Here is a 112,840-nt window from a genome sequence, read left to right as displayed (position 1 = left end):
CGCTCCGGCGCCGCGACCGCCCTGCTCGTCGACCGGGCCGGCATCGTGACCCGGGTGCTGCCCGAACTGGGCACCAGCGACTCCTACCGGAGCGACCTGAGCGCCCTAGCCGCCTGAGCCGACCGCGCCTACTCGGGCAGCACGACGAGTTGCGCCTGGATGTCGATGGGCCGGTCGCCGGCCGACAGCGACAACCGGAACGGCCCGCCAAAGGGCAGCACCTCGGCGTTGGCGATCGTGCCGTCGCAGTCGATCCGTAGCTGACCGTTGATCTTGGCCTCGTCGCTCGTGAGCGCCAGCGTGCCGGGACGGGTGCACCGGTACTGGAGCAGGTAGCGGGCCCCACTGTCGTTGGCCTGCCGGGTCACTTCCTGGCCGGCAGCGATCTCCCGCTGCTCCCGCCAGACGGTCTCGTTGAACGGAGGCAGGTCACCCGAGGGGAAGAGCAACGCGGGATCGCCCTCGATGTCGACGATCGAGCCCGTCGCCGGGTCGATCACCGCGTGCGGACTGCTCTCCACCCGGATGACCGCGCCGGTGTCCGGGTCCATCCGAGCCGTGATCCGCTCTTCGGGCTCCTCAGCCGCGATGAGACGTTCCAGTGGGGTGCTGACGCTCCGCTCGGCGCTCGGCGCCGCGGTCGGAGGAACAGCCGCAGCGGGCGTCGACGAGGGCGCGGCCGAGTGCCACCACCAGCCGCCCACGGCCAGGGCGGCCGCCGCGGCACCGAACAGCACCACCGAGCGCAGCCGGTCGTCCGCCGTCACATCCACCTCCCGAGCGTACCGGCCGGCCCGACGAGGTTCAGCCCTGTCGATCGAGCAGGGCGGCGTACAGGGTGAGGCCGGGGCCGAAGGCCAACATGACGACGCGCCGGGCCGCCGGTGTCGCCCGACCCAACCGGTCCAGGATCAACAGGACGGTCGGCGACGAACAGTTGCCGTGCTCGTCGAGCGTCGCACGGGACGCCGCCAACCCCTGCGGTGGCAGCGCCAACTCCCGTTCCACAACGTTGAGGATCCTCGGCCCGCCCGGGTGCACGGCCCAACCGTCCACCTCGGAGCTGGTGAGGCCGTGCCGGGCCAGCAGATCGTCGACCAGCCCCCGGACGTGCCTCGACAGCACCTGCGGCACCTTCGGCGACAACCCCATCCGGAAGCCGGCGTCGGTGACGTCCCAGGTCATGTGGTCAGCCGTCGAGGTGTCGGTGACGGCGGTGACCTCGCGCAACGCGTACCCCGGGCCGCCCGGCACGACCACCGCGGCGACCGCGGCGTCCGAGAACAGCGCGTGGGAGACGATCTGCTGGGTGTCCACCCGGGCGCTGGACGGCTGGATGTGCAGGCTCGTCAGCTCCGCGCAGAGCAACAGCGCCGGACGCCCCCGGGCGGTGACGAAGTCACTCGCCGCGCCCAGCCCCGGCAACGCCGCGTAACAGCCCATGTGGCCGATGACCATCCGCTGGGTTTCCGCGGCCATTCCCAGGTCCCGGGCGAGCAGGATGTCCAGCCCGGGGGTGGCATAGCCCGTGCAGGAGCAGACGATGAACAGCCCGATGTCGCCGGCGCTCAGCCCGGCAGCGGTCAACGCCCGACCCACCGCCTCCTTGCCCAACGGCAGCGCCTCCACCTGGTAGCGGCGCATCCGGCGCTCGGTCGGCCAGTCCGACACGTCCTCCAACAGCGGGTTGACCGCGGCCTGACGCCGGGTCACCCCCGAGTTGGCGAAAATCCGCTGGGCCAACGACCTGGTGGTGCCGGTGAAGTGCCGGGAGAAGAAGCCCTCCCACAACTCGTCCTGCGAAGCGGACGGCGGCTGCGCTGTCCCGAGCCCCGCGATCACTGGTACGGACACGATCCCCACCTCTCGTCAGATGCTGTCCTCCCCCTGGCCGTCCCACCAGCCACGTCGGCTGGTCGTTCCTTCGTGCGAGCCCGGTGGCGCGGGCTCACCAACGTGGTGCCGATCCGTCACGATCCGGGTCGCCGCCCAGCGCGGCGATGCCGAGCCAGTCGGCGCAGACATCAGACGTGGCCGGGTGCAGCGAACCGCAACGGGCGTCGCGGTAGAGCCGCTCCAGCGGATGACCACGGCGGGTGGCCGAGGTGCCCGCCGCCTCCAGCACCGACGCCGCCACCTCGGCGGCCGTGGTGCCGGCGAGCAGCTTCGCCCGCCACACCCAACGGTTGGTCTCCTCGTCACCGGGCGCCTCGTCCACCCGGCGGGCCGCCTCGGCAACCACCAGTTGCGCGGCGGCCGTCGCCGCGTCCGCCCGACCCAGCCTGGCCCGCACCGCCGGCAGACCGGCCAGGTTGCGGGCGTTCAGGTGCTCGGCCGCCGCGTCGATCGCCGCACGGGCGACCCCCACGTAGACGGCCGCGTAGCTGGCCACCAACCAGTGCGGCATCAGCTGCGCGACCACCAGCGCAAGCCCCTCCACCCCGCCGAGCAGCCGGTCGGCGGGCACCGTGACGTCCAGGTGCAGGTCGTGGGAGGAGGTGGCGCGCATGCCGAGTGAATCCCAGGTCGGCTCCACGGTCAGCCCGTCGCCGGCCGGCACCAGGAACTGCGACACCACCGACTGGTCGGCCGCACTGCGCGCCGCCACCAGGTAGCCGTCCGCGTGCCCGGCCCCGGAGCAGAAGGTCTTGCTGCCCTTGAGGTGCCAGCCCCCGTCGGTCGGCTCGTACGCGGTGGTGAGCTGGGACAGCCGGGCACCCGCGCCCCGCTCGCTCATCGCGACCGCGTACCAGGAGCCCTGCGCCGCCGCGCTGAGCAGCCGGTCGCGGGCGGCCAGCGCCTCGTCGGGTACGCCCAACGCCTCGGCCAACTCCTCGGTGACAGCGCCCAGCGCGCCGGTCACCGAAGCGTGCATGTTGAACACCAGGGCGGTCGCACCGTTGCCCCGGGCAAGCTCAGTGGCCACCGCTGCGTACTCGGCGAAGGTGGCACCCAGACCGCCGAGCGCCCGGGGCACCATCAGCCCGAAAAGGCCGGCCTCGCGCAGGTCGGCGAAGTCGTCCACGGGGAAGGAACCGTCCCGGTCGTGCTCGGCCGCCCGCGCGGCGAACCGCGGCGCCAACCGGCGTGCTGCCTCAAGCGCGTGCACCGTCATCTCGTTCCTCCTCGGCGTTCCATACCCCGCCACGGCCTGACTATCCTTTGCGGACCCCCCGGCCCTGGTAGAGCACGGCGGTGGAGCGGGTCGGCACGATGCGCGGCGCGCGGCCGACGGGCACGGCACCGGCCGTTCGGCTCGCGCGAGCGCGGCGCAGCAGCCAGGCGAGCATGCCGCCGACCTGCGGACGGATGCCCCGCAGACTCAGGTCGACACCGTGTCGGGCGCACTCGGCCACAAGCGCCCGCGCGTCCACGAACAACTGTGGATCGTGGATGCCACGGGGCACCGTCGGCAGGCGCTCGGCGATCCGGACCGCGACGAGCCGGGCCAGCGCCGTGTCGTTGAGGGTGTCCAGCACCAGCACGCCGCCAGGGCGCAGCAGCCGACAGGCCTCGGCCACCGCGCGCGGCCAGGCCGGCACGTGCTCCAGCAACTCACCGGCCGAGACCACGTCGGCGCAGCCGTCAGGCAGCGGCACCGCCGTGGCGTCACCCTGGACCACCCGCACCCCGTGCTCGGCCGCCTGGACGAGTGCCGAGCGGGTCAGATCCACCCCGACGTGGCGGTAGCCCTTGCCCGCCAGGTGCGGCGCGAGCAGGCCGGCGCCGCAACCCAGGTCGACGAGCAACGCGTCCGGACGGGTGGCCGGAGGCACCAGCGCGGCACGGGCCTCAGCCAGCCAGTGCAACATCGCGAACGCACCGTCCGGCCGCCACCACTCACCGGCCAGATCGTCGTACTGACGCGGATCGTTTCGCGGCAGCACCCTCGGACCGGTGGACGCCCCGGCCGCAGCCACGTCTCGCATGGAACCGAGCGTGGCACGACTGCTCGGTAACGACCAGACTTCCCTTATGTCGTCGAGGGTGTTAGGGCTGGTCAGAGCGAGCCATCCGGAACCGGCCGCAGCGGTGACCACGGTGGCCGGTCTGCTGGCCTGGGGAGTGGGCCACCGGCCGACCGGAATCGTCTCGGTGGTGCTCGCCGTGCTGGCCAGCCAGCTCGCCGTCGGCTGGACCAACGACGCGCTGGACGCCGAGCGGGACGCCACTGTGGGGCGTACCGACAAACCGGTCGCCAGTGGCGCGGTCGGTCGGCGCGTCACGGCCTGGGCCGCCGCGGTGGCCGCGGTGGCCTGCCCGTTGCTGGCGCTGACCACGAACCCGGTGGCGGCCTTCTGGCTGACGCTCGCCCTGGTCTCCGCCCTGCTCTACGACTGGCCGCTCAAGGCGACCGCGTTCTCGGTGCTGCCCTACGCCGTGTCGTTCGGCGCGCTGCCCGCCTTCGTGGTGCTGGCGCTGCCCGGCCAGCCGTCCCCGCCGGTCTGGCTGGTGACGGCGGCGGCCTGCCTGGGCGCCGGCGCCCACTTCGCCAACGTGCTGCCCGACCTCGCCGACGACGCCCTCACCGGCGTGCGCGGCCTGCCCCACCGGCTCGGTGCCGCCGGCAGTCGGGTGGCCGCGGCGGGTCTCCTCCTCGCGGCGACCGCGACACTGGTCCTCGGGCCACCCGGGCCGCCGTCGGCGATCGGCTGGGCGGCGGTCGGCACGGCCGCCGTGGTGCCGCCACTGAGCTGGTACGCCGGGCGCTCGGCGATCCGGGCCGGCCGGCGGCCGGTGGCGGCCTTCCGGGCGGTGATGCTGGTGGCCCTCATCGACGTGGTTCTGCTGGTGGCGAGCGGTCGGGTGGTGTGAACGGCACCCGGGCAGGTGGCATTGCCGGGTCCGCGTGCGGGCCTCGATCAGTCCCAACTACCCTGGAGCGCGGTCTGCGCGGGTATGGCCACCGTGCCCGGCGTACGGCCCGGGTGGGGATTGTGACGAGGAGGACCGACGTGACGCGCTCGATCAGGGGATCCCGGCGGGCGGCCCTGTTGCTGTCCGGGATTGCGGCGGCCAGCCTGCTGGCTTCGGGATGCGGCACCGGTCAGATCGCCGAGACCGCGTTGAAGGAGCCGTCGGTCCAGGGCGTCAACCTCACGACCAACAACGGCTCCTTCTCCGTGCGTGGCCTGCTCGTGGACTACCCGGGCACCGAGGGTTACAAGGCCGGGCAGGACGCGGGGCTCGGCGCCGTGATCTACAACGACTCCAAGGAAACCGTGACGGTCACCGTCACCACGGAGAGCGCCCGCGAGGTGGTGATCAGCGGCGGCTCGGCGAGCCCGTCGCCGTCCGCCTCGGAGTCCGCCTCCATGAGCCCGTCGCCGTCCGGTTCGGCCAGCCCGTCGAACTCGACGTCCGGTTCGCCGAGCCCGTCGGCGACGCCCTCCGAGACCGGATCGTCCTCGGCCACCCCGTCCGCCCCGGAGTCGGCGCGGGCGTCCGGTTCGGCCAGCCCCGCCGCCCCGGGTCAGCCGGCCCGGATCGAGCTGGCGCCGTTGAGCTACATCCAGTTCAACTCCGAGGCCACCACGCAGCTCCGGCTGATCGGCCTGACCGAGGCGCTGCGCTCCGGCCAGAACGTCGTCGTGACCTTCGACTTCGGCAACGGCAACACGGTCACCGGGCAGGCGCCGGTCGCGGTGCCGCTCACCCCGGCAGCCCCTCCGTCGCCGATCATCGAGCGCGAGGGTGGCTACGAGGGCAACGAGGGCGGCACGACCCACGAGTGACCGACCCGCACATCGACGAACGCCCCGGCGTGGTGACCACCACGCCGGGGTGTTTTCGTCGTACGCGAGGGCTAGCGTCCTGATGTGACCACCTCCCGATCGACAGCTCCGCGTGGCGGCACGGCCGGTGCCCCCCGTGGTCGGTCCGCCGCCCGCGAGCCGCGCCCGGCCTACCAGTGCGACGCCTGCGGGCACCAGCCACCCAAGTGGGTGGGGCGCTGCCCGGAGTGCGGCGAGTGGGGGGCGGTCGTCGAGCACACCGTGACCGGCCCGACGGTCTCCGGTCGGGTGGTCAGCTCCCGGATGCCGTCCGAGCCGGCCCGACCGATCGCCACCATCAGCGCCGCTCCGGCCCGCGCGGTGCCCACCGGGGTGAGCGAGCTCGACCGGGTGCTCGGCGGCGGCCTGGTCCCGGGTGCCGTGGTGCTGCTCGCCGGCGAGCCCGGCGTGGGCAAGTCGACCCTCCTTCTCGATGTGGCACAGCAGTGGGCGGTCGGCGCCGGCAGCCCCTCGCTGGTGGTCAGCGGCGAAGAGTCGGTCAGTCAGGTGCGCCTGCGCGCCGAGCGGATGGGCACCCTGCACGAGCGGCTCTACCTCGCCGCGGAGAGCGACCTCGGCTCGGTGCTCGGTCACCTCGACGCGGTCAAGCCGGGCCTGTTGGTGCTCGACTCGGTGCAGACCATCTCGACCACCGGCACCGAGGGTGTGCCCGGTGGGGTCACCCAGGTCCGCGCGGTCACCGCCGCGCTGGTCTCGGTCGCCAAGGAGCGGGGCATCGCCACAGTGCTGGTCGGGCACGTCACCAAGGACGGCCAGGTGGCCGGGCCTCGGGTGCTGGAGCACCTGGTCGATGTGGTGCTGCACTTCGAGGGCGACAAGCACTCGTCGCTGCGCCTGGTGCGCGGCGTGAAGAACAGGTTCGGCGCGGCCGACGAGGTCGGCTGCTTCGAGATGCACGAGGGCGGCATCAGCAGCCTGGCCGACCCGTCCGGGCTGTTCCTGACCCGCTACGCGGAACCGGTCCCGGGCACCTGCGTGACGGTGGCCATGGAGGGGCGGCGGGCCCTCGTCACCGAGGTGCAGGCGTTGATCGGCGCGACAGTGGCGGGCTCTCCCCGGCGCACCGTCTCCGGTCTCGACTCCGCGCGACTGGCGATGGTGCTCGCGGTGCTGCAACGGCGCACCGAGCGGCTGACCCTGCACGACCGGGAGGTCTTCGCCGCCACTGTGGGCGGGATCCGGGTGGTGGAGCCGGCCGCCGACCTGGCGGTGGCTCTGGCGGTCGCCTCCGGCGGGCTCAACCTGGCGATCGCGCCGCACCTGGTGGCGATCGGTGAGGTGGGGCTGACCGGCGAGGTGCGCCGGGTCGGGGCGGTGCCACGCCGGCTGGCCGAGGCCGCCCGGCTGGGGTTCAAGGTGGCCCTGGTGCCGCCCGGCTGCGGCCCGACCAGCACCGGCGCCGGCCCCGAGCAGATGCGGGTGACCGAGGTCACCGACGTCCGTTCGGCGCTGCACCATGCGGCTCGCGCGTCCGCCGAGTGACCCACCGTGCCGACGAGGGCGGCGAAACCGGACAGCACGTCGCAAGCGGGAAACGTTGGAAAGGGCGGCATCGTGACACATCACAGTAACCACGACAGCACCCACCGCACGGCAGTCCGTAGACTGTGCCCGTGCCGATCGACCGCGATACCACCAAGCCAGCCGGCGCGCCGCCCCAGGCCCGCACCGGCGCCGTGGGCTCGCCCGCCCGCCCGATCAGCGTGAGCGTGACTGCGGGGGCCGCCGGGAGCGCCGGAGATCCGCTACGGGCCAATCTCGCCCTGATGGCACCGGGCACTGCGCTGCGCGACGGTCTGGAGCGCATCCTGCGAGGTCGCACGGGCGCGCTCATCGTGCTGGGCTACGACAAGGTGGTCGAGGGCCTCTGCACCGGTGGCTTCCCGCTGGACGTGGAGTTCTCCGCGACCCGCGTGCGCGAGCTGTGCAAGATGGACGGCGCTGTCGTGCTCTCCAGCGACGGCACGAGGATCGTCCGGGCAGCGGTGCACCTGATGCCCGACCCGTCCATCCCGACCGAAGAGTCCGGCACCCGGCACCGCACCGCCGAGCGGGTGGCCCGCCAGACCGGCTACCCGGTCATCTCGGTCAGCCAGTCCATGCGGATCATCAGCCTCTACGTCAACGGCCAACGGCACGTGCTCGACGACTCGGCGGCCATCCTCTCCCGCGCCAACCAGGCGCTCGCCACCCTGGAGCGCTACAAGCTCCGGCTGGACGAGGTCTCCGGCACGCTCTCCGCCCTGGAGATCGAGGATCTGGTCACCGTGCGGGACGCGGTGGCAGTGGTGCAACGGCTGGAGATGGTTCGCCGGATCGCCGACGAGATCGCCGGCTACGTGGTGGAGCTGGGCACCGACGGCCGCCTGCTCGCCCTGCAACTCGACGAGCTGATGGCCGGCGTTGACGCCGACCGGACGCTGGTCATCCGGGACTACCTCCCCGTCGGCCGCAAGTCGCGCACCCTGGACGAGGCTCTCGTCGAGCTGGACCTGCTCGGTGCCACCGAGCTGATCGACCTGGTGTCGGTGGCCAAGGCCATCGGCTACCCGGCCGCGTCCGACGCGCTCGACGCCGCGGTCAGCCCGCGCGGCTTCCGACTGCTGGCCAAGGTGCCCCGGCTGCCGGTGGCAGTGGTCGATCGCCTGGTGCTGCACTTCGGCAGCCTTCAGCGTCTGCTCGGCGCGACAGTGGAAGACCTGCAAGCCGTCGAGGGGGTCGGCGACGCCCGGGCCCGCGGCGTCCGTGAGGGGCTGTCCCGGCTCGCCGAGGCATCCATCCTGGAACGTTACGTCTGACCCGGCTCAGCCGGTGACGGTGAGCTTCACCGGGTCGCTGAGCTTCGTGCCGACCCGGGCCAACACCTGGTACGACCCGACCGGCGCGAACGGTCCTCCGGCCAGCGCGCCGTCACAACGGCTGGTGTCCCGCCCGTTCCAGGGCACCTGGTAGGAGCGCTCGAAATTCGGCGTGAAGGACTGCACGTCCGAGCCCTCGACCTTGCCGCAGGTGTCCGACGACCAGACCTTCTCGGCCCCGGACTTGATGAAGATCTCCTGGAGGTCGGCGCCGACGTTGCGACTGCACGTCCGGTCCGACGTGTTCTTGATCCTCAGTTGCAGCTCGACCACCGCGCCCCGCTGCACCGAGGTCGGGCTCGCCGACGAGACCACGCTGATCTCGCCGTCGGTGCAGGTGCCGTCGTCCTCCGAACCGGCCGCCGCGCCCAGCGGCGGTGTGTTGCTGGTGATCCCCGGGCTCGGACTCGTCGCACCCGAATCAGCGGACGCGGACGACGCCGGAGCGCCGGTCTGCGGTGTCAGCACCGGCCCTGCGGGGCCTGACGTCGCGGCGGACGTCGCCGACGGCGACCCTCCCGCCTTCGGATCCTTGTCGCCGGAACGACCCGAACCGGTACAGGAGTAGAGCAGGACAATCAGGAACAGGAACCCCGCTCCGAGTACGACGGCGCGACGCCGCCAGTACACGGCGGGTGCCAGGGGGCCGACCGTCAGACGCATGATGCCCTCCACCGTAGCCGCGCCGTACCCGGCAGTGCGGCGCGACGCGCCGGAGCCACTCCGAGACGCCCGCGCAGCCCTCCACTGAGGACGGTCCGCCACCCGGTCACAGGTAGACCTTGCGCTGATAGACCGCGTGCGCACCGGCCACCCGGTCCAGGAAGAGCAGCCCCGCACAGTGGTCGATCTCGTGCTGCAACGCCCGAGCCTCGAAGCCGTCGGTCACCAGCCGGACCGGCTCGCCGCTGCCCGGCAGATCACCCTCCACCACCAGCCGGCTGGCCCGCTTCACGTCGCCGGTCAGGTCCGGCACCGACATGCAGCCCTCCCGGCCCGGCTTCCACCGCGTCGCCTCGACCACGCGCGCGTTGCACAACACGAAGGTGCCGTGCACCGTCACCGCCTTGGGGTGCCCGGTCACGTCGACGGCGAAGACCCGAGCGCCCACCCCGACCTGCGGCGCGGCCAACCCCACGCAGCCCGGCGAGACCTTCATCGTGGCGATCAGGTCGGCCGCGAGTTGGACCGTCTCCTTTGCCGTGGGGTCGACCTCGTCCGCGGCCCGACTCAGCACCGGATGCGGGGCGGACACCACCGCCCGCACCTCGCCCGGCACGTCCAGTGACTCCGGAGTCCAGTCCCCCAGGCCGACCTCCGGCCCGCGCTCCTCGCCGGTCACAACAGGTCCGGGTCCGCCGGGCGGAGGGTGACCTCCACGCCCAGCTCGGCAGCCGTCCGGTGCAGCCGGTCGAGCAGAGTCTCCGCCACACCGGCCGGCAACTCGACCTCCGCCAGGACCACGTAGAGCGCACCGGTCAACCGGGTACTCAGGTCGGTGACATTCCCCCCGGCGTCCACCAGCACCCTCGTCATCGCCGCCACGATCCCCATCCGGTCCGAACCGTGCACCGCCATCACGTACGGCTCACCCACCGGAGGAACATCGCCGTCCGGGGTGACCGCGCGTACCGTCGCCAGCAGCTGGCCCTCGGCGGCCAGCGACGCCAGTGCGGCCTCGACCTCGGCGGCGGCCGGGCCGGTGCAGATGAGGGTCATCGCGAAATGCCCCCGCAGCCGCGTCATCGTGCTGTCGGTGAGGTTCGCGCCCAGTCGGGCCAGCACCTCCGCGACGTCGGCCACGATGCCCGGCCGGTCCCGACCGATGACGGTGATCGCGAGCTCGTTCATCCGCGCATTCTCCCCCGCCCGCCGAACGAGGACGTGGCACCCCGCCCGAGCCGCCCAACCAACGGGAACGCCGGGCGTGACATCATCGACGACGCCATGACTCAACCCGACTTCGCCACCCTGGTCAGCCGGTGGTTCCAGCAGCACGCCCGTGACCTGCCGTGGCGCGAGCCCGGCGTCACCCCGTGGGCCATCCTGGTCAGCGAGGTCATGCTCCAGCAGACACCGGTGGTCCGGGTGGTGCCGGCCTGGCTGGCCTGGCTGGCCCGCTGGCCCGACCCGGCCGCGTTGGCGGCGGACACCCCGGCCGAGGCGATCCGGATGTGGGGACGCCTCGGCTACCCCCGCCGGGCGGTCCGGCTCCGCGAATGCGCGGTCGCGATCGTCGACCGGCACGGCGGCCAGGTGCCGGACCGGCTGGAGCAACTACTCGCTCTGCCCGGCGTCGGCACGTACACCGCGCGGGCGGTGGCCGCCTTCGCGTACGGGCAGCGGCACCCGGTCGTCGACACCAACGTACGCCGGGTGGTGTGCCGGGCGGTGGCCGGCGAACCGGACGCCGGGCCCGTCACCCGGCCAGCGGACCTGGTCGCCACCGAAGAGCTGCTTCCGACCGAACCGGCCGCAGCGGCACTGGCCAGCGCCGCGTTCATGGAACTGGGCGCGGTGATCTGCACGGCCCGGTCACCGCGCTGCACAGCCTGCCCCGTCGAGTCGGTCTGCGCCTGGCGAGCGTCCGGCCAGGAGGCGCCGGCCGGGCCGACCCGTCGACCCCAGCGGTACGCGGGCACCGACCGACAGGTCCGCGGTCTGTTGCTCGGAGTGCTCCGGGACAGCACCGGACCGGTCCCACACCAGCGGTTGGACCAGGTCTGGACCGACGACGTGCAACGCGCCCGCGCCCTCGCCGGGCTGGTGCAGGACGGGCTGGTCGAACCCGTTGGCAGCGACTCCTTCCGCCTGGCCGGTGACGGCCCGTCCCTGCCAACAGCGGACCTGACCACCTGACCTTCCACGGGCGCATCCTGCGCGCCAACTGAGGGGCTGCGCGGCCGTCCGCCCGCCCGCTCGGCCCGCCCGCCTGCTCGGCCCGCACGCCCGCACGCCAGCTCGGCCCGCACGCCCGCACGCCAGCTCGGCCCGCACGCCAGCTCGGCCTACGCGGCACGCAAAGGCCGCGATCCGCGCCTTTCACCTCAAGATCGTGCTCGATCCTGGATGTAGTGGTGTCGGGCAAGCCGGATGCCACTACATCCAGGTAGCTGCGCGATCTTGGGAGCCGAGCCCTTCACGGGGAGCGGGGACAGCGGCGAGGCGGTGTGCGGGGCACGAAAAGGCGGGGCCCCGGTGGCTTGCGCCACCGGGGCCCCGCCCCTTGCTGGTTGTGTTACTCGTCCACGCCCGCGGCGGCGGCGGTGCCAGCGGCAGTGCCACCGAGGTCGGCCGGGACGGCGTCCGGAACTTCGATCGGCTTTTCCGAGCCCCGGAAAACGAGCTTGGACTTGTCGATGTCGTCCGGGTCGCCCTCGCAGTCCACCACGATGATCTGACCCGGGATCAGCTCGTTGAACAGGATCCGCTCGGAGAGGTTGTCCTCGATGTCGCGCTGGATCGTGCGACGAAGCGGACGGGCACCGAGCACCGGGTCGAAGCCCTTCGCGGCCAGGTACTTCTTGGCGTTGTCGGTCAGCTCCAGACCCATGTCCTTGTTCCGCAGTTGGCCCTCGATCCGCTGGATCATGATGTCCACGATCGAGAGGATCTCGCTCTGGCGCAGCTGGTGGAAGACGATGGTGTCGTCGATCCGGTTGAGGAACTCAGGCCGGAAGTGCTGCTTGAGCTCGTCGTTGACCTTCTGCTTCATCCGGTCGTAGGTGGACTCGGAGTCCTCCGACTGCTGGAAGCCCAGCGACACCGCCTTGGCGACGTCACGGGTGCCCAGGTTGGTGGTCAGGATGATGACCGTGTTCTTGAAGTCCACGATCCGACCCTGACCGTCGGTGAGCCGACCGTCTTCGAGGATCTGCAGGAGCGTGTTGAACACGTCCGGGTGGGCCTTCTCGATCTCGTCGAAGAGGACCACCGAGAACGGCCGACGCCGCACCTTCTCGGTCAGCTGCCCGCCCTCGTCGTAGCCGACGTAGCCGGGAGGGGCACCCACGAGCCGGGAGACCGTGTAACGGTCGTGGAACTCGGACATGTCCAGCTGGATGAGGGCGTCCTCGCTGCCGAAGAGGAACTCGGCGAGCGCCTTGGACAGCTCGGTCTTACCGACACCGGACGGGCCGGCGAAGATGAACGAGCCCGACGGGCGCTTCGGGTCCTTCAGGCCGGCCCGGGTACGCCGGATCGCCTTCGAGACCGCCTTGACCGCGTCCTCCTGGCCGATGACGCGCTTGTGCAGCTCGTCCTCCATGCGCAGCAGGCGCGAGGTCTCCTCCTCGGTCAGCTTGTAGACCGGGATGCCGGTCCAGTTGCCGAGAACCTCGGCGATCTGCTCGTCGTCGACCTCGCTGACGACGTCCAGGTCACCGGCCTTCCACTCCTTCTCCCGCTGAGCCTTCTGGCCGAGGAGCTGCTTCTCCTTGTCGCGCAGCTGGGCGGCGCGCTCGAAGTCCTGCGCGTCGATCGCGGACTCCTTGTCGCGACGCACCTGGGCGATGCGCTCGTCGAAGTCACGCAGGTCTGGCGGCGCGGTCATCCGACGGATCCGCATCCGGGCACCGGCCTCGTCGATCAGGTCGATCGCCTTGTCCGGGAGGAAGCGGTCGGAGATGTACCGGTCAGCCAGAGTCGCGGCAGCCACGAGGGCGGCGTCCGTGATCGAGACGCGGTGGTGAGCCTCGTAGCGGTCCCGCAGGCCCTTGAGGATCTCGATGGTGTGGGCCAGCGACGGCTCACCCACCTGGATCGGCTGGAAGCGGCGCTCGAGAGCGGCGTCCTTCTCCAGGTGCTTGCGGTACTCGTCGAGCGTGGTGGCACCGATGGTCTGCAGCTCACCGCGGGCCAGCATCGGCTTGAGGATGCTCGCGGCGTCGATCGCGCCCTCGGCGGCACCCGCACCCACCAGGGTGTGGATCTCGTCGATGAACAGGATGATGTCGCCGCGGGTGCGGATCTCCTTGAGCACCTTCTTGAGGCGCTCCTCGAAGTCACCGCGGTAGCGGGAACCGGCGACGAGCGCGCCCAGGTCGAGCGTGTAGAGCTGCTTGTCCTTGAGGGTCTCGGGCACCTCGCCCTTGATGATCTTCTGGGACAGGCCCTCCACCACGGCGGTCTTACCGACGCCGGGCTCACCGATCAGGACCGGGTTGTTCTTGGTACGGCGGGAGAGCACCTGCATGACCCGCTCGATTTCCTTCTCGCGCCCGATGACCGGGTCGAGCTTGCCCTCGCGGGCGGCCTGGGTCAGGTTGCGGCCGAACTGGTCCAGCACCAGGCTGGTCGACGGCGCGGCCTCACCCGGCGCGGCGCCCGCCGCGGCAGGCTCCTTGCCCTGGTAGCCGGAGAGCAGCTGGATCACCTGCTGGCGGACCCGGTTGAGGTCGGCGCCGAGCTTGACCAGCACCTGGGCGGCGACGCCCTCGCCCTCACGGATCAGCCCGAGCAGGATGTGCTCGGTGCCGATGTAGTTGTGGCCGAGCTGCAGCGCCTCGCGCAGCGACAGCTCCAGCACCTTCTTGGCCCGCGGCGTGAACGGGATGTGCCCGCTCGGCGCCTGCTGGCCCTGGCCGATGATCTCCTCGACCTGCTGGCGGACGCCCTCCAGGGAGATGCCGAGGCTCTCCAGGGCCTTTGCCGCGACGCCTTCACCTTCGTGGATCAGGCCCAGCAGGATGTGTTCCGTACCGATGTAGTTGTGGTTGAGCATCCGGGCCTCTTCTTGGGCCAGGACGACAACCCGTCGCGCTCGGTCGGTGAACCGCTCGAACATGCCCTCGTGCTCCTCACGTGCCGTGCGCCTTGATGGTCAAGATCTTGGCGGGGCCGGTGCACGAACGTCCAGGACGGGCGTCCGTGCCTCCTTACTCTATCGTCGCTGACCGACTCCGCTGAGGTCGTGTGTCTCTGCTCTGGGTCGGTTCCACGTCGTTTTGAACAACCGTCCGCGCTCAGGAGGTGTTCCGGTAGCCCTGTCGCTACGCGCAGAGCGAAATCCGACTGACTCGACGGAAGCCCCATCCGGGGTCCCGAAGCGCTCCGGGAGGCCCCGGAGGGCGGACCGGCGGTCGCGACGAGCGCCGCGCCGGCCCTTGGGGAAGGTTATCCACAGGCTGTGGACAGCTGTTCCACTGGTTGTGGACAACGCCGGTGGGCCCGGAATGCTTCCCGGCCCCGAACGGGCACGACGACGCCGGCCGGATACGGCGACGCCGGCCCGGAGGACTCCTCCGGCCCGGCGTCGGTGTCGCCTGCGGTGACGGCTCGCCACCAAGCTGCTGACGGATCAGCGCTTCGCGTGGAACTCGTCCACGATCTCCTGCGGGATACGACCCCGGTCCGAGATGTCCTTGCCGGCCTTCTTGGCCCACTCCCGGATCGCCTTGTTCTGTTCCCGATCGGCGGTCGCGCCACCCCGACCGCGGGCAGCCCGCCCACCGATCACGACACCGCCGCGGCCGACCTTGGTGCCGGCACCCACGTACGACGCAAATGCATCGCGCAATTTCGCGGCGTTGGCGCTCGACAGGTCGATCTCGTACTGAACGCCGTCGAGGGCGAACTTGACGGTCTCGTCCGCGTCCCCGCCGTCCAGGTCATCGACCAGCTTGTGAATGATCTGCTTGGCCACGTCCCACATTCCTTTCGAGCAGGGTGCTCCTGCTAACGAGAGCACAATAACCCCCGCGCTGCTCGTCGCGTCAATAGGCTCCGGTTACGGCTCGGCGTACGAGCGGACGGGACTACTCCGGGCGGACCAACGGGAAGAGGATCGTTTCCCGAATTCCGAGGCCGGTCAGGGCCATCAAGAGGCGGTCGATTCCCATTCCCATACCGCCGGCCGGCGGCATTCCATACTCCATCGCCCGAAGAAAGTCCTCGTCGAGACGCATCGCCTCGTCGTCGCCGCGAGCCGCGAGCTGCGCCTGGGCCACCAGCCGCTCCCGCTGCACGATCGGGTCGACCAGCTCGGAGTACCCGGTGCCCAGCTCGAAACCGAGCACGTAGAGGTCCCACTTCTCGGCCAGACCCGGCTCGCTGCGGTGGCCTCGGGTGAGCGGGCTGGTCTCCTCCGGGTAGTCCCGCACGAAGGTGGGTGCCTCAAGGCTGGGAACGACCAGCTCCTCGAACAGTTCCTCGGCCAGCTTGCCCGGCCCCCACTTCGGGTCGACCGCCAATCCCACCTTGTCCGCGTACTCCACCAGACGGGTCCGGTCGGTGCGGACCGTGACCTCCTCGCCGAGCGCTTCGGAAAGCACGCCGAAGAGTGTCACCGACCGCCACTCACCACCCAGGTCGAACTCCCGCCCGTCGGCGTGGGTCACCACCGTCGAACCGCTCACCGCGATCGCCGCCTGTTGCACGAGATTACGGGTCAGCTCGCCGATCGTGTTGTAGTCCCCGTACGCCTGGTACGTCTCCAGCATCGCGAACTCCGGCGAGTGCGAAGAGTCGACACCCTCATTACGGAAGTTGCGGTTGATCTCGAAGACGCGGTCGACGCCGCCGACCACAGCGCGCTTGAGAAACAGTTCGGGAGCGATTCGCAGATACAGATCGGTGTTCAACGCATTGCTGTGGGTCACGAACGGTCGGGCCGTCGCACCGCCATGCAGCAGTTGCAACATCGGCGTTTCCACCTCGATGAAGCCCTGTCCGTGCAGTGAATCGCGCAGACTGCGCACCGCGGCTGCCCGGGTACGCACCATCTCCCGAGCCTGCGGCCGGACAATCAGGTCGACATAACGCTGCCGGACGCGTGCCTCCTCGGAGAGGGGCTTGTGGGCAACCGGCAACGGTCGCAACGCCTTGGCGGTCATTTCCCATTGCTGGGCCAACACCGACAGCTCACCCCGACGGCTGGTGATCACCTCGCCGGTGACGCCGACGTGGTCGCCGAGGTCGACGAGGCGCTTCCACGCCTCCAGCCGCTCCGGCCCGACCCGGTCCAGTGAGAGCATCGCCTGCAACTCGGTGCCGTCGCCGTCCCGGAGGGTGGCGAAGCAGAGCTTGCCCGTGTTGCGTACGAAGATCACCCGGCCGGTGACAGCGACCTGGTCGCCGGTCGCGGTGTCGGTGGGCAGGTCGGCGTAGGCCGCCCGGACCTGCGCCAGGGTCGTCGTGCGGGGGAAGCCGACCGGGTAGGGCTCGACGCCCTCGGCGAGCATCCGGTCCCGCTTCTCCCGGCGGACCTTCATCTGCTCGGGAAGGTCGTCGGCGGGGTCCACTGGCACGGGGTTCTGCTCGGTCACGGCACGCTTCCTCGTCACGGAGATACAGGGGGTCAGGGCCGAGCGTACTCAAGCGCGCCTGAGGCCGTTACGGGATAACCTGCCCGTCATGGTCGATCACACTCACGCCCTGTCGTTCGGTGTCGCTGCGAGTGATTACGACCGGTTTCGGCCACGCTATCCCGAGGCTGCGGTCAGCTGGGCACTCGACGGGCTGAGCGAAGCCCGGGTGGTCGATCTCGCGGCGGGCACCGGCATCCTGACCCGCGCTGTGCTGGCACTGGGTCACGAGGTCGTGCCGGTCGAGCCCGATCCGGGGATGCGGGCGCAGCTCGCCGCCAGCACCCCGGGCACGACGGCGCTGGCGGGCAGCGCCGAGGCCATGCCGCTGCCCGACGCGACGGTGGACGCGGTGCTGGTGGGGACGGCGTACCACTGGTTCGACCGGGGGCCCGCGCACGCCGAGATCGCCCGGGTGCTCCGCACCGGAGGCACCTTCGCCCCCATCTGGAACATCCGGGACGGCAGCGTCGACTGGGTGGCCGAGCTGGGTCGTATCGCCCACTTCGGAGACAAGTCGACCAGTCAGGTCTTCGGAGAGGGCGCCGACTTCGGCCCCGCGTTCGACGCCGTCGAGAAGCGCGAGTTCACGCACCGCACCACGCTCACGCCGGACGAACTGTTCGGCATGGTCCGCACCCGCTCGTACTGGCTCACCGCCTCCACCGACGATCAGCGGCGGGTCGAGCGGGAGCTGACCGACCTCCTGAACACGCATCCCGCCCTGGCTGGCCGGGACACCATCGAACTGCCGTACCGGACGCTGGTGCTGCGCGCCCGGCGGCGCTGACGCCCGCACGGAGGCCGGCCCGACGGCGGCCGGGGTCAGGTGTTGCGGTCGTAGACCATCCGCAGACCGATCAGGGTGATCATCGGCTCGTGGTGGGTGATGCTGCGACACTCGTTGATCACCAGAGAGGCGAGGCCGCCGGTGGCGATCACCGCCCGCACCTCGCCCAACTCCTCGGTCATCCGCTCGACGATCCGGTCCACCTGCCCGGCGAAGCCGAAGTACAGGCCGGCCTGGAGGCACTCCACGGTGTTCTTGCCGATCACCGAGCGGGGCTTGGTGGCCTCGACCTTGCGCAGTTGCGCGGCCCGGGCGGCCAGCGCGTCGAAGGATATCTCGATGCCCGGGGCGAACGCGCCGCCGAGGAACTCGCCGCGCTCGCTGATCACGTCGAAGTTGGTGGTGGTGCCGAAGTCCACAACGATCGACGGACCGCCGTAGAGGGTGTACGCCGCCAGGGTGTTCACCACCCGGTCGGAGCCCACCTCCTTGGGGTTGTCGATCGCCAACTGCACGCCGGTCCGCACGCCCGGCTCGACGACGACGCTCGGCACCTCCGCGTAGTAACGGCTGAGCATGGTGCGCAGCGACCGCAGCGCGGCCGGCACCGTGGAGCAGGCGGCCACACCGGTGATCTCGACGTTGTCCCCGGCGAGCAGACCCCGGAACATCAGGCCCAGCTCGTCCGCCGTCGAGCGGGCATCGGTCTTGATCCGCCAGGAGTGCACCAGCTTGTCGCCGTCGAAGGTCGCCAGCACGGTGTTGGTGTTTCCGATGTCGATGCAGAGCAGCACGCACGCAGCCTAGACAACTACTCGCTGCGCAGGTCCAGCGCGATGTCCAGGATCGGCGACGAGTGCGTCAGCGCGCCCACCGAGAGGAAGTCCACGCCGGTGGCCGCGTACCGGCCGGCCACCTCCAGGGTCAGCCCGCCGGTCGCCTCCAACTCGGCCCGGTCACCCACCGCGGCCACCGCCCCGGCCAGCACCTCCGGCGTCATGTTGTCGCAGAGCAGGAAGTCCGCGCCGGCCTCCACCGCCTCCACCGCCTCGTCGACTGTCGTCACCTCCACCTGCACCGGCACCTCCGGGAAAGCCTCCCGGACCCGCCGGAAGGCGGCGGTGATGCCCCCGGCCGCCAGCTTGTGGTTGTCCTTGATCATGGCCACGTCGTAGAGGCCCATCCGTTTGTTGGTGCCGCCGCCGGCCCGCACCGCGTACTTCTCCAGCGCCCGCAGGCCCGGCGTCGTCTTGCGGGTGTCCAGCACCATCGCCTTCGAGCCGGCCAGCGCGTCCGCCCAGGCGCGGGTGTGGGTGGCCACCCCGGACATCCGGCAGAGCAGGTTGAGCGCCGTCCGCTCGGCCGTCAGCAGCAGCCGGGTCGGGCCGGTCACCGTCGCCAGCACGTCGCCGCGGGCCACCCGCTCGCCGTCGCGGGCCAAAACCGACACCTCGACGGTACGACCGAAGCCAGTCACCTCGCCCACCAGCTCGAACACGGCAGCGGCCACCGCCATCCCGGCCAACACCCCGTCCGCGCGGGCCACCAGGTCGGCGGTGTCGGTCTGATCCGCCGGAATGGTCGCCACGCTTGTGACGTCCAGGAAATCCGGGCCCAGATCCTCCACCAGCGCGCCCTCGATCACCTGCCGTACGTGCGCCGGATCCAACCCCGCCGCCCGCAACGCCGTCTCCGTCGACTCGATCACGAGTTTCCCTCCCACTGTTGCGTCACCCGGCCCTGCGCCCCGACCGCGCCGACCAGATGGCCCAGCCACCGTTCGTCGGCCGTCGGGAAGTCCTCCCGCCAGTGGCAGCCCCGGGTCTCACCACGGGCGTACGCGGCGGCAACCAGCGTCGACGCCACGGTGAGCAGGTTCGTCGCCTCCCAGTCGGCGGTACGCGGCCGGCCCCGGGCCGCGCCCAGGTCGGTCAACGTGCCGGCCGTCCTGGCCAACGTCGCCGCGGATCGGAGCACCCCCGCCCCCCGGGTCATCGCCCGTTGCAGGGTCGGCGTCACCTCCGCGGGCAGCACCCAACCCGTCCCGCCACGCCACGCGCCGGTGTCCGCCGGCTGGGCCTGCTCGGGCAGGCCGGCCGCGATGTCCTCGGCGATCCGCCGGGAGAAGACCAGACCCTCCAGCAACGAGTTGCTGGCCAGCCGGTTCGCGCCGTGCACACCCGTGCAGGCCACCTCGCCGCAGGCGTACAGGCCCGGGATGGAGGTACGGCCGCGCAGGTCGGTCCGGACCCCGCCGGAGGCGTAGTGGGCGGCCGGGGCCACCGGGATCAGATCGGTCGCCGGGTCCACGCCGATCGCCAGGCAGGACGCCACGATGGTGGGGAACCGACCGGCCAGGAAATCGCCGCCCAGGTGCCGTGCGTCGAGGAAGACGTGGTCCGCGCCGGTGGCCAGCAGCACCCGGTGGATGCCCTTGGCCACCACGTCCCGGGGTGCCAGCTCGGCCAATTCGTGCTGGCCCACCATGAACCTCTTGCCGTCCCCGTCCACCAGGTACGCGCCCTCGCCGCGCAACGCCTCCGAGACCAGCGGCTGCTGCGCGTGCCCCGCCCCGGGCACCCCCGCGCCGGACGGGGTGATCAGCGCAGTCGGGTGGAACTGGACGAACTCCACGTCGGTCACGGCCGCGCCGGCCCGCAGCGCCAGCGCCACCCCGTCCCCGGTGGAGACCGCCGGGTTGGTGGTGGCCGAGAAGATCTGCCCCATGCCACCGGTGGCGAGCACGACGGCACGGGCCAGCAGCGCGCCGACGCCGTCCTCGCTGCCCTCACCCAACACGTGCAGGGTGATCCCGCAGGCCGGGCCGAGTCCGTCCGGGCCGTCGCCCGGCGCCCGCAGGAGATCCAGCACGAGGGCGTGCTCGAACAGCCGGATCCACGGGTCGCGCTGCACCGCGGCGTGCAGGGCCCGCTGCACCTCCGCGCCGGTGGCGTCGCCGCCGGCGTGCACGATCCGGTCCGCCCGGTGCCCGCCCTCGCGGGTCAGCATCAGCGAGCCGTCCGGGTGCCGATCGAACTCGGCGCCGATCCGGATCAACTCACGGAGCCGGGTCGGGCCCTCCTCGACCAGCACCCGGACCGCCGCCGGGTCGCACAGCCCGACCCCGGCGACCTCGGTGTCCCGGGCATGCGCCGCCGGGGTGTCGGCCGGGTCGAGCACGGCGGCGATGCCACCCTGCGCCCACCGGGTCGAGCCGTCGTCAATGTTGACCTTGGTGACCACCGTGACGTGCAGACCGGCCTCCCGCAGGTGCAGCGCCGCGGTCAACCCGGCCACGCCGGAACCCACCACGATCACGTCGGTGGTCTCCACCCACCCGGGCGCGGGCGCGGCCAGCAGCGCGGGCAGGGCAGGCAGGTCGACGGTCGGAAGGTCCATCCCCCCAGTCAACCCGAACCATCCTCGCCCGGGGCGGCGGGGGCGGGACGAGTGTTTTGGGCGACCCCGTCCGTCCCGCGCCGCGCCGCGCCGACCGTCAGGCCGTGGTCACTTCGTCCGGACCGGCAGACCAGCCGGGCCCGCGCCCTTCAACGAAGCGGTCACCGTACGGTCGCTGAGCCACAGATAGCAGCGGACGCCCCGATCACCGACCTTCCAACGCCCCGCCCCCGGCGGACGGACCACCACACCGCTGCGGAAGCGCAACGTGGCGTCGTCAGGAACGCCCGCGTACCGGGCCAGGACGCTACGACAACCCGCGTAGAGCGGCAGCCAGTCGGCGTCCCGGGTCGGGTACGCCAGGTCCGGTGCGCGCCACACCCCGACGAACTCGGCGTCGTGCTGTCTGCCGCACTCCACCGGCGTCAGCGTCTGCACACCCCGCCCGGCACCACCGCGGGTCTGCTGGCAACCGAGGCGCAGCCCGGTGGGCCCCTTCAACGCGTCCCGCAGACTGCCCGACCGGACCACCACTGTCGCCGCCGCCTCGACGGTGGTCAGCTCGGTGAGGTCGCAGCGGAACCACCGGGAACCCGCCGCCCACCCCGGCCCGTTGGGCAGCGCCACTGACAGCCGCAGCCGGCCGGACCGCCATTCGTCACCCACGTAGCGGGTCGCCCGGGTGTCGCACTCGGCGAACGCACCCCGCAGCTCGGCCGAACCACCCGCCGGAGCGGCCGCCCGCTCGGCCGGGAAAGCCCCGACGTGCACCGTCTCCAAACGGTGCGGCCCGGCGCAGTCCACCGGCTCATAACTGGCCAGGCTGACCAGATCGGTGAAGTCGGCGGCGTGACACACACCGGCGGCCGGAGTGAACGCCGACGGTGCCGGTAACGCCGCCCAGTCGTCGGTCAGATCACCGTCCAGCCCGCCGGACCCGGCGCAGCCCACCAGCAGCACTGCCGTCACGGCAGCGGCGAACACTGTCGTCATGGCACGGCTCATCGCGGCCTCCCCCAGCCACCGACCGGCTTCCGCCAGCGTGCCCAGGGTAACCGGAAATGACCTTCCGGTAACAGACCGGAATCACGGTACGGGGGATCAGACTCCGGACACGGCCAACGGGCTGGGCACCGGGCTACCGGCCGTGCCAGGCGCCGCCGCAGCCGGATCGGTACCCAACTCGATCACCCGGTTGTCGGCGTCGACGTGCACGACCCGTGGCCGGTACGTCCGGGCCTCGGCGTCGTCCATCTGCCCGTACGAGATCAGAATGACCAGGTCGCCGGGGTGCACCAGGTGCGCGGCGGCGCCGTTGATGCCGATCACGCCACTGCCCCGCTCGCCCGGGATCACGTACGTCTCCAGCCGGGCGCCGTTGGTGATGTCCACGATCGCCACCTGCTCGCCGGGGAGCAGGTCGGCGGCGTCGAGCAGATCCTCGTCCACGGTCACCGAACCGACGTAGTGCAGGTCGGCCTGGGTCACCGTGGCTCGGTGGATCTTCGACTTGAGCATGGTCCGCAACATCGGAGTGGCCTTTCGCGGGTATTCGGTGGCGGGTGGTACGGCCGGGTCAGGGGCGCGGGGCGAGGTGGATCGCCGCGTTGTCGATCAACCGGGTGGCGCCCACCCAGGCGGCGATCACCAGCCGAGCAGGCCCAGCCACCGGCCCCGGTTCCAACTCGGGATCGGTGAGCACCAGGTAGTCGAGGCGGGCACCGGGCGTACCGGCGCCGAACGCGGCGTGCGCGGCGGTCAGCACCGCGGCCGCGTCCAGGCCGTCGTCGGCGGCCTGCGCGCCGGCCCGCAGCGCGGCGGACAGACTCAGCGCGGCGGCCCGCTCCGGCTCACTCAGGTAACGGTTGCGGCTGGAAAGGGCCAGCCCATCCGGCTCCCGGACGGTCGGCACGCCGACCACCTCGACCGGCACATCCAGGTCGCGGGCCATCCGCCGGACCAGGGTGAGCTGCTGGTAGTCCTTCTCGCCGAAGAACGCCAGGTCCGGCCGGGTGAGCTGGAGCAGCTTCAGCACCACAGTGAGCACCCCGTGAAAGAAGCCGGGGCGGCTCGCCCCCTCCAGCTCGACGCCGAGCTGGCCCGGATCGAGGCGTACGCGGGGCTGACCATCCGGGTACATGTCCGCCACCGACGGGGCGAAGACCAGATCCGCGCCCGCCCGCCGGCACACCTCCAGATCGGCATCAAGGGTGCGCGGGTAGCGGTCGAAGTCCTCGTTCGGCCCGAACTGCAACGGGTTCACGAAGACCGTGACCAGCACGTGGTCGGCCTGTTCCCGGGCCGCGCGCAGCAACGTCTCGTGGCCGGAGTGCAGCGCACCCATGGTCATCACCACCCCGACAGTGCCCTTCAGCCCGGCCCGGGCCTCGGCCAACTCGGCGCGCGTATGCACCACCTGGGTCATGCGGCCACCTCCCGACTGCTGTCGGCCAGCACGCCGAGCAGCGACTGCGCGTCCACCGGCCGCAACCGGCCGGCGGCGATCGCCCGGTCGGCGGTACGACGGGCCAACGCCAGGTACGCGGGGACGGATTCCGGTGCGGTGGCCGCCAACCGGGCCAGGTGCCGCTGCACGGTGCCCGCGTCGCCACGGGAGACCGGGCCGGTCAACGCGTCGTCACCGAGCCGCAGCGCGTTCTCCAGGGCGGCCCGCAGCAGCGGGGCGAGCACCTTCTCCGGCCGGGCAACCCCGGCGTCCCGCAACCGGTCGGTCGCCTCGTTGACAAGGGTCACCAGGTGATTCGCGCCGTGCGCCAGCGCGGCGTGGTAGAGCGGGCGGTCCGACTCGGCCACCCACTCGGGCACGCCACCGAGGTCGGCGACCAGCCGGGCAGCCAGCGGGCGCAGCTCCGCCGGCGCGGTCACACCGTACGAGATGCCGTCCAGCCGGGTCAGGTCGTCCGGCGTACCGGTGAAGGTCATCGCGGGGTGCAGGGCGAGTGGCCGGGCGCCGGCCGCGACGGCCGGACCGAGCACGGCCAGGCCGTGAGCCCCCGAGGTGTGCGCGACGATCTGGCCCGGGTGCAGCGCGCCCCGCTCCGCGAGGTCGGTCACCACACCGGCCAGCCTGTCGTCCGGCACCGCGATCAGCAGCAGGTCGGCGGCGGCGTGGGCCACGGCGGTGACCGGGCGACGGGGCACCTCGGGCAACAGCAGGGCGAGGCGGGCGCGGCTGGCTCCGGAGCTGCCGGAGACGGCGACCACCCGGTGCCCGGCGGCGGCGAGCACGGCGCCCAGCACGGCGCCGACCCGACCGGCGCCAATGACACCGACGGTGAGCAGACGAGAGGTGCGGGGAGTGGCGGAGGCACCGAGAACGGCGGGCCCCTGCGGGGCGGCCGAACGCGGGCGCATCGGTGCGCTCATGTCGACGATCCAGTCCTCGAGAAGGGGTACCGGTCGATCGCAAGTATGCGCCCGGCCCACCGAACCCGGACAAGCATGTGTGAAAACCTTCACCACCACCTCAAGTGCCCTTCACCACCGTCCCCGACCGCCCCAGGCCAGCGCGTCCCCCCTGCCACCATGATCAAGTGCTGAAAAGTAGGTAACCGGAGCGTTTCTGACCTACTTTTCATCACCTGATCACCGTGCGCCGCGCCCGCTGCATTCGGAGTGAACTGATGTCGATCGCCTGGCGAGACGCGATGAGCCAAGCCCTCTACGGGCCGGGCGGCTTCTTCGTCGCCGGCACCGGCCCGGCCGACCACTTCCGCACCAGCGTGCACGCCTCCCCGGCCTTCGCCACCGCGCTCCGGCGCCTTGTCGCAGAGGTGGACTCGGCCCTGGGCCATCCGCCACGGCTCGACGTGGTCGACGTCGGGGCCGGGCGGGGGGAACTGCTGCTAGCCCTGCGCCGCCTTCTCGCGTCTGAAGGCGCCGTTGGGGTTGCGGTGGGGGTTTCCGGGGAGCCCGCCCACTCCGGGCGGTCAGGCTTGATCCCTCCGTGGGCGGGCTCCCCGGAAACCCTGACGCCCACGGCCGCCGCCCGTCCGCTGGGCGAGGAACCGTCGTTGGTCGCCGCTCGTCCGTCGCTCGCCGAGCGCGTGCGCTTCACAGCCGTCGAGTACGCACCTCGCCCGGAGAACCTGCCCGAAGAGATCAACTGGGTGTCCGAGATTCCGGAGGGGATCACCGGACTGTTGATCGCCACCGAGTGGCTGGACAACGTCCCACTCGACGTGGCCATGCACACCGAAGATGGCTGGCGGTACGTGCTGGTCGATCCCACCAGCGGCGCGGAGACCATCGGCGAACTGGTCCGCCCTGCGGATCATGACTGGCTCACCAGGTGGTGGCCCCACTACTCGTCAACCACGGACGGCAGCTCCACCGCGCCCTCGGCCTTGCCGGGCGCGACAAGCGGCAGCGAGTCGGGTTTCGGGGCAGCCCGGCCGGCGGAGGGATCAAGCCTGACCGCCCGGAGCCGGCCGGGCTGCCCCGAAACCCCCCACCGCGCGGAGATAGGCCGGACCAGGGACGAGACGTGGGCCAACGCGGTCGGGAAGATCAGCCGAGGGCTGGCCGTCGCGGTGGACTACGGGCATCTGAGCGAGGACCGGCCGGTCGACGGGACGTTGACCGGGTACCGGGGTGGGCGGCAGGTGCCTCCGGTGCCCGACGGGTCGAGTGACGTCACGGCGCACGTGGCCATGGACTCTGTCGCCTCCGCTGGTGCGGCGGTCGCCCGGTGCGCGTACTCCCTGGTCTTGCAGCGGGAGGCGCTGCGGGCGCTCGGGGCCGACGGCGGGCGACCACCGCTCAGCCTGGCCGGCACCGACCCGGTCGGCTACGTGCGGGCGCTGGCCGCCGCGTCGACGGTGGCCGAGCTGACCGACCCGGCCGGGCTGGGTGGGCACTGGTGGTTGCGCCAGCCGGTCGGCATCCCGCTCGGGTCGGCCGTGGCACGATGACGGGCATGACCACCGACGCCGGGGACCTCCGCGAACTGACCGTCGGCACCGGGGCCGGGCTGATCCCCGGCACCGGTGATCAGCAACTCGGCACCGACATGGTGCTGAACATCGGTCCGCAGCACCCCTCCACCCACGGCGTGCTGCGGTTGAAGCTGGTGCTCGACGGCGAGCGGGTGGTCGCCTGTGAACCGATCGTCGGCTACATGCACCGGGGCGCGGAGAAGCTCTTCGAGGTGCGTGACTACCGGCAGATCATCGTGCTGGCCAACCGGCACGACTGGCTCTCGGCGTTCTCCAACGAGCTGGGTGTGGTGCTCGCTGTGGAACGCCTGATGGGCATGGAGGTGCCGGAACGGGCCACCTGGCTGCGAATGGCCCTGGCGGAGCTGAACCGGGTGCTGAACCACCTGATGTTCCTCGGCTCGTACCCGTTGGAGATCGGGGCGATCACGCCGATCTTCTACGCCTTCCGGGAACGCGAAACCATCCAGGCGGTGATGGAGGAGGTCTCCGGTGGCCGGATCCACTACATGTTCAACCGGGTGGGTGGCCTCAAGGAAGAGGTCCCGTACGGGTGGACCGGGCGGGCCCGCGCGGCGATCGGCGAGGTACGCCGCCGGTTGCCCGACCTGGACCACCTGATCCGGCGTAACGAGATCTTCCTGGCCCGCACCGTCGGCGTGGGTGTGCTGTCCGCCGCGGACGCCGCCGCGTTCGGCGCGTCCGGGCCGGTGGCCCGCGCGTCCGGGCTCGACCTGGACCTGCGCCGCGACGACCCCTACCTGGCCTACGACGAGCTGGACGTGCCGGTGGTCACCAAGACCGCCGGCGACTGCCATGCCCGCTTCGAGGTACTGCTCGACCAGGTGTACGCGTCACTGGACCTCGCCGAGCAGTGCCTCGACCGGGTGGACCGGCTGACCGGGCCGATCAACACCCGGCTGCCGAAGGTGCTCAAGGCGCCGGAGGGGCACACGTACGCCTGGACGGAGAACCCGCTCGGCATCAACGGCTACTACCTGGTGTCGCGGGGTGAGAAGACGCCGTGGCGGTTGAAGCTGCGCACCGCCTCGTACGCGAACGTGCAGGCGTTGGCCACCCTGCTCCCCGGCTGCCTGGTCCCCGACCTGATCGCGATCCTCGGGTCGATGTTCTTCGTGGTCGGGGACATCGACAAGTGACCGGAGCCGCCTGACCGGTCACCGCCAGCGGTCGGTGGGCGGCGCGCCCCCGGCACGCGGCACGTCGTCCTGCGGCGGGTAGCCGTAACGCTCGTCGACCCGCCGCCGGCCGGTCCGTTCGGGCGCCGGTTCCGCCTGGTGGCCGCGTTGGCGCGGTGGACGCCACTCGTCCGGCATCGGCACACCGCCCACCGGCAGCGCCGGCCTCTCCGGCTCGGCCCGCCGACCACCGTCGTGGCGGCGCGGTTCCTCATACCGGCCGGCGTCCTCGTAGCGGCCGGCGTCCTCGTGACGGCGCGGCTCCTCGTAGCGGCCGGCGTCCTCGTGACGGCGCGGCTCCTCGTGACGGACGGCGGCCCAGCGGTCGGCCACCCGGTACTCGGTGCCGCTGGCGTCGGCGTGCACCTCGGCCCGACGTTCGCCGACGCGCAGTTCTCGACCGTTCTCGTCGTCGCGGACGGCAGCCCACCGGTCACCGGCCCGCAGCTGAGACCAGTACTCGCCGGTGTCGTCGGCCCGCAACGGCGGCCCGGCCTGCGGCGCCGGGGCGCCCGCCCGGTCGCGCTGCTCCGACCAGCCCCGATCGTCCGGGCTGTCCCAGGATTCCGCCGCCGGCCTCTCCGGGCTGCGGTGTGACCGGGCTGGCGGGGCCGGCTCGTCGGGCTGGGCGTACGCGTCGCGCCGATCCGTCCACTCCGGTTCGTCGCGGCGGCCCGTCCAGCCCGCCTCGTCGCCGTACCCGGCTCGGGGGTGCTGCTCCGGCTCTTGCCTCGCCCGGCCGGCCGGGCGTGGGGGCTGATCGGCGTCGCCGCCCCGGGTCCACTCCTGCGCGGGTGGGGTCCACTGACCGGCGTACCCGCCGCCGCCGTAGCGCCCGGCCGGCTCGGCCGGGCCGCCGTCCACAACTGTGTGTCGGGTGGTGACGTGCACGGTCTCGGTGTGCCGGACCACGCCACCCGGCCGGTGCGCCGCCTCGGGGCGGTCGTGCTCCCGGGGGCGCGCTGAGCCGTACGCGGTGGCAGCCGGTCGTTCCCCGCCGTACATTCCGGCAACGGGCTTCTCGGGGGCCTCCCGGGCGTACGCCGGCTCGTCGTCGTCCGGGTGCCCGGGGCGGCCCCACCGGGGCGCGTCGTCGGGGCCGGAAACCCGGGCGCGGCCGGCCGGCGCGTCGGCCCGGTTACGGGCCACCGGCGTGTCGTCCACCGGCGGCTCGACGGCAGCCACCCGGGCCCGTGCGGCACCCGCCGGCTCGACGGCGGGGGCGGCACCGGCGAGGGCGGCACCACTGGCGTCGAGACGGCGGCGCACCGCGGCGATCCCCTCATGGGCCCGTTGCGCCTGGTCGAGTGCCTGGTTACCGCGCTGGGCGGCGGCCACGATCTCGCCGCGCAACTCCCGACGCAGTTCCTCGATCTCGTCCAGCAACTCGTCGGTCCGCGCCGAGGCGCCCTCGTTGTCGGGCCGCAAGGCGATGGAGAGGCCGATCAGCACCACCGCGAGGATGGCGAGCACCGCGGCGAAACGCAACGGGCCATTGCCGTCGGCCACCAGCAGGATCAGCGCCGCCACCGGCGCGAGAGCGACGCCCGCCCAGAAGAGCATGGTCAGCAGCGTTGGTTGACGCCGGGCGTCAGAGGTGGCCGGGGCTGGCATGGATGTGCAGCCTACCCACGACATCCAGCGGAGGGAACGGGGTCCCCGGACGCCGGGACGCCCCCGCCCGGTCGGGGCGGGGGCGTCCTCAGCACCTGCGGAAAGGGGCTCAGCTGGTGGCGAAGGCGCCATCCGACGAGAAGATCAGACCCACGCTGATCGAACCGTCGCGGAGCCCGCTCTTGGTCAGCGGCCCGCCCTGGTCCAGGGAGGAGAACTTGCCGACCGACAGCCCGTAGGTCTTCTCCAGGCCCGGCTTGCAGAACGGACGCTGCTCGCACTCCGGCGGGCCACCCAGCACTGTCGCGCTGCCGGAGCACTTCGCCGCCAGCTCGGAGAGGGTCCGCACGCCGTACTTGTCGGCGAAGGCCTGGGTCACCGCGAAGGCGTTCTGGTCCTGCGCGGCGGCCGGGGTGCCGAAGGTGAGGCCGGCCTTGTCGCCCTCGGTCTTCAGCGCGGTCACCGTCGTGTTGATGTCCGGCGAGGAGATCGGCTGGGCGTTCTGGCCGTTGGCCTTGGTGTTGAGGAACTCGGCCATCGTCGCCGCGTACTCCGGGACGACCTGGATCTCGCCCTTCTCCAGAGCCGGCGCGTAGAGCTCCCGGTTGCCGATCTGCTGCACCTTGACCTGGTAGCCGGCGGCGCTGAGCGCGATCCGGTACAGCTCACCCAGGATCTGACTCTCGGCGAAGTTGCCGGCGCCCACAGTGATGTCGCCACCCGGGCCCTTGGCGATGCCGGCGGTGAGGTTGTTCGCGCTGGCGAACTCCTCGGCCGCCACCTTGGGGGTCTTGCGGTCCTCGTTGACGGCCTTGTTGAGCTGGATCAGCTTCGGGGTGTCGAGTGCCGCGGAGACCTTGTCCAGTGCGGCGATCAGCTGCGGGTTGGCCGCCTTGCTGTTGACCGCAGGGATGACATTGTCGGAGTTCTGGAGCTTCTTGTCGTCCTGCAGAGCGATGAGCTGCTGGCCGGCGACCGGGGCGCACCCGGCGCCGGAGGCGCTCGTCTGGGGTGCGTCGGTGCCGGACGAGCCGGCGTCACCGCAGCCGGTGAGCAGTGCTGCCCCGGCGACGGCGCTGACCGCCCCGATCGCCAGGCGTGTACGTGCGCGCATGTGCCCGCCTTCCGTGTCCCGGCGCGGCCCGTCCCGGGCCGGCCGCGTGTCCGACGGGCGATCCTGACTGTCGGCCGCCCGCGAATGTCCACCCAACATCCTCCGGAACCGACCGACAACTTGTGATGGACTTCGTCACCCCATCGTCACCGATTTGACGGCTGTGGGTCGCCAGCTCGACGCGGGCTCACCCGGACGGGTCAGGCGCTCCCGGTGGCGTCGGCGGCCCGGGGCCGCCCGAGGCGCTGCCGCCCACGCCGCAGCGGCTTGGGGGTGACCAGCCGTTCGACGCCGCCGAGGACCACCTCGGCCAGCAGCGCGAGCCCGGCCACCAGCACACCACCGGCGACGATCTGCCCGCCGCCGGCCGCGATTCCGATGCCAAAGCCGGTCCGGATGATCTGGCCCAGGCCGCCGCCGTTGACGAAGGAGGCCAGCGCGGCGGTCGCGATCACCTGGACCGCCGCGGTGCGGAAGCCGGCCGCCAGATAGGGCACCGCGAGCGGCAACTCCACCCGGCGCAACAGCTGCGTGCTGGACAGGCCCATCCCCCGGGCCGCGTCGCGGGCCTCCGGGTCCACCTGCCGCACCCCGGTGTACGCGTTGGCCAGCAGCGGGGGCACGGCGAAGACGGCGAGCGCCACCACGACCGGCGTCTTCCCGAAGCCGCTGGCGAAGACCACCGGGAGGATGGTCAGCAGCGCCAGGGTGGGGATGGCCAGGGTGGCGTTGGAGATCAGCACCACGAGGCCGCCACCTCGACCGAGGTGCCCCAACCAGAGCCCGAGCGGCCAGGCCACCAGGCAGCCGAGCGCCACCGCCAGGGCGGAGATCGTCAGGTGCTCGCCGAGCCGGTCCAGCATGCCGCCGGGGTTGGTCCAGTTCAGTGGGTCGTTGATCCAGGTGACGGCCTGCCCGATCGGGTTCTCCGCGACGGTCACCGTGCCCTCCGGGTGGACCAGGGGGTCACCAGTCGGGCGACCAGGATGAGCAACAGGTCGAGCACGACCGCGAGCGCGACGCAGAGCAGTGCGGCCGTCATGATCTCGGCCTTGTAGAGGTTGTTCTGGAAGCCCGCGAAGATGAGCTGCCCGAGCCCGCCGTGCCCGACCAGCACCCCGACCGTGACCAACGCCACCGTCGAGACGGTCGCCAGCCGTACGCCGGTCACGATGCCCGGCAACGCCAGCGGGAGGTCGATCCGGAACAGCCGCCTCCAGCGGCCGTAACCCATGCCCTCGGCGGCCTCGCGAACCTCCGGGGGCACCTGGTTGAGGCCGGCCACCACGTTGCGCACGATCAGCAGCAACGCGTAGAGGACCAGCCCGACCAGCACCGTGGTCGCACCGGTGCCCAGGTAGGGGGCGATGAACGCGAAGAGCGCCAACGACGGGATGGTGTAGACAACCCCGCTGACAGCGAGGATCGGACCGGCGAGCGGACGGACCCAGTACGCCAACACGGACAACGGCAGGGCGATCAACACCGCGATCAACACCGCTCGCCCGGTGAGGGAGGCGTGTTCGCGCACCGCAGCGAGGATCGTGTCAGAGTTGTCCCGCACGTACTGCCAGGAGAACCAGGGGTTACCCGGGTCGGCCCGGTAGCTCAGGCGGAAGGACATACGTGGACGTTACCCCGGAGGCTGCCGACGTGACCCAATCCCCTCGCGCGGCGTCGATCTCGCTGGAGGGCATCCAGAAGCGCTACCCGAACGGCACCGAAGCTGTCCGGGACCTCAGCTTGGAGGTCCGGGCCGGCGAGCTGGTGGTGCTGATCGGCCCGTCCGGCTGCGGCAAGTCGACGGTGCTGCGGATGATCAATCGCCTGATCGAACCGACCGCCGGTCGCATCACGCTCGGCGACGAGGACGTCACGAACGTCGACCCGGTGCGACTGCGCCGTCGAATCGGATACGTGATCCAGAACGTCGGCCTCTTTCCACACCAGACCGTGCGGGCCAACGTGGCCACCGTGCCGGGCCTGCTCCGCTGGCCCAAGGGCCAGACCCGGGCCCGGGTCGACGAGTTGCTCGACCTCGTCGGGCTGGACCCTGCCGAGTTCGGCGGTCGCTACCCGCACGAGCTGTCGGGTGGCCAGCGGCAGCGGGTCGGGGTGGCCCGGGCGCTCGCCGCCGACCCGGTGGTGCTGTTGATGGACGAACCGTTCTCGGCCGTCGACCCGATCGTCCGGGCCCGCCTCCAGGAGGAGTTCCTGCGCCTCCAGGCCGAGGTGCGCAAGACGATCGTGCTGGTCACCCACGACCTCGACGAGGCCGTCCGACTCGGTGACCGGATCGCCGTCCTCTCCGAGGGCGGGCACCTGGAGCAGTACGACACCCCGGCCGCGCTGCTCGGCGCACCCGCCACCGCGTTCGTACGCGAGTTCGTCGGCGCCGACCGGGGCATCCGCCGGTTGGCGGTCACCCCGCTCGACCGGGAGGCGCTGGAGCCGGTGCCCGAGGACGCCGCACCGGACCTGCCCACCGTCGCCGTGGACGGCTCGGCGTACGACGCGTTGGCGGTCCTGCTCACCTCGGGCCGGGACCGGCTCCTCGTGACCGACGCCGGCCGGCCGGTGGGCGCGCTCAGCCGACAGCGCCTCCTCGACCTCGGCCGCCCGACCAGCTGACTCGCCCCGGCGCACGTACGACAGTCGCGCCTGACCCCACCTCGGTGTGGTCAGGGCGACTGTCGAGGCGCGGTCAGGCGCGACCGCCGAGGCTGGCGATGCCGATGATCCACCCGGTAAGGAAGCCGTAACCGGCACCGGTGCTGGCGTCCTGAAGGGCCCCCAGCAGTGACGGTGCCGGGCCGAGCAGCGCCGCCAACACCGCGGCCAACCCGCCAGCCAGCACGTACGCGGCCCAGCCGGAGAAGAACTGGCTGACCGGGCCGGGCACCCGGGCGACCTGGGCGGCGGGCAACAGGTAGAGCAGCGCCACCGCGAGGACCACCAGCAGGACGGCTCGCAGGTCGGCGGCGAACAACCCGCCGGCCTGCCCGTCCGCGTCGAGCCGCCAGGCCGGCCAGGCGAGCAGGCGCGCGTAAAAGACCCCGGCCGACTCCGGGTCGGTCAGGGTGACGGCCCACCCGGTGTACGCCGGACTGCCGCAGATGCCGACCAGCAGCAACACGGCGAGCGCGCCGGTGCCGGCGGCCGTGCCGTAGCGGCTGACCGGGCCGGAACGGTGGACCAGCGACGCGATCCGCCCAGGCCCCGAACCGGTGGATCGGGCCGACCTGGGCTGCCCCGAGCGGCTCAGTGCTTCATCAGGTAGTCGATGAAGGCGGCCCGCAGCAGCGGCGCCGACTCCTCGTAGCCGTGACCGGTCAGCTCCCGCCACAGCGCGTTGGCCTCGTCGATCGTCGGGCCGATCGAGTTCGGGGCGCCATCCAGCACCGTTGCCTCGTCCGCGTTCGGCAGGTGGCGCAGCACCGACCAGAAGAAGCCCACGTCCCGATGGTCCCGGGCCCGGGCGAACGCCCGCTCCCGCAACTCCTCGGTGGACAGCGCGTCAAGGTCCTCGAACGAGGTTCCGCCCGGGGTGGCGGCAGGTGAGTCGGTCATGTCGCCGAGCCTAACGGTCGAGATCAGCTCCGGCTCGGCGGACGCGGCGCGGCTCACCGCTCGTCGGTGTCCCACCGTCGCGGGCCGTCCTCCCACCGCGGATCCCGCCACGGGTCGATCGGCTGCGGCGCGGCCTGGGTCGGCAGCGTGGGAGGCCAGTTGTCGACGGACTGCGGCTGCGGCGTGGTCCAGCCCGAGCTGATCGTGCCGTCGCTGACCGGCTCGGGCCGCTCCGGCCTGCCCGGTCGGGGCCGCCCGAGCGTCTCGACCAGCCGAGTCGCCAGCAGCCCGACGCCGAGCGCGGCCCCACCGACCGCCCAGTTGCTCAGCGTCCAGCCGCGCTCCGACGCGTACACCTGGAAGACGGTGACCAGGCCGACCGCCAACAGCATGCCGAACACACCGCCCCGGCGGCCGTACGCGCTGGTGCCGGCGAGCATGGCCACGCCGACGGCCAGCACCGTCCAGTCCAGCCCCGAGGTGGGCGCAACCGGCCCGGGGTCGTTGGCGGCGAGCAGTATGCCGGCCAGAGCGGCCAGCACGGTGGAGACGACAAGCGCGGCGGCGGTCACCACGGCGGCGACCGCGCCCCGCCGACGGGCCGGATCGGCGATCGGTCGGTATCGGCCGACGAGCCGACGGATCGCCCGGATCGCGCCGAACAACCCACCCAGGACGGCCACCGCGGCGAACCCGGCGAACAGGTAACCGGCGCTGCCCCTGGGGTCGTAGTCGCCCTGCACCAGCACGGGCGCCGATCGACGTTCGATGTACACCACCACGGCGGCGGCGCCGGCCAGGCTGGCCGCCCAGCCCGGCACGTGCAGCACCACCACGGCCAGCGCCAGCGCCAGCCCGCCCACCGCGGCGACCGCCACGGCCGGGCCGAGCGACTCCGGCAGACCCCGGTCACCCTGCTCGGCGTAGTGCAGGGCGGCGGCTACCGCGATCGGGCCGACGGCCAGGTTCGGCGCGGCAGTCCGCAGGCTCAACCCTGCGGCCAGTGCGAGCAACCCCAGCCCGACCGCGTCGATCAGGAGCGTGCGCAGGTTCTCGTCGCGCACCGCAGCCGGATCCTCCCGCCAGAGCAGCCAGCTCACGACGGCCAGCCCGGCCAGCAGCAGCAGCTCCCACCCCAGGTGTACGCCGATCCGATCCCGGCCGGGCTCACCGTGGGTGGGATCGTCGAAGACGTTGTCCAGAACGGCGGCCGGCACCCCGGAAGAGGGTTCGGCCGACCGGTCCCGGCCCGCTTCTTCGTAACCCATGACGCCGCCTCCCCAGTGGCCGACCGTCCCCAGTCCGGCGCACGGACGGACCCTGGGCGGCCCTTGCTCCCCGATCGCAGGCACCGTACCCGCGACCGCAGCCGGGCGTAACCCCCTGCTCAGCGCTGGCCGGGGCGGCTCTCCCGCGGGTCCTGCTCGTGCTCGTCGTCCGGGCGTTCCGGCACCCGGCAGGAGCGCTCCAACCAGAGCGCGGCGCCGACCAGTGCCAGCGAGGCGAGCAGGCCTCCGCCGGCGGCCGGTCGATCGTCCAGGGCGGCGCGGGTGGTCTCCACGAAGAGCCAGCCGGTGAGCCCCGCGTAGAAGCCCGCGAAGATCGCGGCGGCCAGCGCCGACGCCTTGGCCAGCACCACGAAGCGGGCGACCAACAGCGGATTGACCGGCTCCCGACCCGGTTTGCGCTCGATCCGGCCCCGGGTGTTGATCGCGGCGTACGCCTCCAGCACGGCGAGCCCGGCCAGCGTCACCACCGGCAACCAGGGCAGCCGGGGAATCCCGCTGTAGTAGAGGGTGCTGATCAGCAGCCAGGCCACCGCCGCCGCAGCCAGGCCGGCCACGACCAGGGTCGAGATCCGGGTGGGGCCCATCCGCGACCCGTCCGGGCCCGACCCGCGGGGTGGGGGCTTCGCCTGCGTCATGCCGGCCGGTTCCGCTCGGTCATGCCGTCGACTCTAACGCCAACTCCGGCCGGGGACGCAGTTCCAACGCCCCGTCCGCCGCAGGGCCGGTGGTCAGCAGGTCGGTCAGCCAGCCGTGACCGGGCAGCCGTCCGTACGGCTGGATGTCGATCCACGGACGCAGCACGAAGGCGCGCAGGTGCGCCCGGGGGTGTGGCAGGGTCAACTCCGGGTCGTCGCTGAGCACCGGCTCGTCGTCGTCGCCCCAGACCGCGATCACGTCCACGTCGAGGGTGCGCGGCCCGAACCGCCGCTGCGGGTCACGGACCCGGCCGGCTGCGCGCTCCGCGTCGCGGGCCCGTTCCAGCCAGTCGCGCGGGCTCGCGCTCTCGTCCTGCACGAGCACCACCGCGTTGAGGTACGCGGGCTGATCGGTGTCGCCCCACGGTGGAGTCTCGTACACCCCGGAGAGCACGAGCACCGCGTCGCCGAGAGTGGCGACGGCTGTGCGCAGGTGCTCCAGGCGGTCGCCCAGGTTGCTGCCGAGCGAGAGAACCGCCCGGGTCACCGGGTACGCGCCCGGGTCATCGTGACGGCCACGTCGGTGAAGGTGTGCGGCACCGGCGCCTCGGGCTTGTGCACTGTGATCGTCGCGGCGTCGACCCGAACGTCTGCCAGACAGACCGCGAGGAGCCGGTCCGCCAGGGTCTCGATCAGGTTGACCGGCTCGCCGGTCACCACCGCGACCAGGCGTTCGGCCAACTCGCCGTAGTGCACTGTGGCGGCAACGTCGTCACTGGCGGCGGCCGGGCCTAGGTCCAGCTCCAGGACGGCGTCGACCACGAAGTCCTGCCCCTGAACGCGTTCGAAGTCGTACACCCCGTGCCGGCCGTGCGCCCGCAGGCCGGTCAGCTGGATCCGGTCCGTCGTCATCGCCGTACCCCATGCTCGTGATCGTGGTGGGTCAACTTCCTGTCGTGCGACGGCACGGCCAGGCGAGGGCTGCCGGTGGCCGCCCAAACGGCGAGCGCGTCGGCGGTGGCCCGCACGTCGTGCACGCGTACGCCCCAGGCGCCCGCGGCGACCGCCAGCACACTGGTGGCCACGGTGGCCGCCTCCCGCTGGGCGGTCGGTCGCGGCGTACCGTCCGCGGCGGCGAGCAACCCACCGAGGTACGACTTGCGGCTCGCCCCGAAGAGCAGCGGATAGCCGAGATCCAGCAACTCCGGCAGGCGGGCGCTGAGCTCCCAGTTGTGCGCGGCCGTCTTGGCGAAGCCGAGCCCGGGGTCGACGATGAGGCGGTCGGCGGCCACCCCGGCGGCCAGCGCCGTGTCGATCCGTTGGGACAGCTCGGCCCGGACGTCGGCCACCACGTCCGTGTAGGTGGCCAGATCGCGCATGGCACGGGAGTGCCCTCGCCAGTGCATCAGCACCCAGGGGCAGTGCGCGTCGCGGACCACCCGGGCCATGTCCGGGTCGGCCAGGCCACCGGAGACGTCGTTGACCACCGCAGCGCCGGCGGCCAGGGCGGCCTCCGCGACCCGCGCGCGGCTGGTGTCAACGCTGACCGCCACACCAGCGGCGGTCAGCTCGCGAATGACCGGCAACACCCGCTCGGCCTCGGTCTCGGCGTCGATCCGCGCGGCGCCCGGACGGGTCGACTCGCCGCCGATGTCGACCAGGTGCGCTCCGGCGTCCCGTAGACGGACGCCGTGTCCGACGGCGGCGTCCAGGTCGGCGTACCGTCCGCCGTCGGAGAAGGAGTCCGGTGTGACGTTGAGGACGCCCATCACCACCGGGCCCGAAGCCCGCACCAGATCGGTCACGACTAGACGGTACCGGTCGCGGCGGCGGCGCCCAGCGACCCGGGTGGGCCCCGCACCACTACCCCTGACGTGCCGATTAGAACAGGTGTACGATCGGTCATCCGGGCAGTATCGGGCAGTCCCTTCGCGGCTTGTCGCAATCCGGGGCGGCCCGTACGCTTTGGAATTGGCCAGCATCGAGATGGCGAAGCTTGGAGGGAGGGCCGAAGCGGGGAAAATCCGCCCAAACCTCGCCACCCTCCGTGGTGAGTAACGAACACAGGGTCAAGAACGCCATGCCCTGTGGAGCACTTTTCCCGCCAGGCTTGCCTATTGCACCGCCGCGGCATCGCCGGCCGCGCTATGGGGAGGTTCCAGTGATCGCCTACGAGCTCATGGAGACGGCGTCGTCCGGCGTCGCCCACGCGCTCTCCACCCTGGCGTCGACTCCACTCGCGGAGCCGGCACCGAAGGGGATCGACACCAACAGTGTCGTCACCTTCTTCGCCAGCAAGATCGCGCCGATCCTGCTCGCAGTCCTGGGCGTCATCTTCATCGGCCGTGCCAGCCGAGGCGAGATCTCCAAGGTGCTGACCAGCTCCGCGATCGCCATCGTCGGGCTCGCCTTCATCGCGGGCGCGGCAACACTTTTCTTCGTCGGCGATTACCTGATCGACCTGATCTTCGAATAGGCGCGTTCACCAGATGCGGCTGCGCACCGACGACGACATCTACCGGGCCCGCCTGGTCTACCTCGGGCCGCCCGGTTACACCCTTCCGGTCCACCTGCCCTACGCCCAGTACGGGCTCTTCATGTTGCTGGTCCCCCTCTACATGTTCATCCACTGGCTGTTCACGTTGACGGTCGAGCTCTTCCCCGCCTGGGAGATCGCGCTCGCCATCGTGACCACGTCGTTCATCTTCCGGCACGTCGACCCCGATCGGCCGGCGCGGGTGGTCATCCGCACCGCGCTGACCGACTGGCGACGCACCCGGGAGCCGGCAGTCGAGCAGCGCGATCCGCGCCTGGTCGGCAGCCGGATCAGGATTCGGGAGGAACTGGCATGACCGGACGTATGTCGAACGGCCCGTCGCAGGACGCGGGCATGGGTCTGCCGACAGCCGCCGAGGCGATCGCATGAGCCGCTCCTCCACGCCGGGCTCCCCGGCCGGCCGCCCTGGCGCACCGGTCGGTCACCGTGCGCACTCGTTCGACTACATCGAGGACGAGGACGAGGTTGCCCTCGACCCCGCGCTGGTGACGTCACCCGGCCACGGTGCCGTCGGCGTGTTCCAGGCACCCCGGCCGGTTCCCCGCCGGCCGCCACCGGCCGAGCCCACCGCCGTGTCGTCCGGCGAGAACGCCGACATCGACTCCCCCTTCCTGGACCTCTTCGGCGGCGGAGGGCGACCCGGCACGGCGCGAGCCGTCACGGCCGGCCCGAGCACCCGCGAGCAGCCGGCGATCCCGCATCAGCCGCCACCAACCGCCGGCCCGGCACCCGCTCGCGCGGTTCCCGAGCTTGAGCCACCGTGGACCCCCGCCGACAACGGTGGCCTACCCGCCGACCCTCGGCACGGGGGCGGCCACCAGGCCAGCGAGTCCCGGGTGCCGCATCAGGCCGGGGATCGACGGCCGATGGGGCGTCCGTCGGATGAGCCCGATCCGTCCGCCGGCGGTCCGTCCGTGACCGCCGGCCCCGCCCGCCGACCCGCCGGCACCGCGTCTAGTGGCCGCCCCCCAGCGACGCCGGCGGCCCGACCGGCGGCTCAGGCGCAGCCCCAGCCGACGGCCGCCAGCCGGTCCACGGCTCCGCCGGAGCAGCCGGCGATGATCACATCTGCGAATCGGCCAGCTCTCGAGCGCACCGCGCGTCGGGCCACCGACCCGGAACGACCCAGAGGCACCGGCACCGCGGCCCCCGGCAAGGAGGTCGCCGCACCCCGACAGCGCACGGCGAGCCGACCGGACCGACCGATCAAGCCGACCCGGGTTCGCGCTCCGAAGATCAAATTCGGGGATCGGGATCCGTCGGTCGAACTGGCCATCACCGAGATCGCCGGCCACCTCACCTTCACACCGAACACCGTCACCGCCTGGTACTGGCTGCCCGAGGTCCGCTGGGCGTTCCGGCCGGACGCCGAACGCGAGGCGCTGCTGTCGGCGATCTCCGAGCAGTACGCGGGCCTGGCCGGCTTCCGACTGCACCTGCGCCGCACCACCCGGCCGTTCCCCGCCGACGAGTGGGCTCGCACCATCGACACGCACACGGCGGCGCCGCTGCCCGACGTTCCCGGCACCACCGGCTGGGCCGACCACCTGGTCGCCGCCCAACGCCACCTGATGGCGGTCAACCACGCCGAGGGCCAGACCTACCTCGGTGTCACCTTCGCCCGGCGTTCCCTCGGCGACTCGCTCACCGAGCGGCTGCTGCGCACCTTCGGACGAGGCACCGCCGATGGCGAGCGCCGCAAGCTCGGCCGCACCGTCGAACAGTTCGACGAGGTGCTCGGGGCATTCGGCATGCGGGGCCGACGGGTCACCGCCCAGGAGCTGGAATGGCTGCTCTACCGCTCGGTGGCGCTGTGCATGTCACCGCCGAGCACCCTCTCCCCCGTGACCGACGGGCGCTGGGAGCGCGGCGACCTGCTCGCCATGACCGAGCAGGTCGAGCGCTACCGCACCCCGTACGGCTCGACGGTCAAGCTGGTCAACCGGATGACCGGCGAGGAACGGCACGTGGCAGTGCTCGCCGTCGGCCGGATGGAGCCGCTGGAGATCCCGGAACGACACGAGCCCTGGCTGCACTTCCACGAGCGGCTGCCCTGGCCGATGGAGATCTCCACCCGCGTCGACATCCTCGGCTCCGGCGACTCCTTCCGTAACCTGGAACACCGGCTGCGGATGATCCGCTCGCAACAGCTCGACTACGCCGAACACGGCATCGACGCGCCCCCGGAGCTGGAACGACTGGCCAAGCGCGCCCTGGTGATCGGCGACGAGATGACCACCGGTCTCCCGGTCGACTCGGCCCGTGCGCACGGCTGGCACCGGATCGCAGTCGGCGGCCGGACCAGGGAGGAATGCCTGGAGCGGGCCCGCCGGCTCATCCAGCTCTACTCCCGGGAGCTGCGCATCTCGCTGCAGCACCCGAAGAACCAGGACTGGCTGGCCCGCGAGTTCATCCCCGGCGAGCCGATCGCCAACACCGGCTACGTGCGTCGCATGCCGGTGCCGTTGCTCGCCGCCGCGCTCCCCCAGGCCGCGTCCAACGTGGGCGACCGGCGGGGCGACCTGATCGGCCGTACCGCCGGCACCTGCCGCCGCCCGGTCTTCCTCGACCTGCACTTCCCCATGGAGGTCCGGGAACGCTCCGGGCTCGCGGTCTTCGTCGCCGAACCGGGCGGTGGCAAGTCCACCCTGCTCGGCGCCCTGGGCTACCTGGCCGCCCGCCGAGGTGTCCAGGTGACCCTGCTCGACCCGTCCGGCCCGCTGGCCCGCCTCTGCGCGATGCCCGAGCTGCGGCCGTACTCCCGGGTGTTGAACCTGACCGGCTCGGAACACGGCACCCTGGCGCCCTACTCGCTGATCCCGACGCCGCTGCGCTCCGAGTTCGGCACCGGGGCCGCCGGCGACCGCGAGTTCGAGATCGCCGTCTCCAACGCCCGGGCCGAGCGGCGGATGCTGGTCCAGGACATCTGCATGATGCTCGTCCCGCCGCAGGTGGCCAGGGAGGCGTCGACCGCCACCCTCTTCCGGCACGCCGTCCGCCAGGTCCCCGCCGAGGAGACCTCCACCCTGGACGACGTGGTGAGCTGCCTCGGACGGCTCGACGACGACGCCGGCAAGGAACTGGCCAACCTCCTGCTGGACACCGCCGAGATGCCACTGGCCATGCTCTTCTTCGGCCGACCGCCGGAAGGGCTGCTCGGTGCCGACGCGGCACTCACCGTGATCACCATGGCCGGGCTACGGTTGCCCGACCTCAAGATCGAACGCGAGTACTGGTCAGCCGAGGAAGCACTGGCCCTGCCGATGCTGCACACAGCGCACCGGCTCGCCGTCCGGCGCTGCTACGGCGGCTCGATGTCATCGCGCAAACTCGTCGGCCTCGACGAGGCGCACTTCATGGAAGGCTGGCGGTCCGGGCGCTCCTTCCTTGTCCGACTCGCCCGAGACTCCCGCAAGTGGAACCTGGCCGCACTGGTCGCCTCCCAGAACCCCCGCGACATCCTCGGCCTCGACGTGCAGAACCTCGTCTCCACCGTCTTCGTCGGCCGCATCGCCGAGGACGCCGAGATCGCCTCCGAAGCGCTACGACTGCTGCGGGTGCCCGTCAACGACGGGTACGAGGCCACCCTCGCCTCGCTCTCCGCCGCCGACACCAGCTCGTCCAGCCGGCTCGGCTTCCGCGAGTTCGTGATGCGCGACGTAGACGGACGAGTGCAGAAAGTCCGAGTCGACGTCTCGTACGTCGAAGGGCTGCTGGACCACCTCGACACGACGCCAGCCGCGATAGCCGCGGCGGCCGGAGTCCTGCCGAGCATCCCCCTGCCGGATCTGGAGGCGTGACATGGCTAGGGCCTGGGCAAGGACCGCGTCGTTCCTGCTCGCCCTTGGCGTACTGGCCGGGGCTACCCTCACCTGGCCGCTGATCGGCGCGGAGGCCGCAGCCGCCGCACCGCCCACCGCCCAGGCCCGCGCCGACCTCTGCACGACTGCCGAATGGCAAGCCGACTTCCGCGCCTGCGTGGCAAAGCTGAAGCAGGTCAGCAAGGCCGAAATCGATTGCCGGAAGCCACCCGTGCCTTCCGCTCCGGATTCGGGGCTGGCTGGCTGGTTCGCGTCTCGCCCGGATTCGTCAAAGCTGCCCGGGCCGAAGGGCATCTACAGCGACTACGGCTACGGCGGCTACAGCTACAACACGTACGACGTCGACGGTGGGTGCGCCTCCACCATCCTGCATCCGGACTACAAGTTCACCACCACGGTCGCCAACGGCGAGCTCATGATCGCCACGGCCGTCGTGGGTGCCTCGAACGCCCTGCGTGAACGGGCCTGGGATCCCCGCTCGATGTGGAACTGGGCCGACCCGCTGGTAGAGAAGGCCACTAAGGCGGTCTACCAGAAGGTCTTCAGCGTCTTCGGGATCATCACTCTCTGCGTGGTGGGTCTCTACCTGCTCTGGCGCTCCCGCCAGTCGGACATGAGCAATGCGATGACGACGGCAGGGTGGGCGCTACTGGTGATGGTGGCGGTCACCGCGCTGGCGGCCTGGCCGGTCAAGTCGGCGAACATCGCCGACGGCACCCTGATCACCTCACTCGGCGTCGTTCACGACGCCGTGGGTCCCGCAGCTCGGGACACCCCTGCGGATCGTTGCGTCGTTCCCAACCCAGACGCTTGTGTGGACAAAAGACCGCCTGCTGTTCGTGCCAGCGACACTGCAACCGAGGCAATGCTCTATCGCAATTGGCTGCGCGGAGTGCTCGGCTCGGCGGATAGCGAGACCGCCCGCAAGTATGGCCCTGCCCTTTACGACGCCAAGGCATTCTCCTGGGAGGAGGCCGAGAAGCTACGGGCCAACCCGGCCACCCGGCCAGCGACGATCGAGGCCAAGCAGCAGCAGTGGATGACGGTCGCGGAGCAGATCAAGACCGAGGATCCGGAGGCGTACGAGTTCCTGACGGGCACCCGCGACATGGACCGGATCGGATCTGGTTTCATCGCCGTGCTCGCCGCCGTGCTCTTCGCGATGTTCGACCTGACCGCGTCAGTGCTGGTCCTGCTGGGCTTTTTGATCTTCCGGTGGGCGGTGATCGCTGCTCCGATTCTCGGCACGATCGGCCTACTGCGACCCGCCAGCGCTGGGCTACGCCGACTGGCTAATGCCGTCGTTGCCGCAGTGTTCAACATCGCCATTTTCGGCACTGGCGCCGCGATTTACCTTTTCGCGGTCGATTTGATCATGAGTACCCCCGCTTTGGCCGGTTGGCTTCAGGTGGTGCTGGTCTGGCTCTGCGGGGTGGTCGGGTGGCTGCTGCTGCGGCCGTACCGGCGGATCACGCAACTCGGCGGCAAGGACAGCAGCGAAGCGGTCAGTTCGGCCGGATCCTGGCACCGCCGGTTCTTCCGCGACATGCGGACCGCCGCTCGGCTGGACGTAGCCGAGCCGGGCGGAACCGCCGAGCCGGTGGGCGGACGTCGACGGTCACCCAACGCGGAACAGACCCGACTACGCCCGGAGGCGCGGCGGGAGGACCCGGCTCCGGTGCCGACAGCTGCGGCCGAGGGCCGGCGCGCAGACACGGCGCGCCCCGACGGCCGAGAGCGGCCCGACGAGGCGCCGGCGGAGGAGGGCAAAGGTCGGAGCCGCCCAACCGCCCCGCAGCCCCGACGTCGACAGCCGGCGACCTGGACCGAGCCGGATGTTCCGGCTGAGAACCCGTCGTTCGTTGTCTACCGCCCAGGCTCCACCGAGCGTGTACCGGATCGCACCGGACCTCGGGTGCGCTCAGAGGCGAGGTGACGGCGATGCGACGGGCGCTGGAATTCCTCTTCACCCGGGCGCTGCGGTCCCGGCTGGGCGTTGCGCTCGTGATCGGGGTGGTGGTCGTCGGTGTGCTCGGGGCGGCCAGGCTGATCTCCAGCCCGGGTGACTCAGCCGATGGGTTGAGCAGCCGTCCGGATGGGCCGATCATCACGGTGGACCCGACGGCCGGCGACGACGGTCTGCTCAACAGCGCGGCTCCGCCGCGACCCGTGACGTCGCCCGGCGCCCGCACGCCCGAACAGACCGCCGACCGCTTCGCCAAGGCATGGCTGGGCAGTCCCGGGATGACCACCGAAGAGTGGCAGGCTGGCCTGCGGCCGCTTTCCACGCCGGCGCTGAGGGAGAAGTTGACCGGCGCCGAGCCCGAGAGCGTGCCGGCCGAGAAGGTCACCGGTCCTCCAACCATGCGAGAGCGGACCGAGACGTTCGTCGAGTTGCTGCTACCTCTTGATGCCGGCGGGCTCCGGTTGGAGCTGGTCACCTCCGATGATGGTTGGCTGGTCGACGTTCTGGACTGGGAGCGGCCATGAGCGACGTTGGTAACGCCAGAACCCGCCGCGGCCCCCTACGGCTCGGTGTGGTCGCCGCGGTGCTCACCGGGATGCTGCTTCTGCTCTGCTGCACCGGCGGCACCGCGGCGTTCTTCCTCACCGGGCTCGGAGGCGACGACGCCGAGAACGGCGACACCATGGCAGGCAAGGAGTGCGGGCCGGTCCGGGCGGTGAACATCGCGGGCAAGCTGCCGCGATTCGCCCAGTACGGCGACACACAGGTCCGCAATGCCGCGATCATCATCAAGGTCGGCCAGGACATGGGCGTGCCCTCGCGAGGCTGGGTGGTCGCCCTCGCCACCGCGATGCAGGAGTCCGCCCTGCGTAACCTCGCCAACAGCGGCGTACCCGAATCCCTGGCCCTGCCACACGAGGGCGTTGGCGCGGACCACGACTCGCTGGGCCTGTTCCAGCAGCGGCCGGGGTGGGGCAGTGTCGCCGAACGGTTGAACCCCGCCTACGCGGCGCGCAAGTTCTACGAGAAGCTCGTCAAGGTGGGGAGCTGGCAACAACGACCGCTGACCGTAGTCGCGCAGCGGGTCCAGGTCAGCGCTTACCCGGACGCGTACGCCAAGCACGAAGAGGTAGCCAGCAGGATCGTGGACGCACTGGCCGGCGGGGCGGCCCGCACCGTCGAGATCAACGGCAAGGCGGTGTGCAACGCCGCCGAACGCGGTCAGATCGCCGCCTCCGGCTGGACCGCGCCGATCCCCGGCGGAGTCGGCTCCGGTTTCCGCACCGCCAGCCGACCCCGCCACAACGGAGTCGACATCGGCGCGGCCAAGGGCACCGAGATCCGCGCCGCAGCGACTGGTCGGGTGCTGGTCTCCACCTGCGACGAGGACGACCGCGGCCGAGAAGACTGCAACGTGGACGGATTTCCCGGCAAGGGGGGCTGCGGCTGGTTCGTCGACCTGCTGCACGCGGGCGGCTACATCACCCGGTACTGCCACATGGTGGTTCAGCCCTTCGTCAAGAAGGACCAGATAGTGACGGCCGGTCAGGTGATCGGCAAGGTCGGCAGCAGTGGCAACTCCTCCGGCCCGCACCTGCACTTCGAGGTGCACCTGCGCAACGACCGTAACGCGTCTGGCGCGGTGAATCCAATCCCGTTCATGCGCGAGCGGGGTGCCCCGCTGCGCGCCGCTGAGTGAGGCCAGCACCTGCATGACCGGACCGTTACCTGACCCCTTCGCCGACCAGCCGGACTGGGCACCGCAGCCGCCGAGACCGCTGACCATCGTCCCCGCGACTGAGCGGGTCGAGCTACGCGGCCAACGGGTGCTGGTCGGGCTTCCCGGGATGGGTTGGCGCGGGGACCTGCGCGCGGACGACCGGGTCGTGCAGAGCGCCCGGACCTACGTTCCCGTGATCCCCGAGCACGAGTGGTACCGGGCCGAAGCCGACCAGGTCGAGGTTTTCGCGCCGTTGGTGCCGGTGGAGCGGGTCTGGGTGGAGACGGTCGGCAGCCGTCCGGCAGTGGACGACGCCCGGGACACGGGCATCCGGTTGGTCTCGCTGGACGGCCCGGCACACCGGACCCCCACGCCAGTCTTCGAAGCGGACGCGGTCACCGGTCGACGGGTGGTGCACGTCGAGGGCGGCCTGGAGCACCGTGACCTCCGAGCGGTCACCGAGACCTACTCGGGCGCCGAAGGGGACATCTGCGTGCGAGTCACGCCCGAGGTGGAGTGGTACCGCTGGGCCTGGCGCGGTCAGTCACCCACCACGCTGGAGGTGCCGGTTCATATCCTGTGGATCGAGTGAGTCAGCCAGCTCGCGTGCCGCCACACACGTGCCAACCATCGCTTGACCGAGTATCGAACCGCCAGGACTGACGGTCGCTCTGGCTTATTCCGTCCATCCGAGCCGAGATGATCAACGTAACCTCGACAGCAGCTGCCTCGCCCTGTGTCTGCACAGTCAAGGGCCCCCAACTGACCGTTATCGTGGTGCCGAAACGTTGCTCCCGCTCGACTAGATCGGTCCGCAGGGCGCGTAAAGCCTCCAGCTGTGACTCGCTTTCGCAGGTGAACAGGTCCGCTCTGACGTCATTGCGATCGACGAGGAACGCGCGCAGATAGTTGTCCACGACCACGTCGGGGGTGCTGCGGTCGGGTGTCGAGGCGCGGTTGTACCAGACCACGGCGGTGGCGATGCCTCCGAGGCAGAGCAGGGCGAGCACGCCAGCGACGACAGTGAGCACCGTCCGCGTTCGGCGGCGTGGCGGCTGCGGTGCCGGCGTTGCCGGGGCGGGCGGCAGCTGCTCGGACGGTGTCCGCTGGGCCGGTACGCGGGAGACCTGGGAACCGGCGGGGGGCTGCACTGATTCCACCTCCTGAAGTTATCGGCTGGACGCTCCGGAGCCAATGCCTCAGATCCAGCGGATCGTGACGGACCCCTCCCCACCGGTGAGATCCACGACAACACCGGCGCAGCGCCGAGGCACCTCCCGGAGGAGGACCGTCGGCTGGGATACCGTCTCTGCTCGGGGAGGGGTTGCCAACCTCGGGTAGAGGGGGTGGACGCGGTGGCCGGTCCGAAGGCTCGCACGAACCGCGCCGCAGCCCTGCACCGTCGGGCGTCGGCCGTCGCGACCGCGGCTGCCGGGATCCTGGACGAGACGCGGCCGGCTCCGGCCGATCAGCGCCGCCAGTACGAGGTGGCCGACCGGTTGCGGACGGCTGCGGCCTTGCTGGCGCCGGGCTGGTCGGGCGCTGCACTGGACTCACTCACCGTGGACTCGCCGGCCGGTGATGGTCCGCCGCCGTTCGTTCGGGTCGGCACTGCGGCACCGTTGGACGACGCTCGTTTTCCCGCGTTGGTGCCACTTGTCGGCACCGGTCACCTCAGCGTGGACGCTGACGCACGGGAGCCACGGGTTGCGGGGTTGCTCCGGGCCGTACTCCTGCGGTTGTTGGGTGCGGCCCCGGCGGGTGCCCTGCTGATTCGCGCTGTGGATGCCACCGGGGCTGTGCTGACGCCGTTCGGGGCACTCGCTGATGCTGGCCTGTTGCCGCCACCGGCGGTGGACGTGGTGGGTCTGCGCGCGGTGCTGACCGAGGCGGAGCAGTGGGTGACGCCGGGGGCGAGTGGGCGACGCCGCCACGATCGGACGCTGTTGCTGGTGGTGGCCGCGCTTCCGGAGTCGACAGGCCCGACCGATCTGGCGCGCATCGAGACGTTGGCCGAGCAGGGGCCGGCCGCTGGGCTGCACCTGGTGGTGGCGGGTTGGCCGCCCGCCGGCCCGTACTCGGCCCGGGCACCGCTGCCGCACACCACTGCGCTGGCGTTGCGTAATGCGTACGCGCTGCTCGGCGATCCGCCGGGGGCGTCGTTCGCCGGGCCGGGCGCTGATCCGCCGGGCGGTTTGAACTCGCCGGTCTTCGTCGAGTCGGACCCGCCGGCCGAGCTGGTCGACGCTGTTTGTCGGCGGCTCGCCGAGCAGGTGGAGGCGGGTTCCCGGTTGGCGTTGGGTGCTCTGCTGCCGCCGACGGGTGAGCGACTGTGGGAATCGGACTCGGCCGATGGGCTGACCACGACCGTCGGCGATGCCGGGGGCCGGTCGGTGCCGTTGGGCTTCACCGAGTTGACCCCGCACTGGCTGGTGAGCGGCCGGTCCGCGGCGGGGCGGGCGGCGTTCCTGACCACCGCGTTGCTCGGCCTGGCCGCCCGGTACGGCCCGGACGACGTGGCGTTCTACCTGGCGGATCTCGGCGATGGCGAGTCCTTTGTGGAGTTCCTGCAGACCGAGCGAGACCGGTCGTGGGTTCCGCAGGTGCGCGCGGCGGCGATGGCCGCCGACCGGGAGTACGTCCGGGATCTGTTGGACGAGTTGACGGCCGAGGTCCAGCGCCGCACGGAGGCGGGCGCTCGGGCCGGGGGGCAACGCTTCGCGGAGCTGCGTCAGCACCAGTCGCTGCCCCGGATCGTCTGTGTGGTGGACAATGTGCCGCTGCTCTTCGTCGAGCGGGACCGGCTGGCCGCCGAGGTGGCCGCCCAGTTGGACGGGCTGGCCCGGGCGGGTCGGGCGTACGGCGTGCATCTGGTCCTGGCGGGTGCTGGCGAGTTGGGGCTGAGTGCGCGCGCGGAAACTGGTCATCGGGATTCGGTGCTCGGGCAGTTCCCGGTGCGGGTGGCGCTGCCGGGTGGCAGTCCGGTGTTGGAGCCGACAAACGACTCGGCGGCCGGTCTGCCGGTGGGCAGCGCGGTGGTGAACACGGCCGGCGGGCTCGGCGGCCCACGGGGCGCGATCCGGGGTCACGAGCGGTTGATCCGTCACCCGGACCCGCAGGATCATCCGGAGGTCGTGGAGAAGCTGCGGCACGAGTTGTGGGAGGCCCGTCCGGCGGGGTCGGTGCCGCCGGTGGTCTTCGCGGGTTACGCCCGCCCGCTGCTGGGCAATGATCCGCGCCACCGGGCGGCCCTGGCGGGACAGGCTCACGGGCCGGCCGCCCTGTTGGGCCGGGCGGTGGACGTGGCCCGCTCGACGGTCGCCGTGCCGTTGGGGCCGGCGGCTGGGCGCAACCTCGCGGTGTTGGGGTCGGGCACCGCGGCGGGCGGGCTGTTGGCGACGGCGGCGCGGAGCACGTCGGCTCACCACGCGCCGGGCAGTGCCCGCTTCCTGGTGGCGGCACCGGATCCCGGGGCCCGGGTCCTGGCGGAGGCGTTGACGGCCGATCTGGCGGCCCGGCATCCGGCCGAATTGGTGGATCTGCCGACGCTGCTCGCGGACGCGGCCCACGACCTGCCGACGTATCTGGTGGTCTTCGGGCTGGACCGGCCGGGTCCCCGGGAGCTGCCGCTGGACCGGCTGAGGTCGCTCCTACGGGACGGGCCGCCGGCCGGGCGGCATCTGCTGGGCTGGTGGCGTGCGGTGCCGCCGTTCGCCGCGTTGTTCGAGCCGGCTGGTGAGGTCGACAAGCTGGCGGCGGTGGCCGTGCTGGACGTGCCGGTCGCGCAGCTCACGGCGGTCTTCGGTCGGCCGGTCGAGTGGCAGGTGCGCCCCGACCGGGCGGTGCTCTGGGACGGTCCGGACGAGCGGGGCACGGTCCTGGTGCCGTTCGCCGACGTGGCCGGCTGATCGGGTGGCGCACGTGGAGGGTGTCGAGGTGGATTCGATCGCGACGGTGACCGGGCCGGGGCGGCAGCGGGCAGCTGCGGCGACCGGGGACGCCACGCCGCGGGCGGTCGAGCCCAGCAATGCCTGGACGGAGTATCTTGCGGCCGCCCGCCAGCTGGACGGGGTACGCCGGGGTGCGGCTGCCGCCGCCGGTGAGCAGGCCCGGTCGGCGGAGGCCGCCCGGGAGGAGTTGACGGTGCTCCGTACCGGGCTGGCGAGTCAGCAGGAACGGTTGCGCGAGTTGGGCGTACCGGCGATCTCCCTGGTGCCGTCACCGCCGGAGCTGACCGAGGCGGCCCGGTCGATGGCGGGCGGTCCGGCGGCCGTGTTGGCGGCGCTGCGGACCGCGCGTGGCTGGGCCGAGGCGGCGGACGGGGCGCTGGCCGCGCGCCGCGGGTTCCGGCCGGGGTCCTGGCCCGCGAGGGCGCGCAACCTCCTGGTGTACGGGCCGTTCGCGCTGTTGGTGCCGCTGATCCAGGTCGTGGTTCTGGCGGCGACGGGGGTGGGACCGGCCACCGTGGCGGCGTTGATCTGCGGGCTGCCGATGCCGGCGGTCGCGTTCGTCGCCGGTTGGATCGGCATTGGCAGGTTGTTCCGGGTCAGCCCCACCGAGCGGCTGGACCGTACGGTGCGTTTCGGCGCGTTGGTGTGCCTGGTGCCGGCGGTGCTGGCCACGGCCGGCCTGCTGCTGGCCCTGCTCGCTGGCTGACGGGCAGGACCCGCCCGGGCTGGTGCGCAAACGCGACGGCCGGCCGTCCCGGTTGGGGTGTCGGCCGGCCGCGGTGCGACGGGATCTCAGCGGGGGATGATCAGCGCCATCGCCTCGGCCCGCGACTTGGAGTCCGACTGCAGGATGCCGCGTACTGCCGACGTGATGGTCTTGGCACCGGACTTCTGGATGCCGCGCATCGCCATGCACATGTGTTCGCATTCGAGCACGACGACGACGCCGCGGGGCGCGAGTTTGCTCATCAGCAGGTCGGCGACCTGTGAGGTGAGCCGTTCCTGCACCTGCGGACGACGGGCGAAGACCTCGACGAGTCGGGCCAACTTGGACAGGCCGGTGATCCGCCCGTCGGGTCCTGGGATGTAGCCGATGTGCGCGCTGCCCCGGAAGGGCAGCAGGTGGTGCTCACAGAGGCTCATCACGTCGATGTCCCGGACGATGACCAGCTCTTCGTGGTTGGCCTCGAAGGTGGTGCTGAGGACCTGGGCCGGGTCGACCCGCAGGCCGGCGAAGAGTTCGGCGTACGCACGGGCGACCCGGGCCGGGGTCTGCTGGAGTCCGTCGCGGTCCGGGTCCTCGCCGACCGCGATCAGGATCTCGCGGACGGCTTTCTCGATCCGGCCGAGGTCGACAGCGTCCTCGACGGGCCGGCCGGTCAGTTTGCCGCTGATCAGCCGGGCGGCCACGTAGTCCAGCTCGTCGTCGCCGTCGGGTTCGGTCGCGGAGACGGCCAGCTCCCGGTGTGGGGAGCTGGCCGTCGGGTCGTTGCTCAGTGCGTGCCGTCCGAGTTGTTGGACGGCACCACGCCCCCAACCGACGCCTGCGCGCCGTCGGCCTGGGCCTGTGCCTTGAGCTTGTCCTTCTCCGCAGGGGTGAGCACGGGCGGCTCGGTGGAGGGCTGACGCTTGCCGAAGCCGTTGTACGGCGCCAGCGGCGGGCGCTTGACCACCCGGGAGCAGATCCGCGCCATGTCGGCCGTGGAGAGAGTTTCCTTCTCCATCAGCTCGAGCACGATGTTGTCCAGGACGTCCCGGTATTCCACCAGGATCTCCCAGGCCTCGTCGTGCGCCAGCTCGACCAGTGCCCGCATCTCGCCGTCGATCTCGGCGGCCACCGAGTCCGAGTAGTCCCGCTCGTGGCCCATGTTGCGGCCGAGGAACGGCTCGTCCCCGCTGGTGCCGTACTTGATCGCGCCGAGCTTGGAGCTCATGCCGTACTGGGTGATCATCGCGCGGGCCAGTTGGGTGGCCTTCTCGATGTCGTTGCCGGCACCGGTGGTCGGCTCGTGGAAGACCAGTTCCTCGGCAGCGCGACCGCCCAGCGCGTACGCCAGGGTGTCGATCATTTCGGCGCGGGTCTGCGTGTACTTGTCTTCGGTGGGGAGCACCAGGGTGTGGCCCAGCGAGCGGCCACGGGACAGGATCGTCACCTTGTGCACCGGCGCGGCGTGCGGCAGCGCCCAGGCGACCAACGCGTGGCCGCCCTCGTGGTACGCGGTGATCTTCTTTTCGTTGTCGCTCATCACCCGGGTCCGCCGCTGCGGACCGGCGACCACCCGGTCGATCGACTCTTCGAGCGAGTCGTTGGAGATGGCGCGCTGCTCCTTGCGGGCGGTGAGCAGGGCCGATTCGTTGATCACGTTGGCCAGGTCGGCGCCGCTGAAGCCCGGCGTGCGACGGGCCACCGCGTCGAGGTCGACGTCGGGCGTGAACGGCTTGCCCTTGGCGTGCACCCGCAGGATGGCCTTGCGGCCCTCCATGTCGGGGGCGTCCACCGGGATCTGCCGGTCGAACCGGCCCGGGCGCAGCAGCGCCGGGTCGAGGATGTCCGGCCGGTTGGTGGCCGCGATCAGGATGACGCCACCCTTGGTGTCGAAGCCGTCCATCTCGACGAGCAGCTGGTTGAGCGTCTGCTCCCGCTCGTCGTGGCCGCCGCCCATGCCGGCACCACGGTGCCGGCCGACGGCGTCGATCTCGTCGACGAAGACGATCGCCGGGGCGTTGGTCTTGGCCTGCTCGAACAGGTCACGGACCCGGCTGGCGCCGACGCCGACGAACATCTCCACGAAGTCGGAGCCGGAGATGGAGTAGAAGGGCACCCCGGCCTCGCCGGCGACCGCGCGGGCCAGCAGCGTCTTGCCGGTGCCGGGCGGGCCGAACAGCAGCACGCCCTTCGGGATCTTGGCGCCCAGGGCCTGGTACTTGGCCGGATTCTGCAGGAAGTCCTTGATCTCGTACAGCTCTTCGACGGCCTCCTCGGAACCCGCGACGTCCGCGAAGGTCGTCTTCGGAGTGTCCTTGGTGATCATCTTGGCCTTGGACTTGCCGAAGTTGAGCACCCGGGAGCCGCCGCCCTGCATCTGCGACATGAAGAACAGCAGCAGGAGCACGAGCAGCGCGATCGGCAGCAGGTTGACCAGCAGGCTCACCCAGATGCTGTCCGAGGAGACCTTGGCGTCGGCCGGGCCGGTGACCCGGTTGTTCGCCTTGGCGTCCAGCACCTCGTTCCAGACCTGGTCGCCAGCCTGGTACGGGAACTGGGCCTCGATCTTGTTGGTCTCGGTCTTGCCGAACTTGGTCTTCTGGGCCAGGTCCAGCTGGAGCGTCTGCTCCTTGTCCTGGAAGACCACCTTGTTGATCTTGGCGGTGTGCAGTTGATCGAGCGCAACGGAAGTGTCCACGCGGTGGTAGCTGGGACCACTGGTGAACAGCTGACTGAGCACAACGGCGCCGAGGATGACCAGGATGATCCAGACCACCGGTCGGCGGAAGAAACGCGTACGTTCCATACTGTTGTCGAGCGCCGGGGCGCCCGCATCCTCCTGATCGACGTCCTGACCGTCTGATGGTGTCGCCGCATTGAGCGGCGGCCGGAGCCGCCGTGCGGGCCGACTCGACCCCGAGGCGCGAAAACTACCGCGCCGCGGTCATTCGACGGTACACCGTGTACGCGAGGCGTGAGCTTGCGAGCCCCGCAGTCGTGCACCATCAAAAGACCGTGTACGCCAGCAGCGAACCTGCGAGCCTCCGCACTTCACGCGCCTTCGACATCGACGACACGCACCGTGGGCAGGCCCACCAGCCCCGCAGCCAACGTACGGCGAGTCCGGGTGGAAGCCGGCGTGGCGGGGAGTCCGGCTCGGCTACCCGAGCGCCCGGTCACGCGATCGAGTGGGTCGAGCGCGGAGGAACCTCCGGGCCACCGTGCTACACGGTAACCGCATCAGCTGAGAGCGCGCTGAACGTCGGCTTGATGGATGCCGATACAAGTCGGGCTCATGTCGACCCGCGGGCCGTCGCAACGGGTCGGCCCGGCGTCAGGAGCGGGCGTAGACCTCGGGCTTGAGCACCCCGACGTACGGCAGCTCCCGGTAGCGCTCAGCGAAGTCGAGGCCGTACCCGACCACGAACTCGGTGGGGATGTCGAAGCCGACGTACTTCACCGGTACCGGCACCTTCACCGCGTCCGGCTTGCGGAACAGGGCGACCACCTCGACGCTCGCCGCCGAGCGCGACTCGAGGTAGCGCAGCAGCCAGGAGAGCGTGAGCCCGGAGTCGACGATGTCCTCGACGACGATCACGTGCCGACCGGCGATGTCCCGGTCCAGATCCTTGAGGATGCGGACCACCCCGGAGGAGGTGGTGCCCTGGCCGTAGGACGAGATGGCCATGAAGTCGAGCTCCGCTGGCGGGCCGTTGCGGCCCAGCGCCCGGGCGAAGTCCGCCATGAACATCACCGCGCCCTTGAGTACGCACACCAGCAGCAGCCCGTCGCCTACGTGGGAGTAGTCGGCGGAGACCTGCTTGGCCAGCTCCGCCGTCTTCTCGCGGATCTGCGCCTCGGAGATGATCACGTGGTCGATGTCGGCGTCGTACCAGGAGCCGTCAGCCATGACTCCTAGCCTGCCGTACGTCGGATGGCCTCCGTCGGCGGGGCCGCACCTTTTGGCGCGGTCCCGCCGAGGATTTTCTGCCCAAACAACGCTAATCACATCAGTTGGTGCGTGACCGCCAGCGGCGGCCATCGTCGCTCGGCTTCCAGTCGGCCGAATCGTGGCTGTCGACGGTGAGGCCGGCCGCCGAGGCGGTGGCGAGGAGGACGAGGAACAGGAGGATGAACAGGAACTCCATGGCGGCGCTCGCTTTCGCATGATTGCTGTCGGTTTCGCCGCCGGTGCGCACCGGACTGAGACAAGTCTGCGACCCCGCGAAGCGATCGGACAGTGGCAGGAATGCCAGTGGTCATCGATTTACTGCCACCTGTCGGGTTACCCTCGTCACATGCTGCGGTCCGTTGCCGTCCTCGCCCTCGACCAGGTCGCTCCCTTCGAGCTCGGCGTGCTCGCCGAGGTGTTCGGCACCGACCGGACAGCCGACGGTTTCCCCGCCTACCGCTTCCAGGTGTGCAGCCCGGACGGCGCTCCCGTGCGTACCTCGTCCGGCTTCCACCTCACCCCACACGCCGACCTCGGCCCGGTCGACGAGGCCGACCTGGTGGCCATCCCCGCGCACAGCCAGGGCACCACGGTCCCCGGCCCGGTGCTCGACGCGCTCCGCCGGGCCGACGCCCGCGGAGCGCACCTGTTCAGCGTCTGCTCCGGAGCCTTCCTGCTCGGCGAGGCCGGGCTGCTCGACGACCGCGAGTGCACCACCCACTGGCGGTACGTGGACGAGCTGCAACGCCGGCACCCGCGCGCCCGGGTGCGGTGCAACTCGCTCTACGTCCAGGACGGTCGGTTGCTCACCAGCGCAGGCACGGCGGCCGGAATCGACGCCTGCCTGCACCTGATCCGCCAGGAGCACGGCTCGGCCACCGCGACCCGGCTGGCCCGGCGGATGGTGGTCCCGCCGCACCGCGACGGCGGCCAGTCCCAGTACGTCGAGGCGCCCATCCCGAAGGCGCCCGAGGCACCCACCCTCGAACCGGTGCTGGAGTGGCTGATGGGCCACCTGGACCGGACGATCACCGTGGAGGAGTTGGCCGCCCGCGCCGGCATGGCACCCCGCACGTTCGCCCGCCGGTTCCGCGCCGAGACCGGCACCACCCCGCACGACTGGCTCACCAACCAGCGCGTGCTGCTCGCCCGGCGGCTGCTGGAGGAGACCCCGTTGAGCGTGGAGGCGGTCGCCGACCAGTCCGGCTTCGGCGACGCGGCCGCGTTGCGCCACCACTTCAGTCGCCGGGTCGGTGCCACCCCGCACAGTTACCGGACCACCTTCCGGGACCGGGCACACAGCGGCTGAGACCGGCCGGTCAGGTCAGGCGGGGCGCACCGATGCCAGCCGGCCGGCGCGGCGGAGCACCCGGACACCCCCGGGCAGATCGGTGGGGCCCTGGCCGTGCCAATCGGTCACCAGGGCGTCCAGAGCGGCCACGTGCCGGTGCGACAGGGCACCGGGCAGCGCGCCCAACTCGCGGGCCCAGGAGTGCAGCACCCGGCCGCGTACGGCGGGAACCAGGCCGAGCAGCGTCGGTACGGACAGCCCTCCGTCGGGGCACCGGGCCGCCGCCAGAGCCGTCCCCGCCAACTCGTCGAGGGCGGCGTTGTCGGCGGCCACCAGCCGGGCGGTACGCGCCAGGTTGTCCACCACACCTGGCCCGAGCGCCCGCACCAGCGCCGGCAGCAGGTCGCCCCGCACCCTCGACCGGGCGTACGACGGGTCGCTGTTGTGCGGGTCCTGCCACGGGCTCAGCCCGAGGACGGCGCAGGCGGCGCGGGTCTGGTCCCGACCGATCTCCAGCAGCGGACGCAGCAGTGGCACCCCGCCCAGGTCGCGGCGGGCAGGCATTCCGGCCAGCCCGCGTGGGCCGGCGCCCCGGGCGAGCGCGAGCAGCACCGTCTCCGCCTGGTCGTCACGGGTGTGCCCGGTGAGCACCGCGACGGCGTTCTGTTGCCGGGCCGCCTCGGTCAGCGCCTGGTAGCGGGCCTCGCGGGCGGCCGCCTCCGGCCCGCCGGGGCGCCCGGCCACCTCCACCCGGGCCACAGTCGTCGACACGAACCCGACCCCTCGCCCCCAGGTGGCCACCGCCTCGGCACGCTCCGCGGAGCCGTCCTGCAAGCCGTGGTCGACGGTGACGAGCCCCGCGGCGCGGCCCAGCCGTGGCGCCACGAAGGCGGTGGCCGCCGCGAGCGCGAGCGAGTCGGCACCACCGGAGCAGGCGACCAGCACCGGCCCGCCGGACGGCAGACCCGTCAGTGCGCGGCGGACCGCCACCCGGATCGCGGCCACCGGCGGAGCGAGCGCGGCCACCGGCGGGTGGTCAGCCAGCGGCCGGGATGGTGCCGGCCGGGCCGTGCACCCGGGCAACCCAGGCGTCCGGGTCACCCAACTCCGACAGCCGAGGCAGAGTCAGCGGCGAGTTGAAGATCGAGTTGAAGCCGTCCATGCCGACGCGTTCCACCACCCCGTGCACAAACTTGCGCCCCTCGGCGTACTGGCGCATCTTGACGTCCACGCCGAGCAGCCGGCGGATCGCCTTCTCCAGCGGGTTGCCCGCCTCCCGGCGTCGGTTGAACGACGCCCGGATCCGCTCCACGCTCGGGATCACCTGCGGGCCGACGCCGTCCATCACGAACTCGGCGTGCCCCTCCAGCAGGGTCATCAACGCGGTCAGCCGGTCCAGTACGGCCCGCTGCGCCGGGGTCTGCACGATGTCCAGCACGCTGGTGCGGCTCTCCGGATCACGGACCACGTCGGACAACGTGGCCACCCCGCGCCGCAACCGCTCGACCAGGTGCTCGCTTCCGCTGGACGAGGCGTCGACGAACGCCTGCACCTCGCTGAGGAAATAGGCCCGCATCCACGGCACGGCCGTGAACTGGGTGCGATGGGTGACCTCGTGCAGACACACCCAGAGCCGGAAGTCCCGAGGGTCGGCGCCGAGCTTGCGCTCCACCTCGACGATGTTCGGCGCGACCAGCAGCAGCTGGCCCGGGTCGGCCGAGAAGACCTCGTACTGGCCGAGCACCCGGCCGGAGAGGTAGGCCAGCACCGTCCCGGCCTGCACCCCGGTGAGCCGGGACCCGATCGCCTCGGTCAACGCGCCCGGTTGCTTGTCGCCGGAGAGCCGACTCACCAGCGGTGTGATCACCTCGCGGAGACCGGCGATGTTGGTCGCGGCCCAGTCGCGGCGGTCGACCACCCGGACCGGCGGATGCGACACCTGCGCCCGCAACCCCGTGTAGTCGGCCACGTGCCCGGCCGCCTCGTCGGTCAGCCGACGCAGGTCGCCGACCACGTCGGTGGCTTCCGCGTACGACACGCGGGGGCCAGACTTGCTCAACGCCCCCGCGGTGGCGGCGGCCAGATCCCAGTCCACGAACTGCGCCATGAACCCACCGTACCCGCGCCGCGACACCCCGGCCCGGGCTCGCGCCCTCGATCGACGCCGATGACGACCGCGTCGCCCCCGAACCGGCGACGGTCAGCCGCAGCCGCAGCCCGCCAGCGCGGCGGCGATCCGGTCCAGTGCCGGCTGGGCGGTGTCCCGGTCCCCCGGCACCTTGTCGGTGAGCACCGCGAAGGTCAACAGCCGACCGTCGGCGGTGGTGACCAGGCCCGCGACGGAGTGCACGCCGGTCAGGGTGCCGGTCTTGGCCCGGACGCTGCCCGCGCCCGCGGCGGTGCCGGCGGCGGTGCGGTAGCGCTCGTTCAGGGTCCCGGACCAACCGCCCACCGGTAGACCACCGAAGACGCCGGCCAGCTCCGGATGGTCCGGACTGGCGGCCAGGCGGATCAGATCGGTCAGCAGCGACGGGCTGATCCGGTTGAGCCGGGACAGGCCGCTGCCGTCGGAGACGCTGATCTCGTCAGCGGGCAGGCCCAGCTCCGCCACCTCGGCGTCCATGGCGGCGGCGCCGCCGTCGAACGAGGCGGGTTGACCGCGGGCCAACGCGACCTGCCGGGCGAGAGCCTCGGCCACCAGGTTGTCACTCTCGCTGATCATGACGTCGACCAGCCTGATCAGCGGCGGGGACTGCACCACGCCCAGTTCGGTGCCCGGCGCCGGGCTGGCACCGGCCGCCGCCTGGGGCGGGGCCGCGCCCCGCTTCACGGAGTCGGTCGGCACCCCGAGCAACCGGGCGAACGCCCTGCCGGCGGCCAGGTCCGGCTCGGCGAACCGCGGGGCGGACCCGTGCTCGACGCCCGGGTCGGTACGCGCACCGTCGGTCATCAGCGCGGTCACCGCGCCCCCCGAACCGCCGGTGGGGATGTCGTCGTCCCAGCCGGGGCCGTAGACCGGGCCGGAGTAGACCGAACCGTCGACCGTGACACTGGTCGGGGGCGTGCCGCCGAGCGCGGTACGCACCTGGGCGGCCAGATCGTCGAGGCGCGCCGCGCCCGGGTAGTAACCCTTCTTGTTGATCGCGAGGGTCGGGTCACCACCCCCGATGATCACCACCTCGCCGGCCTTCGCGCCGGCCACGGCACGGGTGGGAATCCGGTAGCCGGGCCCCCGGGCCGCCAGCACCGTCACCGCGGTCGCCAGCTTCGTCACCGAGGCGGGCACTGTGCCGTCGTCCGCCCCCTTGGCGAACAACGTCTGACCGGTGATCACGTCGGCGACCGAGACGTTCACCCGGTCACCCAGGGCGGCGACGCCGACCAGTGGATCGAGCACGGCCCGAACCCCGTCCGGGGTGGGCACCGGGGCGTTCGAATCCGGGCCGCCCAGCACGTCCGACGGGGCGGGTTCCGGAGTCACGCCGACCGCGTTCGGCCCGGACCCGGCATCGTCGCCCAGCCACCCGGCGACCGGGCCGGGACGGGTGATCACGACTCCGACGCTGGCGAGCACCAGCAGGAGCACGGCGGCCAGCACCACCGGCAGCCGTCTCCGGCGGCGCGGCGCGGCGGGTGCGGGCGCCGGCGCGGCGTCGGCGGGTGCCGGCAACGCGGAGATCGGCGGCCCCACCGGGGGGACCTCACCTTGGTCGGGGGCGGTCGGCCCGGGACCGAACGACGGGCTGACCGGCGCAGGGCTCACCGGGACCGTGGCACTGCCGCGTGGCGGGCCGCTCACCGGTTGGTCTCCGCCGGCTACCGGGAAGCGACCCGCGTTCGGAGCGGGCGATGCCGGCCCCACCGGTGGGCTCCAGGGCAGCGGCGGGGGCCGCTCAGGCACCGTCTCCGGCGCCGGGGTCGTTACTTCGGGAGCCCGTGGGAGGTGCGCCTCCGGCACCGGGACCCGCCCCTTGGCACTGCCGGAGCCGGATCGTCCGGTACCGTGCGCGGAGCCCCCATCCGGGCGGTAGTGTGAATCTTCCCTCCCCACGACCCCCTCCTCCCCCAGCGAAAATCGGCTTGGGTGACACTACTTCGGTCCGAAGACTATGCGGCGGCCGGAGTCGGCGGGTGGGCATTCACCTGTCCGGAGGGCCGCCAGTGGTTCCGTTAGCCAGCGTGGGCAGACGAGGGAGCGTGCAGATGGATTTCGACGTGACGGTTGAGATCCCCAAGGGTCACCGGAACAAGTACGAGGTGGACCACAAGACCGGCCGGATCCGGTTGGACCGCACCCTCTTCACCTCCACCCAGTACCCGGCCGACTACGGGTTCATCGAGGGCACCCTGGGCGAGGACGGCGACCCGCTGGACGCCCTCGTGCTGGTCCCCGAGCCGACCTTCCCGGGCTGTCTGATCCGCTGCCGCACCATCGGCATGTTCCGGATGACCGACGAGAAGGGCGGGGACGACAAGGTCCTCTGCGTGCCCTACGAGGACCCTCGCCAGGAGCACCTGCGCGACATCCACCACCTGGGCGAGTTCGACCGCCTGGAGATCCAGCACTTCTTCGAGGTCTACAAGGACCTGGAGCCCGGCAAGTCGGTGGAGGGCGCGACCTGGGTCGGCCGCACCGAGGCCGAGGCCGAGATCCACGCCTCCTACAAGCGGGCCCGCGACGCCGAGGCGCGCGGCGAATCCATGCACTGACGACCGCTGACGCACAGGGCCCGAGGGTCGCTCAACCGAGCAACCCTCGGGCCCTGTCGTACAGGTCGAGCACCGCGCAGGCGATCGGCACCACGGCGACCACCAGGGCCGTGTCGGTGAGGTCCGCGACCCTCCCGAGGTACGGCGAGACCGGCCGGCGGGCGTACCCGGTGCCGCTGGCGACCGCCACCAGGGCCAGCGCCGCCCCGCCCAGAACCAGCACCAGTCGCCATGTCTCGTCGGCCGGACCGACCAGCACGGCACCCAGCGCCGCGTAGCCGGCCAGCCCGGCGAGCACCGTCGGCACCCGGTGTCGCAGCGCCACGAACAGCCGCGACCGCAGCAGCAGCACAGCCGAGGTGACCGCCACCAGCACCCGGCCCGCCGTGCCACCGGCGACCACGAGGACGACCGCTGTGGCCACCACCAGCAGCGCGTGGCCGATCAGCATCCCGGTGAGCATCTCCTCGGTGCGGATCACCGCGGCGAGCACCCGGCCCCGGTCCGGCAGATCCCGGACCCGCTCCGGCTCCTCAGCGGGGGTGGCGGCCGGCAGGGTGATCGGCGGCAGCGGCAGCTTTCCCAGCCGGATGGCCAGCAGCGGGATGACACCGACGGCGAAGACCAGTGCGCTGAGCAGCACCGCCGCCGTACCGGCAGTGGTCGTCAGCAGCCCACCGAGCGCCGCCCCCGCGCCGATCAGGCCGACAGTGACGCCGGCCACGAAGACCCGCAGCCGACTGGCCACTCCGAGGAGACCGATCAACGCCACCAGCAGCAGCGCGACCGAGCCGGCCAGCAGTTCGGGAGCGCCCACCCAGCGGGCCGGCCCGATCGGCCCGACCGGATCACCGGAGCCGACGGCCAGGGCACCGGCCGTGAACGCGTAGGGCAGCGCGTAGCCGCCGAGCGTCGCGCCGGCGGTGCCGTCGCCGTTGGCGCGGGAGGCCACCGTGCCGGCCACGGTGAGCACCAGCGCCACCGTGGCGGCCGCCAGCCAGCCGGCCCGGTGCGTCGGACCGCCGGCGAGCAGCGCGAGCAGACCGACCGCGAGCGGTACGGCGGCACCGGCCAGACCGGCTGCCCGGGTGGCGGTCGGCGACCAGGCGCCGCCGCGGCGGCGAGCACCGTCGGCGATGGCCTCGATGACGTCGTCGTACTCCAACTCGGGCCAGTGCGCGCGGGCCGGCACGAGGTGCAGCACCTCACCGTCGCGGACCCCCTGCGGCAGCAGCGCCTGTGCGGTCACCAGCAGCGCCCCGTCGGTGCGGCGGAGGACCCAACCGCCGTGCTGCTCGCCGTCGTCGGCGAGCCCGACACCGGCGTGCCGGAGCACGTCGGGCAGCAGCTCAGCCAGGGGCACCTGCTCCGGCAGGGCGACGTCCACCCGTCGTTGCGGCGCGCTGATGGTGACGCGTGCCAGCCCGGTAGTCATCGACTGGTCTCCATATCAACTGGGATCGGAGGCTGCGCGGACGACAGGACTTTACCTACCATGAGCCAGGCTCGGGTTACCCAGCGCTGTCAGGAGGCCGAGTGTCCACCGTCGTCATCAAGCGCCCACCGCGCCGACCAGCGCCGGAGATTCCCGCCGGTGAGCTGTCGGTCGACGCGCCACCGGAGATCCCCGTGGTGACCGGCGGGCGGTGGCAGCAACTGCTCATGCTGCTGCCCATGCTCGGCGGCACCGTGGCGATGGCGATGATGTTCGGCCGGGGCGGAGGCGCCTACTCGTACGTGGTGGGCGGCATGTTCGGGCTCTCCTCGTTGGCGATGCTGGTGACGTCCTGGGGCAGCGCCTCCGGCACCCCGAAGAAGTCCGAGATGATGGCCGCCCGCAGGGAGTACCTGCGCCACCTGGCCACACTGCGGCGGCGGGTACGGCGCACCGCGGGCCAGCAACGGGCCGGGCTCTACTACCGGCACCCGGATCCGGGCCGGCTCTGGTCGACGGTGGACAGCCACCGGGTCTGGGAACGTCGCCCCGCCGACCCCGACTTCGCTGTGGTGCGGGTGGCCGTCGGGCCGCAGACCCTGGCCACCCCACTGGTCCCACCGGTCACCCGGCCGCTGGAGGAGCTGGAGCCGATGACCGCCGGCGCGCTGCGCCGCTTCCTGGACGCGTACTCAGTGGTGCCTGACCTGCCGGTGGCGCTGTCGCTGCGCAGCTTCGCCCGGGTGCACGTGCGTTCCGCCGCCCGTGGCCGGACCGCGACCGCCCCGACCACCGGCGGGCCACCCACCGGCGACCCGGCGGCGCAGGCGCTGGTCCGGGCCGTGCTGACCCAGCTGGCCGTCTTCCACGCCCCCGACGAGCTGCTCGTCGCGGTCTGTGCCGGGCCGGAGCGCCGCGCCTGCTGGGAGTGGGTGAAGTGGCTTCCGCACGCCCACCATCCCGGCCGCGCCGACGCGCTCGGCCCGGTACGCCTGGTCACCAGCTCGGCCGCCGAGTTGGAGTCGCTGCTGGCCGATGTCCTGGCCACCCGGTCCCGGTTCAGCCCGGCCGGCCCGGCCACCGACGGCCAGCACGTGGTGGTGGTCCTCGACGGCGGCGACCTGACCGGTGCCAGTGACCTGACCGGCGACGGCGGCATCGACGCGGTCACAGTGCTGGACCTGGACACCCCGCCGCCCCGACTGCTGGACCGGTACGCGCTGCTGCTGGAGTTGCACGGCCGGCGGCTGCACTCGCGGTCGTCCGACGGGCACGCCGAGGTGGGCACCGCCGACCAGTTGGACCTGGCCGACGCCGAGGCGGTCGCCCGACGGTTGGCACCGCTGCGGCTCGCCGGCGCGGCCCGCGGGCCGGACTCCCCACTCCAGGCCGACCTGGGCCTCCCCGAGCTGCTCGGCCTCGGTGACCCGGAGAGCTTCAGCGCGGAACAGGGCTGGTTGCCGCGCTCGGCACGAGACCGGTTGCGGGTGCCGATCGGTGTGGGCGCGGACGGCGGCGCCATCGAGCTGGACCTCAAGGAGTCCGCCCAGGACGGCATGGGCCCGCACGGCCTGCTCATCGGGGCGACCGGCTCCGGCAAGTCCGAGCTGCTCCGCACGCTGGTGCTGGGGCTCGCCGCCACGCACAGCTCCGAGCAGCTCAACTTCGTGCTCGTCGACTTCAAGGGTGGCGCCACCTTCACCTCGTTCGACCGGCTGCCGCACACCGCGGCCGTGATCACCAACCTGGCCGACGCGTTGCCCCTTGTCGATCGCATGGTGGACGCGATCAACGGGGAGTTGGTCCGCCGCCAGGAGCTGCTGCGGAGGGCCGGCAACTTCGCCAGCGTGCGCGACTACGAGCGGGCCAGGGCGGCCGGCAGTCCCCTCGCCCCGCTGCCGTCGTTGCTGCTGATCTGCGACGAATTCTCGGAGCTGCTCTCCGCCAAGCCCGACTTCATCGACCTCTTCGTGCAGATCGGCCGACTGGGCCGGTCGCTCGGCGTGCACCTGCTGCTCGCCAGCCAGCGCCTGGAGGAGGGCCGGCTCCGCGGGTTGGACACCCACCTCTCCTACCGGATCGGGTTGCGCACCTTCTCGGCGCTGGAGTCCCGGACGGTGCTCGGCGTGGCGGACGCGCACGAGCTGCCCCGCTCACCGGGCCACGGCTACCTGCGTGCCGGCACCGACCCGCTGGCCCGCTTCAAGGCCGCGTACGTCTCCGGTGCCGTCCGCCGTCGGGCCGCGCCGGGCGGCGTCGCCACCGAGGGAGGCGCGCGGCTGCTCACCTTCACCACCCACGTCGTACCGGTACCCGAGCCGGCGACCCCGGCCCTGCCCGTCGTGGCGGAGGAGGAGGGCACCAGGACGCTGCTCGACCTGCTGGTGGACCGGCTCGTCGGGCAGGGCCCGCCGGCGCACCAGGTCTGGCTTCCGCCGCTCGGCCAGCCGCCCGCCCTGGACGAGCTGCTCGGTCCGGTGGAGGTGCACCCGAAACGCGGGCTGACAGTGGGCAACCCTGAGCTGCACGGGGCACTCGGTGTGCCGATGGCGGTGGTGGACAAACCATTGGAGCAGCGCCGGGACCTGCTCTGGCTGGCGCTGGACGGCGCTGCCGGCCACGTCGCGGTGGTCGGCGCGCCGCAGAGCGGCAAGTCCACCGCCCTGCGCACGCTGATCTGCGCGCTGGCGCTCACCCACACACCGGCCGAGGTGCAGGTCTACTGCCTCGACTTCGGCGGCGGCGGGTTGGCCGCGCTGCGCGACCTTCCGCACGTCGGCGGGGTGACCGGCCGCGCCGACCCGACCGCCGTACGACGCACCGTCGGCGAGATGACCACCCTGCTGGTCGACCGGGAACGCCGCTTCGCCGAGCTGGGCGTGGAGTCGATGGCCGCGTACCGGCAGCGTCGAGCGGCAGCGGGGACCGGGGGCCAGCCGGGCACCGACCCGTACGGCGACGTGTTCCTGGTGATCGACGGGTGGACCACCATCCGCGGCGAGTACGACGACCTGGAGCCACTCGTCACCGACCTGGCCACCCGGGGCCTGTCGTACGGGCTGCACGTGGTCGCCACCGGGCTGCGGTGGCTGGATTTCCGCCCGGCGATCCGGGACCTGTTCGGCTCCCGGCTGGAGCTGCGCCTCGGTGACCCGGCCGACTCGTTGGTGGCCCGGCGTGCGGCCGCCAACGTGCCGGAGCGCTCCGGCCGAGGGGTGACCGCTGAGGGCCTGCACTTCCTCACCGCGCTGCCGCAGCTCGGTACCGCCGGCGGAGACACCGCCGACCTGGTCAAGAGGGCCGCCGACGGGTGGGCGGGTGCTCGGGCGCCCCGGGTGCGGCTGCTCCCGCCGGTGCTGCCGTACGCCGATCTGGACCTCACCTCGACGACCGGGCTGCGGCTGCCGATCGGGATCGCGGAGGCGGACCTGCGCCCGGTGTCGATCGACTTCGCCACCGAGCCGCACTTCGTGGTCTTCGGGGACTCGGAGTGCGGCAAGTCGTCGTTCCTGCGCGCGCTGGCCACGTCGATCATCACCCGGTTCACTCCCGAGCAGGCCCGGGTGATCCTCGTGGACTACCGGCGCAGCCTGCTCGGTGCCATCGAGACGCCACACCTGATCGGGTACGGCACCGCGGCGGCTCACACCGCCGACCTGGTCGAGTCGGCCGCCGGGTACCTGGAGCGGCGGGCTCCCGGGCCGGAGGTCACCCCGCAGCAGTTGCGGGACCGGTCCTGGTGGTCCGGGCCGGAGCTGTTCGTGCTGGTGGACGACTACGACCTGGTGGCGGCGGGGCCGGCGAACCCGTTACGCGCACTGGAGGAGCATCTGCCGCACGCCCGGGACATCGGGCTGCACCTGGTGCTGGCCCGCCGGTCCGGTGGGGCGAGCCGGGCCCAGTACGAGCCGATCGTGCAGCGCCTGCGGGAGCTGTCCACGGCCGGCCTGGTGATGGCGGGCAGCCCCGAGGAGGGCGCACTCGTCGGGTCGGTGCGCCCCGGACCGCTGCCGCCGGGGCGTGGTCGGCTGGTCACCCGACGGGAGGGCGTACGCCTTGTTCAGCTGGCACAACTGCCGCCGCAATGACCTGACTCGCCGGTTCTTCCCGTGACGGGTGGGGAAACCGGTAATCTCCGATCGTCATGGTTCCGTCGGGATGAATGGCTGGGTATGTGACTGGGGTGCGGCACAGCGGTCCGTCGGCGGCCCGACGAGCGACCAGCAGGGCGCTGCTCGGCGTGGCCGCGGCGCTTGCCGTCGTGGCTCCGACCGCGGCAGTCGTGCCGGTCGCCGCGCCCACGAACGGTGGACAGCTCGCCGGCGCGCCGATGGCGTTCGCCCCCGGTGACGCCGTCGCCCGCACCGACCAGGTCCGCGACGAGCAGTGGCAGCTCGACGAGTTGCAGGCCGAAACGGCGTGGCGCAGCTCGACCGGCCGGGGCGTGACAGTGGCGGTGGTCGACTCCGGAGTGGACGGCAACCACCCCGACCTGGTTGGTCAGGTGCTTCCTGGCAAGGACCTGGTCGGCCCCGGTGGTGCGCCAGGCCCGGATCCGGTGGGTCACGGCACCACCGTCGCCGGCCTGATCGCCGGGCGCAACGACGACAAGCGGGGCGTGGTCGGCCTCGCACCTGACGCCCGGATCCTGCCGGTCCGCGTGCTGGACGAGGAGAACCGTTACGACGACGCGCTGATCGTCGCCCAGGGGGTCCGCTGGGCGGTCGACAACGGCGCGCGTGTGATCAACCTGTCGCTGGGCGGCAGCGGTGACAGCCCGGCCCTGGCCGCCGCTCTGGACTACGCGTTCGTCCGGGACGTGGTCGTGATCGCCTGCACCGGCAACCTGGCCACCTCCACCAGCACCAAGGTCTGGTACCCGGCCCGGGAGCCGGGTGTGATCGCCGTGTCTGGTCTCGAACGCAGCAGCGACAACCTGTGGTCCGGCTCGATCACCGGCCGGGCGACGGTGCTCACCGCTCCCGCCAGCGGCCTGGTCGGTGCCAAGCCTCCAGGCGGGTACTGGCGGGTGCAGGGCACCAGCTTCGCCGCGCCGTTGGTGGCGGCGACCGCCGCGCTGGTCCGGTCCCGCTATCCGCAGATGCCCGCCGGTGAGGTGGTCAACCGGTTGTTGGCCACCGCCCGGGACCTGGGCCCGACCGGGCGGGACGACCGCTTCGGGTACGGGGTGGTCGACCCGGTCGCCGCGTTGACCGCTCAGGTGCCGCCGGTGACCGCCAACCCGTTGGACGACCAGACGTCGCCGGGCGTGACCGGTTTCGGTCCGGCGCCCGGCTCGGTCGATGACGATCCGGTGGCCGGCGCCGGCGCCGATCCACTCGGTCTCGCCGCATCCGGTCAGCAGAGCCGGTGGACGGCTCGGGCGGCGGGCGGTCAGGACACGTCAGCGCCGGAGCAGATGTGGGTCGTTGTCGTGCTCCTCGTCGCTCTGGTCGGCGGTGCGGCCCTGATGGTGCGCCGGTTGCGTCAGCGGACCCGTTGATCGCGACCGGCCGGCAGGCCTGAGCGGCTGCCCGGCCGGGTAGAACGGACCCATGAGTACGCACCGGCCGCCCACCCTCGCTCCCACCGGCCAGCCGTCCTGGCGGCGCCGCCGATTCGACCCGGACCATGCGCTGGGTCTGCGGCTCACTCTCGCCGCGACAGCGGCGTTCCTGGTGCTGGTGCCGTTCGCGCTGCTCACCCTGCTGGTGCTCGGTGCCTGGGCGCCGCTGCACCGGCTGGACGCGGCGGTCACCGACGCGCTGCACGGCTACGCCCAGGATCATCCGGCCTGGGTCGCGCTGATGCGAGGCTGGACCGAGGTGTTCGCACCGATGCCACTGCGCGCCGTGGTCCTGCTCCTGGTGATCTGGTTGCTGCGCCGGGGAGCCCGTCGGCTGGCCCTCTGGGCGGCCACCACAATGGTCGTCGGCGGGTTGGTCGGTCCGCTGCTCAAGTTGCTGGTCGGCCGGGACCGACCGGAGTTGCTGGACCCGGTGGCCCGGGCCGCCGGCTACTCGTTCCCCTCCGGGCACGCGCTGAACGCCACCCTGGCCGCCGGGGTGCTGCTGCTGGTGCTCCTGCCGTACGCCCGGCGCGGGGTGGCGCGGGCCGCGCTCTGGGTGGCGGCGGTCCTGCTCACAGTGGTGACCGGGCTGAGCAGGGTGACGCTGGGCGTGCACTTCACCAGTGACGTGGTGGGTGGATGGTTGCTCGGTGTGGCGGTGGTCGCTGCCACCACCGCCGCGTTCACCAGTTGGCGGGCACACACCGGTCTTCGGCCGGTCCGGCCGACCCGCGACGGCGTTGCTCCCGAGGTCGAGCGGCACCCGGGAGCGGCCTGAGGAGTGACGACGAGCTCGGCCGGGTACTGGGCGACCCATGTCCGAGACCGTGGTCCAGATCCTCCGGCGGGTGCTGCTGCCGGTGTCCCTCCTGCTGGGGCTCATGGTGCTGCTCGGGGTGCTGGTCACCCGGGTGTTCGCCCGTACCTGGCCGTTCACCGTCGAGGACGCGGTGAACCGAGAGTTGGCCGCCGACCGCACCGGCGAATGGAACAACGTCTCGCTGGTGTTCAGCACGCTGGCCAGCACCCAGATGATCGTCGTGGTCACCGTGCTGGTGGCGTTGGCGCTACGGCTCTGGCTGAAGCGCTGGCGCGAGCCGCTGTTCCTGTGCGCGGCGGTGACCGCCCAGGCACTGGTGTTCCTTCTGACCACGCTGGCGATCGACCGACGGCGGCCGGCGGTGGAGCACATGGACGTCTCGCCACCCACGTCGAGCTTCCCGTCCGGGCACACCTCAGCGGCGGTGGCGCTCTACGTCGGCATCGCCGTGCTGCTGGCGCTGCGGGCACGGAGCACCGGCGCGAAGGTCGCCTGGTGGACGCTGCTGCTGATGGTGCCGCTGGGCGTGGCGCTGACCCGGATGTACCGGGGCATGCACCACCCGAGCGACGTGGTGGCGTCCTTCGTCAACGGCGGCACGTGCGTCGCGATCATGGCCCGTGCCGTGCTGGACCGGGGGCTGCGGTGGGGCCGGGCGAAGCTGCCGGCCGTCAGGCGTCCCGCTCCGGCTCAAGGCTGAGCCGACCTCGCGGCGACGCTCAGGTGCACTCGCCGGTGCCGACCTGCCTGTTGCGTTCGGCACCGGCCAACGCCACCGGGCGGGCCTCGGCCGCCGTCACGGCGAAGCCGGTGTTCGGGTCGTCGGACGCCGCCGCGAAGATCACACCGAGCACCAGGCCGTTGGCGGAGAGCAGCGGGCCCCCCGAGTTGCCGCTGCGGACCAGCGCCCGGATCGTGTAGATCTCCCGGGTCACCTCGTTGGACGAGTAGATGTCCGGGCCCTTGATCCGGTCGACGTCCCGGACCCGCGCCGACTGCGCGTTGTACGGGCCGTCGAGCGGGAAGCCGAGCACTATCGCGTCGGAGCCACTGCCCGCGTTGCCGGCGGCGAACCGCAGGGACGGCCCGGGCAGCCCAGGCACGAGCAGCACCGCCAGATCCCGGCTCGGGTCGTAGACCACCACCTTGCCGTCGTACCGCTCGCCGCCCAGCTCCACGGCGACCGAACGGGTGCCGGCCACCACGTGCGCGTTGGTCATCACCCGGTCGTCCGCGTACACGAAGCCGGAACCCTCGATCCGGCGTGAGCAGCTGGGCGCGGAGCCGAGCACCTTCACGACCGACTGCCGACCGCTGACCACCACCTGCGAGCCGGCCAGTGCCGGGTCCGGCGGGTCGACCTGCCGGGCCCGGGTGGGCGCGAGGTCACCGAAGACGTCCGGGAACCCGTCGGTGTCGACGGTGTCCTCCAGCGCCGTGGACAGCTGGTGGGCCTGCTCCGGCAGGACCTGGTTGACCACCGTGATCAACGCGCTGTTGCGGACCGAGGCGGCGAGCCAGGGCACCGAGGAGGAGCCGAGCGGCACGGCGACCAGCCAGGCGAGCAGGAGCACCGCGAACAGCGAGACGAGCGCCCCACCGACGTCGTCGGCCCGTTTGCCCACGTCGCTGGTGATCGTCTTGCGCAGGTGCGAGCCGAGCCAACCGGCGAGTGCCTGCCCGACCACTGCCAGCCCGAAGATGGCCACCAGCGAGATCAGCACACGGGTGCCGGCGTCCACGAACTGTCTGGCGAACAGCGGGCCGAGCTGGAGACCCAGCAGCAGACCCAGGAAGAAGCCGGACAACGACGTGACGCCGATGACGAAACCCTGGCGGTATCCGCTGATCGCGAACACGAGCATGAGCAGCAGCAGGACGAGATCCACGACGGACACGGGTCAAGCGTACGGGCAGTGTGCCCGCCGGATGACCATCGCTTGCGGATGGTGACCGCGCGGTCAGCGCAGGGCGTTCTCGTCAGCCTCGTCGGTGCCGGCGGACGGGGCCGGTGTCGCCCGGGTCGGCGGAAGCTCCACCACCCGGTCGAGCGACCACGGGCGGGCCCAGCCGCCCATCTCGAGCAGGGTGGCGAGCACCCCGGCGGTGAAGCCCCAGACGAGCATCCCGCGCGCCGAGAACGCCGGCCCGATCCAGCCGCTCGGGTGCCGGACCCGCAGTCGGTTGGCCGGGTCGACCAGTTCGCTGACCGGCAGGCGGGCGACGTGTGCCACCTCGGCCGGCTCCCGTGGGTGCACCGGGTGCGGGTCGTGCCACCAGGCCAGCACCGGCGTGACCACGAAGTCGCTGACCGGGATCCACAGTTTCGGCAGCTCGGCCAGCACCGTCACACTGGCCGGGTCGAGGCCGACCTCCTCGTTCGCCTCACGCAGGGCTGTGGCGCGGACGTCGGCGTCCTCCGGGTCCGCCGCACCCCCGGGAAAGGCGGGCTGGCCGGCGTGGTTGCGCAGGGTGGCGGCGCGTTGCAGGACCAGCACGTCGGGACCCGCGCCGGGCTGCTCGCCGAGCAGCACCAGCACGGCGCTCTCCCGACCGCCCTCGGTCGGCGTGGTCAGCCGGGTGAAATCCTCGGCGCGGGCGGTGCCCAGCCGGGTCAGCAACGGATCGATCCATCCGGGTGGCCGACGGGTCACGCCGGCACCGCCAGGCCGAGGTGCTGGCGGACCAGCTCGGCGAGCTTGGTGTCGTCGAGAGCGCCGCTGGCGTCGATGTGCCGGACCTGACCGTCGCCGTCGACGAAGAGGGTCAGCGGAATGGCGTTGCGCTTCAACTCGCGCTGTAGCGCCTCGCCCTGGTCCACCAGGATCGGGAACCGGACGCCGAAGTCCTCACCGATGGACTGGGCGCCGCCCCGGCTGTCCCGACTGTTGACCCCGATCACCTGGAGCTGACCGGTGGCCCGCTCGCTGAGGCGTTGGAAGGCGGGCAGCTCCTTGCGGCACGGCGGGCACCAGGAGGCCCACACGTTGATCACCGCCGGCCCGGCCACCTCCCGCAGCACGACGGGGGCACCGCCGGTGAAGCAGGAGAGCGTCAGCTCCGGCAACGCCGACCCGCCAGCGGCGGGGGCCGTCGTGCCAGGCGTACCGGAGGCCGTCGCACCCGGGCCGGGCGACGGCGGATTCGCCGTTGCCGGGGCCGCCGTGCCGGAGCCGGGCGACGGTGCCGCGGGCGCCGTGCTCAGCGTCGAACAGTCCCGGAACGGCGATGGTCGTTCAGCGGCGGCCGGGCGGGGGGCTGGCTCGTCGCCGGCAGTACCGCTGGTGCAACCGGTGACCGCCAGCAGCAGCGGCAGGACGGCGAGGGCGAGGCGGCGGTTCACGGCACCTCCGCAGCGACCGCCTGCGCGGGCACCAGATCCGGGTCGACCCCGGCGGCCACCGCGAGGTCGCGCGCCCGAGGGCCCTTGAGCAGCTTCGCGGCGGCGGCCGGCTCGGTCGGGCCGGTGCCGTACGAAGGGCAGAGCTTCGCGAGCGTGCAGGCGCCGCAGGCCGGCTTGCGGGCGTGGCAGACCCGTCGCCCGTGGAAGATGATCCGGTGCGAGAGCATGGTCCAGTCGCGCTTGTCGTACAGCGCGCCGATCGCGTGCTCGATCTTGACCGGGTCGGTCTCGGTGGTCAGCCGCCACCGATGGACCAGCCGCTGGAAGTGCGTGTCGACGGTGATGCCCGGGACGTCGAAGGCGTTGCCCAGGATCACGTTGGCGGTCTTGCGGCCGATGCCCGGGAGCGTCACCAGGTCGACGAGCCGCCCCGGGACCCTGCCGTCGTACCGGTCGAGAAGGGCCTGACCGAGCTTGAGCAGTGAGTCGGTCTTGTTGCGGTAGAAGCCGGTGGGCCGGATCAACTCCTCCATCTCGCCCCGGTCGGCGCCGGCGTACGCGGCAGCGCTCGGGTAGCGGGCGAAGAGCTTCGGGGTGACCTCGTTGACCTTCTTGTCCGTGCACTGGGCGGACAGGATCGTGGCGACGGCCAACTCCAGGGGATTGGAGTGGTCCAGCTCACAATGCGCGTCGGGATGCGTCTCGGCCAGCACCCGGCCGATCTTGCGAGCACGGCGTTTGCGCCCGAGATCGGTCTCGCTGGCACCGGGAGGGCTACTGGTCACGACGGTCAGCCTACGTCGCACCCCGGACGTTCCCCGTCGGGTCAGCCGGCGGTCGGCGCCGTGATCTTCCCCTGCCCGTCGAGGCGAGCGCCGCCCTTCGGGAAGTCGGCGCGACTCAACTCGGTGACCAGGCCCAGGCCCCGGTCGTCCGGGTCCAGGGTCGGCTTGCCGGCGGAGTTCATGTACGTGGAGGTGAACGAGCCGCCGGCCCAGCTGCCGTCCGGCTTGAGCGACACCTTCAGCACACCGCCCCAGCCGAGGCGACCGTCGTTGCTCAGCGAGTTGCCGCCGCCGGCGAAGTTGCCCAGGCTGTACGCGATCAGGCGCCCCTTGTAGAACTCCATCCCGCGCAACACGTGCGGGCCGTGCCCGACGATCAGGTCGGCGCCAGCGTCGATCATCGCGTGCGAGAACTTCACCGGATCGCCCCGGTTCTCGCCCAGGAACATCTCGGTGCCCGGCTTCACCCGGGTCTTGTCGACACCCTCGCCACCCATGTGCACCTGCACCACGACCAGGTCGGCCATGGTGGCGGCCTTGGCGACCACCGCCTTGGCCTTGTCGATGTCGACGAGGCTGTTGGACCAGACGTACGACGAGAAGCCGGCGACGGCGACCTTGACGCCCTTGACGTCGACCACGGTGATCTCGTTCGGCGCGCCGGTGTGCTCCAGGTCGTACTTCTTCAGCGCCTTCTGGGTGTTCTCGTAGCCCTTGGGCCCGTAGTCGTAGCCATGGTTGTTGGCCTGGTTGAGCACGTCGAAGCCGGCGTCACGCAGGTGGGCGGCGTACTCCGGCGGAGCGCGGAACTGGAAGCAGCGGGTGGAGTTCGCCCCGCACTTGCCGGTGCCCGTGTCGACAGTCAGCGGCTCCTCCAGGTTGCCCATCACCAGGTCGGCCTTCAGCGCGTCGGTGACCGAGTTGAAGAAGCCCTTACCGCCGGCGGCGGGCAGCCGACTGGGCGCGTTGCCCATGATGATGTCGCCGGTGGCGGAGAGCGAGATCGCGCCACCCTGACCGGACGATGCGGGCCCGGTGGCCTTCGGGCCGGTCGTGGAGACCGGCGCGCCGGTCCCACCACCTCCCGCGCCGGGCTGCCAGACGGGTGCCTCACCACCGGGGTCGGCACAGCCGGCCACGAGGAGGGCGGCCAGCAGCGCGGCGAGGCCGAGGGCGACGCGGCGGCGCGGGCGGGACGCGAGGGGGGCGGGAGCATACATCGCCCGCGACCCTACCGGTCGTTAAACGCGCCAACGACAGCCGATCGGTTGGACTTTGCGCCCCTGAGCTGGTCGGACCACGGCACGACCGGCCGGGAACCACCGGCGAGCACCGCCGCGTGCACCGCTCGGGCGAGCGGGGCGCCCCAGGTGGAGCGCGGCCCGCCGTACGCGGCCTCCGGCCCGTCCACCGGGCAGAGCACCGTGACCGCGTCGGTGGGCGTGCCGGTCCCCGGCAACCCCAGCTCGGCGATCGCCTGGGTCTTCGCCTCGGTCGCTGTGGAAACCGCGTTGACCAGCGCGGAGTCGGCGAGCCGGGCCGGCACGTACACAATGATGTTGACAGTGCCGACGCGTGGGCCGAGCGCGGCCGGCGTCGGCGCGGCAGCGGGCACCGGTGTGCCGAGCCCGACCGTCGCCCAGGCCCGCACCCCGGCGTCGCTACGCGCCACCACCTCGGCCACATCGACGCCGGTCAGCAGACCGATCCCGGGCCCGTCGAGGGCCAGCTCGGCGGCGAGCGAGGCCAGGTGCGCCGATGGGTCCTCCCGGTCGTACGACATCGGGACCGTCGCGTTCAACACCCACCGCCGGACCCCGATGCCACCGCCCAGCGGGGCACTGCTGGCCGCCCGCAGGGGCACGTCCGCACGCCAGACGAGCAGCGGTACGTTCCGCCCGTCCTCGGTGCGGCTGGTCAGAGTCGGCTCGCTCAGCACGTCGGGCAGGTTACGCCCACCGATCAAGATTCCAGGGGCGACCTCTGATTCGTGCTCACGTGCGCCTAGACTTGGCGGCGCGCGAGGGGATCAGCGGACGGCGGCCCCGGCCGACGGACGGCACGCGCAACCGGAGGTGCGCAATGGACGAGGTACTGGCCCGCAGCGGGATCTTCCAGGGTGTTGACCCGGAAGCTGCCGAGGCGCTTGCCAAGGAGATGGAGACGATCGAGGTCCGCAAGGGCGAGATCGTCTTCAATGAGGGCGAGCCCGGTGACAGCCTCTACATCCTGCTGTCCGGGAAGATCAAGGTTGGTCGCCGCGCAGCGGACGGCCGGCAGAACCTCATCGCGGTGATGGGGCCGTCGGACATGGTCGGTGAGCTGTCGCTCTTCGACCCGGGTCCGCGTACGGCGACCGCCACCGCGGTGACCGACACCCGGCTGGTGCGGCTGCGTAAGCAGGCGCTGCGGCCGTGGCTCAACAACCGCCCGGAGATCGCCGAGCAGCTGCTGCGGGTGCTCGCCCGGCGGCTGCGTCGGACCAACGACTCGCTCGCCGACCTGATCTTCACGGACGTGCCGGGGCGGGTCGCCAAGAACCTGCTCCAGATGGCGGGCCGCTTCGGCACCCGCGACGGCGGCGTTCTGCGGGTGACCCACGACCTCACCCAGGAGGAGATCGCCCAGCTCGTCGGCGCCTCCCGGGAGACCGTCAACAAGGCGCTGGCCGACTTCGCCTCGCGCGGCTGGCTGCGGTTGGACGGCAAGAGCATCATCATCCTGGACCCGGAGCGCCTGGCCCGCCGCGCCCGCGTCTGAGCAGTACAACGCGTCCCCGCCTGCCGTCACCGGCCGCAGGCGGGGACGTCTGCCGTCTGCCTGGCGCAGAATCGCTGGCCTCGATGGATGTCAGCGGTGATGGTGGGGCCATGGTGAATCGTGTTGCGGTGCTCTCCGACATCCACGGCGTCCTGCCGGCGCTGGAGGCCGTCCTGGCCGAGCCGGACGTGGCCGCCGCCGATCTGATAGTGCTCACCGGTGACATCGCCACCGGGCCGCAACCGGTCGAGGTGCTGGACGTGCTCGCCGGCCTGGGCGAGCGGGTGTGCTGGGTCGGCGGCAACTGCGAGCGCGAACTGGTCGAGGCCCGGACCGGTCGCCCGTCGTCGATCGAGGTGTCGAACTGGGCCGCCGAGCAGCTACGCGACGACCAGGTGGCCCGGCTCGCCGCACTGCCGACGACGGCGACGCTGGACATCGACGGCCTCGGGCGGACGCTGTTCTGCCACGCGACGCCCCGCGACGACGAGGAGGTCGTGCTCGTCGACTCCCGGATGGCGCGCTGGGCGGAGGTGTTCGACTGTCTTCCCGCCGAGGTTTCCACGGTGGTCTGCGGCCACACGCACATGCCCTTCACCCGGCTGGTCGATCGGCGCCTGGTGGTCAATCCGGGCAGCATCGGCATGCCGTACGGGGGCGCGGGCGCATGGTGGGCGCTGCTCGGGCCGGGCGTCCAGCTACGCCGCACCGCCTTCGACGTGGACGCGGCCTGCGCCCGGGTGGCTGCCGAGTCGGCCTTCCCCGACGCTGCCGCCTGGGCCGACGAGTACCTGCGCTCCCAGCACAGCGACGCGGACGCGCTGACCGTCTTCGGCCCCCGCGACGGCCGCTGAGCTGGCAACCCCGCGTGGCAGGCGGGAGTGGCAGCCGGGGGGCAGCCGGGGGTGGCAGGCGGCTTGGCAGGCGGCTTGGCAGGCGGCTTGGCAGGCGGCTTGGCAGGCGGCTTGGCAGGCGGCTTGGCAGCCGAGGGTGGGAGGCGGGGACGGTGGGTCAGGGTCCCTTTGGAGCTGAATCGTTTGCGACATCACCAGGACCCGATCGACTGATCAGGTCGACGGGTGATTCGTTTACGGCATCAGCTCCATAGCGAGCCTTCAGCGCGTGCCGCGGGTGCCGCGCGCCGCGGGTGCCGCATGCCGCGCGCACCGCGAATGCGGCGGGCGCCGCGAATACACCGGGCGCCGGGGGTCGGGGCGCGCGTCGGGGTCAGTGAGCGGGGCCGGGTTCAGGCGAGGGCGTCGACCGACCCCGACAGGGCCACAAAAAAGTCAGGCTTGACTGTTTGTTTCGGAGGCAGCAGGCTGTTCCCGTGCCCACCGCATCGACGCGTGTCCCCCAGCAGGAACGCAGCCGCGCCACCCAGGCCCGACTGCTGGAGGCGACCGTCGACTGCCTGATCGAGCACGGCTGGTCCGGCACCACGACCACAGTCGTCGCGGCGCGGGCCGGTGTTTCGCGTGGGGCGCAGCTGCACCACTACCCGACGAAGGCGGCGCTGGTGACGGCCGCCGTGGCCCATCTGGCCGAGCGCCGGGCCGACGAGTTGCGCACCGAGGCCGAGGCGCTGCCGGCTGGCCCGCAGCGGCTGGACCGGGTCGTCGACCTGCTCGCCGTGGCGTTCACCGGGCCGCTGTTCGTGGCCGCGCTTGAGCTCTGGGTCGCCGCCCGCACCGATCGGGAGCTGCGGGACGCCCTGGTGCCGCTGGAGGCGACGGTCGGGCGGGAGATGCACCGGCTCACCGTCGCCCTCCTCGGTGTCGACGAGCGCCGACCCGGTGTCCGCGAAGCGGTGCAGGCCACGCTCGACCTGCTCCGTGGGCTCGGGGTGGCCAACCTGCTCAGCGACGACTCCGCCCGCCGGGCCGCCCTGCTGACCACCTGGAAGCGCCAGCTCGCCACCCTGCTCACGCCCTGACCGCCGGCCGCACCGGCCACCACCGACCGGAGGCACCATGGTCGACCTCAGCGACCTGCTCACCGACCTGGCCGACGAGTCCGCCCAGCTGGACGCCCTGGTGGCGCCACTGCCCGTGGTCGACTGGGCGAGGCCGACCCCCGCGCCGGGCTGGAGCATCGGGCATCAGATCGCCCACCTCGCCTGGACCGACCACGTCGCGCTGTTGGCCGCGACCGATCCCGAGGCGTTCTACGCGACAGTCACCGCGGCGCCGGACGTGACCCGACTCGTCGACGTCGGCGCCGAGGAATTCCTCGCCCCGCCGGCCGAACTGCTGGCCCGTTGGCGGGCCGGGCGGGCCGCGCTCGTCGACGCACTGGCCGCCGTCCCGGCGGGTGGCAAACTGCCCTGGTACGGCACCCGGATGTCGGCCACCTCGATGGCTACCGCCCGGATCATGGAGACCTGGGCGCACGGCGCGGACGTGGCCGACGCGCTCGGCGTGGTCCGCCCCGACAGCGACCGACTCCGGCACGTGGCGCACCTGGGCGTGCGTACCCTCGGGCACGGTTTCGCCGCGCACGGCCGGGAGGCACCGGCGGCGCCGGTCCGGGTCGAGCTGGTCGGGCCCGGCGGCGGCACCTGGAGCTGGGGTCCGGCGGACGCCGCCGACAGGGTCACCGGCCCGGCTCGGGACTTCTGCCTGCTGGTCACCCAACGCCGGCACCGCGCGGACCTCGCTCTGGTCGCCACCGGGCCGGTCGCCGACGAATGGCTCGACGTGGCTCAGGCCTTCGCCGGGCCGCCGGGTGACGGCCGGCAGCCGGCCGGCGGGATCGGGGTACGGGCATGATCCGCATCGGCAACGCCTCCGGCTTCTACGGTGACCGGTTCACCGCCTGGCGGGAGATGCTCGACGGCGGTGACCTGGACGTGCTGACCGGCGACTACCTCGCTGAGTTGACCATGCTGATCCTGGCCCGGGACCGTATGCGCGACCCCGACCTGGGCTACGCGAAGACGTTCCTGCGGCAACTGGAGACCTGCCTCGGCACTGCCCTCGACCGTGGGGTGCGGATCGTGACGAACGCCGGTGGGCTGAACCCGGCCGGCCTGGCCGCCGCGATCGGGAAGCTCGCCGACCGGCTCGGGCTACCGACCCAGGTCGGGTACGTCGAGGGCGACACGATCCAGCGACCGGACGCGTTGAGCGCGAACGCCTACCTCGGCGCGTTCGGGATCGCCGCGTGTCTCGACGCGGGCGCGGACGTGGTGGTCACCGGCCGGGTCACCGACGCGTCGCTGGTGGTCGGCCCGGCCATCGCCCGGTACGGGTGGGGCCGCGACGACCTCGACGAGCTGGCCGGGGCCACCGTCGCGGGGCACCTCGTCGAGTGCGGCGCGCAGGTCACCGGCGGCAACTTCAGCTTCTTCACCGAGCTGCCCGACGGCGGCCACCGGCCCGGGTTCCCGATCGCCGAGGTGCACCCCGACGGCTCGTCGGTGCTCACCAAGCATCCGGGCACCGGCGGCGCGGTCACTGTGGAAACTGTCACCGCCCAACTGCTCTACGAGATCGGCGGGCCGTCGTACCTCGGGCCGGACGTGGTCACCCGACTGGACACTGTGACGCTGCACCCCGACGGGGCGGACCGGGTCCGGGTCTCCGGGGTGCGGGGCACCCCGCCCCCGCCCACGCTGAAGGTGGGCGTCAACAACCTCGGCGGGTTCCGCAACTCGATGACGTTCGTCCTGTGCGGTCTGCAGATCGAGGAGAAGGCGGCACTGGTCCGGGGGCAGATCGAGGAGGCGGTGGGCAAGGACGGGCTGGAGTTCACCCTCGCTCGGACCGACCATCCGGACGCCGTCGACACCGAGGCGGCCAGCGCTCTGCTGCACGTACACCTGCGCGACGGCGACAAGGCGCGGGCCGGGCGGGCGTTCTCGGCCGCCGCCGTGGAGTTGGCCCTGGCCTCGTACCCGGGCTGCACGCTGACCACACTGCCCGGTGACGCGACACCGTACGGCGTCTTCACCGCCGACGCGGTGCCGCAGGACGCTGTGGCGCACGTCGCTGTGCTGCCCGGTGGCGAGCGGGTGCCGATCGCCCCACCGACCCGCACTTCCCCCACCTCGCCGGACGGATCGGCCCCGGGTGGCGAGGCGGCCATCGACGGCCCGACCCGACGCGCGGCGCTCGGCGAGGTGGTGGGCGCACGCTCCGGGGACAAGGCTGGAGACGCCAACCTCGGTGTCTGGGCGCGTTCCGACGCCGGGTACGCCTGGCTGCGGACCTGGTTGACAGTCGACCGGCTGGCCGAGCTGGTGCCGGAGACCGCCCCGCTGTCGGTGCGGCGCTACGAGCTGTCGAACCTGCGGGCTGTCAACTTCGTGATCGAGGGCCTGCTCGGTGCCGGGGTGGCCGCGTCCACCCGGTTCGACCCGCAGGCCAAGGCGCTCGGCGAGCTGCTGCGCGCCCGGCTCGTCGACCTGCCGGCCGACCTTCCGATGGGGGCATCCCGATGAGCATCGTGGACACGCCGGAGCGCCGGCAACTACGCGAGCTGACCCGGGCGTTCGTGACCCGGGAGGTGTTGCCGCACCTGGACGACTGGGAGCGGGCCGGTGAGGTGCCCCGGGCGCTGCACGCGACCGCAGCGAAGCTCGGCCTGCTCGGCATCGGCTTCCCGGAGTCGGTCGGTGGCAGCGGCGGGGACCTGCTCGACTCGATCATCGTGACCGAGGAGCTGATCCGCGCCGGTGGCTCGTCCGGGCTGGTGGCGGCCCTGTTCACGCACGGGATCGCGTTGCCGCACATGGTCGCGGCGGCCGGTGCCCGCACCGGTGGCTCGCTGGGCGGCCGCCTCGGCGGCACCGCGTCCCCGGGCGACGACAGCCTGATCGAGCGGTACGTGCGGCCCACCCTGGCCGGCACGATGATCGGCGCGCTGGCCATCACCGAGCCGGACGGCGGTTCGGACGTGGCCGGCATCCGCACGACCGCCCGCCGCGACGGCGACCACTACGTGGTGAACGGGTCGAAGACGTACATCACCAGCGGGCACCGGGCCGACTTCGTGACCACCGCGGTGTGTACCGACTTCCCCGGCAGCGGCTCGCTCACCCTGCTGGTCATCGACAAGGGGTCGCCCGGGTTCACAGTGGGACGCCGGTTGGAGAAGCTGGGCTGGCACTGCTCGGACACCGCCGAGCTGTCCTTCGCTGACGTGCGGGTGCCGGTCGCCAACCGGATCGGCGCGGAGGACACCGGCTTCCTGGCGATCATGCAGAACTTCGCGGCGGAACGGCTGTCGCTGGCGACCCAGGCGTACGCGACAGCGCAGCGCTGCGTCGAGTTGGCGGTGCGCTGGTGCCGGGACCGGGAGACCTTCGGGCGTCCGCTGGCCAGCCGGCAGCTGATCCGGCACCGGTTGGCCGAGATGCACACCCGGGCCGAGGCCGCCCGGTCGTACGTGCACTGGGTCGCGGGTCGGGTCGCGGCCGGCGAGCCGGTGGTGACCGAGGTGGCGATGGCGAAGAACGTGGCGGTGGCCGCCTGCGACCACGTCGTCGACCAGGCGTTGCAGCTGCACGGCGGGTTCGGCTACCTGCGCGACGCCGAGGTGGAGCGGCACTACCGCGACGCGCGGATCCTCGGCATCGGCGGCGGCACCACCGAGATCATGAACGAGATCATCGCGAAAGGCATGGGCCTATGACCACATTGGACAGCACGGTCGACCCGTCCGCGCCCTCGTACCTGGCGAACCGGGCGGCGTTGCTGGAGCGGTTGACCGAGTTGGACGCCGCGCTGGACCAGGCGCGAGCGGGTGGCGGCGAAAAGTACGTGACCCGGCACCACGCCCGCGGCAAACTGCTCCCCCGGGAGCGGATCGAGCTGCTGGTGGACGCCGACAGCCCGTTCCTGGAGTTGTCGCCGGTCGCCGCGTACGGCTCGGACTTCCCGGTCGGGGCCAGCGTGGTCACCGGCATCGGGGTCGTCGAGGGCGTGGAGTGCCTGATCGTCGCCAACGACCCGACGGTACGCGGCGGCGCTGTCAACCCGTGGTCGCTGGCGAAGACCCGGCGGGCCGGCGAGATCGCCCTGGCCAACCGGCTGCCCATGGTCAATCTGGTGGAGTCGGCCGGGGCGGACCTGCCCACCCAGGCGGAGATCTTCATTCCCGGCGGTCGGGTGTTCCGTGACCTCACCCGGCTCTCGGCGGCCGGCATCCCCACTGTCAGCGTGGTCTTCGGCAACGCCACGGCCGGTGGCGCGTACGTGCCGGGGATGTCCGACCACGTGATCATGATTCGGGACCGGTCACAGGTCTACCTGGCCGGTCCGCCGCTGGTGAAGATGGCGACCGGCGAGGTCACCGACGACGAGTCGCTGGGTGGCGCGGCGATGCACGCCAGCACGTCCGGGCTCGCCGACTACCTGGCCGTCGACGAGCGGGACGGCATCCGGCTGGCCCGGCAGTGCGTCCGCCGGTTGAACTGGCGCAAGCGGGGCCCGTCGCCGCGGACAGCGGTGCCACAGCCGCCGAAGTACGACCCGGAGGAGCTGCTCGGCATCACCAGCGCCGACCTGAAGGTGCCGTTCGACCCCCGCGAGGTGCTGGCCCGGATCCTGGACGGCAGCGACTTCGACGAGTTCAAGCCGGCGTACGGGGACGCGCTGGTCACCGGTTGGGGCGAGCTGCACGGATATCCGGTGGGGGTGCTGGCGAACGCGCGAGGGGTGCTGTTCAGCGCGGAGGCGCAGAAGGCGGCCCAATTCATCCAGCTCGCGAACGCCTCGGACACCCCGTTGATCTTCTTGCAGAACACCACCGGCTACATGGTCGGCACCGAGTACGAGCAGCGCGGCATCATCAAGCACGGCGCGTTGATGGTCAACGCGGTGTCGAACTCGACGGTGCCGCACCTGACGGTGAACATGGGCGCCTCCTACGGCGCCGGCAACTACGGCATGTGCGGCCGCGCGTACGAGCCGAGGTTCCTGTTCACCTGGCCGAACGCGAAGTCGGCGGTGATGGGCCCGGCGCAGCTCGCGGGGGTGCTGTCGATCGTGGCCCGGCAGGCGGCTGCCGCACGAGGGCGCGACTACGACGAGGACTCCGACGCCGCGATGCGAATGATGGTCGAGCAGCAGATCGAGTCGCAGTCCGGCGCGCTCTTCCTCTCCGGCCGGCTCTACGACGACGGGGTGATCGACCCCCGGGACACCCGGACCGTCCTCGGGCTCTGCCTCTCGGCGATCCACAACGGACCGGTGAAGGGCGCCGACGGTTTCGGCGTCTTCCGGATGTAGAGGGGCCACTTATGATCAACAGACTGCTCGTGGCCAACCGGGGCGAGATCGCCCGTCGGGTCTTCGCCACCTGCCGCGCAGTGGGCGTGCAGACCGTTGCCGTGCACTCGGACGCGGACGCCGACGCGCCGTTCGTGGCCGAGGCCGACCAGGCCGTACGCCTGCCGGGGAGTTCGCCTGCCGAGACGTACCTGCGGGTCGATCTGATCCTGGACGCGGCCCGGCGCAGCGGCGCGGACGCCGTCCACCCCGGGTACGGGTTCCTCGCCGAGAACGCCGAGTTCGCGGCGGCGGTGACCGACGCCGGCCTGACCTGGGTCGGCCCGCCGGCCAAGGTGATCGCCGCGATGGGCGACAAGCTGGCGGCGAAGGCGCTGCTCGCCGAGGCGGGCGTGCCGATGCTGCCGAGCTGGACCGATACCGACGGGATCACCGACTTTCCGGTGCTGGTGAAGGCCTCCGCCGGCGGTGGTGGCCGGGGCATGCGGATCGTCCGGACCGCCGACGAACTGGCCGAGGCCGTGGCCTCCGCGCGCCGCGAGGCGGCTGCCGCGTTCGGCGACGGCACTGTCTTCATCGAGCGGTACGTCGAGCGCGGCCGGCACGTCGAGGTGCAGATCTTCGGTGACGCCCACGGTCGGGTGGTGGCCCTCGGCGACCGGGAGTGCTCGATCCAGCGGCGGCACCAGAAGATCGTCGAGGAGGCGCCGGCGGTGGTGCCGGACCGGGTGCGGACGGCGTTGCACGAGGCGGCGGTGGCCGCCGGGCGTGCTGTCGACTACCTGGGCGCGGGCACTGTGGAGTTCCTGCTCGCCCCGGGCGGTGAGTTCTTCTTCCTGGAGATGAACACCCGCCTTCAGGTCGAGCACCCGGTCACCGAGTTGTGCACCGGTCTGGACCTGGTGGGTCTGCAACTGCTCGTCGCCGAGGGTGAGCCGTTGCCGGCGGCCCTGCCGGCGAGCGCCGGGCACGCGATCGAGGTGCGCCTCTGCGCCGAGGACGCGGCGGCGGGTTGGCGGCCGGCCACCGGGACCCTGCACCGGTTCAGCGTCGGCGATGTGGCGACCGAGTTCGGTGGGCTGGCCGGGCCGGGCCTGCGGCTCGACTCGGGTGTGCTGGCCGGCTCGGTGGTCGGGGTGCACTACGACTCGATGCTTGCGAAGTTGGTCGCCTGGGGTCGTACCCGCGCGGAGGCGACCCGGCTGCTGGCCAGCGCGTTGGCCCGGGCCGAGCTGCACGGGGTGACCACCAACCGGGATCTGCTGGTCCGGGTGCTGCGCAGCCCCGCGTTCGCCGCCGTGGAGATCGACACGGGTTTCCTGGACCGGCACCCGGAGGTCTTCACTCCGCTGCTGCCCGCCGACCGGCTGCCGGTCACCGCCCTCGCCGCGGCGCTGGCCACGGCCGCCCAGCGCCGGGCGACCGCACCGGTGCTCTCCGGGCTCCCCTCCGGCTGGCGCAACGTGCCCGCCGTTCCCCAGACCACCCGCTTTCTCGGGCCGGACGGCGACGAGATCGAGATCCGCTACCGGCTGGACCGGGTCGGCCGGCTCGCCGACTGGTCCAGCACGTCGGCGGCGCAGGAGTCGGCCGAGCAACCGACGGTGGCGCTGGTCGAGGCCACAGCCGACCGGGCGGTGCTCGACGTCGACGGGGTCCGCCGCGCGTACCGCGTACACCGGGTGGGGTCGGCTGTCTTCGTGGACGGCCCGGACGGGGCGGCGAGCCTGGCCGAGCTACCGCGTCTCCCGCTGCCCACCACGGCGGTGGCGGCCGGGTCGCTGCTCGCGCCGCTGCCCGGCGTGGTGACCCGGGTGCACGTCGAGGTCGGCCAGCGGGTCTCGGCCGGCGATCCGCTGCTCACGCTGGAAGCGATGAAGCTGGAACATCCCGTGCTCGCCCCGATCGACGGGGTGGTCGCCGAGTTGCCGGTGCCAACCGGCGGTCAGGTGAAGACGGGCGCCGTGTTGGCCGTTGTCGACGAAAAGGACCCCCGATGACCTTCGACCTCACCCCCGAGCAGGACCAGTTGCGCGACGCCGTGCGGGCGCTCGGCCGTCGGTACGGCCACTCCTACTTCGTCGAGAAGGCGAGGGCCGGCGAACACACCACCGAACTCTGGGCGGAGGCCGGACGGCTCGGCTACCTGGGGGTCAACATCCCCACCGAGTACGGCGGCGGAGGCGGCGGCATCACCGAGCTGGCCATCGTCTGCGAGGAGTTGGCGGCTGCGGGTTGCCCGCTGCTACTGCTGGTGGTCTCCCCCGCCATCGCGGCGACGGTGCTCAGTCGGCACGGCACCGAGGAGCAGCGCAAGCGGCACCTGCCGGGCCTCGCCGACGGCTCCCAGAAGATCGTCTTCGCGATCACCGAGCCGGAGGCCGGTTCCAACTTCCACCGGCTCGGCACCGTGGCTCGCCGCGACGGCGACGGTTGGCTGCTCAACGGCCGCAAGTGCTACATCTCCGGAGTCGACGAGGCCGGTCACGTGCTGGTGGTGGCCCGCACCGAGGATTCCTCCACCGGCAAGTTGAAGCCGGCGCTGTTCCTGGTGCCGACCGACGCGGCCGGGCTGACCCGGTCCAAGTTGGACATGGAGATCGTGTCTCCGGAGAACCAGTTCCTGCTCTACCTGGACGACGTGCGGGTGCCCGCCGACGCGCTGCTGGGTGAGTCGTTGGACGCCGGGCTGCCGGCGCTCTTCGCCGGGCTCAACCCGGAGCGGATCACGGTGGCCGCGATGGGTGCCGGCACCGGTCGGTACGCCATCGAGCGGGCCAGTGAGTACACCGCCACCCGCAAGGTCTGGGGTGGCCGGAGCATCGGCTCGCACCAGGGGGTGTCGCATCCGCTGGCCCACGCGGCTGTGCAGGTGGAGCTGGCCCGCCTCATGATCCAGAAGGCGGCCACCCTGTACGACGCCGGCCGCGACCTGGAAGCCGGGGTGGCCGGCAACATGGCCAAGTACGCGGCCGGGGAGGCCGCCGCGCTCGCCGTGGACACCGCCGTCCAGGTGCTCGGCGGGGCCGGCATGACCACCGAGTACGGGGTGGCGACCCTGCTCGGCGCGGTCCGGGCCGGTCGGATCGCCCCGGTCAGCCGCGAGATGATCCTCAACTTCGTGGCCCAACACGTCCTCGGCCAGGACAAGTCCTACTGACGGCGCTCTGGGCGGGCGGGGCGGGGTTCAGGCCGGGGTACGGCAGGCGGCGTCGATGCGGTGAACCGGGCGGACCCGACGACCCATGCCCTCCAACAGCGAATCCTCGACGTGGAAGTCGTGAATGCGCAGTTGGTGGCGAGGCAACTCCTCCTCGCTCGGGCAGAGCACCTGTGCGCGGACCAGACCGACCGGAACGTACCGGACACCGCCCCGTTCCTGAAGGATCACCATGTTGACGTCGTCGGTGGTGACCACGTGCCCGCGAACGTCCTCGGTGGGCCCACTCTCCGCGCCCACTGTGGTGACGGTGAGCGGCAGCACCGGTGTGGTGATCACCGGCACCGCCGCCCAGACCAGGGTGGCGAGCACCGCCACCTCGGTCACCGACGCCAGCGGCCGGATCACCAGGCCCGGCAGCGGCCCCGCGACGAAGAGCGCGAGCAGCGGGGGCACGACGATGAGCGCCAGCACCAGCCACTCGTCGCCCTGCCGCATCGCGTCGCGCATCGTGGGCAGCATCAGCCAGCCGTACCCGGCGAGCAGCGCGCCGATCAGCAGCAACCGAGGCGCGACCCGCTCGTGCAGCCGCGCCGGGCTCAGTTGAAACGCGGCCACGAACGCCGGCAGCAGCAACGGCAGATAGAGCAACGGCCAGGTGATCAGGGCGAGCAGGAAGCTGGCCAGCACCACCCAGGCCGGGGTGATGTCGGCCCAGCGGGCGAAGAGCGGACGGCGACGGGTGCCCGGCGGAAGCCGGTCCGCGCTGACGGCCAGTACCGCGCCGAGCGCGAAGACGGCGACCAGCCCGGTGGAGAGCAGCCGCGCCGCCGTGGTCAGGAAACCGGCGAGCAGGTTCACCGGCCCGACGTTGGCCACCAGCAGCAGCGTGGTCTGGAGCTCCCCGCCGGCCTCCACGCCGAGGCGGAGCACCGAGAAGATCGCCGGCACGCCCACCACCGCCGTCCAGAACGACTGGCTGGCGCGGGCACGCCGCTCCGCCGGATCCCAGCGGACCCGCCCCGGCTCAACCGCGGCGACGACCGGCTCGGCCGGCTCGGCGACCGGCACCGCGGCCGGCCAGGCAACGTCACCATCCGCACCGACCGGACGATCGATGGCCGGCGGCGCTGCGGCCGTACCGTCGATCGGTGACGCGTCGCCGCCGGGCACTGACGTGCGGGGCGGCGGGACCGGCCCGTCGCCGCCGGTGGCGGTCGGCGCCGCGCTCACTTCGCGGGCGCCTTGTCGTCGAAGTCGACCAGCTTCGGCACCTCCAGCGGCTGCGGCTGGCGCTTCTCGGCCTTCAGCCAGGGGCCCAGGGTCCGGTTGTACGCGGTCTGCCAGGGGCTGGCATCTCCGTCGCGGCCCTGCACGTAGCTCTTCTGCAGGAAGAACGCGACCAGGTCGCGCAGCGCGGGATCACCGATCGGCACGCCGATGCCCAGCAACTCGCTGGTGCCGAACGGCATGTCCACGATCTCGAATTCCTTGGGAAAGCTGGCCAGGAAACCGGCGAGGATCGACTCGTCGGAGCTGACCGCGTCGTACCGCCCCTTCCGGATGCCGTCGACGCAGTCGCCGACGTCCTTGACCACGAATGTCCTGACCTGGTGCTTCTCCAACTCGGCCTCGGTGGTGGAGCCGCCGCTCGTGCAGACCTTGTACGCCGGGTCGCGCAGATCCTCGATGGTGCGGATCCTGTCCTTGAGTCGGATCGGCACCATCACCTCCTGCGTGGTGACGAAGTACGGCCCGGCGAAGCTGACCAGCTGCTTACGGTCCTCCGTCATGGAGAAGCTGGACACCACCAGGTCGACGGTGCCACCTTGCAGCGACGGGATCCGGTCCTCGGTCGCGACCGACACGAACTCCAGCCGCTGGTCCCCCTCGTAGCCGAGGGACGCCGCGATGTACCGGGCGATCTCGACGTCGAACCCGACGTGCTGGCCGTTTCGCAACTCACCCATCAGCGGCTCGTTTGTGGCGACACCGATCCGCAGCTTCGACTGACCGTAGATGTGCGTCTCGCGCATCTTCTCCTGCACGGAGGGCAGTTCCGGCTCCTTCCGGCTGTCGCAACCTGCCGCGGCGGCGAGCACGAGAGTGAGAGCGACCGCCAGCGTCGACGCGATCGGGCGGAGCCGGGACTGCGAACTGCCTGAGTTCATGGGCGACCTCGCTACCGGAAGGGCCTGCGGAACACCGAGAGTAGCGGTTCTTGTCCAATCCGTGTGCACGCGGTGGACCCTGTCGAATGGACGGCTCGGATCGACGTCGATCGGCGCGGCGGTCGGCTCTGCGGTTGACAGCCGGCCAGGTCGCGACATGCTGGACACGTGAGCCGATTGTCCAGACCCGATGCGCGCACGGTGGCGGTGCTCGCGGCGCTGGGAGCCCTTGCGCCGCTGGTCATGCTGGTCGTGTGGCGCCGACAGGACCTCCTCGGCGTGGTTCTCGCGCTGCTCTGCGTGCTAATGACCATGGTCGCCGGGGTCGCGGTCTCGGCCGCCCGTCAGGTCAACGATCCGGAGCCGGCGGACCGGTCGGCAGCTTTCGGGCCGCCCGAGCTGATGCCGTACGGGATCGACGCGGACACCCTCGATGCCCTCGACCCCAGGGACGCGTTGCGTGCGGTGCGTGACCGCCGACGCGGGTCGGACGGGCTCAGCGGCCGGTGAGCGTGGGCGCGGTGAGCGCGTCCACGCCGCGCCCCGCCAGACACCGGTAGGTCCGGTCAATGCTGCCGTCGATCGGCGGTAGCACCTCCAGGTGCCAGCCGGTCGCCTCACCGATCCCGGTGGTCAACCGGAACGTCGTGGCGCTGCACACCTGCCGCACCGGCTCGGCGGCGGTCACCTCGTCGTAGTCGGCGCCGACCAGCGACACCGGCAGGATGCCCTCGGCGTACGTCTCCCAGGTGTGTCGGCCGGCGCAGGACAGCCGAGCCGCCTCGGCGCGGCTGCCGCGGATCCGCATCGGGCCGAAGCACTCCAGCTCGGGCAGACACCGGGCCCCCTCGGGCAGGGCGGTGGGCGCACCGGTGGCGGTGGAGCAGCCGGGCAGCGGCCCGGTCGCCGGTGCGGCGATCTGGGTGGCCGACGGGTACGGGGTGGTTGGCGGTGCCCGGTCGGCGACCCAGGCACCGGCGGTCGCGGAGGCGGCGAGCGCGAGCACCCCGGCACCGCCGAAGAGCCAGCGCCGCCAACGCCGACCGGTGGGGTCCGCTCGCTGAGTGTCCTCGATGGGCGATCGGGGCACCGGCTGGCTGGCCGCGTACGGGCCGGAGAGCGTCGCGGCACCGCTGACCGGAGCGCCGCTGACGGGTGCCGCCGGCGAGCCGAGTGGCAGGTTGTTGAGCAGGTCGTGCAACTCCAGGGCAGAGGGACGCTCGCCCGGATCGTTGGCCATGCCGACACGCAGCACGTCGATCAGCTCGTCCGGCACCCCGGGCAGCGAGGGGAGCGGCTGGTTGAACATCTCCAGCACGGTGACCAGGCTCGGGTTGCGCTCGGACTGCCAGCGCGGCGGCCGGCCGTGCATCACCGCGTAGAGGGTGGCGCAGAGCGCGTACACGTCGACGGCCGGGGACGGCGGGCTGTGGCTGAACATCTCCGGCGGCGCGTACGCCGGGGTGAGCACCTCCAGGGTGACCGAGGCGTCCCTGTGCTCGGCGAGGACGGCGAGCCCGAAGTCGGCGAGCACCGCCGAGTTGAAGTGCGAGTGGAGGATGTTCGCCGGTTTCACGTCCCGATGCAGCACCCCGGCGGCGTGCGAGTGGGCCAGCGCGTCCGCGATCTTGATGCCGAGGTCGCGGGCCTCCACCGGGCCGAGCGGTGAGGTGCGCATCCGTTCGGCGTACGAGCCGTCGCAGAGCTCCATGATCAGGTAGGGGTGCTGATCGACTGTGACCCCGACGTCGAAGAGGTCCACCACGTGCGGGTGGGACGACATCCGACCGGCCGCCCGCGCCTCGCGCAGGAAGCGGGCCTGATCGCGCTCGCTGTCCAGCGTCCGGTTCTCCACTTTGACGGCGACCTCGCGACCCACGGAGATCTGGGTGGCCCGGTAGACGGTCGCGTACCCGCCCCGGGCAAAGACCCGCAAATCAGTCAGGCCGGGCACGATCGGCACTGGCACGCCGCCGGTCGGGGTGTCGGTCACCGCTCGAAAATACCCAACCCGACCGATGGCTCAGCGCACCGCGTCCGCCGGAGCCGCACCGGTGGGACCGGTACCCTCCTCGGCGACCGCAGTCGTCCCGGCACCCTCGGACGATCCGACCCCGCCGGCCAGGGTTCCCCGCCGGGCGTCCAGACGCAGACCGACGGCGGTGGCCACGGCGCCCAGCCCTTCCCACGCCGCCACCCCGAAGAACCGGTCGGGAGCTATGTCGGCCAGCACCGCGATGGTGAACACGGTGAACGTGACCAGCCGGAAGACCACAGTGAACCGGTAGAACGCCCGCCACTCGGTCACCGTGGCGAGCAGGTAGTAGACGCCCATGTTGAAGGCCGCCATCGAGGACGCCAGCAGGAACGTCCCGGTGTGATCACCGACGGCCCGCGTCGCCGGCACCTCGAACCCGAGCATGCGCAGCTGCGCCTCCGGCCAGAGCAGCCCGACCGCGCCCATCACCAGCGCCAACACGCCGAAGACCGCGATGGTCCAGCCCGCGATGGATCGCGGCAGCTTCATGAAGGGCCTCCCCAGGCACGGCGAGGGTCACCACTGTGGACCCGTACGCGGTGGTGACACGCTAGCCGCTCCCCCCGACCACCACATCCCCAGAACCGGCAGAACCGGCACCCCCCGGGGTCGCGTTGATCAAGAGCTTTCGGTCACCGGCGGGCCGGAATCTGACCGAAACCTCTTGATCAAAAGCAGTGGGCGGAGGTCAGACCAGTGCGGACAGGCGGGTTTGCAGGGCGTCGGCTGCCGCTCGTTCGCTGCGCTGCTCGGTGGCGTACGCCAGGCGAACGGCCTCCTGCGCGCAGGACAGTGCCTCCGCCGGACGACCGCAGGCAGCCAACGCCTCGGCCAGCACACTCGCCGCGATCACCTGGCTGCGCACGTCCTCGGCCGGCGCGGTGACAGCTCGACGAGCCCAGTCCAACGCCTGCTCCCGCTGACCGTGAGCAAGCAGCGCCGCAGCGTACTGAGCCATCGTCTGACGACGGGAGAACAGCAGCGAGGGTGCGTTCGCGGCGGCAGTGGCCACCGGGGCGAGCAGCCCGACCGCTGTCGCCGAGTCGCCGGCGGCGAGACGGGCCGTCGCCAGCAACACCCGGGGCGCCACCTGCGCAGGGGCCTGCGGGTTGTGCGGCTCCACGGCGGTCAGCACCGCGCGGGCCACCCGCTCGGCCGTCTCGCAGTCGCCCATGTCCAACGCGACGAAGCCGCGCAGCGTGCCGGCCATTCCGGTGAGCAGCGGATGCGAGGTGCGCTCCGCGTACGCCAGGGCGTCGGTGAGCAGGTCCGCAGCGTGCTCCGGCTCGCCCAGGCCGCGCGCCACCACCGCCCGGACCACCAGGGCGAACCCGCGCCCCCAGTCGTCGGACGCGGCGGCGAACTCCCGGTACGCCCGCCGGGCCTCCCGGTCCGCCTCGGCCAGGTCCCCCAGCTCGGCAGTGGCGAACGCCGCCACCGCCCGCAGCGTGCCCACGGCCCACGCCTCACCGACCCGCTCGCCGAACGGCAGGAACACCTGCGCCATCCGACACGCCTCGCGCAGCCGGCCGGCGAGCAGCCGGGCGAACGCCGTGGTGCCGCGCAGCCAGGCCCGCCCGTACGGGTCCTTCAACTCGGCGAAGAGTCGGGCGGCCCGGCCGAGCACCGCGTCGGTCCCGGCGAAGTCACCCCGGGTGGTGGTCACCCAAGCCAGGTTCTGCAGGGACCACGCCTGCCCGCGTCGGTCCTGCGCACCGAGGCTGACCTGGTACGCGGCCGCCAACCGGCTGCTCGCCTGACTCAGCCGCCCCGCCACGAAGTCGGCCATGCCGAGCCGGCGCATCGCCGTGGCACGCTGCGTGGGCAGTCGGCCTTCGGTGGCCACCTGCAACGCCTCCTGCCAGGCGGTCACCGCCCGGCCCTGATCGCCGAGGGTCTCCTGGGCCTGCCCCGCCAGCAGGAGAGCACTGACCCGGGTGACCTCGTCCCCCGCGTTCGCGGCGATCTTCTCGGCGTACGCCAACGCGTCGGCGACCCGGCCGACCTGGAGCAACGCCCGCGCGTGCACCACCCGGTCGGCTGCCGGCACCCCGTCGCGGGCCAGTTCGGTGGCGCGCTCGGCGTACTCGACGGCCATGGCCGGCTCACCGGCGGAGAGCGACCGGCGGGCGGCCCGTCCGAGCGCGGCCACGCCGAGCGGAACCACCGCACGGGCCGGCGCGTCCGGGCGCAGCTTCACCGCGTCGGCGAGCGTGGCGGCCCGCTCGACGTGCATCGCCACGAAGTCGTCCCGGGCCTCGTCGGTGAACCCGCCGACAGTGCTGACGGTGGCCTCGTCGGCCGGCGCCGCCCACCGGGCCAGCGCGGCGTGCCGCTCGGCCAACTCGGCCTTGCTCACCCCGGCGTACGCGGCCTCCCGCATGAGCGGCGTCGCGAACGAGTAGCCGGTACGCGAACGGTGCAGCATGCGGCGTTGCAGCAACTCCTCGACCGCCCGGTCGAGCTCGACGGCGACCACTGCCGACGGCCTGCCGTCGCGGCCACCGCGCAGCTCCCGCATCGCCTCCAGCGCGCCGGTCGGCACCGTGTCACCGGTGACCGCCGCGTCGCGCAGCACCGACCGGGCGTCCGGCGGCAACGCGTCGATTCGGGCCGCGAGCACGGCGGCGAGGTCCCGGGAGAGCAGCCGGCTGCCCAGCGACCCCGGCACCAACCGCCAGCCGTTCGCCCCACTCTGGTCCCGATCGCCGGAGCCTGGCCGGTCAGCGGCGGCACGGACAGATTCCGTGGTCAGCGCGCCCCGTTCGATAAGCAGGGTGACCAGCTCAGCCAGGTAGAACGGATTGCCCTGCGCGGTGGCGAGCAACCGGTCGGTGTCGGCCTGCGGCAGCTTGCCGCCGCCGAGGTAAGTCGTCAGCAGCCGGGCCGCGTCGGCACCGCGCAGCGGCGGCAGCGAGTGCACCTCGGCGTCCGCGACCCGGGTCAGCGCCCCAGCGGTACGCACCAACTCGGGGCGGCCGAGCAGCAGCACCAGCACCGGGCCGGTGAGCTTGGACAGGGTCAACCCGAGGACCTTGATCGTCTCGGCGGTGGCATCGTGCAGGTCGTCCACCACGATCACCAGCGGCGCCTCCGAGGCGAGCCCACTGAGCAGGTCGGCGACCGCGTTCGGCACCACCTCGGCGTCTGCGGCCGGAGTGCCCGAGCCGCCCCACTCGCCGCTGTCGCCGCCGGTGTGCGCCGGGAGTTCGGCGTAGCCGAGCAGGGCCAGCAGCTGCTCCGTGGCGATCGGCGGTGTCTCCGCACCGGAGCGGGCGAGCCGCTGCCCGAGCCGGCGCAGCCGCTCCTCGACCGCCGGGCGGGTCAACGCGGTGGACGCGTCGCTGGGCAGACCGACGGCGGCCCGCACCAGATCGGCCAGGGGCGCGAGCCGTCGCCGCTCCCCGAACGCGGCACAGCGCACCGAGAGCACCCTGGCCCCGGAGTGCGCCGCGTACCGGCCGGCACCGACGTCGTAACCGGCGGCGAGGCGTTCCACCTCGGCGGCGAACCGGGACTTGCCGATGCCCGCCTCGGCGGTCATCAACAGCACCCGCGGGTCGCCCTGGTCGATCACCTCGGCGAGCCGGCCGGCGACCCGGCCGATCTCCGTCTCCCGGCCGACGTACGGCGCCTCGTCGCCGAGCCCCGAGCGGGTGCCCGGCGCGTCCAGCAGACCCAGCAGCTCGTACGCCTCGACCGGCTCACGCTTGCCTTTGAGCCGCAGCGGGCGCAGCGCCCGCCAGGAGGAGACGTGCCTGGTGGCCGCTGCGGTCCGTCCACCGGCGTAGACGGCCCCGACGGCGGCGGCGTCGGCGAGCCGGGCCGCTGTGTTCACAGTGTCGCCGATGACCGTGTATTCGATTGCGGCCTGGATGCCCGCGATGACGTCGCCGGTGTTCAGCCCGACCCGCAGCCCGAGCGGCGCGCCGCCGCCCCGCTCGTCGTCGAGCACCCGACGGACGGCCCGTTGCATGGACAGGGCGGCCCGGACGGCGCGTTCGGCGTCGTCCTCGTGCGCCACCGGGGCACCGAAGACCGCCATGATGCCGTCACCGGTCAGCTTGTCGACGTGCCCGCCGAACGTCTTCACGGCACCGGCGAGGGCGGCGAGCACCCGGTCGGTGACGGCGCCGACGCGCTCCGGGTCGAGATCCTCCGACCAGGAGGTGAACTCGGAGAGGTCACCGAAGAGCACCGTCACCACCCGGCGCTCGGCCGCCGGCAACGTGGCGGCGGCCGGCAGCGCGGCGCCACAGTTGTGGCAGAACCGCGCACCGGGAACGGCAACGGTTCCACACACGGGGCAGGTCACATGTGCTCCAACCCACTGACCCCGGGCGCGGATTCCCCGGTGTCGACGCCCAGATACTCCAACTGGGCCCGGACCGACCATTCGGCCGCCCACCAGAGTGAGCGGTCGACGTCCGCGTAGACCGTCGCCACCACGTCGGCGGGGGTGTGGGCGCCGGCGGCGACCGCCGCCTGGACCTGGTCGAGCCGGGCCCGGCGGTGGGCGAGGTAGAAGTCGGCGGCGGCGGCGCAGTCGGCCAGCGCCGGGCCGTGTCCCGGCAGCGCCGGGATTCCCCGGTACGCGGACAGCAGCTCCAGGCTGCTCAGATAGTCACCGAGGTGACCGTCGGGATGGGCGACCACGGTGGTGCCCCGGCCGAGGATGGTGTCACCGGTGAGCACCACCCGCTCGTCGCCGTGCTCGACCAGGAAGCAGACCGAGTCGGCGGTGTGCCCTGGCGTCTGCAACAGCCTGATGTGCAGACCGAAGCCGCCGAAGTGCTCGCCCGGCTCGGTCAGCGGCTCACCACCGATGGTGTGCGCCGGGTCGGCGGCGAGCACGTGCACGCCGCCGAGCAGCTCACTCAGCCGGGCCGCGCCCTCGGTGTGGTCGGGGTGGCCGTGGGTGATCAGGATCAGCCCGACCGGGCCGTGCTCGGCGATCCGGGTCAGGTGCCCCTCGTCCGCCGGCCCCGGGTCGACAATGATGCCGGACTCGGCCGCCGGGGCGCGCAGCACCCACGTGTTGGTGCCGTCGAGGGTCATCGGCCCCGGGTTCGGCGCACGCAGCAGTGAAACCCAGCGGGGCAACTCGTCGGCAAGCGCCGCCACCGCCCCCGTCACGTGCCCGCTCATGGCTGCGATCGTACGACCCCGCTCGCCACACCCCACGATCTTGCACTTGCGGGCCCCGATTCATCCCCGTTCAGGGCTTTCGTCCGGGCAGAAAGTGCAAGATCGGGGGGCGATGGGGACGCGTCAGGCGACCTCGACGATCAGCTCGATCTCCACCGGGGCGTCCAGGGGCAACTCGGCCACGCCCACCGCGCTGCGCGCGTGCCGGCCGGCCTCCCCGAAGACGGTGCCGAACAGATCCGAGGCACCGTTGATCACGGCGGGCTGACCGGTGAAGCCGGGCGCGGAGGCCACGAACCCGGTCACCTTGACCACCTTGACCACGTTCTCCAGGCCGACCAGCGAGTCGACAGCGGCCAGCGCATTGAGCCCGCACCGCTGGGCCAGATCCTTCGCCTGCTCGGCGGAGATCCCGGCGCCGACCTTGCCGGTCGCCAGCAACTTGCCCTCGGCCATCGGCAACTGGCCGGAAACGTACACGTGCTGCCCGGACTGCACGGCCGGGACGTAACTGGCTACCGGCGGCACGACCTCGGGCAGTTCGAGACCCAGCTCGGCGAGCTTCGCGTGCGGACCGTTGCTCACGCCTTGGGCCGCTTCAGGTAGGCGACCAGCTGGTCCGGGTTCGGGCCGGGGACCACGGCGACGAGCTCCCACCCGTCCTCGCCCCAGTTGTCGAGGATCTGCTTGGTCGCGTGGACCAGCAGCGGGACCGTGGAGTATTCCCACTTCTGCATCGCTGAAGGGCTCCCTCTCGGTGCGGAATTGTTCGAGGGACAGCCTACGGTCCGCCGGCCGGACGAGGTACGGGACGCTGCTCCGGCGCGGCCGGCAGCTCCCCGCAGCACCCTTCGTGCTCGTACCCCTGGGGGCAGCGGGACCGATCGGGCAGCAGCAGGTCACAGAAGACCCGGTGCCGGTTGTTCTGATCGTCGGCGTTGGAGACGGTGGTCTCGCCGGCGTCCAACTCGGGCAGGAAGCCAAGGGACACCGCGACCCGGCCGGCCAGCACTGTCGCCGCCGCCAGATTCGGCACCCGGATCGGCAGGTGGATGACGAAGCCCGGCTCGTCGTCCTCGCGGGTCCGCTCGGCGGGCTGGCTCGGCACCCGGGCCGTCTCCGCCTGCTCCGGCGTCCGGCGGTACGACCGTTCGTTGATCGGCTGGTTGGTGACCTGCCCGCCGGCCTCGACCACGGACCCGAGCCGGCGGGGCCGCTCGTTCGTCGGGAACTGGGTGCGAGGGATGTTGTCCGCGTCGCGCATGCACTGCCTCCGGTCGTACCTCTCGGACCATGCTTCCGGCCCGGACCCATTCGTCCGTTCCGGCCCCCGCACGGGGACGAAGGTAGGTCTGTGGCCGCGGTCCCGCCAACAGGACGCGCACAAGAGGTCATCAACAGTCACATATGCGACACACCGCAGGTCGGAGGCCCGACACCGAAACCGGCGCGGGTACCGCTCACCGGATCGCCGGCCCGCTCGACAGGCAGGGGCGACACCGATCCGGTCATCGACCGCTACCCTTCCGGTCGGACGGTCGCGCAGCGCCCGGCCGCCCGCTCGATCACGCTCGGCGCCAGGGGTGGCGGCGGGCGCCGCACCCCTGGGGGAACGACATGACCCACCCGCCCAGCGGCGACCAGGCCGGCACACCCGCCCACCCGCCGGCCCACCCGGATCCCGCCGGTCAGCCCGGCGCGCCGATCATCCCCAGCCAGCCGGCCCCCGCTCCGCCGCCCGGGCAGCTCGCTCTCCCCGCCTCCCCCGCCCAGCCGGCACTCCCCGCCGCCCCCACCTCACCGGCCTTCCCCGGGCAGCCCAGCGGCCGCAGCCAGCCGGTCTTCCCCGGGCAGCCCAGCGGCGCCGGGCAGCCGGCCCTCCCCGGGCAGATCGGCGGCCCGAGCCAGCCGGCCTTCCCCGGGCAACTGGGCGGCACCGGGCAGCCGGAAGGGCCTGGCGGCCCCTCCTCGGCGGCCGCACCGACGCAGCCGGGTGCCCCGAACTCCTCGTCGATCCCCCCTGCCCCGCCGGCCTATCCGCCCTACCAGGGCACGCCCGCGCCGAAGAAGAAGCGCGGTCTGCTGATCGCGGCGATCGCCCTGGTCGTGATCATGGTGCTCTGCGTCGGGGGTGGCGTGGTGGCCTTCCTGACCCTGCGCGATGCCGAGACCGGCGAGGGCGCCAAGGAGCCGGCGGTCGCCGTCGACGAGTTCCTCACCGCGGTCTACAAGGATCGCGACGCGACCAAGGCGGCCGGTCACGTCTGCGCCGCTTCCCGCGACGACGACAAGATCGCCGCGAAGGTGGCCGAGGTGGAGAAGTACGCCTCCACCTACCAGAACCCGCGCTTCCGGTGGACCACCCCGAAGGTGGACAACCAGACCGGGGAACGGGCCACCGTCTCCACCCGGCTCACCATGACCACCGCCGACGAGAAGGTGGCCGACCAGGAGTTGCGCTTCACTGTGGTGCAGAAGACGGGTTGGTGGGTCTGCGAGGTCGCCTGACCGCCCAGCCTGGATAGGCTCGACGGGTGTGTGCAGCTGAGCGTCCGATCGACCCGGCCGGTACCGGGTGGCCCGCCCGTCTCCACGTGGTGACCGGCAAGGGCGGCACCGGTAAGACCAGCGTGGCGGCGGCGCTGGCCATGGCGCTCGCCGCCGGCGGCCGGCGCACCCTGCTGGTCGAGGTCGAGGGGCGGCAGGGCATCGCCCAACTGTTCGGCATCGAGCCGCTGCCCTACGAGGAACGTCACCTCGCCGACGCGCCGGACGGCGGTGAGGTGCGCGCGCTCGCCGTGGACGCCGAGGAGGCGTTGCTCGAGTACCTGGACATGTTCTACAAACTGGGCGCGGCGGGCCGGGCACTGCGCAAGCTCGGCGCCATCGACTTCGCCACCACCATCGCGCCCGGCCTGCGGGACGTCCTCCTCACCGGCAAGGTGAAGGAGGCCACCACCCGCAAGACCGGGCAGCGGCGCGCGTACGACGCGGTGGTGCTGGACGCCCCGCCGACCGGGCGGATCGGCCGGTTCCTCAACGTGACGGCGGAGACGGCCCGGCTGGCCAAGGTGGGCCCGATCAAGACCCAGAGCGAGGGGGTCGCCGCGTTGCTGCGGTCCCCGATGACAGCGGTGCACGTGGTCACGCTGCTGGAGGAGATGCCGATCCAGGAGACGGTCGACGCGATCGCCGACCTGACCGCCCTCGGCTTCGGCATCGGGAAGGTGCTCGTCAACGGAGTCCGGCCGCCGCTGCCCGCCGGAGCGGCGGTCACCGCCGCCGAGTTGAAGCGCGGGCTGGTCGCCGCCGGGCTGCCGGCCGATCGGGACACCGTGGCCGGGTTGCACGATGAGGCGCGCGACCAGCTCATCCGGCGCGAACTGGAAGATTCGCTCCGCGCCGACCTGGTGGAGTTGGGGCTGCCGATGATCGAGCTGCCGTTGCTGCCCGACGGGGTGGATCGGGCGGGGCTCGCAACGCTGGCCCAGGCCCTCGTCCGCGCCGAATGACTCACACCTGAGCGCAGCACGGGCGCGCGGACCCACCGGCCCGATACGCTCGATTGGTGCCTTCCGAAGACGCGGCGCCGCAGCTGGACGTCGACCAGATCCTCGCCGACCCAGGCGTGCGGATCGTCGTGTGCTGCGGTGCCGGCGGAGTGGGAAAGACGACCACGGCCGCGGCGCTGGCGCTGCGGGCCGCCGAGCACCACGGCCGACGCACTGTGGTGCTCACCATCGACCCGGCCCGCCGGCTGGCCCAGTCGCTGGGCCTGACCGAGCTGGACAACACCCCTCGCCAGGTCAAGGGGATCGACGTCGAGAGCAGCGGCGGCGAGTTGCACGCCATGATGCTGGACATGAAGCGCACCTTCGACGACGTGGTGTTGCAGCACACCGACCCGACGAAGGCCGCGGAGATCTTCGCGAACCCGTTCTACCAGGCGATGAGCTCGACCTTCGCCGGCACGCAGGAATACATGGCGATGGAGAAGCTGGGTCAGTTGCACGCCCGGGGCGAGTGGGACCTGATCGTGGTGGACACCCCACCGTCCCGCTCGGCACTGGACTTCCTGGATGCGCCGGCTCGGCTCTCCCGTTTCCTCGACGGCCGGATGCTGCGACTGCTGCTGGCTCCGGCGCGCAGCGGCGGGCGGAGCATGTTCAGCCTGGTCACGGCCTCGTTCGGGATGTTCTCGAAGGTGGTGCAGAAGGTGCTCGGCGCGCAGCTGCTCACCGACCTGTCCGGCTTCGTGGCGGCACTTGATTCGATGTTCGGTGGTTTCCGGCAGCGCGCCGAGCAGACGTACCGCATCCTCCAGGCTGGGGAGACGGCCTTTCTGCTGGTCGCGACGCCGGAGCCGGACGCGGTCCGGGAGGCCGCCTACTTCGCGGGCCGGCTGCGCGACGAGCGGATGCCGCTGGCCGGCCTGGTGCTCAACCGGGTGCACCGCCCGGCGGTCCCGGCGCTGGACGCCGAGCAGAGCCAGGTCGCCGCCGAGCGGCTGACCCAGCTGGGTGGGCATGAGGCCACCGCCGAGGTGTTGCGGGCGCACGCGGCGTTGGCTCGTCAGGCGGTACGCGAGCAGCTGGTCGCCGCGCGCTTCACGGAGGCTTTCCCGACTGTGCCGGCGGTTTCGGTCACGGCGCAGCCCGCCGACGTGCACGACGTCGACGGGCTACGGACGATCGGCGCGGCGATCAGCCGGTCGTGACCGGCGTCAGTTGGCCGCGCTGACGAGAATCTTGTCCTTGCCGGCCTTGTCCTTGCTGTTCTTCTTCATCGCGGCCTCGAACATCTTGCGCCAGCTCGTCACCTGGGGGTGACGACGCAGCAGCGCCCGCCGTTCGCGTTCGGTCATGCCGCCCCACACACCGAACTCGATCCGGTTGTCCAACGCGTCGGCCAGGCACTCGTACCGAACAGGGCAGCTCCGGCAGATCCGCTTCGCCACGTTCTGTTCGGCGCCCTGTACGAACAACGCGTCCGGGTCCCCGTTCTGACATGCCGCCAGTGACGGCCAGTCAGTGATCATGCCCATGTGTACACGTCCCCCCTTGCAGTACCTACCGACCTCGTCGATGCACGTCAGCCGGCAATTCCCCCCGATCGCCCGGCCTGCCTTCCCCAAGGCGGCGCGGGCGACATCTGGCGCTGTCGCCGCCCCCATCATGCTCCGTAGTCGACTGATTACGCAACGTTGTCGACGAAATCCATCATTTCGGACAGTCCCGGCTTCCCGGGCCTTCGACCGCCGGTTACCCCGCCGAGGTCAGCGATAACGCTGCGCCGCCTCACTGAATCGGAGGAGACTCACGCCAGGTCACACGCAACCAAGTAGCGGGGGTCGTGCGTTTAGCACAACGAGGGCAGCGCGCGCAGGAAATGGGGAAAGAACGCCCCAGCGCCCCTCGTTCCCTACTCGCGTACCCTGTCGAGGTGACCTGGATGCGGAAACGTGACCACAATGTGCTGACCAACGCCGCATCGCTACTCGTGTGTGGCCTGCTGGCCGGCGTGGTGGTCGCTGCGGCGGCCTTCCCCGCGGTAGCGATGTCCGGCCTGGCCGCGAAGGCCGGCGCCGAGACGTTCGGTGCCCTGCCCACGGAGCTGACGGTGGCCCGCGCGCCACAGATCAGCTACCTGATGGCATCGGACGGCAAGACACCGCTCGCGACGATGTACGACGAGAACCGGCGGGACGTCAAGCTCGCCGACATCTCGCCGTTCATGCAGAAGGCCATCATCGCGGCCGAGGACCATGACTTCTACAAGCACAACGGCGTCGACATCAACGGTGTCGCCCGTGCGTTCGTCAACAACCAGAGCGAAGGCTCCGGCCGACAGGGCGCCTCGACGCTGACCATGCAGTACGTCCGGCTGGCCATCGCATACTCGGCCACCCACCCGGCGGACGTCGTCGCGGCGACCGAGGACACCAGCGCCCGCAAGCTGCGCGAGATGCGGTTGGCCCTCCAGGTCGACAAGGAATTCTCCAAGGACGAGATCCTCACCCGCTATCTCAACCTCGCCTCGTTCGGCAACGGCGCGTACGGCATCTACGCCGCCAGCCAGGTCTACTTCGGTAAGCCGCCGAGCAAGCTGAAGATCGAGGAAGCGGCGTTGCTGGCCGGCATGGTCAAGGCGCCCACGACGAACGACCCGACCACCGAACTCGGCTACCCGCTCGCGCTGGACCGCCGCGACTACGTCATCCAGAACATGGTCGACATCAAGGCCATCACCCAGCAGGAGGCGGACGCCGCCAAGGCGACCAAGCTGGTGGTGAAGGACAAGCGCACCCCGAACGGCTGCGTCGCCGCCAACGTCAACAGCTGGGGCTTCTTCTGCGACTACTTCTACCGCTGGTGGATGGATCAGGAGACGTTCGGTTCGTCCAGGTACGACCGGGAGCGCCGGCTCAAGAGCGGTGGCTACACCGTCGTGACCTCGATCGACGTCCAGGCGCAGCGCGCCGCGGACAAGGCGGTCCGTAAGGCCAAGAGCGAGAACAGCAAGGAAGCCGCGATGGTCGCGGTCGTCGAGCCGGGCACCGGCCGGGTGCGGGCGCTCGCGGTCAACCGGCAGTTCAAGCTCGACGACCCGAAGAACCCGAAGAACAAGCTCTCCAGCGATCCGGCGAAGAGCAAGAAGAAGATTCGGGGCAACTACCCGGCGACTGTCAACCCGCTGCTCACCGGTGGTGACGGCATCACCGGCTACCAGGCCGGGTCGACGTTCAAGATGTTCACCATCGTCGCGGCGCTGGAAAAGGGCATCCCGCTCAGCTACCCGATCAACGCGCAGAAGCAGTTCAAGTCGGAATACATCATCCGCCCCGGCCCGGCAGCCTGCCCGGGGACCAGTTTCTACTGCCCCACCAACTCGACCGAGAGCATGGCCGGCCCACACAACATGTGGACCGCGTTCGGTCGGTCGGTGAACACCTACTTCGTGCCGCTCCAACAGCAGGTTGGCGCCGAGAACGTGGTCAAGGCCGCCAAGCGGCTGGGCATCAACTTCCGGTCCGAGGAAGATCTGACTCTGGAGAAGGGCGCGCACCAGTGGGGCGCGTTCACCCTGGGCGTCTCGCAGACCACCCCGCTGGACCTGGCCAACGCCTACGCCACCCTGGCCGCGGACGGCAAGTACTGCGAACCGATCCCGGTGCAGGAGATCCGCGACCCGGAGGGCAACAAGCTGGACATCGCCAACCCGCGTTGCGAGAAGCGGTTCAGCACCGAGGTGGCCCGCGCCGCCGTGGACGCGGCCCGGTGCCCGGTCGGTGACAAGTCGTCGTCCTCCCGATGCTCGGGGGCGACCGCCGGGAACGTGCGCGGCGACGTCGGTTACCCGGTGGCCGGCAAGTCCGGCACCACCGACTCGGAGAAGACCGCCGCGCTGGTCGCGATGACCAAGCAGTACGCGGTCGCCGGCATCATGGCCGACCCGGACTGGCCGCAGACCAACGTGGAGATGAAGCACGCGGAGAAGGACGGCATCAACCCTCCGGTCTGGGAGACGCTGCGGGACGCGATGAAGGGCAAGCCGAAGATCGACTTTGAGGCGCCGGGTCAGAAGATCTCCCTGGGTGACCAGCGCAGCATCCCCGACGTGAAGTGTGTCTCGGTGGACACCGCGAAGTCCCGGCTCAAGGGCGCCGGCTTCGAACCGGTCGTCTCCAGCACCAAGGTGCCGTCCTCCTGCAAGGCGGGCGACGCGGCCGGCACCAGCCCGGACGGACGCACGATCAAGGGTGGCATGGTCACCATCGAGGTCAGCAGCGGCGGTGGCGGCACGCCGGGCAACACCGACGGCAACCCGGGCGGTCAGCCCGGCGGCCCGCCCGGGGGCCGACCCAGTGGTCGTCCCGGCGGCTGAACCGACGGGTAGGACACAACGGGCGGGCACCCTTCAGGGGTGCCCGCCCGTTTCGTCTGTCCGGACCGGCGGGCGGCTACGAAACGTCGTGCCGCCCCGCTGACCCTGCCGGGTCAGAGACCGAGCTGTCGGCGTACCTCGGCGGCCACCCGACCACCCTCGGCCTGGCCGGCCACCGCGGCCTGGGCCGCCTTCATCGCCGGGCCCATCTGGGACTTGCCGGTGAAGCCGCCCGCGGCGAGCGCCCCCGACACCAGCTCGGTCAGCTCTGCGTCCGAGAGCTGCTTGGGCAGGTAGCGGTCCAACACCTCACCCTCGGCGCTCTCCTTCGCGGCCTGCTCGGCGCGCCCGGCGTCGGCGAAGGCGGTGGCCGCCTCCCGACGCTTCTTGGCTTCCTTGGTCAGCACCGCGAGCACCTCGTCATCGGTGAGCTCGCGCTTGGCCTTGCCGGCGACCTCGGCGGTGCCGACGGCGGCCAGGGCCATCCGCAGCGTGGAGGTGGTCAGCTCGTCGCGCGCCTTGAGCGCGGTACGCATGTCGGCAGTGAGGCGGTCCTTCAGCGTGCTCATGGACGGTCAAACTACCCTGAACGCCATGCGAAAGCGCACACTATTCCGGCTCGCCGCCGGAACCGCCACGATCGGCGCGGCCACCCTCGCGTACGCGTCGCTCGTCGAGCGCAACATGTTCACCCTGCGGCGGTACGACGTGCCGGTGCTCCCGGCCGACGCGGAGCCGCTGCGCGTGCTGCACCTGTCGGACCTGCACATGATGCCCGACCAGGCGCGCAAGCAGCGCTGGGTGGCATCGCTGGCCGCCCTCGACCCCGACCTGGTGGTGGTCACCGGCGACAACATGGCGCACCCTGGCGCGGTGCCCGGGGTGCTGCGGGCCCTGCAACCACTGCTGGACTACCCGGGCGCGTTCGTGTTCGGCTCCAACGACTACACCGGGCCGGTGCTGAAGAACCCCTTCACCTACTTCCTGCCCGACCGGGAGTACACCGAGGGCGTCGAGCTGCCGTACGAGGAGTTGCGCCAGGTCTTCACCGGCGCCGGCTGGGCGGACCTCAACAACGCCCGGACCATGCTGAAGGCCGGCGGTCGACAGCTCGACCTGGTCGGCGTCGACGACCCGCACATCGACCGGGACGACTACCCCTCCGTTGCCGGCGCGGTGTCGTCCTCGGCGGACCTCTCCATCGCGGTGACGCACTCACCCGAGCCACGGGTGCTCGACCAGATGGCGGCGGACGGCTTCGGGCTGCTGCTGGCCGGGCACACCCACGGCGGTCAGGTCTGCGTACCGGGCTACGGGGCGCTCGTGACCAACTGCGGCCTGCCCCGCTCGATGGCACGCGGCCTGCACCGGTGGCCGGGCTCGGACTCCTGGCTGCACGTCTCCGCCGGCCTCGGCACCCACCCGACCGCCCCGATCCGCTTCGCCTGCCCCCCGGAGGCCAGCATCCTGACCCTCATCCCCCGCTGACCGCCGCGCCGCGCTGCCGCGCTGCTTCAAGATTCGCGCACCATCAGGGATGTTGCTGCCTCGGTGCTTCGTGAGGCAGCAACATCCCGGAAGTTGTGCGGATCTTGGCTTCCGCGGGCCGGGTCCGGGCGGTGGGGGTACCGAGTTTGACCATCGGGGCGGGTGGGCTACTATTTGTCGGCACGCCTCGGGGTGTGGCGCAGCTTGGTAGCGCGCTTCGTTCGGGACGAAGAGGTCGTCGGTTCGAATCCGGCCACCCCGACCAGAGGCAAAAGGCCAGGTGAGATCTTCTCTCACCTGGCCTTTTTATCTGCCCCGGCAAGCCCTCTCGACCGATTCCCGCGCTACGGCCGCTTGGCGGGCCTGGCGGCGGTGTGTTGGGCGGGAGCCGCGTACAGCGCCCGGCTGATCTATCTCGGCGGGGACATGGTCGAAGGGCTGCTGAATTCCTGGTCTGGGTTTCAACGACCGGGAGTACCAACCCGTAGCGACAGGTAACCGGGCTCTCGCCTTCAACCTTTCGACCCTCGTCGGAGTCGTGAGAGGTAACCAATCAAGGCGGGGGCTCATGGCAGCTGACGACGAGCATTTTCGAGAGTTCGTCGAGACGCGCTACGTGGATCTCTTGCGCATGGCGTACCACCTCACCGGCTCGGCCCAGGATGCCGAGGACCTGGTGCAGGCTGCGCTGGTGAAGGTGATGCGTCGGTGGCGGCGGATCGACGATCCGATGGCCTACCTGCGGCGAGTCATGATCAACCAGCACATCAGCGTCTGGCGCCGCCACCGGATGCACGAGGTGGTGACGGCCTTCTTTCCCGAGCGGCCCACCCGGGACATGACCGAGACGGTTGCCGAACGGCGCGCTCTCTACGAGGCGATGCGGGAGCTGACACCTCGTACCCGTGCGGTGATCGTGCTTCGGTACGTGGTCGACCTGCCGGAGGCGGAGGTCGCGGCCGCTCTCGGCTGCTCTGTCGGGTCGGTCAAGAGTCGCGCATCACGAGGCTTGGCTCGCCTGCGTCTGACGCTGGCAGCGGATCCAGCACCGACCGGGACGACGAAGATGACGGGGGTGGCACCATGACTGTCGACGATGAGCTGAGCCAGGCCCTGGCCGAGTTGAGCAGGACGCTGACCCCGCAGCCGGACCCGTACGGCCGAGCGAGAGCGCGATTCCGACGGAGCCGGCAGCGACGCCTCGGCGGGCTGGTTCTGGCCCTCGTGGTCTCCCTGGGGAGCACAGCCATCGCCATCGCCAGCCCGGGCCGGACCACGCAGCCACCACCGGCGGACCCGTCCGAGTCCATCGCACCCGTCCTGGCGTGGTCGGACCGACTCCTCCAGTCGCCGCCGCGCGGTGCCGTCGCTGGGGACGACAGCTACGTCCGTCAGCTCTCTGAACAGTTGATGGCCGCCCAACGCCGGGGCGAATTTTCCCGCTTGAAGGTGCCGGTGAGCGGGGTGAAGGTCCTCTTCGCCGACGACGTGGACGACCACCGGATCGCGCTCGCCGCCTTCGTCCGCAACCAACCCGATCCGGTCACCGGCTGGCCGAGCGCCGCTGTGTGGCTGGTCGCCGACGAAGGTGCCAGCGCCCGGGAACTGGCCGGCACCGCTGCCATCCGGTCGGTCAGCGACGCCCTGGAACCCTACGAGAGCCTGGCCGTGGACGGTCCGGAGGCGGCACACGTGGCGATCGCCCCGGCCGGATGTGTCTTCCTCAGCTCACCGTTGCCCGACGGCGACACCTTCCGGTGGGCCCTGGAGCCGACCGGGTCCTACCTGGTCCGTACGGCGAGGACCCACCGGCCCGAGTGGTGGCGGGTCGACTGCGGCGCGGTGACCCGCCAGATTGCGCCCGGACCAGGTTCGTTGGCCCCCAAGCCGATCACCGACGCTCAGCTCTCAACGGCGATGTCCCGCGTACGCGGCAGTGTCGAGCAGCAACGCGCCCGGGAGTTGACGTACCAGTGGGCCCAGTCAGAGGGTTACCGCCTGACCGCCCTTCCGAGCGTGGTGTGGGGCGGGCACGTTGCTGGCCTCCCTACCGGTCCGGCCGACACGTCGCCGGCCGCCGGAGAGCCGTCGGTGCAGGACGGCCAGGTGACGGTCCTGGCTGCGCCCAATGTGGGCGGCGGCTGGGTCGGTGAGGTGTCGATCGCCCCCGATCAGCCACGGGCCGACGGCGTGCTCAGCACTGGCACCTCGTTCACCGCTACGGCCGACCCGACCGATCCCGACAGCGTGCTGGCCGTGTCCATCGACGATGACGACGGCGGTGGCGAGGGTCAGCAGTTCCTGCTCGTGGTGACGCCGGCAGCCGCCACCACGGTGCGCGTCCTGCGCGACGGGCAGGAGGTGGCGAGGAGCGCCGTCAGCGGCTCCGGGACGGCCATGCAGGTGCCCCGCCCCACCGCGGGCCTTGTCGTGGAGGCGCTCGACGCGTCCGGCGGGACGATTGCCAGCGGCCAGGTGTCCAAGCAGGGCGCACGGAGGACAGCCGAGACCGACACCTGGAACCAGGAGTGACGCGTCCGAGTCGACCGCCGGCACGGTGACGCCTACCGGACACCACGCCACAGCCTCCATCGGTGCGCTCAGTCCTGCCGTGCGGTGCGCCTAGTCCTGCCGTTCGGTGCGCTCGATCTCTGCGAACGCGGCGGCCAGGTAGTCGTCCAACGGCACTCTGGTCGCCGTCAACAAGTCGGCCACCAGCAGCGGAGCGTGTCGGGCCAGCGCCGCCGCGTCCGGCGGTGACTCGTCGCTGTCGGGGTCGTACACGCCCAACGCGCCGGCCAGCAGGACGAGCACCACGTGCGGGTCGACATCCGAACGCCACCGCGTCGACTCCTGCACGCAGCGGGTCAACACCTGGCGGATGTCGTCGCCGGTCAACCCGTCCGGATGGCTCTCCTCCAGCAGCAACCGGACCACGGCACCGAGCACCAGGCCGGAACGCTCGTCCGCGGCGAGACCGCCGACCGCTTCGTCGTACGCCTGACCGTCGCGTGCCTGGACGGCGGCGACGGCCGTCGACGCGGTCAACGCGATGGCGCGGGCGGTAGCGGGCAGATGTCGCCAGGTGCCGGTCATCGCGCCAGCATCGCAGACCCGACGGACACCGACCGACCGCGATCACAGCGAGTGGATCAACGTGGGATTGGTCACCGAGTGGTCCCGGTGACCACGAGTCATGGCCAAAACGGTTCGCGCGGCGTCAGACCCACCGAACAGAATGCCGGCATGCTGCGTCGTGCCCTGCCCCGCCGTTCGGAAGCTCGCCGGATCCTCCTCGGCACACTGCTGTCGGCGATCGGGCGGGGTCTGACCCTGCCGTTCCTGTTCATCTACCTGACCGACGTACGCGGGCTCACCGACACCCGCGCCGGGCTCGTCATCGGCTGGTACGGCGTGGTCACCCTGGCCCTGTCGCCGCTGGGCGGGACGCTGATCGACCGGATCGGCGCCCGCCGGGTGGTGGTGCCCTGCCTGGTGATCGAGGCAATCGGCACCGGCTCGTTGGCGCTGGTCCACTCGACCGGCTCGGCCCTGCTGGTGATGACGGTGGTCGCCATCGGCAGCTCGGCGATCTGGTCCGGGCAGAACACCATCCTCGCGTCGCTGACCGACGACGATGAACGGCAACGCGTCTTCGGGTTGAACTTCGCCCTGCTCAACCTCGGCATCGGCATCGGGGGCATGACCTCCGGCGCGATCGTCGACACCGCCCGGCCCGGCACCTTCCAGGCGATCTACCTGCTGGACGCGGTGACGTACCTGATGCCGGCGCTGATCCTGCTCACCCTGCCCGGTGTGGGCCACCGACTCGGCAAACGTCGAGGCGTCGACGAACCGTCGCCCGGCGGCTACCTGACGGTGCTCCGCGACCGCCCGTTCCGACGGCTGGTGATCTTCGGGCTGATCCTCACCACCTGCGGCTACGCGCAGGTGGAGGTGGGCTTCGCCGCGTACGCGGTGCGCGTGGCGGAGGTGAACCCCCGGGTCGTGGCCTGGGCACTCGCGGCCAACACGGTGATGATCGTGCTCGCGCAGCTGGTGGTCATCCGCCGGATCGAGGGGCGCAGCCGCACCCGGGCGTTGGCCGTGGTGGGTGCGGTGTTCGCCGCCGCCTGGTTGGTCCTCGGCGTGGCCGGCCTGGTCAGTGCCGAGAACGCCGTGCTGGCCGCCCTGTGCGTGGTGCTCTGCTCGGCGATCTTCGGCTTCGGCGAGACGATGCTGTCCCCGGTGATGCCCGCACTGACCAACGCGCTGGCCACCGACGAGCTGCGCGGCCGGTACAACGCCATGAGTTCGATGATCTTCGGAATCAGCGGTGTGATCGGCCCAGTGACCGCCGGACCACTCATCGGCGCCGCCAACGGCATGGTCTGGGTGGCGACGGTGGTCGGCGGCTGCCTGGTCGCCTCGCTGGTCGCGCTCTCCCTGCGCCGGCTGCTCACCGCGGAGCAGGACGGTCTCGCGACGACCACCCCGGTAACCCCCACCCCCACGCCCGCCTCCGCCTGACCCCCAACGCCCCTCCTCCGACGCCGTCGCGCCGCCCGCGACAAACCCCGCTCTGACCTCACCAAGCACGCCGCCGCGCCCCGCCATGCGCTGAGCACCCCGCACCCCGCACCCTGCTCCGCCCCGCCGAACGCCGCCCCGCCGTGCACCAAGATCCGCACAACTTCCCGGAAGTTGGTGCCTCGGGCGCGCGGGAGACAGCAACATCGGAGAAGTTGCGCGGATCTACCTGATTGAACCCGCCAAATGATCTTGTCGCAGACCAAGATCGCGCTCAATCCCGGATGTAGTGGTATCCCGCCGCACCGATGCCACTACATCCATGTTCGAGCGCGATCTTGCCTAAGGGGGCGTGCGCGAGCAGCGCGGCGCGGGCAGCCCGGGGGCGGCGGGGGGCGGGCAGCGCGGGGGCGCGCGGGCAGCCCGGGGGCGGCGCGGGCAGCCCGGGGGCGGCGCGGGCAGCCCGGGGGCGGCGCGGGCAGCCCGGGGGCGGCGCGGGCAGCGCGGGCGGGCAGACGGGCGGGCGCGCAGGCAACCACAAGCGCGGCCGCGCGGGGGCTGGGACGGGTCGGGCCCCGGAGCTGGTGCTCCGGGGCCCGATGTCGCGGAAGTCGGCCGTCAGGCGGCGGGGACCTCGGCGGTGGTGCGGATGCGGTCCAGCGTCGGCGCGGAGACCGGCGACTGGGCGGTCAGGTAGTCGACGAAGGCGTCCAGGTCGATCTGGCCGGTGATCAGGTTCGTGCCGCCGGTGAGGGCGCTGAAGCCGTCGCCTCCGCCGGCCAGGAAGTTGTTCACCGTCACCCGGTAGGTGGCGGCGGTGTCGACGGCGGTGCCGCCGAGGGTGAGGCTGCCCCGGACCACACGGGTGCCGGCGCACGGGTCGGCGACCGTGCCGGTGGTGCCGTTCGGGTCGACCACGTAGCCCACTGTGGCCGACGGGTACAGGGTCCGACCGGTGACGAACTGCTGCTCCAGTACGCAGTAGAGCTGCTGACCGGTGAGGTCCAGTGTCACCAGGTTGTTGGCGAACGGCTGCACCGTGAACGCCTCCTCGTAGGTGACCGGGCCGGCGTCGAGGTCGGCTCGGACCCCGCCCGGGTTCATGAAGGCGGCGACGGCGTTCTGTTCGTCGTCGGTGGCGGCGAGCTGCGCGTCGGCGATCAGGTTGCCCAGTGGCGATTCGCCTAGACTCGTACCGAAGAGGGTTTCCTGGCTCCGGGTGATCGCCTGGTTGGTCACGCCGACCTGGCGTCCGGCGACCGGGCCGAGCACTGTCTTGTACCGGTTGATCAGCGCGGTCTGCCTCGGGTCCTTGGCGACGTCGCGGGTGACCACGACGTTGTTCGCGGCGGCGGAGACCACGTCTCCGCTCCGGCGATCGATCTTCAGGTCGATGTCGGTGACCAGGCGACCGAACGAGCTGGCACTGGTGACCAGCTTGCCGTTGATGTCGCAGTTGTACGCCTGGTGGGTGTGCCCGCTGACCACCACGTCGATCGACGGGTCCATCCGGTTGGTGATGTCCACGATGGGGCCGGTCATGCCGACGCAGTCGTTGATCCCGCCGGTCGCGGCCTGAGTGCCGCCCTCGTGCAGCAGGACGACGATCGCCTGTACGCCCTTGCGGCGCAGCTCGCGCGCGTAACGGTTGGCGGTGTCCGCCTCGTCGGCGAAGCTGAGGCCGGCGACGCCCTGCTGGCTGACGATCTGCGGGGTGCCTTCCAGGGTCATGCCGATGAAGCCGACCTTGACGCCCTGCACCTTGTGGATCGCGTACGGCGCCATCAGCGGCTTGCCGGTGGCGGTCTTGAAGGCGTTCGCGGACAGGTACTGGAAGCCGGCTCCCCGGTAGGGGGTGCCGTCGATGCAGCCGTCCACCGGGTGGCAGCCGCCGTTCTGGATCCGCAGGAGCTCGGCGGCTCCCTCGTCGAACTCGTGGTTGCCGACGCTGGCGTAGTCCAGCCCGGCCATGCTCAGCGCCTCGATGGTCGGCTCGTCGTGGAACGCGGCCGAGAGCAGCGGGGACGCACCGATCAGGTCGCCGGCGGCAACGGTGATGGTGTTCTTCTTCTTGGCTGCGGCGCGCAGCTCGGCAAGGTGGGTGGCCAGGAACTCGACGCCACCAGCGGTCTGCCCGGCGATGGTGCCGCTGGACCCGCTCGGCGGTTCGAGGTTGCCGTGGAAGTCGTTGAGGGCGAGCAGGGTGACGTCGACCGGCTTCGGCCGCGCGTCGGCTTGTTCAGGGCTGGTGGCGACCGCGCCGAAAGCGGCCACCGCGAGCGCGGTCAGGCCGACAGCGGCCCGACGCATCCCGGGTATGAACATGGATCTCCTCGTGAGAATCGGCGCGTACGGTGCCTGGCCTCTGGGTCGACCGGGGCCGCCGACGGACGCCGTCGAAAGGGTCGCGGATGACGGTGGTTGAGCATGGCCCCCGCCCCGACAGCCTCTCATCCGGACGCCCACCGGTCGACCCGGGCAGCGCATCGGAGCAGCGCGTACGCGGAGGCCGTTATCGATCATCGTTTAACGCGGTCTGCCGGACAACGTCAGACCCAGGGTCTAGAAAGGACAGGGCAGCCTACGAGGAATGGGGACGGCATCGTGAGCGGAACGACACCCGTGGCGGAGCAGGTGCGATCGGTCGACGGCACGCCCATCGCGTTCGAGCGGTCCGGTGCCGGGCCGGCGGTCGTCCTCGTCGGGGGCGCGTTCAGCGATCGCGGCGCGACCCGCGACCTGGGTGCCGCGTTGGCACCGGATTTCACCGTCTTCAGCTATGACCGTCGCGGTCGGGGCTACAGCGGTGACACCGCACCGTACGAGGTCGGCCGCGAGATCGACGACCTGGCCGCCCTGATCGCGGCCTCGGGTGGTTCCGCCGCCGTCTACGGCATCTCCTCCGGGGCCGTGCTGGCCGCCCTCGCCACCGCACAGGGTCTACCGGTGACCAGGTTGGTCATGTTCGAGCCACCGTTCCGGGTCGGTCCGCACGTGGGCGTCGGCAAGGACATCACACCGCAGCTCATCGAGCTGATCGCCGCCGACGACCGGGACGGCGCGGTGGAGATCTTCCTCAGCGCCTCGGTGGGGCTGCCGGCCGAGCAGATCAGCGGGATGCGGTCGCAGCCGATGTGGGGTGGGCTGACGGCGATCGCGCACACCCTGGTGTACGACGCGATCGTCACGGCCGGCGGGCGACTGCCCGCCGACCGGCTGGCGACCATCACCGCGCCGACCCTCGCAGTGGACAGCACCGGCAGTCCACAGTGGTTGCGGGACGCGAGTCGGGCGGCGGCCGAGGCCGTGCCGGGCGGCCGGTCAGTGAGCCTCGACGGCGGTTACCACGACGTGCCCGCGACGACGCTGGCCCCCGCGCTGCGCGATTTCCTGCTCGGTTGACCGGTGGCCGCTGAGGCGCGAGCCGACTGCTCAGCCGTCGGCCAGCGCCTTGTCGACCACCGCAGTGACGGCGTCCGCTGGCCAGGTGCCCGCCACGCCCGGCCGGGCGGCCAGGTAGGTGGCGATCCGCTCGGCGGGCCAGCCGTGCGACTCGCGCAGCCCTCGGGCGATCATGCCGAGGTAGATCGGCGCGGGAGGTCGGCACGGCACGGCTGACGCCCCCTCGGGGGCGGTGAAGGTGAGCATCGGAACACCGTCGCGGCTGCCCGGGCAGATCAGCGTCTCGTACCGCCCCGGGCCGAGCGTGGCCCGTCCGTTGGCGACGGCGGCGTCGATGGCCGCGCCGGTCGCCGGGATCAGCTCGGTCGTGTCGCCCGGCGGGCGGTACATCTCCTGGGCCGCGATGTCGGTGAACTGCTCCAGGGTGACCAGGTAGGCGCGGGCCGCGGCCTCGCCCGGCAGGTGCGGGTCGTAGAAGGCCATGCCGCCGGTCCAGGCACCGGACTCGCCGGCGAAGTAGATGCCGCCGGGCAGCGACACGGGCGTCGACCGGCTGGGTGGGCGCCGGTCGCGGCAGCCCGGGTACGTCCGCTTTCCGCCGGGCGGGCAGCCGCCGCCGATGTACCAGGCCAGCCGGGCGGCGTGCATGTTCGAGCCGTACGAGACGTACCAGGCCAGCACGACGTAGCCCTTCAGAAGCCGCAGGTCTGCCCGGTGGAGTGGCTGACCTGCACGGTGTGGGTCACGCAGCCGCCAGCCTCGACCGAGTGCAGCAGGAAGGCGGTGGGCTCGTGGACCCAACCGATCTGCTCGTCGGCGCTCATGGTGAGCGTGCTCTGCTTCCAGGTGCTGGGGGCCACGGTGAGGACCGTGCC

102 protein-coding genes and 1 tRNA gene (2 of these 103 only partly in view) are annotated in these 112,840 nt (G+C 71.9%); 45 read left to right on the top strand and 58 right to left on the bottom strand.

Translation table 11 applies throughout. The features are described from left to right. Positions 1 to 117, top strand: partial view of a hypothetical protein gene (locus ACLQ3F_RS23975; RefSeq protein WP_425851510.1) — the 3' portion only. 576 nt of this gene lie to the left of the window's left edge; 117 of the gene's 693 nt are visible here — the last part of the coding sequence; its start codon lies beyond the left edge, outside the window; the stop codon is at positions 115 to 117. Between the two features lie 11 nt (positions 118 to 128). On the opposite strand, the gene ACLQ3F_RS23970 is transcribed toward ACLQ3F_RS23975, so the two are convergent. The 4 genes from ACLQ3F_RS23970 to ACLQ3F_RS23955 form a co-directional block, all read right to left on the bottom strand. Further along, on the bottom strand, positions 129 to 773 hold the full coding sequence (locus ACLQ3F_RS23970; RefSeq protein WP_425851509.1) for a hypothetical protein: 645 nt from the start codon (positions 771 to 773) through the stop codon (positions 129 to 131). Between the two features lie 31 nt (positions 774 to 804). Beyond that, on the bottom strand, positions 805 to 1,854 hold the full coding sequence (locus ACLQ3F_RS23965; RefSeq protein ID WP_425851508.1) for a type III polyketide synthase: 1,050 nt from the start codon (positions 1,852 to 1,854) through the stop codon (positions 805 to 807). Between the two features lie 94 nt (positions 1,855 to 1,948). Further along, positions 1,949 to 3,115, bottom strand: a complete 1,167-nt coding sequence (locus ACLQ3F_RS23960; protein ID WP_357206309.1) for an acyl-CoA dehydrogenase family protein — start codon at positions 3,113 to 3,115, stop codon at positions 1,949 to 1,951. Between the two features lie 40 nt (positions 3,116 to 3,155). Continuing rightward, on the bottom strand, positions 3,156 to 3,929 hold the full coding sequence (locus tag ACLQ3F_RS23955; RefSeq protein WP_355005932.1) for a class I SAM-dependent methyltransferase: 774 nt from the start codon (positions 3,927 to 3,929) through the stop codon (positions 3,156 to 3,158). A gap of 46 nt (positions 3,930 to 3,975) precedes the next feature. Between ACLQ3F_RS23955 and ACLQ3F_RS23950 the strand changes: the two genes are divergently transcribed. From ACLQ3F_RS23950 to disA, 4 genes are all read left to right on the top strand, one after another. Beyond that, positions 3,976 to 4,815, top strand: a complete 840-nt coding sequence (locus tag ACLQ3F_RS23950) for a UbiA family prenyltransferase (RefSeq protein WP_355005933.1) — start codon at positions 3,976 to 3,978, stop codon at positions 4,813 to 4,815. Between the two features lie 140 nt (positions 4,816 to 4,955). Next, positions 4,956 to 5,735: a hypothetical protein gene (locus ACLQ3F_RS23945; RefSeq protein ID WP_357206305.1), complete on the top strand. Its 780-nt coding sequence runs from the start codon at positions 4,956 to 4,958 to the stop codon at positions 5,733 to 5,735. 84 nt (positions 5,736 to 5,819) lie between these two features. Further along, on the top strand, positions 5,820 to 7,277 hold the full coding sequence (gene radA / locus ACLQ3F_RS23940; protein WP_357206304.1) for a DNA repair protein RadA: 1,458 nt from the start codon (positions 5,820 to 5,822) through the stop codon (positions 7,275 to 7,277). Positions 7,278 to 7,408: 131 nt separating this feature from the next. Beyond that, positions 7,409 to 8,593, top strand: coding sequence for a DNA integrity scanning diadenylate cyclase DisA (disA, locus tag ACLQ3F_RS23935; protein WP_030327921.1), 1,185 nt, complete (start codon positions 7,409 to 7,411; stop codon positions 8,591 to 8,593). Positions 8,594 to 8,599: 6 nt separating this feature from the next. Here disA and ACLQ3F_RS23930 read toward each other — a convergent pair whose 3' ends face one another. The 3 genes from ACLQ3F_RS23930 to ACLQ3F_RS23920 form a co-directional block, all read right to left on the bottom strand. Beyond that, positions 8,600 to 9,316, bottom strand: coding sequence for a hypothetical protein (locus ACLQ3F_RS23930; protein WP_357206302.1), 717 nt, complete (start codon positions 9,314 to 9,316; stop codon positions 8,600 to 8,602). Between the two features lie 106 nt (positions 9,317 to 9,422). Beyond that, complete coding sequence (locus ACLQ3F_RS23925; protein WP_350857154.1) at positions 9,423 to 9,995, bottom strand: peptide deformylase; 573 nt, start codon at positions 9,993 to 9,995, stop codon at positions 9,423 to 9,425. Next, a complete protein-coding gene (locus tag ACLQ3F_RS23920) occupies positions 9,992 to 10,504 on the bottom strand; it encodes a glycine cleavage system protein R (RefSeq protein ID WP_355005938.1) in 513 nt (170 codons plus the stop codon). The genes ACLQ3F_RS23925 and ACLQ3F_RS23920 overlap by 4 nt, the downstream gene beginning before the upstream one ends. A gap of 96 nt (positions 10,505 to 10,600) precedes the next feature. Between ACLQ3F_RS23920 and ACLQ3F_RS23915 the strand changes: the two genes are divergently transcribed. Then, complete coding sequence (locus ACLQ3F_RS23915) at positions 10,601 to 11,512, top strand: A/G-specific adenine glycosylase (protein ID WP_425851505.1); 912 nt, start codon at positions 10,601 to 10,603, stop codon at positions 11,510 to 11,512. Positions 11,513 to 11,891: 379 nt separating this feature from the next. Here the strand turns inward: ACLQ3F_RS23915 and ACLQ3F_RS23910 are convergent, their stop codons facing one another. The 3 genes from ACLQ3F_RS23910 to lysS form a co-directional block, all read right to left on the bottom strand. Further along, positions 11,892 to 14,438, bottom strand: a complete 2,547-nt coding sequence (locus ACLQ3F_RS23910) for an ATP-dependent Clp protease ATP-binding subunit (protein ID WP_357206436.1) — start codon at positions 14,436 to 14,438, stop codon at positions 11,892 to 11,894. 513 nt (positions 14,439 to 14,951) lie between these two features. After that, positions 14,952 to 15,296, bottom strand: coding sequence for a histone-like nucleoid-structuring protein Lsr2 (locus tag ACLQ3F_RS23905; RefSeq protein WP_036392792.1), 345 nt, complete (start codon positions 15,294 to 15,296; stop codon positions 14,952 to 14,954). Between the two features lie 112 nt (positions 15,297 to 15,408). Next, a complete protein-coding gene (lysS, locus tag ACLQ3F_RS23900) occupies positions 15,409 to 16,917 on the bottom strand; it encodes a lysine--tRNA ligase (RefSeq protein ID WP_357206438.1) in 1,509 nt (502 codons plus the stop codon). An 88-nt stretch (positions 16,918 to 17,005) separates the two neighbouring features. On the opposite strand from lysS, the gene ACLQ3F_RS23895 reads away from it, so the two are divergent. Then, positions 17,006 to 17,746 (top strand): class I SAM-dependent methyltransferase, encoded by a 741-nt coding sequence (locus ACLQ3F_RS23895; protein WP_425851504.1) that lies wholly within the window; start codon positions 17,006 to 17,008, stop codon positions 17,744 to 17,746. Positions 17,747 to 17,781: 35 nt separating this feature from the next. Here ACLQ3F_RS23895 and ACLQ3F_RS23890 read toward each other — a convergent pair whose 3' ends face one another. From ACLQ3F_RS23890 to ACLQ3F_RS23860, 7 genes are all read right to left on the bottom strand, one after another. Further along, entirely contained in the window at positions 17,782 to 18,540 is a 759-nt protein-coding gene (locus ACLQ3F_RS23890; RefSeq protein WP_355005943.1) for a type III pantothenate kinase, read from the bottom strand. A gap of 17 nt (positions 18,541 to 18,557) precedes the next feature. Continuing rightward, a complete protein-coding gene (gene nadC / locus ACLQ3F_RS23885) occupies positions 18,558 to 19,454 on the bottom strand; it encodes a carboxylating nicotinate-nucleotide diphosphorylase (protein ID WP_355005944.1) in 897 nt (298 codons plus the stop codon). After that, on the bottom strand, positions 19,451 to 21,145 hold the full coding sequence (locus tag ACLQ3F_RS23880; RefSeq protein WP_357206443.1) for an L-aspartate oxidase: 1,695 nt from the start codon (positions 21,143 to 21,145) through the stop codon (positions 19,451 to 19,453). The genes nadC and ACLQ3F_RS23880 overlap by 4 nt, the downstream gene beginning before the upstream one ends. A 108-nt stretch (positions 21,146 to 21,253) precedes the next feature. After that, positions 21,254 to 22,150 carry a septum formation family protein gene (locus tag ACLQ3F_RS23875; RefSeq protein WP_425851503.1) on the bottom strand — a complete coding sequence of 299 codons (897 nt, stop codon included), beginning with the start codon at positions 22,148 to 22,150 and terminating at the stop codon, positions 21,254 to 21,256. Positions 22,151 to 22,246: 96 nt separating this feature from the next. Further along, complete coding sequence (gene panD, locus ACLQ3F_RS23870; RefSeq protein ID WP_355005947.1) at positions 22,247 to 22,675, bottom strand: aspartate 1-decarboxylase; 429 nt, start codon at positions 22,673 to 22,675, stop codon at positions 22,247 to 22,249. A 46-nt stretch (positions 22,676 to 22,721) separates the two neighbouring features. Next, positions 22,722 to 23,570, bottom strand: a complete 849-nt coding sequence (panC, locus tag ACLQ3F_RS23865) for a pantoate--beta-alanine ligase (RefSeq protein ID WP_425851501.1) — start codon at positions 23,568 to 23,570, stop codon at positions 22,722 to 22,724. Next, on the bottom strand, positions 23,567 to 24,532 hold the full coding sequence (locus ACLQ3F_RS23860; RefSeq protein WP_425851499.1) for a Rossmann-like and DUF2520 domain-containing protein: 966 nt from the start codon (positions 24,530 to 24,532) through the stop codon (positions 23,567 to 23,569). Before ACLQ3F_RS23860 ends, panC begins: the two co-directional genes overlap by 4 nt. A 257-nt stretch (positions 24,533 to 24,789) precedes the next feature. Here ACLQ3F_RS23860 and ACLQ3F_RS23855 point away from each other — a divergent pair, with 257 nt between their 5' ends. Both ACLQ3F_RS23855 and ACLQ3F_RS23850 read left to right on the top strand, forming a co-directional pair. Beyond that, positions 24,790 to 26,079 (top strand): SAM-dependent methyltransferase, encoded by a 1,290-nt coding sequence (locus ACLQ3F_RS23855; RefSeq protein ID WP_425851497.1) that lies wholly within the window; start codon positions 24,790 to 24,792, stop codon positions 26,077 to 26,079. Further along, positions 26,076 to 27,263, top strand: a complete 1,188-nt coding sequence (locus ACLQ3F_RS23850) for an NADH-quinone oxidoreductase subunit D (protein WP_355005951.1) — start codon at positions 26,076 to 26,078, stop codon at positions 27,261 to 27,263. Before ACLQ3F_RS23855 ends, ACLQ3F_RS23850 begins: the two co-directional genes overlap by 4 nt. Before the next feature lie 18 nt (positions 27,264 to 27,281). Here ACLQ3F_RS23850 and ACLQ3F_RS23845 read toward each other — a convergent pair whose 3' ends face one another. From ACLQ3F_RS23845 to ACLQ3F_RS23830, 4 genes are all read right to left on the bottom strand, one after another. Further along, positions 27,282 to 28,916, bottom strand: a complete 1,635-nt coding sequence (locus ACLQ3F_RS23845; protein ID WP_425851495.1) for a hypothetical protein — start codon at positions 28,914 to 28,916, stop codon at positions 27,282 to 27,284. Between the two features lie 109 nt (positions 28,917 to 29,025). After that, positions 29,026 to 30,030 (bottom strand): glycine betaine ABC transporter substrate-binding protein, encoded by a 1,005-nt coding sequence (locus ACLQ3F_RS23840; protein ID WP_355005953.1) that lies wholly within the window; start codon positions 30,028 to 30,030, stop codon positions 29,026 to 29,028. A 200-nt stretch (positions 30,031 to 30,230) separates the two neighbouring features. Beyond that, positions 30,231 to 30,971: an ABC transporter permease gene (locus ACLQ3F_RS23835; protein WP_355005954.1), complete on the bottom strand. Its 741-nt coding sequence runs from the start codon at positions 30,969 to 30,971 to the stop codon at positions 30,231 to 30,233. After that, positions 30,968 to 31,654: an ABC transporter permease gene (locus ACLQ3F_RS23830; RefSeq protein ID WP_091403225.1), complete on the bottom strand. Its 687-nt coding sequence runs from the start codon at positions 31,652 to 31,654 to the stop codon at positions 30,968 to 30,970. Before ACLQ3F_RS23830 ends, ACLQ3F_RS23835 begins: the two co-directional genes overlap by 4 nt. Positions 31,655 to 31,656: 2 nt before the next feature. On the opposite strand from ACLQ3F_RS23830, the gene ACLQ3F_RS23825 reads away from it, so the two are divergent. Beyond that, a complete protein-coding gene (locus ACLQ3F_RS23825; RefSeq protein WP_425851492.1) occupies positions 31,657 to 32,661 on the top strand; it encodes an ABC transporter ATP-binding protein in 1,005 nt (334 codons plus the stop codon). Positions 32,662 to 32,734: 73 nt separating this feature from the next. Here the strand turns inward: ACLQ3F_RS23825 and ACLQ3F_RS23820 are convergent, their stop codons facing one another. From ACLQ3F_RS23820 to folP, 7 genes are all read right to left on the bottom strand, one after another. Continuing rightward, positions 32,735 to 33,166, bottom strand: coding sequence for a hypothetical protein (locus ACLQ3F_RS23820; RefSeq protein ID WP_425851491.1), 432 nt, complete (start codon positions 33,164 to 33,166; stop codon positions 32,735 to 32,737). Between the two features lie 125 nt (positions 33,167 to 33,291). Further along, complete coding sequence (locus ACLQ3F_RS23815) at positions 33,292 to 33,600, bottom strand: hypothetical protein (protein WP_425851489.1); 309 nt, start codon at positions 33,598 to 33,600, stop codon at positions 33,292 to 33,294. A gap of 53 nt (positions 33,601 to 33,653) precedes the next feature. After that, positions 33,654 to 34,868: an ABC transporter permease gene (locus ACLQ3F_RS23810; RefSeq protein ID WP_425851487.1), complete on the bottom strand. Its 1,215-nt coding sequence runs from the start codon at positions 34,866 to 34,868 to the stop codon at positions 33,654 to 33,656. Positions 34,869 to 34,987: 119 nt separating this feature from the next. Continuing rightward, positions 34,988 to 35,524 carry a DUF3180 domain-containing protein gene (locus ACLQ3F_RS23805; RefSeq protein WP_355005958.1) on the bottom strand — a complete coding sequence of 179 codons (537 nt, stop codon included), beginning with the start codon at positions 35,522 to 35,524 and terminating at the stop codon, positions 34,988 to 34,990. 19 nt (positions 35,525 to 35,543) lie between these two features. Then, positions 35,544 to 36,071 carry a 2-amino-4-hydroxy-6-hydroxymethyldihydropteridine diphosphokinase gene (gene folK, locus ACLQ3F_RS23800; protein ID WP_425851485.1) on the bottom strand — a complete coding sequence of 176 codons (528 nt, stop codon included), beginning with the start codon at positions 36,069 to 36,071 and terminating at the stop codon, positions 35,544 to 35,546. Next, entirely contained in the window at positions 36,068 to 36,436 is a 369-nt protein-coding gene (folB, locus tag ACLQ3F_RS23795) for a dihydroneopterin aldolase (RefSeq protein WP_425851484.1), read from the bottom strand. Before folB ends, folK begins: the two co-directional genes overlap by 4 nt. Beyond that, complete coding sequence (gene folP / locus ACLQ3F_RS23790) at positions 36,433 to 37,329, bottom strand: dihydropteroate synthase (protein WP_425851482.1); 897 nt, start codon at positions 37,327 to 37,329, stop codon at positions 36,433 to 36,435. Before folP ends, folB begins: the two co-directional genes overlap by 4 nt. 356 nt (positions 37,330 to 37,685) lie before the next feature. On the opposite strand from folP, the gene ACLQ3F_RS23785 reads away from it, so the two are divergent. The 7 genes from ACLQ3F_RS23785 (at position 37,686) to ACLQ3F_RS23755 (ending at position 46,180) form a co-directional block, all read left to right on the top strand. Continuing rightward, positions 37,686 to 38,000, top strand: coding sequence for a hypothetical protein (locus ACLQ3F_RS23785; RefSeq protein WP_355005962.1), 315 nt, complete (start codon positions 37,686 to 37,688; stop codon positions 37,998 to 38,000). A gap of 13 nt (positions 38,001 to 38,013) precedes the next feature. Continuing rightward, positions 38,014 to 38,376 (top strand): hypothetical protein, encoded by a 363-nt coding sequence (locus ACLQ3F_RS23780; RefSeq protein WP_053654782.1) that lies wholly within the window; start codon positions 38,014 to 38,016, stop codon positions 38,374 to 38,376. 70 nt (positions 38,377 to 38,446) lie between these two features. Then, entirely contained in the window at positions 38,447 to 41,881 is a 3,435-nt protein-coding gene (locus tag ACLQ3F_RS23775; RefSeq protein WP_425851480.1) for an ATP-binding protein, read from the top strand. A 1-nt stretch (position 41,882) separates the two neighbouring features. Next, the gene (locus ACLQ3F_RS23770) at positions 41,883 to 43,838 is read left to right on the top strand and encodes an MFS transporter (protein ID WP_425851479.1); all 1,956 of its coding nucleotides are present in this window, start codon (positions 41,883 to 41,885) and stop codon (positions 43,836 to 43,838) included. Next, entirely contained in the window at positions 43,835 to 44,392 is a 558-nt protein-coding gene (locus ACLQ3F_RS23765; protein WP_425851477.1) for a hypothetical protein, read from the top strand. Before ACLQ3F_RS23770 ends, ACLQ3F_RS23765 begins: the two co-directional genes overlap by 4 nt. Next, positions 44,389 to 45,567 carry a M23 family metallopeptidase gene (locus ACLQ3F_RS23760; protein ID WP_425851476.1) on the top strand — a complete coding sequence of 393 codons (1,179 nt, stop codon included), beginning with the start codon at positions 44,389 to 44,391 and terminating at the stop codon, positions 45,565 to 45,567. Before ACLQ3F_RS23765 ends, ACLQ3F_RS23760 begins: the two co-directional genes overlap by 4 nt. A 13-nt stretch (positions 45,568 to 45,580) precedes the next feature. Then, the gene (locus ACLQ3F_RS23755) at positions 45,581 to 46,180 is read left to right on the top strand and encodes a hypothetical protein (protein ID WP_425851474.1); all 600 of its coding nucleotides are present in this window, start codon (positions 45,581 to 45,583) and stop codon (positions 46,178 to 46,180) included. A gap of 1 nt (position 46,181) precedes the next feature. Here ACLQ3F_RS23755 and ACLQ3F_RS23750 read toward each other — a convergent pair whose 3' ends face one another. Then, positions 46,182 to 46,739 carry a hypothetical protein gene (locus tag ACLQ3F_RS23750; RefSeq protein WP_425851666.1) on the bottom strand — a complete coding sequence of 186 codons (558 nt, stop codon included), beginning with the start codon at positions 46,737 to 46,739 and terminating at the stop codon, positions 46,182 to 46,184. 195 nt (positions 46,740 to 46,934) lie between these two features. Between ACLQ3F_RS23750 and ACLQ3F_RS23745 the strand changes: the two genes are divergently transcribed. Then, complete coding sequence (locus tag ACLQ3F_RS23745; protein WP_425851472.1) at positions 46,935 to 49,496, top strand: FtsK/SpoIIIE domain-containing protein; 2,562 nt, start codon at positions 46,935 to 46,937, stop codon at positions 49,494 to 49,496. A 13-nt stretch (positions 49,497 to 49,509) separates the two neighbouring features. Further along, the gene (locus tag ACLQ3F_RS23740; RefSeq protein ID WP_425851664.1) at positions 49,510 to 50,244 is read left to right on the top strand and encodes a hypothetical protein; all 735 of its coding nucleotides are present in this window, start codon (positions 49,510 to 49,512) and stop codon (positions 50,242 to 50,244) included. 86 nt (positions 50,245 to 50,330) lie between these two features. Here ACLQ3F_RS23740 and folE read toward each other — a convergent pair whose 3' ends face one another. The 4 genes from folE to ACLQ3F_RS23720 all read right to left on the bottom strand — a co-directional run bounded on the left by folE (position 50,331) and on the right by ACLQ3F_RS23720 (position 54,443). Beyond that, the gene (gene folE / locus ACLQ3F_RS23735; RefSeq protein ID WP_091403265.1) at positions 50,331 to 50,996 is read right to left on the bottom strand and encodes a GTP cyclohydrolase I FolE; all 666 of its coding nucleotides are present in this window, start codon (positions 50,994 to 50,996) and stop codon (positions 50,331 to 50,333) included. Positions 50,997 to 51,031: 35 nt separating this feature from the next. Beyond that, positions 51,032 to 53,050, bottom strand: a complete 2,019-nt coding sequence (gene ftsH, locus ACLQ3F_RS23730; protein ID WP_357257137.1) for an ATP-dependent zinc metalloprotease FtsH — start codon at positions 53,048 to 53,050, stop codon at positions 51,032 to 51,034. A gap of 528 nt (positions 53,051 to 53,578) precedes the next feature. Beyond that, positions 53,579 to 54,154, bottom strand: a complete 576-nt coding sequence (gene hpt / locus ACLQ3F_RS23725; protein WP_091403272.1) for a hypoxanthine phosphoribosyltransferase — start codon at positions 54,152 to 54,154, stop codon at positions 53,579 to 53,581. 100 nt (positions 54,155 to 54,254) lie between these two features. Further along, the gene (locus tag ACLQ3F_RS23720; protein WP_355006099.1) at positions 54,255 to 54,443 is read right to left on the bottom strand and encodes a hypothetical protein; all 189 of its coding nucleotides are present in this window, start codon (positions 54,441 to 54,443) and stop codon (positions 54,255 to 54,257) included. Between the two features lie 99 nt (positions 54,444 to 54,542). Here ACLQ3F_RS23720 and ACLQ3F_RS23715 point away from each other — a divergent pair, with 99 nt between their 5' ends. Beyond that, complete coding sequence (locus ACLQ3F_RS23715; RefSeq protein ID WP_203121473.1) at positions 54,543 to 55,505, top strand: GlxA family transcriptional regulator; 963 nt, start codon at positions 54,543 to 54,545, stop codon at positions 55,503 to 55,505. A gap of 15 nt (positions 55,506 to 55,520) precedes the next feature. Here ACLQ3F_RS23715 and tilS read toward each other — a convergent pair whose 3' ends face one another. The 3 genes from tilS to dacB all read right to left on the bottom strand — a co-directional run bounded on the left by tilS (position 55,521) and on the right by dacB (position 59,166). Beyond that, a complete protein-coding gene (gene tilS, locus ACLQ3F_RS23710) occupies positions 55,521 to 56,513 on the bottom strand; it encodes a tRNA lysidine(34) synthetase TilS (protein WP_425851470.1) in 993 nt (330 codons plus the stop codon). Between the two features lie 10 nt (positions 56,514 to 56,523). Further along, positions 56,524 to 57,594 carry a zinc-dependent metalloprotease gene (locus ACLQ3F_RS23705; protein ID WP_425851469.1) on the bottom strand — a complete coding sequence of 357 codons (1,071 nt, stop codon included), beginning with the start codon at positions 57,592 to 57,594 and terminating at the stop codon, positions 56,524 to 56,526. A 93-nt stretch (positions 57,595 to 57,687) separates the two neighbouring features. Beyond that, on the bottom strand, positions 57,688 to 59,166 hold the full coding sequence (gene dacB / locus ACLQ3F_RS23700) for a D-alanyl-D-alanine carboxypeptidase/D-alanyl-D-alanine endopeptidase (protein WP_425851662.1): 1,479 nt from the start codon (positions 59,164 to 59,166) through the stop codon (positions 57,688 to 57,690). Between the two features lie 524 nt (positions 59,167 to 59,690). Between dacB and ACLQ3F_RS23695 the strand changes: the two genes are divergently transcribed. Next, positions 59,691 to 60,197: an inorganic diphosphatase gene (locus ACLQ3F_RS23695; protein WP_099849144.1), complete on the top strand. Its 507-nt coding sequence runs from the start codon at positions 59,691 to 59,693 to the stop codon at positions 60,195 to 60,197. A 31-nt stretch (positions 60,198 to 60,228) separates the two neighbouring features. On the opposite strand, the gene eccD is transcribed toward ACLQ3F_RS23695, so the two are convergent. Then, positions 60,229 to 61,632, bottom strand: coding sequence for a type VII secretion integral membrane protein EccD (eccD, locus tag ACLQ3F_RS23690; RefSeq protein ID WP_425851468.1), 1,404 nt, complete (start codon positions 61,630 to 61,632; stop codon positions 60,229 to 60,231). Between the two features lie 101 nt (positions 61,633 to 61,733). On the opposite strand from eccD, the gene eccCa reads away from it, so the two are divergent. The 4 genes from eccCa to ACLQ3F_RS23670 all read left to right on the top strand — a co-directional run bounded on the left by eccCa (position 61,734) and on the right by ACLQ3F_RS23670 (position 68,721). Continuing rightward, complete coding sequence (eccCa, locus tag ACLQ3F_RS23685) at positions 61,734 to 65,720, top strand: type VII secretion protein EccCa (RefSeq protein ID WP_425851466.1); 3,987 nt, start codon at positions 61,734 to 61,736, stop codon at positions 65,718 to 65,720. A 74-nt stretch (positions 65,721 to 65,794) separates the two neighbouring features. Beyond that, positions 65,795 to 67,135, top strand: coding sequence for a type VII secretion-associated serine protease mycosin (gene mycP, locus ACLQ3F_RS23680; protein ID WP_357199139.1), 1,341 nt, complete (start codon positions 65,795 to 65,797; stop codon positions 67,133 to 67,135). A gap of 52 nt (positions 67,136 to 67,187) precedes the next feature. After that, positions 67,188 to 67,979: a phosphatase PAP2 family protein gene (locus ACLQ3F_RS23675; RefSeq protein WP_357257122.1), complete on the top strand. Its 792-nt coding sequence runs from the start codon at positions 67,188 to 67,190 to the stop codon at positions 67,977 to 67,979. A 37-nt stretch (positions 67,980 to 68,016) separates the two neighbouring features. Continuing rightward, complete coding sequence (locus ACLQ3F_RS23670) at positions 68,017 to 68,721, top strand: phosphatase PAP2 family protein (RefSeq protein WP_425851465.1); 705 nt, start codon at positions 68,017 to 68,019, stop codon at positions 68,719 to 68,721. A 19-nt stretch (positions 68,722 to 68,740) separates the two neighbouring features. Here ACLQ3F_RS23670 and ACLQ3F_RS23665 read toward each other — a convergent pair whose 3' ends face one another. The 6 genes from ACLQ3F_RS23665 to ACLQ3F_RS23640 all read right to left on the bottom strand — a co-directional run bounded on the left by ACLQ3F_RS23665 (position 68,741) and on the right by ACLQ3F_RS23640 (position 74,088). Next, positions 68,741 to 69,919 carry a MarP family serine protease gene (locus tag ACLQ3F_RS23665; RefSeq protein WP_355005978.1) on the bottom strand — a complete coding sequence of 393 codons (1,179 nt, stop codon included), beginning with the start codon at positions 69,917 to 69,919 and terminating at the stop codon, positions 68,741 to 68,743. A 63-nt stretch (positions 69,920 to 69,982) separates the two neighbouring features. Continuing rightward, positions 69,983 to 70,675, bottom strand: coding sequence for an NUDIX hydrolase (locus ACLQ3F_RS23660; RefSeq protein WP_355005979.1), 693 nt, complete (start codon positions 70,673 to 70,675; stop codon positions 69,983 to 69,985). After that, positions 70,672 to 71,364, bottom strand: coding sequence for a redoxin family protein (locus ACLQ3F_RS23655; RefSeq protein WP_425851463.1), 693 nt, complete (start codon positions 71,362 to 71,364; stop codon positions 70,672 to 70,674). The genes ACLQ3F_RS23660 and ACLQ3F_RS23655 overlap by 4 nt, the downstream gene beginning before the upstream one ends. Next, positions 71,361 to 72,149, bottom strand: a complete 789-nt coding sequence (nth, locus tag ACLQ3F_RS23650) for an endonuclease III (RefSeq protein ID WP_425851462.1) — start codon at positions 72,147 to 72,149, stop codon at positions 71,361 to 71,363. The genes ACLQ3F_RS23655 and nth overlap by 4 nt, the downstream gene beginning before the upstream one ends. Positions 72,150 to 72,190: 41 nt before the next feature. Further along, the gene (locus tag ACLQ3F_RS23645) at positions 72,191 to 73,369 is read right to left on the bottom strand and encodes a CapA family protein (RefSeq protein ID WP_357257112.1); all 1,179 of its coding nucleotides are present in this window, start codon (positions 73,367 to 73,369) and stop codon (positions 72,191 to 72,193) included. Between the two features lie 11 nt (positions 73,370 to 73,380). Continuing rightward, positions 73,381 to 74,088 carry an adenosylcobinamide amidohydrolase gene (locus ACLQ3F_RS23640; RefSeq protein ID WP_425851460.1) on the bottom strand — a complete coding sequence of 236 codons (708 nt, stop codon included), beginning with the start codon at positions 74,086 to 74,088 and terminating at the stop codon, positions 73,381 to 73,383. Positions 74,089 to 74,231: 143 nt separating this feature from the next. On the opposite strand from ACLQ3F_RS23640, the gene ACLQ3F_RS23635 reads away from it, so the two are divergent. The 9 genes from ACLQ3F_RS23635 (at position 74,232) to ACLQ3F_RS23595 (ending at position 85,304) form a co-directional block, all read left to right on the top strand. Continuing rightward, positions 74,232 to 74,909 carry a Crp/Fnr family transcriptional regulator gene (locus tag ACLQ3F_RS23635; protein ID WP_007466162.1) on the top strand — a complete coding sequence of 226 codons (678 nt, stop codon included), beginning with the start codon at positions 74,232 to 74,234 and terminating at the stop codon, positions 74,907 to 74,909. A gap of 110 nt (positions 74,910 to 75,019) precedes the next feature. Further along, positions 75,020 to 75,763, top strand: coding sequence for a metallophosphoesterase family protein (locus ACLQ3F_RS23630; protein WP_425851459.1), 744 nt, complete (start codon positions 75,020 to 75,022; stop codon positions 75,761 to 75,763). A gap of 476 nt (positions 75,764 to 76,239) precedes the next feature. Further along, on the top strand, positions 76,240 to 76,845 hold the full coding sequence (locus ACLQ3F_RS23625) for a TetR/AcrR family transcriptional regulator (RefSeq protein WP_091403316.1): 606 nt from the start codon (positions 76,240 to 76,242) through the stop codon (positions 76,843 to 76,845). A gap of 37 nt (positions 76,846 to 76,882) precedes the next feature. Next, positions 76,883 to 77,680 carry a TIGR03084 family metal-binding protein gene (locus tag ACLQ3F_RS23620; protein ID WP_425851457.1) on the top strand — a complete coding sequence of 266 codons (798 nt, stop codon included), beginning with the start codon at positions 76,883 to 76,885 and terminating at the stop codon, positions 77,678 to 77,680. After that, a complete protein-coding gene (locus ACLQ3F_RS23615; RefSeq protein WP_425851456.1) occupies positions 77,677 to 79,353 on the top strand; it encodes an acyclic terpene utilization AtuA family protein in 1,677 nt (558 codons plus the stop codon). The genes ACLQ3F_RS23620 and ACLQ3F_RS23615 overlap by 4 nt, the downstream gene beginning before the upstream one ends. Then, positions 79,350 to 80,546, top strand: coding sequence for an acyl-CoA dehydrogenase family protein (locus ACLQ3F_RS23610; RefSeq protein WP_425851454.1), 1,197 nt, complete (start codon positions 79,350 to 79,352; stop codon positions 80,544 to 80,546). The genes ACLQ3F_RS23615 and ACLQ3F_RS23610 overlap by 4 nt, the downstream gene beginning before the upstream one ends. Continuing rightward, positions 80,543 to 82,144 (top strand): acyl-CoA carboxylase subunit beta, encoded by a 1,602-nt coding sequence (locus ACLQ3F_RS23605; RefSeq protein ID WP_425851453.1) that lies wholly within the window; start codon positions 80,543 to 80,545, stop codon positions 82,142 to 82,144. The genes ACLQ3F_RS23610 and ACLQ3F_RS23605 overlap by 4 nt, the downstream gene beginning before the upstream one ends. Before the next feature lie 11 nt (positions 82,145 to 82,155). After that, complete coding sequence (locus ACLQ3F_RS23600) at positions 82,156 to 84,144, top strand: acetyl/propionyl/methylcrotonyl-CoA carboxylase subunit alpha (protein ID WP_425851452.1); 1,989 nt, start codon at positions 82,156 to 82,158, stop codon at positions 84,142 to 84,144. Further along, positions 84,141 to 85,304: an acyl-CoA dehydrogenase family protein gene (locus ACLQ3F_RS23595; protein ID WP_091403331.1), complete on the top strand. Its 1,164-nt coding sequence runs from the start codon at positions 84,141 to 84,143 to the stop codon at positions 85,302 to 85,304. Before ACLQ3F_RS23600 ends, ACLQ3F_RS23595 begins: the two co-directional genes overlap by 4 nt. 27 nt (positions 85,305 to 85,331) lie before the next feature. On the opposite strand, the gene ACLQ3F_RS23590 is transcribed toward ACLQ3F_RS23595, so the two are convergent. Both ACLQ3F_RS23590 and ACLQ3F_RS23585 read right to left on the bottom strand, forming a co-directional pair. Further along, positions 85,332 to 86,537 (bottom strand): hypothetical protein, encoded by a 1,206-nt coding sequence (locus ACLQ3F_RS23590; RefSeq protein WP_425851450.1) that lies wholly within the window; start codon positions 86,535 to 86,537, stop codon positions 85,332 to 85,334. Then, complete coding sequence (locus tag ACLQ3F_RS23585) at positions 86,534 to 87,475, bottom strand: transporter substrate-binding domain-containing protein (protein ID WP_425851448.1); 942 nt, start codon at positions 87,473 to 87,475, stop codon at positions 86,534 to 86,536. Before ACLQ3F_RS23585 ends, ACLQ3F_RS23590 begins: the two co-directional genes overlap by 4 nt. A 168-nt stretch (positions 87,476 to 87,643) precedes the next feature. On the opposite strand from ACLQ3F_RS23585, the gene ACLQ3F_RS23580 reads away from it, so the two are divergent. Beyond that, complete coding sequence (locus tag ACLQ3F_RS23580) at positions 87,644 to 87,985, top strand: hypothetical protein (protein ID WP_425851446.1); 342 nt, start codon at positions 87,644 to 87,646, stop codon at positions 87,983 to 87,985. Here ACLQ3F_RS23580 and ACLQ3F_RS23575 read toward each other — a convergent pair. The 7 genes from ACLQ3F_RS23575 to ACLQ3F_RS23545 all read right to left on the bottom strand — a co-directional run bounded on the left by ACLQ3F_RS23575 (position 87,972) and on the right by ACLQ3F_RS23545 (position 95,925). Then, positions 87,972 to 89,468 (bottom strand): serine/threonine-protein kinase, encoded by a 1,497-nt coding sequence (locus ACLQ3F_RS23575; protein ID WP_425851445.1) that lies wholly within the window; start codon positions 89,466 to 89,468, stop codon positions 87,972 to 87,974. The genes ACLQ3F_RS23580 and ACLQ3F_RS23575 overlap by 14 nt on opposite strands. A 30-nt stretch (positions 89,469 to 89,498) precedes the next feature. After that, a complete protein-coding gene (locus ACLQ3F_RS23570; protein ID WP_425851443.1) occupies positions 89,499 to 90,002 on the bottom strand; it encodes a hypothetical protein in 504 nt (167 codons plus the stop codon). A gap of 199 nt (positions 90,003 to 90,201) precedes the next feature. After that, positions 90,202 to 93,828: an adenylate/guanylate cyclase domain-containing protein gene (locus ACLQ3F_RS23565; protein ID WP_425851441.1), complete on the bottom strand. Its 3,627-nt coding sequence runs from the start codon at positions 93,826 to 93,828 to the stop codon at positions 90,202 to 90,204. After that, positions 93,825 to 94,661: an MBL fold metallo-hydrolase gene (locus ACLQ3F_RS23560; protein WP_425851440.1), complete on the bottom strand. Its 837-nt coding sequence runs from the start codon at positions 94,659 to 94,661 to the stop codon at positions 93,825 to 93,827. The genes ACLQ3F_RS23565 and ACLQ3F_RS23560 overlap by 4 nt, the downstream gene beginning before the upstream one ends. Positions 94,662 to 94,784: 123 nt before the next feature. After that, positions 94,785 to 95,246 carry a RidA family protein gene (locus tag ACLQ3F_RS23555; protein WP_355006000.1) on the bottom strand — a complete coding sequence of 154 codons (462 nt, stop codon included), beginning with the start codon at positions 95,244 to 95,246 and terminating at the stop codon, positions 94,785 to 94,787. Continuing rightward, positions 95,243 to 95,398: a DUF4177 domain-containing protein gene (locus ACLQ3F_RS23550; RefSeq protein WP_007466198.1), complete on the bottom strand. Its 156-nt coding sequence runs from the start codon at positions 95,396 to 95,398 to the stop codon at positions 95,243 to 95,245. The genes ACLQ3F_RS23555 and ACLQ3F_RS23550 overlap by 4 nt, the downstream gene beginning before the upstream one ends. A gap of 44 nt (positions 95,399 to 95,442) precedes the next feature. Beyond that, entirely contained in the window at positions 95,443 to 95,925 is a 483-nt protein-coding gene (locus ACLQ3F_RS23545) for a hypothetical protein (RefSeq protein ID WP_425851439.1), read from the bottom strand. Between the two features lie 662 nt (positions 95,926 to 96,587). On the opposite strand from ACLQ3F_RS23545, the gene ACLQ3F_RS23540 reads away from it, so the two are divergent. The 3 genes from ACLQ3F_RS23540 to ACLQ3F_RS23530 are packed head-to-tail and all read left to right on the top strand — an operon-like array spanning position 96,588 to position 99,378. Next, positions 96,588 to 97,169 (top strand): hypothetical protein, encoded by a 582-nt coding sequence (locus ACLQ3F_RS23540; RefSeq protein ID WP_425851660.1) that lies wholly within the window; start codon positions 96,588 to 96,590, stop codon positions 97,167 to 97,169. A gap of 26 nt (positions 97,170 to 97,195) precedes the next feature. Continuing rightward, a complete protein-coding gene (locus ACLQ3F_RS23535) occupies positions 97,196 to 98,173 on the top strand; it encodes an ArsA-related P-loop ATPase (RefSeq protein WP_425851438.1) in 978 nt (325 codons plus the stop codon). Between the two features lie 53 nt (positions 98,174 to 98,226). After that, positions 98,227 to 99,378, top strand: coding sequence for an ArsA family ATPase (locus tag ACLQ3F_RS23530; protein ID WP_425851437.1), 1,152 nt, complete (start codon positions 98,227 to 98,229; stop codon positions 99,376 to 99,378). A gap of 6 nt (positions 99,379 to 99,384) precedes the next feature. Here the strand turns inward: ACLQ3F_RS23530 and ACLQ3F_RS23525 are convergent, their stop codons facing one another. Beyond that, entirely contained in the window at positions 99,385 to 99,705 is a 321-nt protein-coding gene (locus tag ACLQ3F_RS23525) for a WhiB family transcriptional regulator (RefSeq protein WP_030328078.1), read from the bottom strand. A gap of 407 nt (positions 99,706 to 100,112) precedes the next feature. On the opposite strand from ACLQ3F_RS23525, the gene ACLQ3F_RS23520 reads away from it, so the two are divergent. Further along, on the top strand, positions 100,113 to 102,545 hold the full coding sequence (locus ACLQ3F_RS23520) for a transglycosylase domain-containing protein (RefSeq protein WP_425851435.1): 2,433 nt from the start codon (positions 100,113 to 100,115) through the stop codon (positions 102,543 to 102,545). Positions 102,546 to 102,658: 113 nt separating this feature from the next. Here the strand turns inward: ACLQ3F_RS23520 and ACLQ3F_RS23515 are convergent, their stop codons facing one another. Continuing rightward, positions 102,659 to 103,114 carry a GatB/YqeY domain-containing protein gene (locus tag ACLQ3F_RS23515; RefSeq protein WP_355006005.1) on the bottom strand — a complete coding sequence of 152 codons (456 nt, stop codon included), beginning with the start codon at positions 103,112 to 103,114 and terminating at the stop codon, positions 102,659 to 102,661. Between the two features lie 25 nt (positions 103,115 to 103,139). Here ACLQ3F_RS23515 and ACLQ3F_RS23510 point away from each other — a divergent pair, with 25 nt between their 5' ends. The 4 genes from ACLQ3F_RS23510 (at position 103,140) to ACLQ3F_RS23495 (ending at position 106,565) form a co-directional block, all read left to right on the top strand. Then, positions 103,140 to 104,033, top strand: coding sequence for a metallophosphoesterase (locus ACLQ3F_RS23510; RefSeq protein WP_355006006.1), 894 nt, complete (start codon positions 103,140 to 103,142; stop codon positions 104,031 to 104,033). A 188-nt stretch (positions 104,034 to 104,221) separates the two neighbouring features. After that, positions 104,222 to 104,298: transfer RNA gene (locus ACLQ3F_RS23505), tRNA-Pro, on the top strand. Positions 104,299 to 104,601: 303 nt separating this feature from the next. Beyond that, on the top strand, positions 104,602 to 105,120 hold the full coding sequence (locus ACLQ3F_RS23500; RefSeq protein WP_425851433.1) for a SigE family RNA polymerase sigma factor: 519 nt from the start codon (positions 104,602 to 104,604) through the stop codon (positions 105,118 to 105,120). Next, positions 105,117 to 106,565 (top strand): hypothetical protein, encoded by a 1,449-nt coding sequence (locus ACLQ3F_RS23495; protein WP_425851431.1) that lies wholly within the window; start codon positions 105,117 to 105,119, stop codon positions 106,563 to 106,565. Before ACLQ3F_RS23500 ends, ACLQ3F_RS23495 begins: the two co-directional genes overlap by 4 nt. 90 nt (positions 106,566 to 106,655) lie before the next feature. Here the strand turns inward: ACLQ3F_RS23495 and ACLQ3F_RS23490 are convergent, their stop codons facing one another. After that, complete coding sequence (locus ACLQ3F_RS23490) at positions 106,656 to 107,129, bottom strand: hypothetical protein (RefSeq protein WP_425851429.1); 474 nt, start codon at positions 107,127 to 107,129, stop codon at positions 106,656 to 106,658. A gap of 150 nt (positions 107,130 to 107,279) precedes the next feature. Between ACLQ3F_RS23490 and ACLQ3F_RS23485 the strand changes: the two genes are divergently transcribed. Then, the gene (locus ACLQ3F_RS23485) at positions 107,280 to 108,563 is read left to right on the top strand and encodes an MFS transporter (protein ID WP_425851427.1); all 1,284 of its coding nucleotides are present in this window, start codon (positions 107,280 to 107,282) and stop codon (positions 108,561 to 108,563) included. Positions 108,564 to 109,181: 618 nt separating this feature from the next. On the opposite strand, the gene ACLQ3F_RS23480 is transcribed toward ACLQ3F_RS23485, so the two are convergent. Beyond that, entirely contained in the window at positions 109,182 to 110,888 is a 1,707-nt protein-coding gene (locus tag ACLQ3F_RS23480) for a bifunctional metallophosphatase/5'-nucleotidase (RefSeq protein WP_425851425.1), read from the bottom strand. A gap of 279 nt (positions 110,889 to 111,167) precedes the next feature. Between ACLQ3F_RS23480 and ACLQ3F_RS23475 the strand changes: the two genes are divergently transcribed. Then, on the top strand, positions 111,168 to 111,965 hold the full coding sequence (locus ACLQ3F_RS23475) for an alpha/beta fold hydrolase (protein ID WP_425851424.1): 798 nt from the start codon (positions 111,168 to 111,170) through the stop codon (positions 111,963 to 111,965). A 30-nt stretch (positions 111,966 to 111,995) separates the two neighbouring features. On the opposite strand, the gene ACLQ3F_RS23470 is transcribed toward ACLQ3F_RS23475, so the two are convergent. Both ACLQ3F_RS23470 and ACLQ3F_RS23465 read right to left on the bottom strand, forming a co-directional pair. Then, complete coding sequence (locus ACLQ3F_RS23470) at positions 111,996 to 112,646, bottom strand: histone deacetylase (RefSeq protein ID WP_425851422.1); 651 nt, start codon at positions 112,644 to 112,646, stop codon at positions 111,996 to 111,998. An 11-nt stretch (positions 112,647 to 112,657) separates the two neighbouring features. After that, positions 112,658 to 112,840, bottom strand: the 3' end of a protein-coding gene (locus ACLQ3F_RS23465) for a phosphodiesterase (RefSeq protein ID WP_425851420.1). 597 nt of this gene lie beyond the right edge of the window; the window shows 183 of its 780 coding nt (coding positions 598-780); its start codon lies off the right edge, out of view; it ends in the stop codon at positions 112,658 to 112,660.

The sequence above is a fragment of the Micromonospora sp. DT15 genome (assembly GCF_049841475.1).
GTDB lineage: Bacteria > Actinomycetota > Actinomycetes > Mycobacteriales > Micromonosporaceae > Micromonospora.
This window is presented reverse-complemented; position numbering and strand designations above follow the sequence as displayed.

What these genes read in the sequence shown, in the direction of transcription:
- ACLQ3F_RS23960 (WP_357206309.1), bottom strand. Translation starts at nt 3,115, where the DNA reads ATGACGGTGCACGCGCTTGAGGCAGCACGCCGGTTGGCGCCGCGGTTC.
- ACLQ3F_RS23955 (WP_355005932.1), bottom strand. Translation starts at nt 3,929, where the DNA reads ATGCGAGACGTGGCTGCGGCCGGGGCGTCCACCGGTCCGAGGGTGCTG.
- ACLQ3F_RS23950 (WP_355005933.1), top strand. Translation starts at nt 3,976, where the DNA reads ATGTCGTCGAGGGTGTTAGGGCTGGTCAGAGCGAGCCATCCGGAACCG.
- ACLQ3F_RS23930 (WP_357206302.1), bottom strand. Translation starts at nt 9,316, where the DNA reads ATGCGTCTGACGGTCGGCCCCCTGGCACCCGCCGTGTACTGGCGGCGT.
- ACLQ3F_RS23920 (WP_355005938.1), bottom strand. Translation starts at nt 10,504, where the DNA reads ATGAACGAGCTCGCGATCACCGTCATCGGTCGGGACCGGCCGGGCATC.
- ACLQ3F_RS23915 (WP_425851505.1), top strand. Translation starts at nt 10,601, where the DNA reads ATGACTCAACCCGACTTCGCCACCCTGGTCAGCCGGTGGTTCCAGCAG.
- ACLQ3F_RS23910 (WP_357206436.1), bottom strand. Translation starts at nt 14,438, where the DNA reads ATGTTCGAGCGGTTCACCGACCGAGCGCGACGGGTTGTCGTCCTGGCC.
- ACLQ3F_RS23895 (WP_425851504.1), top strand. Translation starts at nt 17,006, where the DNA reads ATGGTCGATCACACTCACGCCCTGTCGTTCGGTGTCGCTGCGAGTGAT.
- ACLQ3F_RS23880 (WP_357206443.1), bottom strand. Translation starts at nt 21,145, where the DNA reads ATGGACCTTCCGACCGTCGACCTGCCTGCCCTGCCCGCGCTGCTGGCC.
- ACLQ3F_RS23875 (WP_425851503.1), bottom strand. Translation starts at nt 22,150, where the DNA reads ATGAGCCGTGCCATGACGACAGTGTTCGCCGCTGCCGTGACGGCAGTG.
- panD (WP_355005947.1), bottom strand. Translation starts at nt 22,675, where the DNA reads ATGTTGCGGACCATGCTCAAGTCGAAGATCCACCGAGCCACGGTGACC.
- panC (WP_425851501.1), bottom strand. Translation starts at nt 23,570, where the DNA reads ATGACCCAGGTGGTGCATACGCGCGCCGAGTTGGCCGAGGCCCGGGCC.
- ACLQ3F_RS23860 (WP_425851499.1), bottom strand. Translation starts at nt 24,532, where the DNA reads ATGAGCGCACCGATGCGCCCGCGTTCGGCCGCCCCGCAGGGGCCCGCC.
- ACLQ3F_RS23855 (WP_425851497.1), top strand. Translation starts at nt 24,790, where the DNA reads ATGTCGATCGCCTGGCGAGACGCGATGAGCCAAGCCCTCTACGGGCCG.
- ACLQ3F_RS23850 (WP_355005951.1), top strand. Translation starts at nt 26,076, where the DNA reads ATGACGGGCATGACCACCGACGCCGGGGACCTCCGCGAACTGACCGTC.
- ACLQ3F_RS23845 (WP_425851495.1), bottom strand. Translation starts at nt 28,916, where the DNA reads ATGCCAGCCCCGGCCACCTCTGACGCCCGGCGTCAACCAACGCTGCTG.
- ACLQ3F_RS23840 (WP_355005953.1), bottom strand. Translation starts at nt 30,030, where the DNA reads ATGCGCGCACGTACACGCCTGGCGATCGGGGCGGTCAGCGCCGTCGCC.
- ACLQ3F_RS23830 (WP_091403225.1), bottom strand. Translation starts at nt 31,654, where the DNA reads ATGTCCTTCCGCCTGAGCTACCGGGCCGACCCGGGTAACCCCTGGTTC.
- ACLQ3F_RS23815 (WP_425851489.1), bottom strand. Translation starts at nt 33,600, where the DNA reads ATGACCGACTCACCTGCCGCCACCCCGGGCGGAACCTCGTTCGAGGAC.
- ACLQ3F_RS23810 (WP_425851487.1), bottom strand. Translation starts at nt 34,868, where the DNA reads ATGGGTTACGAAGAAGCGGGCCGGGACCGGTCGGCCGAACCCTCTTCC.
- ACLQ3F_RS23805 (WP_355005958.1), bottom strand. Translation starts at nt 35,524, where the DNA reads ATGACGCAGGCGAAGCCCCCACCCCGCGGGTCGGGCCCGGACGGGTCG.
- folB (WP_425851484.1), bottom strand. Translation starts at nt 36,436, where the DNA reads ATGACGACGGACCGGATCCAGCTGACCGGCCTGCGGGCGCACGGCCGG.
- ACLQ3F_RS23780 (WP_053654782.1), top strand. Translation starts at nt 38,014, where the DNA reads ATGCGGCTGCGCACCGACGACGACATCTACCGGGCCCGCCTGGTCTAC.
- ACLQ3F_RS23775 (WP_425851480.1), top strand. Translation starts at nt 38,447, where the DNA reads ATGAGCCGCTCCTCCACGCCGGGCTCCCCGGCCGGCCGCCCTGGCGCA.
- ACLQ3F_RS23770 (WP_425851479.1), top strand. Translation starts at nt 41,883, where the DNA reads ATGGCTAGGGCCTGGGCAAGGACCGCGTCGTTCCTGCTCGCCCTTGGC.
- ACLQ3F_RS23760 (WP_425851476.1), top strand. Translation starts at nt 44,389, where the DNA reads ATGAGCGACGTTGGTAACGCCAGAACCCGCCGCGGCCCCCTACGGCTC.
- ACLQ3F_RS23755 (WP_425851474.1), top strand. Translation starts at nt 45,581, where the DNA reads ATGACCGGACCGTTACCTGACCCCTTCGCCGACCAGCCGGACTGGGCA.
- ftsH (WP_357257137.1), bottom strand. Translation starts at nt 53,050, where the DNA reads ATGGAACGTACGCGTTTCTTCCGCCGACCGGTGGTCTGGATCATCCTG.
- hpt (WP_091403272.1), bottom strand. Translation starts at nt 54,154, where the DNA reads ATGGCTGACGGCTCCTGGTACGACGCCGACATCGACCACGTGATCATC.
- ACLQ3F_RS23715 (WP_203121473.1), top strand. Translation starts at nt 54,543, where the DNA reads ATGCTGCGGTCCGTTGCCGTCCTCGCCCTCGACCAGGTCGCTCCCTTC.
- ACLQ3F_RS23705 (WP_425851469.1), bottom strand. Translation starts at nt 57,594, where the DNA reads ATGGCGCAGTTCGTGGACTGGGATCTGGCCGCCGCCACCGCGGGGGCG.
- ACLQ3F_RS23695 (WP_099849144.1), top strand. Translation starts at nt 59,691, where the DNA reads ATGGATTTCGACGTGACGGTTGAGATCCCCAAGGGTCACCGGAACAAG.
- eccD (WP_425851468.1), bottom strand. Translation starts at nt 61,632, where the DNA reads ATGACTACCGGGCTGGCACGCGTCACCATCAGCGCGCCGCAACGACGG.
- mycP (WP_357199139.1), top strand. Translation starts at nt 65,795, where the DNA reads ATGGCTGGGTATGTGACTGGGGTGCGGCACAGCGGTCCGTCGGCGGCC.
- ACLQ3F_RS23675 (WP_357257122.1), top strand. Translation starts at nt 67,188, where the DNA reads ATGAGTACGCACCGGCCGCCCACCCTCGCTCCCACCGGCCAGCCGTCC.
- ACLQ3F_RS23670 (WP_425851465.1), top strand. Translation starts at nt 68,017, where the DNA reads ATGTCCGAGACCGTGGTCCAGATCCTCCGGCGGGTGCTGCTGCCGGTG.
- ACLQ3F_RS23645 (WP_357257112.1), bottom strand. Translation starts at nt 73,369, where the DNA reads ATGTATGCTCCCGCCCCCCTCGCGTCCCGCCCGCGCCGCCGCGTCGCC.
- ACLQ3F_RS23635 (WP_007466162.1), top strand. Translation starts at nt 74,232, where the DNA reads ATGGACGAGGTACTGGCCCGCAGCGGGATCTTCCAGGGTGTTGACCCG.
- ACLQ3F_RS23630 (WP_425851459.1), top strand. Translation starts at nt 75,020, where the DNA reads ATGGTGAATCGTGTTGCGGTGCTCTCCGACATCCACGGCGTCCTGCCG.
- ACLQ3F_RS23620 (WP_425851457.1), top strand. Translation starts at nt 76,883, where the DNA reads ATGGTCGACCTCAGCGACCTGCTCACCGACCTGGCCGACGAGTCCGCC.
- ACLQ3F_RS23615 (WP_425851456.1), top strand. Translation starts at nt 77,677, where the DNA reads ATGATCCGCATCGGCAACGCCTCCGGCTTCTACGGTGACCGGTTCACC.
- ACLQ3F_RS23610 (WP_425851454.1), top strand. Translation starts at nt 79,350, where the DNA reads ATGAGCATCGTGGACACGCCGGAGCGCCGGCAACTACGCGAGCTGACC.
- ACLQ3F_RS23605 (WP_425851453.1), top strand. Translation starts at nt 80,543, where the DNA reads ATGACCACATTGGACAGCACGGTCGACCCGTCCGCGCCCTCGTACCTG.
- ACLQ3F_RS23600 (WP_425851452.1), top strand. Translation starts at nt 82,156, where the DNA reads ATGATCAACAGACTGCTCGTGGCCAACCGGGGCGAGATCGCCCGTCGG.
- ACLQ3F_RS23595 (WP_091403331.1), top strand. Translation starts at nt 84,141, where the DNA reads ATGACCTTCGACCTCACCCCCGAGCAGGACCAGTTGCGCGACGCCGTG.
- ACLQ3F_RS23585 (WP_425851448.1), bottom strand. Translation starts at nt 87,475, where the DNA reads ATGAACTCAGGCAGTTCGCAGTCCCGGCTCCGCCCGATCGCGTCGACG.
- ACLQ3F_RS23570 (WP_425851443.1), bottom strand. Translation starts at nt 90,002, where the DNA reads ATGAAGCTGCCGCGATCCATCGCGGGCTGGACCATCGCGGTCTTCGGC.
- ACLQ3F_RS23560 (WP_425851440.1), bottom strand. Translation starts at nt 94,661, where the DNA reads ATGAGCGGGCACGTGACGGGGGCGGTGGCGGCGCTTGCCGACGAGTTG.
- ACLQ3F_RS23550 (WP_007466198.1), bottom strand. Translation starts at nt 95,398, where the DNA reads ATGCAGAAGTGGGAATACTCCACGGTCCCGCTGCTGGTCCACGCGACC.
- ACLQ3F_RS23545 (WP_425851439.1), bottom strand. Translation starts at nt 95,925, where the DNA reads ATGCGCGACGCGGACAACATCCCTCGCACCCAGTTCCCGACGAACGAG.
- ACLQ3F_RS23525 (WP_030328078.1), bottom strand. Translation starts at nt 99,705, where the DNA reads ATGGGCATGATCACTGACTGGCCGTCACTGGCGGCATGTCAGAACGGG.
- ACLQ3F_RS23520 (WP_425851435.1), top strand. Translation starts at nt 100,113, where the DNA reads ATGCGGAAACGTGACCACAATGTGCTGACCAACGCCGCATCGCTACTC.
- ACLQ3F_RS23515 (WP_355006005.1), bottom strand. Translation starts at nt 103,114, where the DNA reads ATGAGCACGCTGAAGGACCGCCTCACTGCCGACATGCGTACCGCGCTC.
- ACLQ3F_RS23510 (WP_355006006.1), top strand. Translation starts at nt 103,140, where the DNA reads ATGCGAAAGCGCACACTATTCCGGCTCGCCGCCGGAACCGCCACGATC.
- ACLQ3F_RS23500 (WP_425851433.1), top strand. Translation starts at nt 104,602, where the DNA reads ATGGCAGCTGACGACGAGCATTTTCGAGAGTTCGTCGAGACGCGCTAC.
- ACLQ3F_RS23495 (WP_425851431.1), top strand. Translation starts at nt 105,117, where the DNA reads ATGACTGTCGACGATGAGCTGAGCCAGGCCCTGGCCGAGTTGAGCAGG.
- ACLQ3F_RS23490 (WP_425851429.1), bottom strand. Translation starts at nt 107,129, where the DNA reads ATGACCGGCACCTGGCGACATCTGCCCGCTACCGCCCGCGCCATCGCG.
- ACLQ3F_RS23485 (WP_425851427.1), top strand. Translation starts at nt 107,280, where the DNA reads ATGCTGCGTCGTGCCCTGCCCCGCCGTTCGGAAGCTCGCCGGATCCTC.
- ACLQ3F_RS23480 (WP_425851425.1), bottom strand. Translation starts at nt 110,888, where the DNA reads ATGTTCATACCCGGGATGCGTCGGGCCGCTGTCGGCCTGACCGCGCTC.